General features: G+C 71.6%; 110 protein-coding genes and 1 pseudogene (1 of these 111 only partly in view). 65 read left to right on the top strand and 46 right to left on the bottom strand.

Annotated features, from left to right (window positions below):
* The 3 genes and pseudogenes from ACFXGI_RS12085 to ACFXGI_RS12075 all read right to left on the bottom strand — a co-directional run.
* Positions 1-286, bottom strand: a pseudogene (locus ACFXGI_RS12085) (hypothetical protein); the annotation flags it as partial.
* Positions 287-538: 252 nt separating this feature from the next.
* Positions 539-1234: a DUF402 domain-containing protein gene (locus tag ACFXGI_RS12080; RefSeq protein ID WP_384705296.1), complete on the bottom strand. Its 696-nt coding sequence runs from the start codon at positions 1232-1234 to the stop codon at positions 539-541.
* A 103-nt stretch (positions 1235-1337) separates the two neighbouring features.
* A complete protein-coding gene (locus ACFXGI_RS12075) occupies positions 1338-2753 on the bottom strand; it encodes a class II fumarate hydratase (protein ID WP_384705295.1) in 1416 nt (471 codons plus the stop codon).
* A 105-nt stretch (positions 2754-2858) separates the two neighbouring features.
* Here ACFXGI_RS12075 and ACFXGI_RS12070 point away from each other — a divergent pair, with 105 nt between their 5' ends.
* The gene (locus ACFXGI_RS12070; RefSeq protein ID WP_384705294.1) at positions 2859-4388 is read left to right on the top strand and encodes a ricin-type beta-trefoil lectin domain protein; all 1530 of its coding nucleotides are present in this window, start codon (positions 2859-2861) and stop codon (positions 4386-4388) included.
* 76 nt (positions 4389-4464) lie between these two features.
* On the opposite strand, the gene ACFXGI_RS12065 is transcribed toward ACFXGI_RS12070, so the two are convergent.
* Complete coding sequence (locus tag ACFXGI_RS12065) at positions 4465-5226, bottom strand: glycerophosphodiester phosphodiesterase (protein ID WP_384705293.1); 762 nt, start codon at positions 5224-5226, stop codon at positions 4465-4467.
* Between the two features lie 53 nt (positions 5227-5279).
* On the opposite strand from ACFXGI_RS12065, the gene ACFXGI_RS12060 reads away from it, so the two are divergent.
* Positions 5280-5630 carry a hypothetical protein gene (locus ACFXGI_RS12060; protein WP_384705292.1) on the top strand — a complete coding sequence of 117 codons (351 nt, stop codon included), beginning with the start codon at positions 5280-5282 and terminating at the stop codon, positions 5628-5630.
* Here the strand turns inward: ACFXGI_RS12060 and ACFXGI_RS12055 are convergent.
* The 6 genes from ACFXGI_RS12055 to ACFXGI_RS12030 form a co-directional block, all read right to left on the bottom strand.
* Positions 5607-5831: a hypothetical protein gene (locus ACFXGI_RS12055; protein WP_384705291.1), complete on the bottom strand. Its 225-nt coding sequence runs from the start codon at positions 5829-5831 to the stop codon at positions 5607-5609. The genes ACFXGI_RS12060 and ACFXGI_RS12055 overlap by 24 nt on opposite strands.
* Positions 5832-5870: 39 nt before the next feature.
* Entirely contained in the window at positions 5871-6017 is a 147-nt protein-coding gene (locus tag ACFXGI_RS12050; RefSeq protein ID WP_384705290.1) for a hypothetical protein, read from the bottom strand.
* A gap of 68 nt (positions 6018-6085) precedes the next feature.
* Positions 6086-6916: a helix-turn-helix domain-containing protein gene (locus tag ACFXGI_RS12045; RefSeq protein WP_384705308.1), complete on the bottom strand. Its 831-nt coding sequence runs from the start codon at positions 6914-6916 to the stop codon at positions 6086-6088.
* Entirely contained in the window at positions 6913-7440 is a 528-nt protein-coding gene (locus ACFXGI_RS12040; RefSeq protein WP_384705289.1) for a DUF6879 family protein, read from the bottom strand. The genes ACFXGI_RS12045 and ACFXGI_RS12040 overlap by 4 nt, the downstream gene beginning before the upstream one ends.
* The gene (locus ACFXGI_RS12035; protein ID WP_384705288.1) at positions 7424-7615 is read right to left on the bottom strand and encodes a hypothetical protein; all 192 of its coding nucleotides are present in this window, start codon (positions 7613-7615) and stop codon (positions 7424-7426) included. Before ACFXGI_RS12035 ends, ACFXGI_RS12040 begins: the two co-directional genes overlap by 17 nt.
* Positions 7616-7780: 165 nt before the next feature.
* On the bottom strand, positions 7781-9448 hold the full coding sequence (locus ACFXGI_RS12030; protein ID WP_384705287.1) for a fumarate hydratase: 1668 nt from the start codon (positions 9446-9448) through the stop codon (positions 7781-7783).
* 160 nt (positions 9449-9608) lie between these two features.
* Between ACFXGI_RS12030 and ACFXGI_RS12025 the strand changes: the two genes are divergently transcribed.
* The 3 genes from ACFXGI_RS12025 to ACFXGI_RS12015 all read left to right on the top strand — a co-directional run bounded on the left by ACFXGI_RS12025 (position 9609) and on the right by ACFXGI_RS12015 (position 11618).
* Positions 9609-10283: a DUF1707 domain-containing protein gene (locus ACFXGI_RS12025; protein ID WP_384705286.1), complete on the top strand. Its 675-nt coding sequence runs from the start codon at positions 9609-9611 to the stop codon at positions 10281-10283.
* A 147-nt stretch (positions 10284-10430) separates the two neighbouring features.
* Positions 10431-11051, top strand: coding sequence for a TIGR03086 family metal-binding protein (locus ACFXGI_RS12020; RefSeq protein WP_384705285.1), 621 nt, complete (start codon positions 10431-10433; stop codon positions 11049-11051).
* Between the two features lie 168 nt (positions 11052-11219).
* Positions 11220-11618: a WhiB family transcriptional regulator gene (locus ACFXGI_RS12015; RefSeq protein WP_078622249.1), complete on the top strand. Its 399-nt coding sequence runs from the start codon at positions 11220-11222 to the stop codon at positions 11616-11618.
* Positions 11619-11711: 93 nt separating this feature from the next.
* On the opposite strand, the gene glpX is transcribed toward ACFXGI_RS12015, so the two are convergent.
* The gene (glpX, locus tag ACFXGI_RS12010; RefSeq protein ID WP_030159594.1) at positions 11712-12743 is read right to left on the bottom strand and encodes a class II fructose-bisphosphatase; all 1032 of its coding nucleotides are present in this window, start codon (positions 12741-12743) and stop codon (positions 11712-11714) included.
* Between the two features lie 224 nt (positions 12744-12967).
* Between glpX and ACFXGI_RS12005 the strand changes: the two genes are divergently transcribed.
* Positions 12968-13504: a DUF4245 domain-containing protein gene (locus ACFXGI_RS12005; protein WP_384705307.1), complete on the top strand. Its 537-nt coding sequence runs from the start codon at positions 12968-12970 to the stop codon at positions 13502-13504.
* 73 nt (positions 13505-13577) lie between these two features.
* Here the strand turns inward: ACFXGI_RS12005 and ACFXGI_RS12000 are convergent, their stop codons facing one another.
* The 4 genes from ACFXGI_RS12000 to ACFXGI_RS11985 all read right to left on the bottom strand — a co-directional run bounded on the left by ACFXGI_RS12000 (position 13578) and on the right by ACFXGI_RS11985 (position 17407).
* Positions 13578-14168, bottom strand: coding sequence for a malonic semialdehyde reductase (locus ACFXGI_RS12000; protein ID WP_384705284.1), 591 nt, complete (start codon positions 14166-14168; stop codon positions 13578-13580).
* A 119-nt stretch (positions 14169-14287) separates the two neighbouring features.
* Positions 14288-14551, bottom strand: a complete 264-nt coding sequence (locus ACFXGI_RS11995; RefSeq protein WP_384705283.1) for an exodeoxyribonuclease VII small subunit — start codon at positions 14549-14551, stop codon at positions 14288-14290.
* Between the two features lie 70 nt (positions 14552-14621).
* Complete coding sequence (xseA, locus tag ACFXGI_RS11990; protein WP_030867433.1) at positions 14622-15842, bottom strand: exodeoxyribonuclease VII large subunit; 1221 nt, start codon at positions 15840-15842, stop codon at positions 14622-14624.
* Positions 15843-16030: 188 nt separating this feature from the next.
* Positions 16031-17407 carry an APC family permease gene (locus tag ACFXGI_RS11985; protein WP_384705282.1) on the bottom strand — a complete coding sequence of 459 codons (1377 nt, stop codon included), beginning with the start codon at positions 17405-17407 and terminating at the stop codon, positions 16031-16033.
* 85 nt (positions 17408-17492) lie between these two features.
* Here ACFXGI_RS11985 and ACFXGI_RS11980 point away from each other — a divergent pair, with 85 nt between their 5' ends.
* Complete coding sequence (locus ACFXGI_RS11980) at positions 17493-18497, top strand: 4-hydroxy-3-methylbut-2-enyl diphosphate reductase (RefSeq protein WP_384705281.1); 1005 nt, start codon at positions 17493-17495, stop codon at positions 18495-18497.
* A 26-nt stretch (positions 18498-18523) separates the two neighbouring features.
* A complete protein-coding gene (gene ppgK, locus ACFXGI_RS11975; RefSeq protein ID WP_384705280.1) occupies positions 18524-19279 on the top strand; it encodes a polyphosphate--glucose phosphotransferase in 756 nt (251 codons plus the stop codon).
* A gap of 31 nt (positions 19280-19310) precedes the next feature.
* Here ppgK and ACFXGI_RS11970 read toward each other — a convergent pair whose 3' ends face one another.
* Positions 19311-19844 (bottom strand): DUF6542 domain-containing protein, encoded by a 534-nt coding sequence (locus tag ACFXGI_RS11970; RefSeq protein WP_384705279.1) that lies wholly within the window; start codon positions 19842-19844, stop codon positions 19311-19313.
* Positions 19845-19979: 135 nt separating this feature from the next.
* Here ACFXGI_RS11970 and ychF point away from each other — a divergent pair, with 135 nt between their 5' ends.
* The gene (gene ychF, locus ACFXGI_RS11965; RefSeq protein ID WP_384705278.1) at positions 19980-21068 is read left to right on the top strand and encodes a redox-regulated ATPase YchF; all 1089 of its coding nucleotides are present in this window, start codon (positions 19980-19982) and stop codon (positions 21066-21068) included.
* Between the two features lie 133 nt (positions 21069-21201).
* Here ychF and ACFXGI_RS11960 read toward each other — a convergent pair whose 3' ends face one another.
* Both ACFXGI_RS11960 and ACFXGI_RS11955 read right to left on the bottom strand, forming a co-directional pair.
* Positions 21202-21465: a type II toxin-antitoxin system RelE/ParE family toxin gene (locus ACFXGI_RS11960; RefSeq protein WP_384705277.1), complete on the bottom strand. Its 264-nt coding sequence runs from the start codon at positions 21463-21465 to the stop codon at positions 21202-21204.
* A complete protein-coding gene (locus ACFXGI_RS11955) occupies positions 21458-21727 on the bottom strand; it encodes a type II toxin-antitoxin system Phd/YefM family antitoxin (RefSeq protein ID WP_384705276.1) in 270 nt (89 codons plus the stop codon). The genes ACFXGI_RS11960 and ACFXGI_RS11955 overlap by 8 nt, the downstream gene beginning before the upstream one ends.
* Before the next feature lie 375 nt (positions 21728-22102).
* Between ACFXGI_RS11955 and ACFXGI_RS11950 the strand changes: the two genes are divergently transcribed.
* Positions 22103-22384 carry a type II toxin-antitoxin system Phd/YefM family antitoxin gene (locus tag ACFXGI_RS11950; RefSeq protein ID WP_384705275.1) on the top strand — a complete coding sequence of 94 codons (282 nt, stop codon included), beginning with the start codon at positions 22103-22105 and terminating at the stop codon, positions 22382-22384.
* A complete protein-coding gene (locus ACFXGI_RS11945) occupies positions 22381-22635 on the top strand; it encodes a Txe/YoeB family addiction module toxin (RefSeq protein WP_384705274.1) in 255 nt (84 codons plus the stop codon). The genes ACFXGI_RS11950 and ACFXGI_RS11945 overlap by 4 nt, the downstream gene beginning before the upstream one ends.
* Before the next feature lie 242 nt (positions 22636-22877).
* Here the strand turns inward: ACFXGI_RS11945 and ACFXGI_RS11940 are convergent, their stop codons facing one another.
* On the bottom strand, positions 22878-23156 hold the full coding sequence (locus ACFXGI_RS11940; RefSeq protein WP_384705273.1) for a type II toxin-antitoxin system RelE/ParE family toxin: 279 nt from the start codon (positions 23154-23156) through the stop codon (positions 22878-22880).
* Positions 23157-23478: 322 nt separating this feature from the next.
* Here ACFXGI_RS11940 and ACFXGI_RS11935 point away from each other — a divergent pair, with 322 nt between their 5' ends.
* Both ACFXGI_RS11935 and ACFXGI_RS11930 read left to right on the top strand, forming a co-directional pair.
* Complete coding sequence (locus ACFXGI_RS11935) at positions 23479-26697, top strand: M36 family metallopeptidase (protein ID WP_384705272.1); 3219 nt, start codon at positions 23479-23481, stop codon at positions 26695-26697.
* On the top strand, positions 26690-27181 hold the full coding sequence (locus ACFXGI_RS11930; protein ID WP_384705271.1) for a hypothetical protein: 492 nt from the start codon (positions 26690-26692) through the stop codon (positions 27179-27181). The genes ACFXGI_RS11935 and ACFXGI_RS11930 overlap by 8 nt, the downstream gene beginning before the upstream one ends.
* Before the next feature lie 35 nt (positions 27182-27216).
* Here the strand turns inward: ACFXGI_RS11930 and ACFXGI_RS11925 are convergent, their stop codons facing one another.
* The 3 genes from ACFXGI_RS11925 to ACFXGI_RS11915 form a co-directional block, all read right to left on the bottom strand.
* Positions 27217-27846 carry a hypothetical protein gene (locus ACFXGI_RS11925; protein ID WP_384705270.1) on the bottom strand — a complete coding sequence of 210 codons (630 nt, stop codon included), beginning with the start codon at positions 27844-27846 and terminating at the stop codon, positions 27217-27219.
* 85 nt (positions 27847-27931) lie between these two features.
* The gene (locus ACFXGI_RS11920; RefSeq protein ID WP_384705269.1) at positions 27932-28627 is read right to left on the bottom strand and encodes an anti-sigma factor family protein; all 696 of its coding nucleotides are present in this window, start codon (positions 28625-28627) and stop codon (positions 27932-27934) included.
* Entirely contained in the window at positions 28624-29193 is a 570-nt protein-coding gene (locus tag ACFXGI_RS11915) for an RNA polymerase sigma factor (protein WP_384705268.1), read from the bottom strand. The genes ACFXGI_RS11920 and ACFXGI_RS11915 overlap by 4 nt, the downstream gene beginning before the upstream one ends.
* A 212-nt stretch (positions 29194-29405) precedes the next feature.
* On the opposite strand from ACFXGI_RS11915, the gene ACFXGI_RS11910 reads away from it, so the two are divergent.
* Positions 29406-31598 carry a DEAD/DEAH box helicase gene (locus ACFXGI_RS11910; RefSeq protein WP_384705267.1) on the top strand — a complete coding sequence of 731 codons (2193 nt, stop codon included), beginning with the start codon at positions 29406-29408 and terminating at the stop codon, positions 31596-31598.
* A gap of 18 nt (positions 31599-31616) precedes the next feature.
* Here ACFXGI_RS11910 and ACFXGI_RS11905 read toward each other — a convergent pair whose 3' ends face one another.
* A complete protein-coding gene (locus ACFXGI_RS11905) occupies positions 31617-32624 on the bottom strand; it encodes an SMP-30/gluconolactonase/LRE family protein (protein ID WP_384705266.1) in 1008 nt (335 codons plus the stop codon).
* Between the two features lie 79 nt (positions 32625-32703).
* Between ACFXGI_RS11905 and ACFXGI_RS11900 the strand changes: the two genes are divergently transcribed.
* The 4 genes from ACFXGI_RS11900 to ACFXGI_RS11885 all read left to right on the top strand — a co-directional run bounded on the left by ACFXGI_RS11900 (position 32704) and on the right by ACFXGI_RS11885 (position 36428).
* Positions 32704-33141, top strand: a complete 438-nt coding sequence (locus ACFXGI_RS11900) for a MarR family winged helix-turn-helix transcriptional regulator (RefSeq protein ID WP_384705265.1) — start codon at positions 32704-32706, stop codon at positions 33139-33141.
* 123 nt (positions 33142-33264) lie between these two features.
* Positions 33265-34365 (top strand): alpha/beta hydrolase, encoded by a 1101-nt coding sequence (locus tag ACFXGI_RS11895; RefSeq protein WP_384705264.1) that lies wholly within the window; start codon positions 33265-33267, stop codon positions 34363-34365.
* 162 nt (positions 34366-34527) lie between these two features.
* Positions 34528-35634, top strand: coding sequence for an alpha/beta hydrolase (locus ACFXGI_RS11890; protein ID WP_384705263.1), 1107 nt, complete (start codon positions 34528-34530; stop codon positions 35632-35634).
* Positions 35631-36428 (top strand): trypsin-like serine peptidase, encoded by a 798-nt coding sequence (locus tag ACFXGI_RS11885; protein ID WP_384705262.1) that lies wholly within the window; start codon positions 35631-35633, stop codon positions 36426-36428. Before ACFXGI_RS11890 ends, ACFXGI_RS11885 begins: the two co-directional genes overlap by 4 nt.
* Positions 36429-36481: 53 nt before the next feature.
* Here the strand turns inward: ACFXGI_RS11885 and ACFXGI_RS11880 are convergent, their stop codons facing one another.
* From ACFXGI_RS11880 to ACFXGI_RS11870, 3 genes are all read right to left on the bottom strand, one after another.
* Positions 36482-37420, bottom strand: a complete 939-nt coding sequence (locus ACFXGI_RS11880) for an EamA family transporter (RefSeq protein ID WP_384705261.1) — start codon at positions 37418-37420, stop codon at positions 36482-36484.
* Positions 37421-37504: 84 nt separating this feature from the next.
* On the bottom strand, positions 37505-38314 hold the full coding sequence (locus ACFXGI_RS11875; RefSeq protein ID WP_384705260.1) for an isocitrate lyase/phosphoenolpyruvate mutase family protein: 810 nt from the start codon (positions 38312-38314) through the stop codon (positions 37505-37507).
* A 78-nt stretch (positions 38315-38392) separates the two neighbouring features.
* Positions 38393-39502 carry a threonine synthase gene (locus ACFXGI_RS11870; RefSeq protein ID WP_384705259.1) on the bottom strand — a complete coding sequence of 370 codons (1110 nt, stop codon included), beginning with the start codon at positions 39500-39502 and terminating at the stop codon, positions 38393-38395.
* 207 nt (positions 39503-39709) lie between these two features.
* Here ACFXGI_RS11870 and ACFXGI_RS11865 point away from each other — a divergent pair, with 207 nt between their 5' ends.
* The 7 genes from ACFXGI_RS11865 (at position 39710) to ACFXGI_RS11835 (ending at position 47889) form a co-directional block, all read left to right on the top strand.
* Positions 39710-41293: a S8 family peptidase gene (locus ACFXGI_RS11865; protein ID WP_384705258.1), complete on the top strand. Its 1584-nt coding sequence runs from the start codon at positions 39710-39712 to the stop codon at positions 41291-41293.
* A 121-nt stretch (positions 41294-41414) separates the two neighbouring features.
* Positions 41415-42536, top strand: a complete 1122-nt coding sequence (locus ACFXGI_RS11860) for a DUF4190 domain-containing protein (RefSeq protein ID WP_384705257.1) — start codon at positions 41415-41417, stop codon at positions 42534-42536.
* A gap of 123 nt (positions 42537-42659) precedes the next feature.
* On the top strand, positions 42660-43412 hold the full coding sequence (locus tag ACFXGI_RS11855) for a GntR family transcriptional regulator (protein WP_384705256.1): 753 nt from the start codon (positions 42660-42662) through the stop codon (positions 43410-43412).
* A gap of 412 nt (positions 43413-43824) precedes the next feature.
* Entirely contained in the window at positions 43825-44010 is a 186-nt protein-coding gene (locus ACFXGI_RS11850) for an SPOR domain-containing protein (RefSeq protein WP_030872969.1), read from the top strand.
* Between the two features lie 30 nt (positions 44011-44040).
* Positions 44041-44526 carry a (deoxy)nucleoside triphosphate pyrophosphohydrolase gene (locus ACFXGI_RS11845; protein ID WP_384705255.1) on the top strand — a complete coding sequence of 162 codons (486 nt, stop codon included), beginning with the start codon at positions 44041-44043 and terminating at the stop codon, positions 44524-44526.
* Between the two features lie 163 nt (positions 44527-44689).
* Positions 44690-45118: an ATP-binding protein gene (locus ACFXGI_RS11840; protein WP_384705254.1), complete on the top strand. Its 429-nt coding sequence runs from the start codon at positions 44690-44692 to the stop codon at positions 45116-45118.
* Between the two features lie 158 nt (positions 45119-45276).
* On the top strand, positions 45277-47889 hold the full coding sequence (locus ACFXGI_RS11835) for a SpoIIE family protein phosphatase (RefSeq protein ID WP_384705306.1): 2613 nt from the start codon (positions 45277-45279) through the stop codon (positions 47887-47889).
* Positions 47890-47955: 66 nt separating this feature from the next.
* On the opposite strand, the gene ACFXGI_RS11830 is transcribed toward ACFXGI_RS11835, so the two are convergent.
* The 7 genes from ACFXGI_RS11830 to ACFXGI_RS11800 all read right to left on the bottom strand — a co-directional run bounded on the left by ACFXGI_RS11830 (position 47956) and on the right by ACFXGI_RS11800 (position 58231).
* Positions 47956-48684 carry a PspA/IM30 family protein gene (locus ACFXGI_RS11830; RefSeq protein WP_384705253.1) on the bottom strand — a complete coding sequence of 243 codons (729 nt, stop codon included), beginning with the start codon at positions 48682-48684 and terminating at the stop codon, positions 47956-47958.
* 33 nt (positions 48685-48717) lie between these two features.
* Complete coding sequence (locus ACFXGI_RS11825; protein ID WP_384705252.1) at positions 48718-50832, bottom strand: TPM domain-containing protein; 2115 nt, start codon at positions 50830-50832, stop codon at positions 48718-48720.
* A 66-nt stretch (positions 50833-50898) separates the two neighbouring features.
* Positions 50899-54300: a protein kinase gene (locus ACFXGI_RS11820; protein ID WP_384705251.1), complete on the bottom strand. Its 3402-nt coding sequence runs from the start codon at positions 54298-54300 to the stop codon at positions 50899-50901.
* 60 nt (positions 54301-54360) lie between these two features.
* Complete coding sequence (locus ACFXGI_RS11815) at positions 54361-55134, bottom strand: succinate dehydrogenase/fumarate reductase iron-sulfur subunit (protein ID WP_384705250.1); 774 nt, start codon at positions 55132-55134, stop codon at positions 54361-54363.
* Positions 55131-57050, bottom strand: a complete 1920-nt coding sequence (locus ACFXGI_RS11810) for a fumarate reductase/succinate dehydrogenase flavoprotein subunit (protein WP_384705249.1) — start codon at positions 57048-57050, stop codon at positions 55131-55133. Before ACFXGI_RS11810 ends, ACFXGI_RS11815 begins: the two co-directional genes overlap by 4 nt.
* A gap of 1 nt (position 57051) precedes the next feature.
* The gene (locus ACFXGI_RS11805) at positions 57052-57873 is read right to left on the bottom strand and encodes a hypothetical protein (protein WP_384705248.1); all 822 of its coding nucleotides are present in this window, start codon (positions 57871-57873) and stop codon (positions 57052-57054) included.
* A gap of 127 nt (positions 57874-58000) precedes the next feature.
* Entirely contained in the window at positions 58001-58231 is a 231-nt protein-coding gene (locus tag ACFXGI_RS11800; protein ID WP_384705247.1) for a hypothetical protein, read from the bottom strand.
* 348 nt (positions 58232-58579) lie between these two features.
* Here ACFXGI_RS11800 and ACFXGI_RS11795 point away from each other — a divergent pair, with 348 nt between their 5' ends.
* The 22 genes from ACFXGI_RS11795 (at position 58580) to ACFXGI_RS11690 (ending at position 85454) form a co-directional block, all read left to right on the top strand.
* Positions 58580-60880, top strand: coding sequence for an ABC transporter family substrate-binding protein (locus ACFXGI_RS11795; RefSeq protein ID WP_384705246.1), 2301 nt, complete (start codon positions 58580-58582; stop codon positions 60878-60880).
* A 317-nt stretch (positions 60881-61197) separates the two neighbouring features.
* Positions 61198-63102: a translational GTPase TypA gene (gene typA, locus ACFXGI_RS11790; protein ID WP_384705245.1), complete on the top strand. Its 1905-nt coding sequence runs from the start codon at positions 61198-61200 to the stop codon at positions 63100-63102.
* Positions 63103-63531: 429 nt separating this feature from the next.
* Positions 63532-65169: an ABC transporter substrate-binding protein gene (locus ACFXGI_RS11785; protein WP_384705244.1), complete on the top strand. Its 1638-nt coding sequence runs from the start codon at positions 63532-63534 to the stop codon at positions 65167-65169.
* Positions 65170-65343: 174 nt separating this feature from the next.
* A complete protein-coding gene (locus ACFXGI_RS11780) occupies positions 65344-66276 on the top strand; it encodes an ABC transporter permease (protein ID WP_384705305.1) in 933 nt (310 codons plus the stop codon).
* Entirely contained in the window at positions 66269-67216 is a 948-nt protein-coding gene (locus ACFXGI_RS11775; protein WP_384705243.1) for an ABC transporter permease, read from the top strand. Before ACFXGI_RS11780 ends, ACFXGI_RS11775 begins: the two co-directional genes overlap by 8 nt.
* Before the next feature lie 20 nt (positions 67217-67236).
* A complete protein-coding gene (locus ACFXGI_RS11770) occupies positions 67237-68283 on the top strand; it encodes an ABC transporter ATP-binding protein (RefSeq protein ID WP_384705304.1) in 1047 nt (348 codons plus the stop codon).
* Positions 68276-69328, top strand: a complete 1053-nt coding sequence (locus ACFXGI_RS11765; protein WP_384705242.1) for an ABC transporter ATP-binding protein — start codon at positions 68276-68278, stop codon at positions 69326-69328. Before ACFXGI_RS11770 ends, ACFXGI_RS11765 begins: the two co-directional genes overlap by 8 nt.
* Before the next feature lie 97 nt (positions 69329-69425).
* On the top strand, positions 69426-71045 hold the full coding sequence (locus tag ACFXGI_RS11760; protein WP_384705241.1) for an ABC transporter substrate-binding protein: 1620 nt from the start codon (positions 69426-69428) through the stop codon (positions 71043-71045).
* 64 nt (positions 71046-71109) lie between these two features.
* Entirely contained in the window at positions 71110-72075 is a 966-nt protein-coding gene (locus ACFXGI_RS11755; protein ID WP_384705240.1) for a GNAT family N-acetyltransferase, read from the top strand.
* A 107-nt stretch (positions 72076-72182) separates the two neighbouring features.
* Complete coding sequence (locus ACFXGI_RS11750) at positions 72183-73811, top strand: ABC transporter substrate-binding protein (protein WP_384705239.1); 1629 nt, start codon at positions 72183-72185, stop codon at positions 73809-73811.
* 30 nt (positions 73812-73841) lie between these two features.
* Positions 73842-74765: an ABC transporter permease gene (locus ACFXGI_RS11745; protein WP_229336650.1), complete on the top strand. Its 924-nt coding sequence runs from the start codon at positions 73842-73844 to the stop codon at positions 74763-74765.
* Positions 74758-75765 (top strand): ABC transporter permease, encoded by a 1008-nt coding sequence (locus ACFXGI_RS11740; RefSeq protein WP_384705238.1) that lies wholly within the window; start codon positions 74758-74760, stop codon positions 75763-75765. The genes ACFXGI_RS11745 and ACFXGI_RS11740 overlap by 8 nt, the downstream gene beginning before the upstream one ends.
* A gap of 11 nt (positions 75766-75776) precedes the next feature.
* Positions 75777-76751: an ABC transporter ATP-binding protein gene (locus tag ACFXGI_RS11735; protein ID WP_384705237.1), complete on the top strand. Its 975-nt coding sequence runs from the start codon at positions 75777-75779 to the stop codon at positions 76749-76751.
* Complete coding sequence (locus ACFXGI_RS11730; RefSeq protein WP_384705236.1) at positions 76744-77775, top strand: ABC transporter ATP-binding protein; 1032 nt, start codon at positions 76744-76746, stop codon at positions 77773-77775. The genes ACFXGI_RS11735 and ACFXGI_RS11730 overlap by 8 nt, the downstream gene beginning before the upstream one ends.
* A 311-nt stretch (positions 77776-78086) precedes the next feature.
* Positions 78087-78281: a hypothetical protein gene (locus tag ACFXGI_RS11725; RefSeq protein WP_030153401.1), complete on the top strand. Its 195-nt coding sequence runs from the start codon at positions 78087-78089 to the stop codon at positions 78279-78281.
* Between the two features lie 32 nt (positions 78282-78313).
* Positions 78314-79210 (top strand): N-acetyl-1-D-myo-inositol-2-amino-2-deoxy-alpha-D-glucopyranoside deacetylase, encoded by an 897-nt coding sequence (gene mshB / locus ACFXGI_RS11720; protein WP_384705235.1) that lies wholly within the window; start codon positions 78314-78316, stop codon positions 79208-79210.
* Positions 79207-79590, top strand: a complete 384-nt coding sequence (locus tag ACFXGI_RS11715) for a DUF6113 family protein (RefSeq protein ID WP_384705234.1) — start codon at positions 79207-79209, stop codon at positions 79588-79590. The genes mshB and ACFXGI_RS11715 overlap by 4 nt, the downstream gene beginning before the upstream one ends.
* A gap of 358 nt (positions 79591-79948) precedes the next feature.
* A complete protein-coding gene (locus tag ACFXGI_RS11710; protein WP_384705233.1) occupies positions 79949-81730 on the top strand; it encodes a hypothetical protein in 1782 nt (593 codons plus the stop codon).
* Positions 81731-81896: 166 nt separating this feature from the next.
* Complete coding sequence (locus ACFXGI_RS11705) at positions 81897-82853, top strand: ABC transporter ATP-binding protein (RefSeq protein ID WP_384705232.1); 957 nt, start codon at positions 81897-81899, stop codon at positions 82851-82853.
* Between the two features lie 2 nt (positions 82854-82855).
* Positions 82856-83611, top strand: coding sequence for an ABC transporter permease (locus ACFXGI_RS11700; RefSeq protein WP_384705231.1), 756 nt, complete (start codon positions 82856-82858; stop codon positions 83609-83611).
* Positions 83612-83673: 62 nt separating this feature from the next.
* Positions 83674-84840 (top strand): sensor histidine kinase, encoded by a 1167-nt coding sequence (locus ACFXGI_RS11695; RefSeq protein WP_384705230.1) that lies wholly within the window; start codon positions 83674-83676, stop codon positions 84838-84840.
* The gene (locus ACFXGI_RS11690) at positions 84837-85454 is read left to right on the top strand and encodes a response regulator transcription factor (RefSeq protein WP_030868363.1); all 618 of its coding nucleotides are present in this window, start codon (positions 84837-84839) and stop codon (positions 85452-85454) included. The genes ACFXGI_RS11695 and ACFXGI_RS11690 overlap by 4 nt, the downstream gene beginning before the upstream one ends.
* 40 nt (positions 85455-85494) lie before the next feature.
* Here ACFXGI_RS11690 and ACFXGI_RS11685 read toward each other — a convergent pair whose 3' ends face one another.
* Together ACFXGI_RS11685 and ACFXGI_RS11680 are read right to left on the bottom strand one after the other, a co-directional pair.
* A complete protein-coding gene (locus tag ACFXGI_RS11685) occupies positions 85495-86286 on the bottom strand; it encodes a transglutaminase-like domain-containing protein (protein ID WP_384705229.1) in 792 nt (263 codons plus the stop codon).
* Positions 86283-87299, bottom strand: a complete 1017-nt coding sequence (locus ACFXGI_RS11680; RefSeq protein ID WP_384705228.1) for a GNAT family N-acetyltransferase — start codon at positions 87297-87299, stop codon at positions 86283-86285. The genes ACFXGI_RS11685 and ACFXGI_RS11680 overlap by 4 nt, the downstream gene beginning before the upstream one ends.
* Positions 87300-87416: 117 nt before the next feature.
* Here ACFXGI_RS11680 and fdxA point away from each other — a divergent pair, with 117 nt between their 5' ends.
* Entirely contained in the window at positions 87417-87746 is a 330-nt protein-coding gene (gene fdxA / locus ACFXGI_RS11675) for a ferredoxin (protein ID WP_030868357.1), read from the top strand.
* A 143-nt stretch (positions 87747-87889) separates the two neighbouring features.
* Positions 87890-88987 (top strand): succinyldiaminopimelate transaminase, encoded by a 1098-nt coding sequence (gene dapC, locus ACFXGI_RS11670; protein WP_384705227.1) that lies wholly within the window; start codon positions 87890-87892, stop codon positions 88985-88987.
* A gap of 79 nt (positions 88988-89066) precedes the next feature.
* On the opposite strand, the gene ACFXGI_RS11665 is transcribed toward dapC, so the two are convergent.
* Positions 89067-89525: an ATP-binding protein gene (locus ACFXGI_RS11665; protein ID WP_384705226.1), complete on the bottom strand. Its 459-nt coding sequence runs from the start codon at positions 89523-89525 to the stop codon at positions 89067-89069.
* Positions 89526-89761: 236 nt separating this feature from the next.
* Positions 89762-90664 carry a hypothetical protein gene (locus tag ACFXGI_RS11660; protein ID WP_384705225.1) on the bottom strand — a complete coding sequence of 301 codons (903 nt, stop codon included), beginning with the start codon at positions 90662-90664 and terminating at the stop codon, positions 89762-89764.
* A 149-nt stretch (positions 90665-90813) separates the two neighbouring features.
* Between ACFXGI_RS11660 and dapE the strand changes: the two genes are divergently transcribed.
* Together dapE and ACFXGI_RS11650 are read left to right on the top strand one after the other, a co-directional pair.
* Positions 90814-91893, top strand: a complete 1080-nt coding sequence (dapE, locus tag ACFXGI_RS11655) for a succinyl-diaminopimelate desuccinylase (protein WP_030868350.1) — start codon at positions 90814-90816, stop codon at positions 91891-91893.
* Between the two features lie 64 nt (positions 91894-91957).
* Positions 91958-92716, top strand: coding sequence for a TIGR00730 family Rossman fold protein (locus ACFXGI_RS11650; RefSeq protein WP_384705224.1), 759 nt, complete (start codon positions 91958-91960; stop codon positions 92714-92716).
* A 235-nt stretch (positions 92717-92951) separates the two neighbouring features.
* Here the strand turns inward: ACFXGI_RS11650 and folP are convergent, their stop codons facing one another.
* Positions 92952-93812 carry a dihydropteroate synthase gene (folP, locus tag ACFXGI_RS11645; protein WP_384705223.1) on the bottom strand — a complete coding sequence of 287 codons (861 nt, stop codon included), beginning with the start codon at positions 93810-93812 and terminating at the stop codon, positions 92952-92954.
* 88 nt (positions 93813-93900) lie between these two features.
* On the opposite strand from folP, the gene ACFXGI_RS11640 reads away from it, so the two are divergent.
* Both ACFXGI_RS11640 and ACFXGI_RS11635 read left to right on the top strand, forming a co-directional pair.
* Positions 93901-94251 carry a DivIVA domain-containing protein gene (locus ACFXGI_RS11640; RefSeq protein ID WP_384705222.1) on the top strand — a complete coding sequence of 117 codons (351 nt, stop codon included), beginning with the start codon at positions 93901-93903 and terminating at the stop codon, positions 94249-94251.
* Positions 94248-94823, top strand: a complete 576-nt coding sequence (locus ACFXGI_RS11635; protein WP_384705221.1) for a DNA-3-methyladenine glycosylase I — start codon at positions 94248-94250, stop codon at positions 94821-94823. Before ACFXGI_RS11640 ends, ACFXGI_RS11635 begins: the two co-directional genes overlap by 4 nt.
* 54 nt (positions 94824-94877) lie before the next feature.
* Here ACFXGI_RS11635 and ACFXGI_RS11630 read toward each other — a convergent pair whose 3' ends face one another.
* Complete coding sequence (locus ACFXGI_RS11630; protein ID WP_384705220.1) at positions 94878-95681, bottom strand: enoyl-CoA hydratase/isomerase family protein; 804 nt, start codon at positions 95679-95681, stop codon at positions 94878-94880.
* 333 nt (positions 95682-96014) lie between these two features.
* Here ACFXGI_RS11630 and ACFXGI_RS11625 point away from each other — a divergent pair, with 333 nt between their 5' ends.
* Positions 96015-96182, top strand: coding sequence for a DUF3117 domain-containing protein (locus ACFXGI_RS11625; RefSeq protein ID WP_003966491.1), 168 nt, complete (start codon positions 96015-96017; stop codon positions 96180-96182).
* A 128-nt stretch (positions 96183-96310) separates the two neighbouring features.
* Positions 96311-96709, top strand: a complete 399-nt coding sequence (locus ACFXGI_RS11620) for a hypothetical protein (RefSeq protein ID WP_384705219.1) — start codon at positions 96311-96313, stop codon at positions 96707-96709.
* 273 nt (positions 96710-96982) lie between these two features.
* Here the strand turns inward: ACFXGI_RS11620 and ACFXGI_RS11615 are convergent, their stop codons facing one another.
* Positions 96983-97645 carry an O-methyltransferase gene (locus ACFXGI_RS11615; protein WP_030153432.1) on the bottom strand — a complete coding sequence of 221 codons (663 nt, stop codon included), beginning with the start codon at positions 97643-97645 and terminating at the stop codon, positions 96983-96985.
* Positions 97646-97861: 216 nt separating this feature from the next.
* Here ACFXGI_RS11615 and sigE point away from each other — a divergent pair, with 216 nt between their 5' ends.
* From sigE to ACFXGI_RS11590, 5 genes are all read left to right on the top strand, one after another.
* Positions 97862-98641 carry an RNA polymerase sigma factor SigE gene (gene sigE / locus ACFXGI_RS11610; protein WP_384705218.1) on the top strand — a complete coding sequence of 260 codons (780 nt, stop codon included), beginning with the start codon at positions 97862-97864 and terminating at the stop codon, positions 98639-98641.
* Entirely contained in the window at positions 98638-99261 is a 624-nt protein-coding gene (locus tag ACFXGI_RS11605; protein WP_384705217.1) for an anti-sigma factor family protein, read from the top strand. Before sigE ends, ACFXGI_RS11605 begins: the two co-directional genes overlap by 4 nt.
* 132 nt (positions 99262-99393) lie before the next feature.
* The gene (locus ACFXGI_RS11600; RefSeq protein ID WP_384705216.1) at positions 99394-100749 is read left to right on the top strand and encodes a S1C family serine protease; all 1356 of its coding nucleotides are present in this window, start codon (positions 99394-99396) and stop codon (positions 100747-100749) included.
* 106 nt (positions 100750-100855) lie between these two features.
* On the top strand, positions 100856-101302 hold the full coding sequence (locus ACFXGI_RS11595) for a sec-independent translocase (RefSeq protein WP_384705215.1): 447 nt from the start codon (positions 100856-100858) through the stop codon (positions 101300-101302).
* A 153-nt stretch (positions 101303-101455) separates the two neighbouring features.
* Positions 101456-102223 carry a hypothetical protein gene (locus ACFXGI_RS11590; RefSeq protein WP_384705214.1) on the top strand — a complete coding sequence of 256 codons (768 nt, stop codon included), beginning with the start codon at positions 101456-101458 and terminating at the stop codon, positions 102221-102223.
* Between the two features lie 55 nt (positions 102224-102278).
* On the opposite strand, the gene ACFXGI_RS11585 is transcribed toward ACFXGI_RS11590, so the two are convergent.
* The 3 genes from ACFXGI_RS11585 to ACFXGI_RS11575 all read right to left on the bottom strand — a co-directional run bounded on the left by ACFXGI_RS11585 (position 102279) and on the right by ACFXGI_RS11575 (position 105439).
* Entirely contained in the window at positions 102279-103394 is a 1116-nt protein-coding gene (locus ACFXGI_RS11585) for an Mrp/NBP35 family ATP-binding protein (protein ID WP_384705303.1), read from the bottom strand.
* Between the two features lie 88 nt (positions 103395-103482).
* Positions 103483-104034, bottom strand: coding sequence for a DUF1003 domain-containing protein (locus tag ACFXGI_RS11580; RefSeq protein ID WP_384705302.1), 552 nt, complete (start codon positions 104032-104034; stop codon positions 103483-103485).
* A gap of 133 nt (positions 104035-104167) precedes the next feature.
* Complete coding sequence (locus ACFXGI_RS11575; RefSeq protein ID WP_384705213.1) at positions 104168-105439, bottom strand: magnesium transporter MgtE N-terminal domain-containing protein; 1272 nt, start codon at positions 105437-105439, stop codon at positions 104168-104170.
* Between the two features lie 205 nt (positions 105440-105644).
* On the opposite strand from ACFXGI_RS11575, the gene ACFXGI_RS11570 reads away from it, so the two are divergent.
* A complete protein-coding gene (locus ACFXGI_RS11570) occupies positions 105645-106442 on the top strand; it encodes a hypothetical protein (protein WP_384705212.1) in 798 nt (265 codons plus the stop codon).
* 47 nt (positions 106443-106489) lie between these two features.
* Here the strand turns inward: ACFXGI_RS11570 and ACFXGI_RS11565 are convergent, their stop codons facing one another.
* Together ACFXGI_RS11565 and ACFXGI_RS11560 are read right to left on the bottom strand one after the other, a co-directional pair.
* Positions 106490-107002: a hypothetical protein gene (locus ACFXGI_RS11565; protein ID WP_384705211.1), complete on the bottom strand. Its 513-nt coding sequence runs from the start codon at positions 107000-107002 to the stop codon at positions 106490-106492.
* Between the two features lie 207 nt (positions 107003-107209).
* A complete protein-coding gene (locus ACFXGI_RS11560) occupies positions 107210-108325 on the bottom strand; it encodes a magnesium and cobalt transport protein CorA (RefSeq protein ID WP_384705210.1) in 1116 nt (371 codons plus the stop codon).
* Between the two features lie 402 nt (positions 108326-108727).
* Here ACFXGI_RS11560 and ACFXGI_RS11555 point away from each other — a divergent pair, with 402 nt between their 5' ends.
* From ACFXGI_RS11555 to ACFXGI_RS11540, 4 genes are all read left to right on the top strand, one after another.
* Complete coding sequence (locus ACFXGI_RS11555; RefSeq protein ID WP_384705209.1) at positions 108728-109312, top strand: suppressor of fused domain protein; 585 nt, start codon at positions 108728-108730, stop codon at positions 109310-109312.
* Between the two features lie 75 nt (positions 109313-109387).
* The gene (locus ACFXGI_RS11550; RefSeq protein WP_384705208.1) at positions 109388-110029 is read left to right on the top strand and encodes a DUF6758 family protein; all 642 of its coding nucleotides are present in this window, start codon (positions 109388-109390) and stop codon (positions 110027-110029) included.
* A 195-nt stretch (positions 110030-110224) separates the two neighbouring features.
* Positions 110225-111091 carry a PHP domain-containing protein gene (locus ACFXGI_RS11545; protein WP_384705207.1) on the top strand — a complete coding sequence of 289 codons (867 nt, stop codon included), beginning with the start codon at positions 110225-110227 and terminating at the stop codon, positions 111089-111091.
* Positions 111092-111172: 81 nt separating this feature from the next.
* On the top strand, positions 111173-111778 hold the full coding sequence (locus ACFXGI_RS11540) for a MarC family protein (RefSeq protein WP_384705206.1): 606 nt from the start codon (positions 111173-111175) through the stop codon (positions 111776-111778).
* An 84-nt stretch (positions 111779-111862) separates the two neighbouring features.
* On the opposite strand, the gene ACFXGI_RS11535 is transcribed toward ACFXGI_RS11540, so the two are convergent.
* On the bottom strand, positions 111863-111951 hold the 3' portion of the coding sequence (locus tag ACFXGI_RS11535; RefSeq protein ID WP_166663124.1) for a hypothetical protein. 64 nt of this gene lie beyond the right edge of the window; 89 of the gene's 153 nt are visible here — the last part of the coding sequence; its start codon lies off the right edge, out of view — the gene reads right to left on this strand; the stop codon is at positions 111863-111865.

Raw genomic sequence — 111951 nt, 5'->3', positions numbered from 1 at the left:
ATGCCGCGGTGCCCCGTGCGCGGCCGCGCGCCGGGCGGGGCGTGCCGTCCTGGGGAGCGGCGGGTACGCCCTCGCCGCGCGGGCGCGGGACGTCCGAGCGGACGGGGTCGTCGCCGGGCACGGCCGAGCCGCGTACGGCCTCGGCCGCGGGGACGGGGGCCTTGCCGTGGCCCAGCTCGTCCGAACAGCCGCCGGGGGTGGCGGGCATGCCGGGGCCGCCCGGGGCCGGTGTCGCGGCGGCCGCGGCAGGCGGCGGGCCCTCCTGCGAGGTGGGGTACTCCGTCACGCGTGGAATTCCGTCCGTTTGCGCTCGATGTGCGCTGCACTCAACTCGGTCAGTCGCGGTATACCCGCTCAGCGGCGGGGACACCATCGCCCCGCGGTTCCGCGTCCCGCTCGTTACCTCTCGCTCTGCTTTGACCTCCGGTCAAGTCCCGCGTCCGGCACGACATTTACGGCTTCAGGGCCCAGCGCGCCTCCCGCGCGCGACCTGCGGAGGGAGATCTTACGGTTGAACCCCGGGGGCGCATCAAGGGTCTCATGAGGTCATATGCGCCGGGGTGCGGTCCCAGTCCTCGGGCAGGGCCGGAACTCCCCAGGCGGGATCCGGCCGCCAGTCCTGCCAGCCGTCGGAGAACGGCGCCCCCCAGGCCTTGATCACGTCCACCGCCGCCCGCCCCGCGGCCTGCACCTGGCGGGCCTGTTCGGCGTCCATCAGGCCGGCCCGCTGGGCCTGCGCGAACTCGTCCTCGTCGCGCCACTTCCACGTACGGTCGGGGTAGACGGAGATGTCCAGGAAGTGGTCCACGGAATCGACCCCGCCGGACCACCGGGTGCGCGGCTCCTCGAGGTTCACGTACCAGCTCTTGAACCGCCAGCCGTGGTCCCAGAACAGCCACACCGACCACGGGTCCCCGGGCCGGGCCAGCTTCAGCACGCCGGCCCCGAACCAGCGCGACCGTACGGTGGTGCGCGGCGCGGTGTACCGGGTGGCGAGCGGCTCCTCGTGTACGGAGGTGCCGTCGGCCAGCACCGGCTTGACGCACTCGGTGCCGGGAGCCATCCACACGGCCAGCAGTTCGGCGGTGTCCTGCACCACCGTCACCGGGCGGCAGATGTGGACCGCACCCTTCAGGGCCGGGGCGTGGTCGCGGTAGCGCCAGAGGACCTGCTCACCCGGCCGCCAGCGGGTGCCCTGCGCGTCGCCGCCCCCGCGGCCTCCGGTACCTGTCATGCGCAGATCTTAGGGCGGGGGCCCCCGCGCCCGCTGCGGTGCAGGTCACGGAGGTGCGCGGGGACGGGAAACGACCGAATCCGGCCCATGTCCGGAAACGTTTTTAGGGCCGGGTCATCCGCAGGACGTCGAGGGCCTCGTCCAGTTGTTCCAGCGTCAGGTCGCCGCGGTCGACGTACCCGGACTCCAGCACGACCTCCCTGATCGTCTTCCGCTCGGCGAGGGCCTTCTTCGCGACCTTGGCCGCCTCCTCGTAGCCGATGTACCGGTTCAGCGGGGTCACCACGGAGGGGGAGGACTCGGCGAACTCCCTGGCCCGCGCCACGTTCGCGGTGATCCCGTCGACCGTGCGGTCGGCCAGCAGGCGGCTCGCGTTGCCGAGCAGCCGGATCGATTCCAGCAGGTTCTTGGCCATCACCGGGAGCATCACATTGAGCTCGAAATTGCCGGCCGCGCCCGCCACGGCGACGGTCGTGTCGTTCCCGGTCACCTGTGCGGCGACCATCAGTACGGCCTCCGGGATCACCGGATTGACCTTCCCGGGCATGATCGAGGAGCCAGGCTGGAGATCGGGCAGATTGATTTCGGCCAATCCCGTGCGCGGCCCCGAGGCCATCCAGCGCAGATCGTTGGAGATCTTGGTCAGGGAGACGGCGATCGTACGGAGCATCCCCGAGGTCTCCACCAGCGCGTCCCGCGCCCCCTGGGCCTCGAAGTGGTTGCGCGCCTCGGTCAGCGGCAGCCCGGTCGCGGCGGCCACCTCGGCGATCACGGCGGCGGAGAATCCGGGCGGGGTGTTGATCCCGGTGCCCACGGCGGTCCCGCCCAGCGGCAGTTCGGCGAGCCGGGGCAGGGCCGCGCGCAGCCGCTCGACGCCGTAGCGCACCTGGGCGGCGTACCCGCCGAACTCCTGGCCCAGGGTCACCGGGGTGGCGTCCATCAGGTGGGTGCGGCCCGCCTTGACCACCTCGGCGAACTCGGCGGCCTTGCGCTCCAGGGCGGCGGCGAGGTGCTCCAGGGCGGGGATCAGCTCACGGGTGACGGCGGCGGTCGCGGCGATGTGGATGGACGACGGGAACACGTCGTTGGAGCTCTGCGAGGCGTTGACGTGGTCGTTGGGGTGGACCTCGCGGCCGAGCCGCTCGCCGGCCAGGGTCGCGATGACCTCGTTGGCGTTCATGTTGGACGAGGTGCCGGACCCGGTCTGGAACACGTCGACCGGGAAGTGCTCGTCCCAGCGGCCCTCGGCCACCTCGGAGGCGGCGGACCGGATCGCGTCGGCGGTGTCCTCGTCCACGACCCCCAGCTTCGCGTTCACCGCGGCGGCCGCGGCCTTGACGAGGGCGAGCGCCTCGATGTGGGCGCGCTCCAGACGCTGGCCGGAGAGGGGGAAGTTCTCCACCGCGCGCTGGGTCTGGGCCCGCCATTTGGCATGCGCGGGGACCCGTACCTCGCCCATCGAGTCGTGCTCGACGCGGTACTCGCTCGCAGGCCCCTGGGACTGCTGATCTTTCGTCATCTTGATTGCCTCCTCAAAAAGTTGAGCAATTGTCTTGTTCGAAGTGTTCCCAAGTCCCCTACCGGCCAGTAAATACCGGGGGTAACACCGACAGGGGAGACGTTCATGACACGTGTGGGTACGAGACCCGGGCTCAGATCTACCTTTGCCGCCGCCGCGGCGATCGCGGCCGCCCTCGGGGGCGTCACCGCCATCACCCCCATGGCCCAGGCCGCGAGCAGCCCCGCTGCGGCCGCCACCCCGCTCTCGCCCGAACTGGAGGCCATCCGCGCGGCGGAGGCCGTCAAGATCTACGGCGACGCGGCGATCCGCCCGCTGAACGAGCGCAAGACAGGCCTGATCTCGCTCGGCGACAGCGAGATTTCGGGCGAGGGCGTGGGCAACTACGACCCGGCGACCAACACCCCGAACAACCAGTGCCACCGCTCGCCGGACTCCGCGATCCACCGCACCGGCATCCCGGCCGACCTGACCTTCAACGTCGCGTGCTCCGGCGGCTACACCGGCAACATCCGGATCGGTGGCAGCAAGCAGTACGCGGACGAGCTGGTGCAGAGCGACAGCCTGGCCGTCAAGGCGCGCAATACGAAGATCAAGATGGTGCTGCTCGTCGCCGGCGCCAACGACGACCTGCAGTTCGGCCCGGTCATGACCGACTGCGTGACCCGCTGGGTGCTCAGCCAGGGCACCTGCGAGCCCAAGTACGGGCCGGGCTGGCAGGCACGCGTGGACGGCCTGAAGCCCAAGGTCGAGGCGACGGTCGCCGATCTCAAGACGGTCATGCGCGACGCGGGTTACGCGGACTCCGACTACAAGCTCGTCGTGATGGGCTACCCGAGCCCCATCGGCCCCGACTTCTACGACAACCCGAACTTCCCGGGCAAGCTCCCCGGAGGCTGCGCCGGCTACGACTCCGACGCCGCCTGGGGCCGCAACTACGCGGTGCCCGCCTTCGAGAAGGGCATGCGCGCGGCGGCGCTGGCCTCGGGGGCCACGTACCTGGACAACTCGCGGCTCTTCCAGGGCCACGAGGTGTGCATGGAGGACACCTGGGCCCGCGGCCTCTACCTGGACCTCGGGGACCACTTCCCGTGGGACGAGAACACCGCCCGCCAGTCCTTCCACCCCAACTACCGGGGCCACGGCGCGTTCGCGTCCTGCCTGACCCAGCTCTACGACTCGGGCCTGCGCGAGGCCTCCTGCGCCGACCCGGCGAGCACCGGGACGCCCGTCCTGCAGGCCGGGTCCTGGGACTCCCTCTACGCGCCGCTGAAGAACGAGGCGACCGGCAACTGCCTCGACTCCAACGGCGGCTCCAGCGCCAACGAGACCAAGGTCATCGGCTGGGACTGCCACGGCGGCCGCAACCAGGGCTGGTGGTACGACTCCGCCAGGAAGTCCGTCCACATCGAGCTCACCCACGACCGCTGCCTGGACGCCCCGGGCGCCAACTACGGCGCGGGCACCGGCCTGATCATCTGGAACTGCCACGGCGGCGCGAACCAGCAGTGGGTCCGCGACGGCGCCACCCTGCGGCCCGCGGCCGCCCCGGGCATGTGCCTGACCGTGGCCGCCGCCCACGACCAACTGCGCCTGCAGACCTGCAACGGCGCGGCGACCCAGCGCTTCGCGTAACCCCCGTTCGCGCAACCCCCCACACCCGGCCGGCACGGCCGGCCGGGTGTTCTCGTCCGGGCTCACCGGCTGCCCGCTACCGGCTGCGCAGGTACTCCCGCACCTCACGCGGCCGGTTGGTGATCAAGGTGTCCACACCCAGCCGCAGGCACAGCTCGACGTCCTCCGGCTCGTCGACCGTCCAGACGCGCACGCGCAGCCCCTTGGCCTTGAGCCGCGCCACCAGCCCCGGGTCCTTGCGCAGCAGGTCGATGCCGGGACCGGCGTGCCCCGCGAAGGGAGGCCTCGGCGGCCGCACCGCCCGCTCGATCAGGTACACGGCGGGCAGCCCGGGGGCCAGCCGGTTCAGCCGGATCAGGGCGTTGCGGGAGAAGCTCATCACCTCGACCCGGCCGTCGGAGCCGTCGGCGAGCCCGTGCTCCTTGAGGACCCGTACGAGCTCGGCCTCCAGCCGGCCGCCTGCGCGGGTGGGGTGCTTCGTCTCGACGGCCAGCCCGACGGGCCGGTCGGCGGCCAGCGCCTCCTTGAGCAGGTCCTCGAAGAGCAGCACCTGCGCCCCGCGGTGCGCCGCGCCCTTCCAGCCGCCGAAGTCGAGGCCGGCCAGCTCCTCGTACGTCATGGCGGAGACGGTCCCGCGTCCGTCGGAGGTCCGCTCCACCCGCCGGTCGTGCACGCACACGAGCCGCCCGTCGGCACTCAGCCGTACGTCGCACTCCAGCGCATCGGCCCCGTCGTCGATGGCCTGCCGATAGGCGGCGAGGGTGTGCTCGGGGTGCTCGTGCGAGGCCCCGCGATGGGCGATGACCCGCACGTCGCGGGCGGTGGCGAGTGAACTCATGCCCCAGACGTTATCCGGATGCGCCAACCGCATCGGTGCAGCATGCTGCACCGATGCCCGAACACTTCATGACGTTCCACTGCACACCGTGCGCGTCCTGCCGGGACGAGTCCTGGCAGCGCATCGTCGACGGCCGCCTGCGCTGGGAGTGGCAGCACTACTGCCCGGTGTCCAAGACGCAGGCGTGCGACGGAGGCTGGGGACCGGCCGCGGAAGACGTCCGCGAGGAGGTCGTGGCCCGCGAGGGGACGGTACGCCTGGAGGTCGGCGGCCCGCACGGCATTCCCCTCAAGCCCCTCCGTGAGCTGATGGCCCTCTCGCTCCCGGAGCTCGTCCACGCCCGCACCCACGGCTTCGAGGCCACCCCGGTCGAGGCGGCACTACTGCGCGGCACGCTCGGGTGAGAGGGCTTCGGCGATCCGCTCCGCCGCTTCGGCGGGGAGCGTCCCGAGGTCCACGTACGCCCGACCCGCATGCGTGACGGAGGGCCGCACACGCCCCCACGCCGACTCCGGCAACCCGAGCCCCGCGAAGGCCGCCCGCAGGGACTCGGCGGCCACGGTGGCCCGCTCCCAGGCCTCCCTCCAGGCCTGCATCTCCATCACGCGCCCTTCCCCTGACCGCCGCATTCCACCGCATGCCGATTAGACCACGACCGCAGCCCCGGACCCCTGCTGGAGGGTCCGCCGACGGACGGGATCAAGCAACTGGACCTCCTGCCGACAGGCGGAGCACTCGTTCCCCGGCGGCGCGTAGGTCATGTACTCCCACTCGTCCGTCCTGTCAGCCACGGCGCACCTCTTTCACCACTGTCTCCGACAATCGCCAGCCAATGGTGTCCGGCCGAAAGGCGTGGCTTCTAGCCGGTTTCCTGTTCGCGCAAAAACCCGTCCCGGATGGTCTCGATCAGGGTTCGCATGGCGTCACCTTCAACGGAGATCCCACTGAATCCTTCGAACTTGGTTACGTACAGTGCAATGTCCCGGGGATCCGTCACCACGGTCTCCGCGTGAACCATCTCAACTGTCACCATTCGATCATCCTTGATGGAGAACGAATGGGCGGGGAAGTCCACCTGCGGGGCGGAGAGTGCAACGACCCGGATGTCCACGTTGGGAAGCCGTGACACGGAAACCAACCGGTCGAGCTGTCCCGCCATCACCAGAGGCGGGACGATCAGCCACCGGAGGACCGATTCCGTGATGATGAAGCGGAACGTCTTCCCATCCGCATACAGGATGCTTTGCCGTGCCAGCCGCGCGCTGATCGTGCGTTCCAGCTGCACTTCCGTCAGGTCTTTTCGCGCGAAAACCGCCCGCACGTATTCCGGAGTCTGGAGCAGCCCGGGGACGAGCGAGGGCTGAAAGAGGCGCAGCAGGGTTGTTCGGGATTCGATGGCCTGCACCTGCTGCTGCTTCCGGCTGTGCCCCAGACGTCTGACAAGCCGCCACGCAGTGACCTCTGTGGCCGCTTCTCTGGCGGCGGCCATGTACTCGGCCTTGACCTCGCCCGACACTCCGATTGCCGTCAGGATGCACTCGACGTCCGTGACGCTTGGAGCCGTGTTTCCGTTCTCAATCTTGGAGAGCTTGGAACGGGACATGGCAGCGCCACGGGCGACCACTTTCGCTTCCAGCCCGGAAGACTCCCGCAGATCCCGCAGCGCCGACCCGAGATGAGATCTCTTCACCCGCCGTACGTCGTCCACCACTCAGCGAACGGCACGGCCTGAGCCATTGCAGCGTCCCTGTATCCCAAGAACCTGGACAGTTCGTCTTCTCCCAGGAACTCGACGCCCAGGTATTTACCGTCTCCGTCGTAGTGCATGGCTCCGACGGTGTGCTCATCGAAGAGCCAGAAGTCCGGGGCTTCCGGGATCGGGTTCTCCTGGTTGGTCGTATCCAGGATGAAGAACTCTTCCCCCGCCGTCATGTTTCGACGGTACCCCCAGGAGAGCTCGTAGCGAAGGTAGTCCGTCAGCGGACGGGCGAGGACGTGGACGCGATAGATACGCCTTCCCGACCGGACCGCCTCGCCGACCGTCGTCATCCATCCCACGGTGTTGTAGTTCTCGGGCTGCGGCTCGCCGGCAAGGAACGCACGGTAGGCGTCAACGCCACCCGACTTGCTGTAATCGTCCAGTGTCTCCAGCCGGAAGGCTGCAACGTCGAAGTCCTTGAACCAATCGCCCAGCGACCTAGATGAGGTTGTCACGAACAGCCTTCCGGATGAGCTCGATCGGAACTTCCACCAGGGTTTCGTGACCGGGGATCTCCAGCCCGTGATCAGCCACCGTGGTTCCCTGGATGGCCAGCGTGCCGCGGTCCGTTACATAGACGGTCGGGCACTCGCCTTCGTCGCACTCGCCTACCAGTCGCGTCAGCTTCACAAGCCGCCCCTCGTCATGGGATGTCGTCTCCGATGCTCCCGGGCCCCAACCCGAGGAACAAGGGGTTCGGGTTTCCGTTACTGGAAACCGCCCAACGGGGTGGCGTGGCCGCGACGGCAAGAGCCCCTGGCGGGGCCAGGGGCTCTTTACCGGGGGCGGGTGCGGTTACGCGAGGCCCGGGCCGCGGAGGGGGATGTGGGTGAAGGTGGGGGCCGGGGCCGGGTTCTGGAAGAAGTCGTTGCCCTTGTCGTCCACGACGATGAACGCCGGGAAGTCCTCGACCTCGATCTTCCAGACCGCCTCCATGCCGAGCTCCTCGTACTCCAGGACCTCGACCTTCTTGATGCAGTCCTGCGCCAGGCGCGCCGCCGGGCCGCCGATCGAGCCGAGGTAGAAGCCGCCGTGCGCGGCGCACGCGTCCGTCACCTGCTGCGAGCGGTTGCCCTTGGCCAGCATGACCTTCGAGCCGCCCGCCGCCTGGAACTGCTCGACGTACGAGTCCATGCGGCCGGCCGTGGTCGGGCCGAAGGAGCCCGAGGCGTAGCCCTCGGGGGTCTTCGCCGGGCCGGCGTAGTAGACCGGGTGGTCCTTCAGGTACTGCGGCATCTCGGTGCCCGAGTCCAGCAGCTCCTTGATCTTGGCGTGCGCGATGTCGCGCGCCACCACCAGCGGGCCCGTCAGGGAGAGGCGGGTCTTCACCGGGTGCCGGGTGAGCGTGGCGAGGATGTCCTCCATCGGCTGGTTCAGGTCGATCTTCACCACGTCCGCCGACTCGTCCAGGTGCTCGTCCGTCGTCTCCGGGAGGAAGCGGGCCGGGTCGCGCTCCAGCTGCTCCAGGAAGACGCCCTCCGCGGTGATCTTCGCGGTCGCCTGGCGGTCCGCCGAGCACGAGACCGCGATGGCCACCGGCAGCGACGCGCCGTGGCGCGGCAGGCGGACGACGCGCACGTCGTGGCAGAAGTACTTGCCGCCGAACTGCGCGCCGATGCCGATCTTCTGCGTCAGTTCGAAGACCTGCTGCTCCAGGTCGAGGTCCCGGAAGCCGTGGCCCAGCGGGGAGCCCTCGGTGGGCAGCTCGTCCAGGTAGTGGGCCGAGGCGTACTTCGCCGTCTTGAGCGCGTGCTCGGCCGACGTGCCGCCGACCACGATCGCGAGGTGGTACGGCGGGCAGGCCGCGGTGCCCAGCGAACGGATCTTCTCCTCCAGGAACTTCATCATGGAGGCCTCGTTGAGGACCGCCTTCGTCTCCTGGTAGAGGAAGGACTTGTTGGCCGAGCCGCCGCCCTTGGCCATGAAGAGGAACTTGTACGCGCCGCCGTCCGTCGCGTACAGCTCGATCTGCGCGGGCAGGTTCGAGCCGGTGTTCTTCTCCTCCCACATGGTGAGCGGGGCCATCTGCGAGTAGCGCAGGTTGAGGCGCGTGTACGCGTCGAAGATGCCGTGCGACAGAGCCGCCTCGTCCCCGCCCTCCGTCAGCACGTTCTGGCCGCGCTTGCCCATCACGATCGCCGTGCCCGTGTCCTGGCACATCGGCAGGACGCCGGCCGCCGCGATGTTCGCGTTCTTCAGGAGGTCGAGCGCGACGAACTTGTCGTTCGACGAGGCCTCGGGGTCGTCGATGATCCGGCGCAGCTGCGCGAGGTGCGCGGGGCGCAGGAAGTGCTGGATGTCGTGGATGGCCTCTTCGGCGAGCGTGCGCAGCGCCTCGGGCTCGACCTTGAGGAACGTACGGCCGTCGGCCTCGAACGTCGAGACGCCCTCCGAGGTCACCAACCGGTAGGGGGTGGTGTCCTCGCCCAGGGGCAGCAGGTCGGTGTACGCAAACTCTGGCATGACGGCAGTCATTCCTCACTCGGCAGACGGCGCTGGCGACCATTTGGCAGCGCGGCTATCCAGCGTAGGACCTCCGCCCCGGGGTGCGTCTGTGAGGTAAGGCTCACTGTCAACTGCCGCCGACTATCGCGATCTATCGCGTATCGCTATGCTGGCCGGCGTGGACCTGGAAAAGAAGCCTGCCGCGCCCGCCGACCTGCGGGCCTCCGACGCCGACCGCGACCGGATCGCGCACATCCTGGCCGACGCCCTCGCCGAGGGCCGGCTGACCACCGACGAGCACTCCGAGCGGCTGGATTCGCTGTACGCGGTGAAGACGGTCGGGGAGCTGGAGGTGCTCGTACGGGACCTCCCGGCACCCGGCGGCCCCGCGGCGGCGCCCGCGTACGGACAGTACGCGGCCCCGGCCCCGGTCCCGGCCGCCGACGGCCGGGCGGCGGTCTCGGAGACCGTGGTCGCCGTGTGCAGCAGCTCCACCCGCAAGGGCCGCTGGCGCCCCGGCGCCCACACCCGCGTGGTGGCGGTCCTCGGCGACGTCACCATCGACCTCACCGAGGCCGTCTTCGAGCAGCAGGTCACCGAGATCGACGTGACGAGCGTGCTGGGGAACGTCGAGATCACGGTCCCGGAGAACGTGACCCTGCGCGGCTACGGCAGCGGGGTCCTCGGGAACTTCGAGGTGCACGGGGAGGGCCGCGCCGAGACCACCGACCCGAGCGCGCCGGTCGTGATCGTCCGCGGCTTCGCCCTGCTGGGCAACATCGAGGCCCGCCCCAAGCTCGGCGCCCGCCTCGTGGACCTGGCCCTCAAGCTGCGCAAGCGCCTCCAGGGGTAGCCCGGCCCCGGCCCCGGCCCCGGCCCGGCCCCGGCCCCGATCCAGGTCCCGGCCCCCTTCCCGACCCCGATCCGGCCCCGGCCGCATCCGTGTCAACTGGCCGGGATTTCAGCCGACTTGGCCGGAGTCCGCCCTAGGATCGGCCCCATGACCGCATCCAAGTGGGACTTGCTCGATGCCGCGCACGCGGCGCTGCGCTCCGTCGTCGACGGAGTGCCCGCCGACGGCTGGGACCGTCCGACGCCCTGCGAACGGTGGAATGTCAGCCAAGTGCTGCAGCACGCGGCCGGCGACCAGCTCGGCTACGCCGCCCGCCTCACCGGCGGCCCGGGCCCGGCCGAAGACCCCTTCGCGCCCTCCGGCATCCTGGCCGCCGCCCCCGCGCAGCTGCTGGCCCCGGCCCTCGACGCCGCGGCGGAGGCCTTCGCCGGGGTCGCGCCGGGTACGGCGGAGGTCGCCGTACCGCTGCCCCCGTTCACCGTCCCCGCCGAGACCGCGGTCGGCGCGGCCGCCCTCGACGCCGCCGTCCACGCCTGGGACATCGCCGTCGCCACCGGCCTGCCCTCCCCGCTGACCCCGGCCCTCGCCGCGGCCCTGCGCCCGACGGCGGAGACCCTCGCCGAGCCCCTGCGCGGGTTCGCGTACGGCCCGGCGCTGCTGCCGGCGCCCGACGCCGCCGCCGACCCGGTGGCCGCGCTGCTCGCGTACCTCGGCCGCCGGCCCGACTGGACGCCGCCGGACGCGCTGCGGGGCGCCCGTCAGGAGTGAGCCCGCGCGCGGGCGTGCGCGGGCGCGCGACGACGTACACCGGCGTCGCGTTTCGGTCGAAGTTCGACGGGGCGGCGCCCTTGCTCCACGCAGTGCATAGGGGCGCGCACAGCGGGTAGGGACAGGTGCATCGTCTCTCGCTTGCGTATACGTCGTCAGGAGTAGGCCGTGCCGCATCCGCCGCATCAGTCCCTGCAGGTAGCCGCCGTACCGAGCCTTCAAGCCCGTCCGGCCGCCGTACCGAAGCCGCGGGTGCCGGCGAGGGAAGATGACGGCCCATGGCACGCGGAGGCGGTGTGCCGCCGGGACGAGGCGGGGCTGTTCTTCGCCCCCTCCAAGGAGCCGACGGCGGCCCGGCTCTCCCGTGAGGAGGCCGCGAAGCGGGTCTGCGCGCGCTGTCCGGTGATGGTCGCCTGCCGCGAGCACGCCCTGCTCCAGCCCGAGCCGTACGGGGTGTGGGGCGGGCTCACCGCCGCCGAGCGGCGCGTGGTGCTGGCCCGCCGCAGGCGCCGCGCGGCGGAGCTGCGCCAAGCGCCGGGAGCCGGGCCGATAGCCGCCGCGGGCTGAGTCCCGCACGTACGCAGGCGAGAGGGGCGCAACCGCCGCACGCGGTTGCGCCCCTCTCGCCGTACCGGCTGCCCGCAGCCCTGTTCGCGGCTCCTACTGGGCGCGGTCGAAGTCGATCGCGCTGTACGCGCGCAGCTTCGACAGGCGGTGCGTCGAGTCGATCTGCCGGATCGTGCCCGACTTCGAGCGCATGACCAGCGAGGACGTGGTCGCGGTCTCCGAGCGGTAGTGGACGCCGCGCAGCAGCTCGCCGTCCGTGATGCCGGTGGCGACGAAGAAGACGTTGTCGCCGGAGACCAGGTCGTTCGTGTGCAGGACGCGGTCCAGGTCGTGGCCGGCGTCGATGGCCTTCTGGCGCTCGGCCTCGTCCTTGGGCCACAGCTTGCCCTGGATGGTGCCGCCGAGGCACTTGATGGCGCAGGCCGAGATGATGCCCTCGGGGGTGCCGCCGATGCCGAGCAGCAGGTCCACGCCGGTGCCCTCGCGCACCGCCATGACCGAGCCGGCGACGTCGCCGTCGGAGATGAACTTGATGCGGGCACCCGTCTCGCGGATCTCCTTGACGATGCCCTCGTGGCGCGGGCGGTCCAGGATGATCACGGTGACGTCTTCGACGGCCATGTTCTTGGCCTTGGCGACGCGGCGGATGTTGACGGAGACCGGGGCGTTGATGTCGACGAAGTCGGCGGCCTCGGGTCCGGTGACCAGCTTCTCCATGTAGAAGACCGCGGACGGGTCGAACATGGTGCCGCGGTCGGCGGCGGCCAGGACGGCGATGGCGTTCGGCATGCCCTTGGCGTTCAGGGTGGTGCCGTCGATCGGGTCGACCGCGATGTCGACCTCGGCGCCGGTGCCGTCGCCGACCCGCTCGCCGTTGAACAGCATCGGTGCTTCGTCCTTCTCGCCCTCGCCGATGACGACGACGCCGTTCATCGAGACGGTGGAGATCAGGGTCCGCATCGCGTTGACCGCGGCGCCGTCGGCGCCGAGCTTGTCGCCGCGCCCGACCCACCGGCCCGCGGCCATGGCAGCGGCCTCGGTCACCCGGACGAGCTCCAGGGCGAGGTTGCGGTCGGGGGCCTCCGGAGAGACTTCGAGCTGGGGCGGCAGGTTGTGCTCGGTCATCGGAGCGCACCTTTCTGTACGGCGACGGCCGGGAAGTGAGGGTGCTGGAACTCTATCGGTACGTCGACAAATTGAGCAGACCGGGTCACGTATGAGCGGTATATCGGTCACGCGGTTGGCGTGAGCGGACGTCTTGCGGACATCCCCGGAGACCCGGGGGCCCGCCGCGCCCACCCCGGCGGAGATCACTCCCGGTCATGGGGGACGATGGTGGCGTGGCAGGTATGAAGGGCAAGCAGACGGTCTGGGACATGGTCCGGTCGCTGGCGGTGATCGGCATCGTCGTCGCGGTGATCTACATCTTCGTCCCACATGACGAGAAGGCCGATCCGACACACGTGGTCGACTACCGGGTGGAGACGATCACCGCACGGCGCGCCGCGCCGTACCCGGTGGCTGTGCCGGTGGGGCTCCCCGCCGAGTGGCGCGCGACCTCGGTGACGTACGACCGCAGGGCCGCGAACGCCTGGCACCTGGGTTTCCTGGACCCGAAGGGGCAGTACGTCGCGATCGAGCAGTCCAGCGACGCCTCGGCCAAGCACCTGGCAGGCGTCACCCGGCAGGCGAAGGCCACCGGGCAGACGCAGCAGGTCGGCGACCTGGTCTGGGAGCGCTGGGAGGGCGAGAAGTACGACGCCCTCGTCCGGCAGGAGCAGGGGTACGCCACGGTCGTGACCGGCACCGCCTCCTTCGAGGACCTGGGCGCGATGGCGGCGGCGCTGGAGTTCAAGCAGGAGCCCAAGCAGGGCGCCCAGCAGTGATCTGAGTCGGTCGCATGCGAGAAGGCCGCTCCCCGGAACCCCGGGGAGCGGCCTTCTGCGTACCTGTCCGCACTCAGACGGTGGTGATGACCTCGTCGAAGCCCAGGCGCGGGGAGCGGTCGAACCAGGCGTCGTCGCCCGGCTTGCCGATGTTGACGACCATGATCGGGGTGTGGTCGGCGTCCAGGAACTCCTTCTGGATGCCGGCCAGGTCGGCGCCGGTCATCGGGCCCGCGGCCAGGCCGGCGGCGCGGACGCCCACGATGAAGTACGCGGCCTGCAGGGCGCCGTTCACCAGCGCGGACTGCTCACGCACCGGGCGCTCGGAGAAGAACATGTCCTTGGCCGGCGGGAAGTGCGGCAGCAGGCGCGGCAGCTCCTCGTGGAACTCGTTGTCCGCGGAGAGGATCGCGACGAGCGGCGCGGCGGCGGTCTTGGCCTGGTTGCCCTCGGCCATGTGCTTCACGAGGCGCTCGCGGGCCTCGGGGGAGCGGACCAGGGTGATGCGCAGCGGCGTGCCGTTGAAGGCGGTGGGGCCGAACTTCACCAGGTCGTAGATCGCCTGGACCTGCTCCTCGGTCACCGGCTCGTCGGAGAACGAGTTGGCGGTGCGGGCCTCGCGGAACAGCAGGTCCTGGGCGGCGGCGTCGAGAACGAGAGACATCGGAAAGCCTTCTTCCATACATGCGGGGGTGAAGCGATGCCTCGACTCTAAGCGGGAAGTTGTAGAACTTTCAACTAAATCCGCTCGAAGATGACTCACGTCACGTTTGAGCCGCCCGATCAGGCGTCCCGCTCGTCACCCCCGCCGCCCTCACGGGCACCGCCGGCCTCGCCGGCCCCCGCCTCGCGGGCCGCCAGCGCCGAGTCGAGCCGGGCGCGGGCGCCCTCCAGCCAGTGCCGGCAGACCCGCGCGAGCTCTTCGCCGCGCTCCCAGAGCGCGAGGGAGTCCTCGAGCGACGTCCCGCCGGCCTCCAGCTTGCGGACGACCTCGACGAGCTCGTCCCGGGCCTGCTCGTACCCCAACGAGGTATCGGTTTCAGTCATTCCCGTTCCACCTTATGTGTGCAGTACATCGAATATGTTCCGGGCTCCGGGGCCGAGGAGGCCGACCGGTTCACCCTGCGTCCGGCCCCGCGACCCGTACGGAGAACTCGCCTTCCGCCACCCGCGCCCGCAGCACCTCGTCCCCCGAGACCTGCTCCGGCGACCGCACCACGTGCCCGTCCGCCCGCTGCAGTACGGCGTACCCGCGCTCCAGCGTCGCCGCCGGGGACAGCGCCACCACCCGGGCCAGCGTGTGCGCCAGCTCCGAATCGGCCCGGTCCAGCAGGTGCCCCAGCGTCCGCCGGGTACGCCCCAGCAGGGCCTCCAGCTCGGCCTCGCGGGTCTCCACCATCCGCTGGGGATGGACGAAAACCGGCCGGGCCAGCGCGTGCGCGAGCCCCCGCTCCTCCCGGTCGAGCAGCCCGCGCACCGCCCGCAGCCCCCGGCCCTGCAGCTGGCGTACCCGCTCCAGCTCCTCGCCCACGTCCGGGACCACCTTCTTCGCCGCGTCCGTGGGCGTGGAGGCCCGCACGTCCGCGACGAGGTCCAGCAGCGGGGAGTCCGGCTCGTGCCCGATCGCCGAGACCACGGGCGTACGGGCCGCCGCGACCGTCCGCACGACCTCCTCGTCTGAGAACGGCAGCAGGTCCTCCACGCTGCCGCCGCCACGGGCCACGATGATCACGTCGACCTCGTCCAGGGCGTCGAGCTCCTTGACCGCCCGGATCACCTGGGGCACCGCGTTCACCCCCTGGACCGCCACGTTCCGCACCTCGAAGCGGACCGCGGGCCAGCGCCGCCGGGCGTTCTCCAGCACGTCGCGCTCGGCCGCCGAGGCCCGCCCGACCACCAGCCCGATCAGCTGCGGCAGGAAGGGCAGCGGCTTCTTGCGGTCCAGGGCGAACAGCCCCTCGGAGGCCAGCGAGCGCTTGAGCTTCTCCAGCCGGGCGAGCAACTCGCCGATGCCGACGGGCCGTATCTCGGTCGCCCGCAGCGACAGCTGCCCGCGCGGGGCGTACCACTCCGGCTTGGCCAGGACGACGACCCGCGCGCCCTCCGTCACCGCGTCCGCGACCTCGTCGAAGACCTGGCGGTAGCAGGTGACGCTGAGCGAGATGTCGTGCGAGGGGTCGCGCAGCGTCAGGAAGACCACCCCCGCCCCCGGCCGCCGCGAGAGCTGCGTGATCTGCCCTTCCACCCACACCTGGCCCAGCCGGTCGATCCAGCCCCCGATGAGCCGGGACACCTGACCGACCGGCAGCGGCGCGTCAGCCGACGTATTCAGACCCATGTACGCAGGCTATCCGCCCGCGCCGACAGCCACACTGACACCGTCTCAGGGGCCGTCGGCGGTGTCGGGATCCGGTCGGGCCCGCGGCGACGGGCGCCGCCCCGGCGCTCGGGCGCGCTCCCGGCCCGCGGCGACATCCGCCGACTCGGCCTGCGGACGCGCCCCGGCCCGCGGCGACGGGCGCCGCCTCAGCGCTCGGACCCGCCCCCGGCCCCGTCCCGCCGGGTCCCCTGAACGGCCAGGACCGCCAGCCCCGCCGCCAGCCAGACCGCACCCACCAGCTGCGCCGTCCAGGCCGCCCCGACGATCACCGCGATCGTCACCGCCGCCCCCAGCACCGGCATCACCAGGTGCTTCCACCAGTTCGGCGCGCCCGCCCCGCGCTGCACCACGAACCAGCCCACCACCGAAGCGTGCAGCAGCGTGAACGCCACCAGCGCGCCCACGTCCACCACGGAGACCAGCTGGTCGAGCCCGTCATCGCGGCGCGCCGCCCAGACCGCCGCGACCAGCGTGATCGTCGCCGCCACGAGCAGCGCCGCCCGCGGGGTCCCGTGCGAGGTGCGCGCCAGAGCCCCCGGCAGCCGCCGCTCGCGGGCCATCGCGAACACCAGCCGGCCCGCCGCCGCCTGCCCCGCCAGCGCCGCGAAGGCCGCCCCGATCGCCTTGCTGACCGCTACCAGATCGTGCAGCCAGTTCCCGACCGAGGACTCCACGGCGGTGTAGAAGGCCGGTCCCTGCTGAGCCGGATCGGCCGCCAGCTGCGCCGAGGACACCGGCATCAGCAGCGCCGCCAGGTAGCTCTGTACGAAGAACAGCACCCCGGCCAGCGCCAGGCAGAACAGCACCGCCCGCGCCACCCGCTCCGAGCCCCCCGTCACCTCCTCCGCGAACGAGGCGATCGCGTCGAAGCCGAGGTACGAGAGGACCGCCACCGACACCGCGCCCAGCACGGCCGCCAGGGAGAAGCCCGGTGACCCGTCCCCGGTCAGCGGCGACAGCCAGCCGCGCTGCGCCCCGTCCCGGACCAGCACCGTCACCGCGGCCACCACGAACACCAGCAGCACCGCGATCTCCATCGCCAGCACCGCGAAGCCCACGCGCGCGGCCGCCCGTACGCCCCACAGGTTCAGCCCGGTGGTCACCAGCACCGCCAGCGCCGTCCACACCCACCGCGAGACCTCCGGGACCAGCGCGTTCATCGCGATCCCGGAGAAGAGGTACGCGACCGCCGGGATCAGCAGGTAGTCGAGCATCGCCATCCAGCCGGCGATCAGCCCCGCGCCCTCGCCGAGCCCCTTGCGGGCGTACGTGAAGACGGAGCCGGCCTGCGGGGCCACCTGGACCATCTGTGCGTACGAGAAGGCCGTGAACGCCATCGCGACCGTCGCGCAGAGGTAGACGAGCGCGACGGCGCCGTGCGATTTCGCGTCGAGGGTGCCGAAGACCCCGACCGGGGCCATGGGGGCGATGAAGAGGAGCCCGTACACGACCAGGTCGCGGAATCCGAGGCTCCGCCGGAGGGCCGCCTTCGGCGCCGTACCGGGGTCCGTCACGGACGCCATCATTCCTCCGGGGGCGCTCGGTTCGTACGTTCGCCCCAGTCTGTGCCGAACGGGCGACGCCCGGCCTCCTGGAGACCCCCGTACGATGGACCGCATGACTGCTGCCGCCCCTGCTCCCGCTTCCCGACGCGTCCTGCTCGCCGCCCCGCGCGGCTACTGCGCGGGCGTGGACCGAGCCGTGATCGCCGTCGAGAAGGCCCTCGAGCAGTACGGTGCGCCGGTCTACGTCCGCCACGAGATCGTGCACAACAAGTACGTCGTGCAGACGCTGGAGAAGAAGGGCGCCATCTTCGTCGAGCGGACGGAGGAGGTGCCCGAGGGCTCCATCGTGATGTTCTCCGCGCACGGCGTGGCCCCGGTGGTGCACGAGGAGGCGGCGCGCGGCAAGCTCGCGACGATCGACGCGACCTGCCCGCTGGTCACCAAGGTGCACAAGGAGGCCATCCGGTACGCGAACGAGGACTTCGACATCCTCCTCATCGGCCACGAGGGCCACGAGGAGGTCATCGGCACCTCGGGCGAGGCCCCGGACCACATCACGATCGTCGACGGCCCGCACGACGTGGAGAAGGTCACCGTCCGCGACGAGTCCAAGGTCGTCTGGCTGTCGCAGACCACGCTCTCGGTCGACGAGACCATGGAGACGGTCGACGCGCTGAAGACCAAGTTCCCGCTGCTGGTCTCGCCGCCGAGCGACGACATCTGCTACGCCACCTCGAACCGCCAGGCGGCGGTGAAGGTGATGGGCGCCGACTCCGACCTGGTCATCGTCGTCGGCTCGAAGAACTCCTCGAACTCGATCCGCCTCGTCGAGGTCGCCAAGGACGCCGGCGCGCGCGCCGCGCACCTCGTGGACTTCGCGAGCGAGATCGACGAGGCCTGGCTGGAGGGCGTCACCACGGTGGGCCTGACCTCGGGCGCCTCGGTGCCGGAGGTGCTGGTCGAGGAGGTCCTGGAGTGGCTCGCCGCGCGCGGCTACGCGGACGTGGAGATCGTCAAGACCGCCGAGGAGTCGATCGTCTTCTCGCTGCCGAAGGAGCTGCGCCGCGACCTGCGCGCTGAAGCGGCCTCGCTGGTCGCCGAGAAGTAGCCCGCTTCGTTTCGTACCGTGATTCCATGCAGATCTTCGGCGTGGACATCGGTGGTTCCGGGATCAAGGGCGCTCCCGCGGACCTGGACCGTGGCGAGCTGGCGCAGGAGCGCCACAAGGTACTGACACCGCAGCCGGCCACCCCCGACGGGGTGGCCGGCTGTGTCGTCGAGGTGGTGCGCCACTTCGCATGGGACGGTCCCGTGGGAGTGACGTTCCCGGGGGTGGTCACCGGCGGGGTCACCCGTACGGCGGCCAACATGGACAAGGGCTGGATCGGCGTCGACACGGCCGCCCTGCTCTCGCAGCGGCTCGGGGGCCAGCCGGTCACGGTGCTCAACGACGCGGACGCGGCCGGGATCGCGGAGATGGCGTACGGCGCGGGCAAGGGCCGCGGCGGGACGGTGATCATGCTGACGCTCGGCACGGGCATCGGCAGCGCGCTTTTCACGGACGGCCGGCTCGTGTCGAACACGGAGCTCGGCCACCTGGAGCTGAAGGGCCACGACGCGGAGAAGCGGGCGTCGGTCAAGGCCAAGGAGGACGGGGACCTGACCTGGGAGCGCTGGGCCCACCGGGTGCAGCGGTACCTGGAGCACGTGGAGATGCTCTTCTCCCCGGACCTGTTCATCATCGGCGGCGGCGTCAGCCGCAAGCCGGAGAAGTTCCTTCCGCTGATCGAGGGCGTACGGGCCGAGATCGTCCCGGCGAAGCTCCAGAACAACGCGGGCATCGTGGGCGCGGCGATGGCGGCGCGCGGATCGGCGGGTCAGGCGGTCTGACGGGTCGGGAGGGTCGGGAGGGTCGGGCGGGTCAGGCGGTCCGGCGGGGGAGCCTGCGCCGGGAGATCAGCACGGCCTTCCGTACGACGACGATCAGCGCGGAGACGAGGGTCCCCCCGTACAGCCAGCCCGCGTGCAGGGCCAGGGCGGACACGATGCCCATGGCCTCCGCGCCGAAGCCGCCGGAGAGGGGCCAGACCCCGACGGCGAAGGCGATCGGCGCGGAGATCGGCGCGGTGATCAGGTCGGCCGGGCGCACCCAGAGGGCGGTGGCGGCCGCGACGAGCAGGAAGAGCAGCCCGTACGCGAGCAGCGAGCCGCCGAAGAGCAGCCAGGCGATCCCGGCGGCCAGGGTCATCGCGACGCAGGCGAACAGCCCGCCGCCGAGCCCGGTCAGCCGGGGGCGCGGCAGCCGCCGGGCGGGCGCGGGCCGCGGGCGGCCGCCCTGGGCGGGCACACCGCCGACGGGCGGGGCCGGGCTCCGCGGCTGCTGCCGCTCCGGCTGCTGCCGCTCCGGCTGCTGTCGCTGCGGGTGATCCGCCGAACGCGTCCTGTAGTGCTCCACCCCACCACGCTAGGCGGGCCGAGCGCGGTATCGGTGTGGGGACACGCGTACAACGACTGCCACTCATCGGAAAGTAAACTGTCCGGTGGCCCACTCCCGGGCCGCCGCCCCCTCCAGCTACGGGAAGTCGCCAACGTGTCGCTCACGATCGGAATCGTCGGCCTGCCGAATGTCGGCAAGTCGACCCTGTTCAACGCCCTGACCAAGAACGACGTGCTGGCGGCCAACTACCCGTTCGCCACCATCGAGCCGAACGTCGGCGTCGTCGGTGTCCCGGACTCGCGTCTGGCCGTCCTCGCCGGCATCTTCGGCTCGCAGCGCGTCCTGCCGGCGACGGTCGACTTCGTCGACATCGCGGGCATCGTGCGCGGCGCCTCGGAGGGCGAGGGCCTGGGCAACAAGTTCCTCGCGAACATCCGTGAGTCGGACGCGATCTGCCAGGTCATCCGCGCCTTCAAGGACGAGAACGTCGTGCACGTCGACGGCAAGGTCTCGCCGAAGGACGACATCGAGACGATCAACACCGAGCTGATCCTCGCCGACCTGCAGTCCATCGAGAAGGCGGTGCCGCGCCTGACGAAGGAGTCCCGCCTCCAGAAGGACAAGGTCGCGGTCCTGGCGGCGGTCGAGAAGGCCCAGAAGATCCTCGAGGCGGGCGACACGCTCTTCTCGCACGGGATCACGAAGGGCACGGAGCAGGGCGACCTCCTCCACGAGCTGCACCTGCTGACCACGAAGCCCTTCCTCTACGTCTTCAACGTGGACGAGGACGAGCTGACGGACGACGCCTTCAAGGCGGAGCAGTCGGCGCTGGTCGCCCCGGCGGAGGCGATCTTCCTGAACGCCAAGCTGGAGCAGGACCTCTCGGAGCTGGACGACGAGGAGGCCCTGGAGCTCCTCCAGTCGGTCGGCCAGGAGGAGCCGGGCCTCGCCACCCTCGGCCGCGTCGGCTTCGCCACCCTGGGCCTGCAGACCTACCTGACGGCCGGCCCGAAGGAAACCCGCGCCTGGACGATCAAGCAGGGCGCCACGGCCCCCGAGGCGGCCGGCGTGATCCACACCGACTTCCAGCGCGGCTTCATCAAGGCCGAGGTCATCTCCTTCGCGGACCTGGTCGAATGCGGCTCGGTCCCCGAAGCCCGCGCCAAGGGCAAGGCCCGCATGGAGGGCAAGGACTACGTCATGCAGGACGGCGACGTGGTCGAGTTCCGCTTCAACGTGTGATGCATCAGATAGCGCCACGTCGCTGATCTGGCAAACATGCAGTTCAGAAGGGGTCGACTCCTCCGGGAGTCGACCCCTTCGTCGTCACTGTGCTGGATGGGTGCTGGATATTCTGACGCCGGATCAGCCGACATCAAGTGTCGTAGACGGTGGAGCGGTGTCCGCCGTGCACGACCCACACCACGAGCTCTCCGTTGTCGATCGTGTAGACGACGCGGTAGTCGCCGACCCGTAGGCGACGGCGTTCGGGCTGTGACACGAGCGCGGTGGTGTTGAAACCGAGGGGATCGGTCTCCAGCTCGGTCAGCTTGGCCAGGATGCGCAGCGCCATGTCGCGAGGGATCTTCCGAAGCTCGGCCTGCGCCTCGGGGCGGAAGACGGTTCGGTACTCACTCACCGCGTGCCAGCGTCTCCCCCATGATGTCCTCGATCGGGATGCCGGGTGCCGGGTTGGCCATGCGCTCGTCGATGATCCGATTGATCTCGCGCTCTTCCCATTCCTGGTACTTGCGCAGCACCTCGATGGAGACGACGGCGGCGACTTCCTTGCCCCGGCGTGTGATCACTGTGGGTACGTCGTCGCGATCGGCGCGCTCCACGACCTCGGCGAGGTGAGCACGCACATCGCGGATGGACTCTATGGGCAGCGGCTGCGTCATGCGCTCAAGCGTACCGAGTGTCCCATGTGTACACAATGCGTCGCGGGCGACGGGCGCTCGTCGCACTCGTGCGTGCTGGATGTGCTGGATGAACTCGCACCGTGCTGGATCGGTGCTGGATAAGGGCTTCGGAAACCGCGTTTTCGCAGGTGGGAGCGTGTGTCGAACATTCCGCTTCAACGTCTGAGCGGATGAAATGACACCACGTCGCTAACGTGGCAAACATGCAGGTCGGAAGGGGTCGGCTCCTCCAGGGGTCGGCCCCTTGCTGTTTCCCGTGCCGGGAAATCTGGCTAGCCGTCAGTCATTTGACCCGTCCGACGGATGTCGAGAGTGGTACGTTATCAGGTACCACTTGAGGGAAGAGGTCAGGTCATGTCCATAACCGCGAGCGAAGCCCGCAAGGAACTCTTTCCGCTGATCAAGAAGGTCAACGAGAACCACGAGGCCATCGAGATCGTCTCGAAGCACGGCAACGCCGTGCTTGTCTCGGCCGAGGATTACGCGGCGCTGCGCGAGGGCTCGTACCTGTTGCGCTCTCCGGCGAACGCCCGTCGGCTGCTCAAGGCGTACGAGAACGCACTGGCCCACGTGAACGTGTCGGAGCGCGAGCTGATCGATCCCGACTCCGTGGACGCGGGTGCGGGTGCCGCGTGAGGCTTGTATTCGAGGATCAGGGCTGGGAGGACTACACGTCCTGGCTCAAGAGCGACCGCAAGATGCTCGCCCGGATCAACAAGCTCATCGAGGACGTCAGGCGTGACCCGTTCTCGGGGGTCGGCAAGCCCGAACCTTTGAAATACCACTTGCCCGGGGCGTGGTCGCGGCGAATCGACGACGAGCACCGCCTCGTCTACTTGGTGACTGACAAAGAGATCGTCATTCTCGCGGCTCGGTACCAGTACTGACCGCTCATGCGGTGCGGGCGGTGCTGGGATGTTGCTCCCATGCCGGGATGGGGTGCTGGGAGAGACCCCTCCGGAACGACGTTTCCGCGGGTCATGGCTCTGCGCCCGACGTTCCGCTTCAACGTCTGAGCGGATGAGGTGGCACCACGTCCTTGACCTGGCAAACATGCAGGTCAGATGAGTTCGGCTCCTCCGGGAGCCGACCCCATCGCCGTCACCGTGGCGGATGTTCTGACGCCGGATCAGCGGGGTCGGGTGTCGTGGACCGTGGACCGGTGTCCCGCGTGAACGACCCAGACCATCAGCTCTCCGTTGTCGAGCGTGTAGACGACGCGGTAGTCGCCGACGCGCAGGCGGCGTCGTTCGGGCTGGGATGCGAGTGCGGTGGTGTTGAAGCCGAGGGGGTCGGTCTCCAACCCGGTCAGTTTGGCCAGGATGCGCAGCGCCATGTCGTGAGGGATCTTCCGAAGCGTCTCCCTCATGACGTCCTCGATCGGGATGCCGGGTGCCGGGTTGGCCATGCGCTCGTGCTGGACAAGAGCTCCGGGAACCGCGTTTTCACAGGTCGGAGCCCTGTGCTGAACTTTCCGCTCCAACGTGTGGTCGTGTGGTTCACAAGGGGTACCCCAGCGACTCGGGCAGTCTCGTGGAGGCCTCGTGAGCCGCCCCGGAGCCGGGGTCCGGGAAGCGGGCACGGTCCGGCGGTGCGCGCAAATGGGGTTGGGCGGGATGGGTGGGCGGAGAGCCTCGTTGACGGGTGGATCTTGGTGAGTAGGGTCACGGAGCGCACGCGGTCTCGACAGCAGACCCGGGGGGAGCGTGGGCGCTTGGGAGGCTCAGGCCGTGACCAGATGGCGATTCCGCACGCGGTTGTGGACCGCGGTGACCACCACCGGCCTGTTGCTGGCCCTGGCCCCCGGACTGGCCGCCGCCGCGCCCCCGGGCGCCGCGGATCCCGCCGATCCCACCGTGCGGCGCGACCCTGCCACCGGGCACGCCCGGATGATCTTCAACTCCGGGGGGTACCTGACCCCGCCGTCCAAGCAGGCCCCCGAGCACGTCGCCCTCGCCTACGTACGCGACCACCGCGGGGAGTTCGGGCTCACCGCCCGGCAGGCCGAGGCGCTCGTCGTCGTCTCCTCGTACCCCACCAAGCACAACGGGGCGCGGCAGGTGACGATCGGCCAGAGCATCGACGGGATGCGCGTCCACGGCGCGCTCCTCACCGCCACCGTCGACAAGCGCGGCCGCCTCGTCATCCTCGGCGGCGCCGTCGTGACCGCCGAGCCGGCCGGCAACGTCGAGCTGACGGCCAAGCAGGCCCTCGACCAGGCGGCCGAGGCCCAGGGTGCGCAGCCCCAGCACACGCAGGCCGGCACCGACAACCGCGACAAGGGCCGGCAGAAGTTCAAGAACGTCTACGCCAAGCGGCTCACGAAGCCCAACGACGTGACCGCCGAACTGGTCTGGTTCCCCACCGACTCCGGCCGCGAGCTGCGCCCCGCCTGGCTCACCGACATCGAGGTCTCGGGTACGTCCTGGTACGAGACGGTGGTCGACGCCGCCGACGGCCGCGTCCTGAGCCGCCAGAGCCGCTACCACCACGCCGGCCCCGAAGGCACCGTCTTCACCGCCCAGCACCCCGACATCAGCGGCGCCACCCGCACCGTCACGCCGCTCACCGGCCGCGACGGCTCCTGGGTCGCGGACCGGCTGACGCAGGGCAACAACGCCAACGCGTACCGGGACGAGGACGGCGACAACCTGGTGCCGGACACCGGGAACGACGCGCTGCGCCCGCAGTCCCCGGCCAGCGGCGACCCGAACCACCAGCACTTCAACTACACGTTCAACGACACCTGGCGCACCAACGCCAACGCCACGCAGGCCAACCTCGACGCCGACGTCAACCCGGTCATCACGCAGCTCTTCTACTACACCAACGTGATGCACGACTACCTCTACGACCTCGGGTTCGACGAGGCGTCGCGCAACTTCCAGGTCGACAACTTCGGCCGCGGCGGCTCGGGCAACGACCCCGTCCTGGCCGAGGCGCAGGACGGCTGGGACCTCGGCTGCCTCGACAACGCCACCCCGCCGAACAGGATCCGCTGCACGAACAACGCCAACTTCGGCACCCCCGGGGACGGCTCCAGCCCGCGCATGCAGATGTACATGTGGCAGCCGCCGGGCCGGCCGTACCGCGACGGCTCGCTCGACGGCGACGTCATCGCGCACGAGTACGGACACGGCGTGTCCAGCCGCCTCGTCGGCGGCGGCAACCTCGGCGACGGCTCCCAGACCGGCGCCCTCGGGGAGGGCTGGAGCGACACGGTCTCCTTCCTCAAGTGGGGCGACGCGACGGTCGGCGAGTACGTCACCGGCAACACCGCCACCGGCATCCGCTCGCAGGCCTACGACACGTCCACCGAGAAGTGGGGCACCTTCAACCCCGCCCGCGGCGTGCACCGCAACGGCGAGATCTGGGCCGCGACGATGTACGACATCCGCGAGGCGAAGGGCGTCGCGTTCACCCAGCAGCTCGTCATCGACGGCATGAAGAGCACCGTCGCCACGCCGAGCTACCTCGACGCGCGCGACGGCATCCTCGCCGCGGACATGACCAGCAACGCGGGCGCGAACCAGTGCCTCCTGTGGCGGGTCTTCGCCGGCCGGGGCATGGGCGCGAACGCCGCGTCCAGCGCCGACCAGAACACCGTGACCGCCGACGAGACCGTCCCGGCCGCCTGCCTGCCGACCGCGAAGGCGGGCGGTCCGTACACGACGAACGAGGGCACGGACGTCACGCTCAGCGCGGCCGGCTCCACCAAGGGGACCGCGCCGTCGGCCGGGAACCTGACCTCGTACGCCTGGGACCTGGACAACGACGGGCAGTACGACGACGCCACCGGGGTCACCGCCGCCTTCGGCGCGGTGGGCCAGGACGGCGTCTCCACCATCGGGCTGAAGGTGACCGACGCCGCCGGCAACACCGACACCGACTCGACGACGGTCACCGTCGCGAACGCCGCACCGGTCGTGACGCTCCAGCCGGTCACCCCGGCCGGCGAGAACAGTCCGGTCACCCTCACGGGCAAGATCAGCGACCCGGGCTGGCTCGACCCGCTGACCGCCACCGTCGACTGGAAGGACGGAGCGGGCGCGCAGGAGCTCACCGGCACACTGGAGAACGACCGCCCCGACGCGACGCTGAGCTTCACGGCGCAGCACACGTACGGGGACGACGGGACCTTCGCCATCGAGGTCTGCGGCAGGGACGACGACACCGTCACCTGCCGGACGGTCGACGCGAAGATCGCCAACATCGACCCGACCGCGGCGATCTCCGGCGACGGGCAGACCACCTACAACGGGCAGAAGGCCTTCATCGCCCACGCCGGCACGCCGGTCGCCGTGACCGGTACGTCGGCCGACCCGGGCAGCGACGACCTGACCCTGAACTGGCTCTGGGGCGACGGAACCTCGGACGCCCTGGTCTCGCTGGTGAACCCGCCGGCCACCGACCCGGACCCGAGCCCCTCGATCCAGCCGCGCGACGTGACGGGGACGAAGTCGCACGCGTACCCGGCCGCGTGCCTGTCCACGCTGACGTTCACCGGCACGGACGACGACGGCGGCTCCGCCTCCGACACGGCCTCCGTCATCACCACCGGCAACACGAAGTGGGCGCACAACCAGGCCTACTGGATGAAGGAGTTCGGCGGGCCTTCGCCGAAGCACTTCACGGCGGCGCAGCGGGCCTGCCTGCTGAGCGTGGCCTCGTTCATGAGCGCCGTGTACGGACCGCTGACCGACGCCCAGGCGTACGCGATCCTCAGCTCGGGATCGCCGCAGCTGCTCGCGGCGTGGCTCAACTTCGCGAACGGGTCGTACGACCTGTCCACGCCGGTCGACACCGACGGCGACTGGAAGACGGACTCGACCTTCGGGGCGGCGGTGGCCAACGCCGAGGCGGTCTACAACAACCCGGCGTCGACGCGGGACCAGCTGCTGAAGCAGGTCGACGTACTGCTGCGCTTCAACGTGCGTGACGGTGGCTGACCGCCGCCTGGTATGCCTCGCCGCCCTCGCCCTCGTCACGGGGTGCGGGGGCGGCCGGGCGCGTCCGCCGGAGAAGGGGACGCACGAGTCGGGCGGCAGGAGCGGTTCGGGCGGTACGGCCGGTACGGCCGGTACGGGTGATCCGGAGGCCGGTACGAGCGCCCCGGGCGTCACCGGCGGTACGAGCGCCACGGCGGCCGGCGCGCCGACCCCGGCGCAGGGCCGCGTACTCACCGGGGCCGACGACGGCTTCGCGGGGCGGCTCGCGGTCGGGCAGACGGCCCGCCTGCGCCTGCCCCTCCCGGAAGGCGGGCCGCAGCCCACCGCCCGGGGCGATGCGGTACAGCTGATCCGCGTCAGCAACGTGACGGGCTCGGGCCACCGCGAATGGGAGCTCCGCGCGGTCCGCCCGGGCACCACCCGCATCACCGTCCCCCGCCCCCCGTCCGCCTCCCCGGCCACCTTGACCCTCACCGTCACGTAGGCGGGAGGGCGGGGGAGCCGGTGGGCCGGCCGATCTCAGGGGCACGCCTGCTCGAACTTGACCACGGTGAACGCAACGGGCTGCCCGGCCAGCCGGGCACCCGCCTTGGGATCCTGCGAGCACACCTTCCAGTTCGACGCCTGGAGCACCATCCGGCTCTGGGCCGCGTCCTTGACGGTGATGCTCGCGTTCGACGGCAGTGCGGCACGGGCGACCTTCATCGACTTGCCGGCGAAGTCCGGCATGGTCCCGCCCGCTTCCGGCTGCGGCCCCGGGTCCGCAGCCGGACAGGTCTCTTCGAGCTTCACGGCGCCGAGGTCGAGCGTCGTGGCGGCAGGGACGGTCGCGCCGGCGACAGGGCTCTGCGAGCAGACCTTCCAGTGCCGGTCCACGGCCTGGAGCCGGCCACGGCCGAGCGCGTCGTGCGACTTCAGCAGGGCGAACCCCGCCGCCTGGGACTCGTCCTGCGCGCTCTGGAGCCCCTTCCCCACGAGCTGAGGAACGGTGGCGGTCTTCGCCGCGGAGCCGGGGGCCTTGGAGGAGGCGGATAAGCCCGACGAGGCGGGCGGAGCCGGCGTGCCGCCGGAGGCCGCCGGGTTCTGGCAGGCCGTGAGGGCGAGAAGTCCGGCGGTGGTGAGGAGGACGGCGGTGTGGTGTGTGCGCATCCGGCCATGCTCGTCGCGACGGGGACCTGCCGGGTGGGAAATGACGGGTCTGTGACACGCGGAGGGGGAGCCGGCCGGACACCCTCTAGGCGAAGTGGGCCGAGGCGAGGAGGGAGCCTTCCGGGGTGAGGAGACGGGCGCCGGCGAGGGTGGTGGCGTTCACGTCGGTCGTCGCGACCCAGTAGCCGTAGCCGTCCTGGAGGGAGAACGTGCCGAGGCGGGTCATCGTGCCGTCCTTGTGGTCGAGTACGCAGCTGATCTCGGGCATCGGCTTCTCCAGGTCCACCGACATGTACACCCAGCCCCGCGCGCCCGGGTGGGCGAACACCCGGCCCACCTCCCGGCCGCCGGTGACCAGCGCGGCCTGGAGCAGCTGGGCGTTCGCGCGGGCCGTCGGGGACGCGGGCGGCGCCGAGGCCTGGATGGCCGTGCCCGCCGCCCAGCCGCCGAAGCCGCACGCCACGGCCAGGGCGGCCGCCGCGGCCGCGACCCGGGGCCGCAGGAGCCGCCGCCGGGCCGCAGGAGCCGGAGCCGGGGCGGGCTCCGGAGCCGGCGGCTGGAGGAGGGCCGTGACCCGGCTCTCGAAGCCGACCGGGGGCTCCGTCCCCGGGAGCAGCCCCAGCAGGTCGTCGCCGACCAGCGCCAGCTGCTCGATGTGCTCCCGGCAGCCGGGGCACTGGTCCAGGTGGGCGACCGCACGGGCGCGCTCCCGGGCCGGAAGGATGCCCAGCGCCAGCTCGGCGTCGAGTTCCCTCAGCTGCTCGCAGGTCATCTCGCTCATCGCCGGCTCTCCTCGGCCCCCAGGGTCCTGCGGAGCTTGTGCATCGCAGTCCGGATCCGCGTCTTGGCCGTCCCCAGCGGCACCTGTTCCATGTCGGCGATCTGCTGCGCGGTCAACCCGTAGATGCCCGCCATCACCAGGGCGCGGGCCTGCTCCCGGGGCAGGGTGGCCACGGCCGCCCGTACGCCGGCCGAGGTCTCGGCGGCGACGGCGTGCTGCTCGGGCGTCTCCGTCACGAGGTCGAGGAGGGCGTCCAGGTCCTCCGGGGCGACCGGATTGGCCCGGCGCGCCCGGACCGCGTCGATCGCCAGATGGTGCGCGATCGCCGTGAGCCAGGTCCGTACGGACCCCCGGCGCGAGTCGTAGACCTGTGCGTGCCGCCACGCCCGCTCGAACGTCTGCTGTGCGATGTCCTCGGCGAGCTGGGCATCGCCCACCACGGCGATGGCCACGCCGAATACCGTGCGCTGGAAGCGGCGCACGAACGCGACGGCGATCTCGGGATCACCCGTCGCAAGGCCCGACAGCAACGCTTCGTCCGGCGCACGCCCGAGCGGGAGGCCCATTCTCTGCACGTCAGTGGATACGTTCGGCCTCCCCGAATGGATTGATTCGGGTTCGTGCGGAAACACCCCTTCATTCTGCTCCTCTCCCCGCTCCCGTTCCCGTCCGCGCCCTCCCGCCCGCCGCCCGCGGGGCACGGCCGACCCCGCCGCCGGGGGTAGGTTGCCTGCAGTCGTTACCCGGCGCGGTCGGGAGCAGTCGGGGGGTGAGGGGCATGCGGCGCAGGGCGGCGGCCGAGGCGATCGGCGCGGGCGAGCGGCTGCACGCCGCGGCCGGTGCGCTGCTGGCCGACCACCGGCGGGCCGTCGACGCCGTACGGGAGGCCTGGGCTCCGATCCACGCCGACCTGGCCCGCTCCGAGCTGCTGCGGATCCCCGCCGACCGGCTCGCCCACGTCACCGAGGGGCGGCTGCGGCCGGCCGCCGTGGCCGCCGTCGAGGCGGCCGGGTTCGACACGGTGCAGCGGGTCCTGGACGCGGGCCGCCACCGGCTGCGCCAGATCCCCGGGGTCGGGCAGCAGACCGCAGACCAGGCGCTCGGCGCCGCTCGGCAGCTCGCCGAGGCCGTCGGGGAGACCGTCGCCGTACACCTCGACGTGGACCGTCCCGAGCCCCGGACCACCGCCCTGGTCGCCGCCCTGTACCCGCTCGTCGAGGCCGGCCCGGACGCCCGCCGGGCCGTCGAGGCCGCCACCGCCCTGGACGCCGGGCTCGGACCGCTGTTCGCCGACGCCGCACCCGCCGCCGGACGGCTGCGGGGCTGGTTCGCGGGGCGGGAGCGGCGCGAACGGGCCCTCGCCGCCCTCACCGAGATCGGCCGGCGGACCGGGCGGGCCACCGCCGAAGGCGTCCCCGCCCTGCTCGGGCAGGCCTCGGTCGACCTGCTGCGCACGGCCGCCGACGAGGCGGCGGCCTGGGTCGACTTCGAGCTGCGCTCCGCCGAGTACTACGGCCTGCTCGCGGAGGTCACCGAGCGGCCCGGCGGCGGCGCCGACCCGGCCGCCGCCCAGGGGTTCCTGCCCGAGGAGCTGGCCGAACGCGTCCGCGCCCAGGCCCTCGACGGCACCCACCGCCGCGTCTCGCTGCGCGGGTACCAGTCCTTCGGCGCCCGCTTCGCCCTCGCCCAGCGGCGGGTGATCCTCGGCGACGAGATGGGACTGGGCAAGACGATCCAGGCACTCGCCGCCCTCGCGCACCTCGCGGCGCAGGGGCACCGCCACTTCCTCGTGGTCTGCCCGGCAGGCGTCCTGATCAACTGGACGCGCGAGATCGAGGCGCGCAGCACCCTGCGGGCGGTCGCCCTGCACGGCCCCGGCCGCCACGACGCGTTCGCGGACTGGCGGGGGGAGGGCGGGGTGGCCGTGACCACCTTCCAGGCGCTGACCGGATTCCCCGAGCCGGCCGCCGAGGAGCTGGGGATGCTCGTCGTGGACGAGGCCCACCAGGTCAAGAACCCGCAGGCGCAGCGCTCGCTCGCGGTGGCCGCCTGGGCCGGGCGCTGTGGTCACGTCCTCTTCCTCACCGGCACCCCGATGGAGAACCGGGTCGCGGAGTTCCGCAGTCTCGTACGGATCCTGCGGCCCGAGGTGGCCTCCGGGATCGGTGAGCTCGACACGGTGGCCGGATCCAAGGCGTTCCGCACGGCCGTGGCGCCCGCGTACCTGCGGCGCAACCAGCGCGACGTACTCGCCGAGCTGCCCGGGATCCAGTGGACCGACGAATGGGAGGAGCTGAGCGCGGCCGACCGGGAGGCCTACCGGGTGGCGGTGCGGGCCGGCAATTTCATGGCGATGCGCAGGGCCGCGTACGCGAGGCCGGAGAAGTCGGCGAAGCTGGCGCGGCTGCGCGAGCTGGTGGCGGACGCCGCCGCCAACGGGCTGAAGGTCGTGGTGTTCTCCGCCTTCCGCGAGGTGCTCGGGGCGGTCGAGGAGGCGCTCGGCCGGCAGCCTTCGGCGGGTGGTGGCGGCAGCGGCCTGCTCTTCGGGCCGATCTCCGGGAGCGTGCCGCCGGCCCGCCGCCAGCGGCTCGTCGACGGGTTCGGCGCGGCGGCCGGGCACGCCGTGCTGCTCGCGCAGATCGAGGCGGGCGGCATCGGGATCAACCTCCAGGCCGCGTCGGTGGTGATCCTGTGCGAGCCGCAGGTCAAACCGACCACGGAGGCGCAGGCCGTGGCCCGCGCGCACCGGATGGGCCAGGTGCGCGCGGTACGGGTGCACCGGCTGCTCGCCACCGACGGGGTGGACCAGCGGATGCTGGAGGTGCTGGACCGCAAGGCCCGGCTCTTCGACGCGTACGCCCGGCGCAGCGTGGTGGCGGAGTCGGCGCCGGAGGCGGTCGACGTCTCGGACACCTCGCTGGCCCGGCGCATCGTAGAGGAGGAACAGGCCCGCTTGGGCGCGGCCGGCTGACGCCGTGCGGGCGGTGCGTCAGAGCCCGCGGACCGAGGCGATCGTGAAGGTCGTCGGCGTGCCCGGGCCCATCGGGCCGCCCTTGTCGAACTGGGAGCGGACCACGAGCGTGCGGCCCGGGGTGTGGCTCAGCGTGGTCGGGATCTGCAGCGACGGGTCCGTGATCGTACGGGTCAGCCGGGCCCGGGTGCCGTCGGGGCTGACGTGCCACCGGGTCAGGGTGTTCGTGGTGTTGTGGGCCACCCGCAGGGTGCCGTCGGGCGCCAGGTCGAGGCCGTCGGCGTGGGTGAGGTCCCCGCCCTGGAGGGCGACGCGGGAGATCGCGCCGGTGCGCAGGTCGATGCGGTGGAGGTCGCCCGCGGTCATGTCCACGGCCAGCAGGAAGCGGCCCGCCGGGTCCGAGACGATGCCGTTGAGGGCGAAGCTGCCGGCCGGTGACGGGGTGAGGTGCCCGCTGAGGTCGTACGCCGGGAGCAGCGCGCCCGAGCCGGCCGCGAGCCGGTCCGGGGTGACCCGGTAGATCACCGAGCGCACGCTGTCCGTCAGGTAGGCGGTGCCGTCCGGGGTGATGGTCAGGTCGTTGACGAACAGCCCGCCGGTCCCGGCGACCTCGAAGTGGGCCAGGCGGCGCCCGGACGCGGTGTCGTAGACGGCGACCCCGGCCGTGGAGTCGGTCACCCACAGGCGGCCGCGGGCGTCGACGCGCAGTCCGTTCGCCGTGTGGCGGCCGTCGGTGCCGGCGGGCAGGAACACCTCGGCGGTGCGCTGCCCGGGGCGGGCCCGGTAGACGGTGCCGTCGGCGTACGAGCCCACGTACACCGTGTGGTCGCGCGGGTCGGTGGCGATGCCCTCGGGATAGACCTTCTCGCCGGGCAGGGTGAACGCGGTGGAGATCCGGCCGGCGGCGCGCGAGGCGGGTTGTGCGGCGGACGGGGCCGCCTGCGAGGCGTGCGCCGCCGGGATCGCGCCCAGCGTGAGCGCCGTGGTCAGGGTCAGGAGCGTCGCGGGCAGGAGCTTCTTCAGCACGGTAGGTGTCCTCTTCCGTATGGGTGAGCACGAAGATATGTTAGAGCTCTAATGCACGCAAGGGCCTTAGGATGCGGCCATGACCTCCATGCCTCCCGAGGAGCGCATCGGCTCGCACGTCAAGCGCGCCGAACAGGCGCTCCTCGCGGCCAAGAACGCCGCGCTCAAGCCCGCCGCGGTAACGGTTCCGCAGTACGCCGCCCTGCTCTGGCTCTCCGAGAAGCCCGGGATCTCGGCCGCCGCGCTCGCCCGCCTGTGCGGGGTGACCCCGCCGACGATGAACACGGTGCTGAAGAACCTCCAGGAGCGCGGCCTCATCGAGCGGACCCCGCACGAGTGGCACCGCAACGTGCTCGAGACCCGGCTGACGGAAGAGGGCCGGATCGCGATGGAGCTCGCCGACGCCGGCGCCGTACGGGTGGAGCGGGCGCTCGCCGCCGCGTTCTCGGCGCAGGAGCGGGAGCAGCTGATCGGCCTGCTCGGGCGGTGCGCCGAGGTGCTCGACGCCCAGAGGTGACGCCCGGAGGTGACGCCCGGAGGCGACGCCCGGAGGTGAGGTCCGATCCGCGCATCGGACCCGACGCAGTACCCAGCCGTTCTGTCCCGACCGGGACAGCGATGACCGTTCGGAGCCACGTTCGTGCACCAGTCCCCGCCCGCCGGCCGCTCCCGCCGCGCGATATGGATATCCGCCGCCGTGGCCTTCGCGCTCCTGTTCGGCGGCGCCGGCTTCGCCGCCTGGAAGCTCGACTGGTTCTCCGGCAACGGTGGGTCCGTGAGCTTCGGCAAGGCCCCGGCCCCCGCGTCCGCCCCGGCCGCCCCCGACGCGGGCAAGCCCTCCCCGGGCGCGCCGTCGCCCTCCGCCTCGCCCAGCGGTGATCCGGACGTACTGCTGCCGACCGGTCCGAGGTCCGGCTTCAAGCAGACCGCCGAGCTGGACGACGGCACGGTCATCGCGAAGGCCCGCCTCGCGGGCGCGAAGTCGGGGTTCGAGGGCGACGTCTGGGTCTGGACGCCGAAGGAGTACGGCGAGGCGAAGTACGAGAAGAGCGCCTTCCCGGTGCTCATCGCGCTTCCCGGCGGCAACGGCTTCCCGAGCAACTACTGGTCCGACCGCAGCCTCGGCCTCCAGAAGGCCATCAGCGAGGGCGTGCAGGCCGGCACCAGCCTGCCGTTCATCGTGGTCATGCCGGTGCTCAACCCGGACAGCAAGTACTACTGCGACGGCGCCGACATCCCCGGCCAGCCCAAGATGGGCACCTGGATCGCCGAGGACGTACCGGCCTTCGCCAAGGCCAACTTCCGTACGTACAAGTCCCGCGACGGCTGGGCCTTCATGGGCTCCTCCTCCGGCGCCTTCGTCGGCATGAAGACCGTCCTGCAGTACCCGGACCGGTTCAAGGCCGTGATCGCCAGCGGCGGTGAGATCGTTCCCGACTCCCCGCTCTGGAAGGGCCACCAGGCGGAGATGGACGCGAACAACCCCGAGCGGCTCGCGCAGAAGCTGATCGACGCCAACGGCCCCGAGGTCTTCATCAACTTCCAGATCGGCACCAAGGAGTCGGGGAGGGAGCGGATGACCAAATTCCAGCAGTCGTACGGCAAGGGTCCCGTCAAGATGACCATCCGCGACATCCAGAACGGCGAGCACAACGGCTGGCACTACGTCCGGGGCATGAAGGAAGGCTCCCTGGAGTGGATCAGCAAGGTCCTCAAGGCGCCGCAGCCCGCCACCGGCTGACCAGCCCGTACGCACGGAGCCGCGGACCGGCGTGGCCCGCACCACGTCCCACCGGTCCCAGGCAACCCATCCGATCGTTGACACCTCTGTAAGGGGTGAAGGGGGACCGATCGGTCCGACCCGCGCTCTTCGGGAGCGCCGGAGAAGGAACGGGACAAATCCGTGCAGCATGACCAGCTTCAGGGTGACGGCGACCTCATGGCCGAGGAAGGCCCGCAGACCACGGGCCGCCGCCGTCCAAAGCGCCCGCGCAGGCTTCTGATCAGCGGCGTTCTGGCGTTCACACTCGCCGCCGGGGGCGGCGCCGCAGCATACAAGTACGGGCTCTTCTCGGACATAGGGGATCCGGTCTCCTTCGGGAAGGTCCAGGAGTCGGCCGCAGCGGCCGAGCAGATCCGGCCGGGGGTGAGCATGCCGACCGGGCCGAAGGCCTCGTTCGTCCGGACGTACCGGATGCCCGACGGCACGCAGATCGGCCGTACGACCCTGACCGGCGCGAAGTCAGGGTTCACCGGCGACGTGTGGGTGTGGGTCCCCAAGGAGTACGACGACCCGAAGTACGCCAAGAGCGCCTTCCCGGTGCTGATCTCCCTGCCCGGCGGCCGCGGCTACCCCACGAACTACTGGGGCACGGGCCCCGGCCTCGGCCTCGAGAAGGCCGTGAGCGACGGGGCGAAGGCGGGCACCAGCCTGCCCTTCATCCTGATCATGCCGGTGCACAACGCGGACACCAAGCACCACTTCGACGCCTCCGACATCCCCGGCGAGCCCAAGATGGGCACCTGGATGGCCGAGGACATCCCGGATTTCACGAGGGCCAATTTCCGCACCTTCACCTCCCGTGACGGCTGGGCCTTCATGGGCTCCTCCGCGGGCGGATTCGGCGCGTTCAAGCACGTCCTGAAGTACCCCGACCGTTTCAAGGCGGCCATCGCGAGCGGGGTCGACATCGTCCCCGATTCCCCGCTGTGGAAGGGGAACACGCAGGCCATGGACGAGAACAACCCGGAGAAGCTCGCCGAGAAGCTGATCAAGGAAGGCGGTCCGGACGTCTACATCAACTTCCAGATCGGCACGAAGGAGACCGGGCGCGAGAAGGCCGAGAAGTTCATGAAGGACTACGGGAAGGGCCCCGTGCACACCACGCTCCAGGTGATCCAGGATGGTGAGCACAATGGGAAGTCGTACGTCCGCGGTATGAGGGAGGGTGCTCTGGAGTGGATCAGCAAGGTCATGCTGGCACCGACACCCGACCCCGCCGTGCGATGAAAGCATTCGTCCGGGGCGCCTTCGCCGCGGCCGCCGCCACCGTGGCGGCGGCCCTGGCCGTCGGCTTCGTCAAGGCGACGGACGAGGACCTGAACGCCGTGCACGCCTTCCCCGGCGTCGGCGTGCTCATGGCGAACGGCGAGCACTGGTGCACGGCGAGCGTCGTCGACAGCCCGAAGGGCACCGTCGTCGCCACCGCCGCGCACTGCGTGGCCCCCGCGGGCGAGGGCGGCGAGCCCGGAGCGCTCGCGCACGACGGCATGGCCATCGGCGAGCTCTCCTTCGCCCCCGCCTTCACCGGAGAGGGCGGGGGACGCCGGCCGCTGGGCGTGTGGAAGGTCCGCGCGGTCCACGTGGACGAGCGCTGGACCAAATGGGGCGAGGACACCGCCGATTTCGCCTTCCTCAGCATCGCGCCGGACGAGGACGGCCGTACGGTGCAGCAGGCGGTCGGCGGCGCCGACGAGGCCCCGAAGCCCGACTGGACCTCCGGGTACGAACGCGAGGTCACGGTCGTGGGCTACCCCGAGTCGGACCGCAACCCGCAGAACAAGCCGATCTCCTGCACCACCCAGACCGGCCACGACCAGGAGGACCCCGCGATGCTCTACATCGGCTGCGCGGGCTTCTGGTCGGGCACCAGCGGCAGCCCCTGGATCGCCGACCGCGGCGGTCCGGGGAACCCGGGACGGCTGATCGGGGTGCTCAGCGGCGGGGACACGGACGTGGACTCCACGGCCGCCCTCTTCGACGAGAAGGCGAAGGCGCTGTACGAGCAGGCCGCGCGGGACTGAGGCCCCGGGGCGGCTCCGGCCACTGCCCGCGTCCGCTCACCGCCCGATCCCGTTCACTGCCTGCGTTCCGTGCTGACGATCACGCACACCGCCACCACGACGATCGCGCCGCCGACCAGGATCGGCACGGTCAGGGCCTCGTCGAGGATCAGCGCCCCCAGCGCGACGGCGACGACCGGATTGACGTACGCGTACGTGGCCACCAGCGACAGCGGCGCCGCCTGCAGCAGCCACACGTACGCCGTGAAGGCGATCAGCGAGCCGAAGACGACCAGGTAGCCCAGCGCCAGCCAGGAGGCGGTGGAGAACGCGCCCCAGTCCAGTGAGCGGTGCTCGCCGCGCAGCAGGCCGACGACGATCCCGCCCGCCCCGCCCGCGAGCATCTGGTACCCGCTGCCCGTGAACGGGTTGTCCGGCAGCGAGAGCTTCGACGCGGAGAACGAGCCCAGCGACCACAGCACGGACGCCACGATCACCAGCACCACCCCGGAGAGCCGCACGTCGCCGCTGATGCCCGGGACGGTCAGTACCGCGAGCCCGCCGAAGCCCAGCAGCACGCCGCCGAGGGTCCGCGGCGGCGGCCGGTCGCCGGTGGCGCTGCGCAGCACCACCAGCCACATCGGCACGGCGGCGATCAGCAGCGCGGCGAGGCCCGAGGGCACCGAGGTCTCGGCGAGGACGACGAGTCCGTTGCCGCCGAGCACCAGCAGCAGGCCCACCAGCACCGCGGAGCCGACCTGCCTGCGGCCGGCCCGGAGCGCGCCCGGCCCGTACCGCCAGGCGACGAGGCCGAGCAGCAGCAGGCCGGCCGTGATGAAGCGGGCTCCGGCGGAGAGGAACGGCGGCATGGTCCGTACGACCACGCGGATGGCGAGATAGGTGGAACCCCAGACGACGTAGACGAGGGCGAGCGCCGTCCAGACGGCCCCGCCCACCCCGCGGGGCGCGGATTGCGGCGGCTGCCCGCTCTCAGCGGTCTCCGAGGTGCGCATGACGGGATCCTAGGTTCGTTGGGGCCTACACGCTTCCCGGGGCCTCCCGCGTGATGCCGGGGGCTCCCGCGTGATGACGGCGCCTCAGCCCTTGAGCAGGGCGTTCAGCTCGCCGTACGGGAGACCCCCGTCGAGCGCGGTGTACGTACCGCCCGCCAGCAGTTCCGCGGCGGCGCGGCGGACCACGTCGTACGCGGCCGACGCGACACCGGAGCCGAGGCTGACGCGGGCGACGCCGAGGGCGCCGAGCTCGGCGACGGCCGGGGCGCCGGGGCCGACGAGAAGGTTGAGCGGGGCGTCGATGCCCTTGACCAGCTCGGTGACGGTGGCCACGTCGTTCACGCCGGGGACGAAGATGCCGGAGGCGCCCGCGCGCAGGCACGCGGCGGCGCGGGCGAGCGTCTCGTCGAGGCGCTCGTCCTCCTCGCCGAGGCCGAAGAGGAACGTGTCGATGCGGGCGTTGATGAACAGCGGCACCCCGGCGGTGTCGGCGGCGGCCCGGGCGGCGGCCACCCGCTCGGCGTGGTCGGCGGGGGCCCGGGTGCCGTCCTCGATGTTGATGCCGACCGCGCCGGCCTCGATGACTCCGGTGACGGTCTCGCCGACCCCGGCGGGGTCGGCGCCGAAGCCGCCCTCGATGTCGGCGGTGACCGGGACGGAGACGGCCGCGGCCACCCGGGCGATGAGGTCGAGGGCCCGGTCCCGGCTCAGGGCGTCCCCGTCGGGCGTGCCGAGGGACCAGGCGACCCCGGCGCTGGTGGTGGCGACGGCGGGCGCGCCGGCGGCCTCGACGAGCCGGGCGCTGAGGACGTCCCAGGCGTTGGCCAGTGCCAGCGGCGCGGCGGGGGTGTGCAGTGCGGCGAAACGGCGGGCGAGATCAACGGTGGTGGTCATCGGCCCAGTTCATCAGAGCGCGCACGGCTCGGGCTGGCGATTTTCCGACGTGTACCCGGATCGCCGCGGCGGCACGGCCTACACGGGAGCGGACTTCAGGCCCGCTCCGCACAGGGGGAGGACCGCCGTGCGGCCCTGGAGGGGGTCGGTGGGGGCCAGCGGGCCGACCGCGGCCCAGCAGGCCGCCGCCGTCGGCTCCACGAAGAGCCCGCGCCGCGCCAGGTCCTCCCGGGCCGCGCGCAGGGCCGTGTCCGGGACGGTCAGGAAGGTGCCGCCGGACGTGCGGACCGCCGCCAGGATCTGGCGGGCCCGCGGCGGGGCCGCGATCGCGATCCCCTCGGCCAGGGTGGGCCGCTGGTCCACCGGAGCGGCGTCCTGCGCGCCCGCCGCGAAGGCCGCGGCCAGCGGGGACACCGCCTCCGCCTGGACCGCGATCAGCGCCGGCGGCTTCACCCCGCGCCGGGCCAGCTCCTCCACCGCCAGCGCGGCCCCCAGCAGCAGGGTGCCGTTGCCGACGGGGACGACGAGGGTTTCGGGGAGCCGGCCGCCGAGCTCCTCCCACACCTCGTACACGTACGTCTTCGTCCCGTGCAGGAAGTACGGGTTGAAGACGTGGCTCGCGTAGAAGACCCCGGGGAGGTCGGCGGTCTCCCGGGCCGCCGCCGCCGCGGCCTCCCGGCCCCCCGGCACGAGGCGGACCGCCGCCCCGTGCGCCCGCATCTGCTCCGTCTTCTTCTCCGAGGTGCCCTCGGGCACGAAAACTTCACAGCGCAGCCCGGCCCGCGCGCAGTACGCCGCGACGGCCGTCCCCGCGTTCCCGCTGCTGTCCGCGACCACCCGCTCCGGAGCCAGCCGCCGGGCCACTTCCGCGAGCATCACGGCGCCCCGGTCCTTGAACGACAGGGTCGGCATCAGGAAGTCCAGCTTGGCGTGAATGCGCTCCGCGAGCGGGACCAGCGGAGTGTTCCCCTCCGACAGCGTCACGGAGAACGCCCCCGGCAGGGGCAGCACGGAGCCGAACCGCCAGAGCGAGTTGGGCCCGGCGGCCGGTTCGAGCGGACTGGCCGGATCCGGGGTGAAGTCGAGATCCCACGGTCCGGCGCACAGCGGGCAGCACCACGGGGCCGTCCGGGCGTCGGCGCGCGTGGCGTCTTCGGGGCAGACGTAACCGGGCAGTGCGTGCGTCATGTGCGGAGCGCCTTTGCTCGTTCATGGCCGTTGTATGGCACGGATGTTAAGCGTTCGTTGTCCTCTTGTGGGATTGCGAGAGGGTGCGTCAACCTTTCGGCAGCGGCGGCCGGCAGGACATGGGTGTCATTGTCATGGGCATGCCCATCATTGACGCCCGCTGCCCGGATGCCGTTCTTCATGTCACCGACGAGGAGGACCCCCCACATGTCCGCGATGCGTCACACCCGCCGGCAGATCGCCGGCCTCAGCGCGATCGCCGTCGCCGCCCTCGCGCTGGGAGCGGCCGCCGCGTTACCCGCTTCCGCCGCCGACGGAGGCCCCCAGGGCGTCATCGAGAACGCCGGAGCCCCCGGCTCGGTCGCCGAGAGCTACATCGTGACCCTGAAGGACTCGGCCGCCCGGTCCACCGCCGACAGCGGCAAGGCCGTCGCCCGCCGCTACGGCGCCACGATCGGCCGTACGTACAGCGCCGCCCTCAACGGCTACTCCGTCAAGGTCTCCGAGGCGCAGGCCAAGAAGCTCGCCGCCGACCCGGCGGTCAAGTCCGTCGTGCAGAACCGGACGTTCACCGTCGACGACGCCCAGGGCACCCAGCCCGGCCCGCCGTCCTGGGGCCTGGACCGCATCGACCAGCACCCGCTCCCGCTCGACAACAGCTACACCTACCCGGACAAGGCCGGCGAGGGCGTCACCGCGTACATCATCGACACCGGCGTCCGCATCAGCCACACCGAGTTCGGCGGGCGCGCCTCCTACGGCTTCGACGCCATCGACAACGACAACACCGCCCAGGACGGCCACGGCCACGGCACGCACGTCGCCGGCACCGTCGCGGGCAACTCGTACGGCGTGGCCAAGAAGGCCAAGATCGTCGGCGTCCGAGTCCTCGACAACAACGGCTCCGGTACGACGGAACAGGTCGTCGCCGGCATCGACTGGGTGACCCAGCACGCCGTCAAGCCGGCCGTGGCGAACATGTCGCTCGGCGGCGGCGCCGACTCCGCGCTCGACACCGCCGTCCGCAACTCCATAGCCTCCGGCATCACGTACGGCGTCGCCGCGGGCAACGAGTCCACGGACGCGAGCGGCAAGTCCCCGGCGCGCGTCGCCGAGGCCATCACGGTCGGCGCCACCACCAGCACCGACGCCAAGGCCGGCTACTCCAACTACGGCTCCATCCTGGACATCTTCGCCCCCGGCTCCTCCATCACCTCCTCGTGGGGCACCGGCGACACCGCCACCAACACCATCTCGGGCACCTCGATGGCCACGCCGCACGTCGTGGGGGCGGCCGCGCTGTACCTCTCCCAGAACCCGGCGAGCACCCCGGCGCAGGTCTCCGCGGCCCTGGTGGCCGCGGCCACGCCGAACGTGGTGACCGGTCCGGGCTCCGGCTCCCCGAACCGCCTGCTGTACGTGGGCGGCACCACCACCCCGCCGAACCCGGGCAAGCGCTTCGAGAACACGGCGGACTACGCGGTCAACGACAACGCGACCGTCGAGTCGCCGGTCACCGTCAGCGGGGTCGCGGGCAACGCCCCGGCGGCGCTGAGCGTCTCGGTCGACATCAAGCACACGTACATCGGTGACCTGAAGGTCGACCTGGTCGCCCCCGACGGCTCGGTCTACAACCTGCACAACCGCAGCGGCGGCAGCGCGGACAACATCGTCAAGACGTACACCGTCAACGCCTCCTCGGAGGTCGCCAACGGGGTGTGGAAGCTCCGCGTGAACGACAACGCCAACGTCGACACCGGGAAGGTCGACTCCTGGGCGCTGCAGTTCTGAGGTACGTGTGAGGCTCGTGTGACGCACGGAAATCGCGGGGGCGACCGTTACGGCGGTCGCCCCCGCTGCGTACTATTTCGCGCATTCGTTCGTGCACCTCCCGTGATGGAGCCCTCGCCCCGTGAGCACCCCGCCGCCGCCCTACTGGCTCCCTCCGCCCGCGCAGCAGGCGTACGCGGAGCCGGCGCTGAACGGCTTCGCACTCGCGTCGCTGCTGGTCGGGCTGTTGTGCCTGCCGCCGCTCGGCGTCGTCTTCGCCGTCGTGGCGCTCGTCCAGATCGCCCGGAAGGGGGAGCGGGGCAAGGCGCTCGCGATCACGGGGCTGGTGGTGTCGCTCGCGATGACCGCGGCCCTGGTCCTCGCCGCGGACCGGGCGGGTGAGCGGCTCTTCGACCGGCTGGACACGGTCGAGCAGTACGAGGACGTCGAGGGCGAGTTGACCGCCATGGACGAGATGCGCAGGGGCGACTGCTTCAACGTCCCCGGCGGGGACCTGCTCGCCGAGCGCCCGTTCATCTACAAGACCGCGTGCACCGGGCCGCACGAGGGGGAGGTCACCTCCTCGACCCGGCTCGCGGGCGGCGCCTTCCCCGGCGCGCCCGAGCTGAGGCGGACCGCCGTGGACGCGTGCTGGAAGGCGCAGGACGCGTACGCGATGGACACGTGGGCGCTGCCCCCGTACGCGGAGATGTTCTACTTCGGGCCCACGCACGAGTCCTGGGGCGGCGGCGACCGCCGGCTGCTCTGCGTCATCGGCACGGCGGAGCAGGAGCACCGCGGCAGCCTGCGCAAGGACGCCACGATGCTGACGCCGGAGCAGGTGGCCCTCCTGCGCGTGATGAACGAGGCCGACCTGGCGCTGGGCGGCCAGCCGGAGGAGGAGCTCGACGAGGCGCTGCCGCGCTACCGGGAGTGGGCCGCCGCGGTGGACCGGGCGCTGGGCGTGGAGGCGGGGCTGCTGGACGGGGTGCGGGAGCGGCCGGAGCTGGCCGGGCCGGCCGGGGCGCAGCTCAAGGGGGTCGAGGCGGCGCGCGCGGGGTGGCAGCGGGCGGCGCGTGCGACGAAGCCGGCGGAGTTCCGGACGGCGTGGGACGAGGCCTCGGCCGCGCAGTCCGTGGAGACGGAGAAGGTGCTGCGGGGGGCGTACGGGCTGTCGATGACGGTGCCGGAATGGCTGGCGGGGGAGTCCGACGGCTCGGACGGCGACCCGGAGGACTCGGCCGTCGAGGATAGCGCGCCGTAACGCGCGGTAACTGGTTTCAGTGACCTGGCTTCATCACTTCGGGTGAAACTCTGGCCCTTGCTTGCGATGGACAACCGTCGGTTGCCAGGCTGTAGCTGTCTGTCAAGCTGATGGGAGTGGCCAGTGACTTTCGGTGAGCAGCCGGCCTATCTGCGCGTCGCCGGGGATCTGCGACGGAAGATCGTCGATGGGTCCCTGCCCCCGCACGCCCGGCTCCCCTCGCAGGCCCGGATCCGCGAGGAGTACGGGGTCTCCGACACCGTGGCGCTGGAGGCGCGCAAGGTCCTCATGGCGGAGGGGCTGGTCGAGGGCCGTTCCGGGTCGGGTACGTACGTACGGGAGCAGCCCGTGCCCAGGCGGGTCGCCCGCTCCGGATACCGCACGGGCGGGGCGTCGACGCCGTTCCGGCAGGAGCAGGCCGAGGCGGGTGCGCGCGGCACGTGGGAGTCCGGCAGTGAACAGGCGGCCGCGCCGGCGGAGATCGCCAAACGGCTCGGCATCGAGCCGGGCGAGCGGGTGATGCGGACGAGGTACGTGTTCCGCGACGCGGGCGAGGCGATGATGCTGTCGACCTCCTGGGAGCCGCTCGCGGTCACCGGCCGGACCCCGGTGATGCTGCCGGAGGAGGGGCCGCTCGGCGGTTCGGGGGTCGTGGACCGGATGGCGGCCATCGACGTGGTCGTGGACAACGTGGTGGAGGAGGTCGGGGCGCGGCCGGGCCTGGCGGAGGAGAACATGCTGCTGGGCGGGGTCCCGGGCCATGTGGTCCTGGTGATCGGCCGTACGTATTTCGCGTCCGGGCTGGCGGTCGAGACCGCCGACGTGGTCGTCCCGGCGGACCGCTACCGCCTCTCGTACCACCTGCCGGTCCGCTAGCCGGCCACCGTCGCGAGCGGCGCTCCCCGGGTGAGGTGCCCCGGGGAGCGCCGCCGTGTGACGGGGCGTCATGGACCCGGCGGGTTTCGGCGCGATGGTGATCGCCCCCGACGCGCCGGTCCTCGTCTTCTTCGCGGCGCGCGCCCTCTGCGCCGAAGTCCGCCCGCGCCCCCGCACCCTCCTCGCGGCCGGACTCGCCCGCGTTCCGTGCCCGTTGACCGTGCGGTTCGCCCCGCGGTGCGCCCGGTTCGAACCGGCGCGCACGGCGCTCTCGTACGCATGGCCGGATGCGTACGCCTGTGAGGTACCTCTTCGTAAAAAACCGTATCCGCTCCGTAAAGGTCGGGCGTAGGCTCCGGCATATGCGCAATGCGGTTTCCCGGGCAGTTACATCGGCGGAGGGTGAAACGCGATGAACGACAGCGGTGCCCTGCTCCCATGGCTGGTCATACGTCAGGACGACAACGGCAACCGCTACCGGGTGGGTCGCTACCCCACCCGGTCCGAGGCCCAGAAGGTCGTCGACAGCCTCGAAGACAGGGGCCACAAGCAGCTGTACTGGGTCGAGCGGGTCGGTCAGACCGCCACGACGAATTGAGCGTCCGCACGGTGGCATAGGCTCCGCCCCATGACGGTACGAGTGGTCGTGGGCGGAGCCCTTTGTCATGAGGGCCGCCTGCTGGCCGCCCGCCGCAGCGCACCCCCCGAGCTGGCCGGACGCTGGGAGCTGCCCGGCGGCAAGGCCGAGCCCGGCGAGTCCGTGCCCGAGGCGCTCGTACGCGAACTGCGCGAGGAGCTCGGCGTGGAGGCCGAGCCGCTGGAGCGGATCCCGGGCGAGTGGCCGCTGAGGCCCGGGCTCGTCCTGCACGTGTGGACCGCGCGGCTGCTGTCCGGGGAACCCGCGCCGCTGGAGGACCACGACGAGCTGCGCTGGCTCGGGCCGGACGAGCTGGACTCCGTGGACTGGCTCGACCAGGACCGGCCGGCCGTCGCCGAAGCCGGCCGCCGGCTGCGCGACGGTCGCGGTCGGGCGGAGGGGCCTGCCGGGCGGGACGGGCGCGACGGGCGCGACGAGCGCCGTGAACGGCACACAAGGTCGCACGGGGGCGCGTGACGCGCGTGCGCTGGGCCGTCTGCGCCACAGTGCGCCGGTGCGTGAAGGGTCGGGTGGTACGACGCCTCGAATATCGGGTATGTCGCTATTAGTCCCTATCGTGTACTGCCCCTCGTGGCTCTGTCCCTGCGGAATCGGACTGGGGCCGTTGCCGGCCCGGGAAGTGATCGGCGTGATCGACACAGACGGTGAATGCGCCGAGTGGGCCTTCCCCGCAGAGCCCGGCGCCGTCCGCACCGCCCGTCACGCCGTGCGCGGCACGCTGAGCTCCTGGGGCCTCGACTCCGTCGGCGATGTCACCGTCCTGCTGGTCAGCGAGTTGGTCACCAATTCACTGCGGTACGCCTCCGGCCCCATCGGGGTCCGGCTGGTGCGGCAGAATCCAGCCAGCGGGAGTCCCGCGGGAGCTGCCGCGCTGTTGGTGGAGGTTTCCGATCCGCTTCCGGATCCGCCCCGCGAACGGGTGGCGACACCGGACGACGAGGGCGGCAGGGGGCTTCATCTGGTCGCCGTCTCGGCGCAGCGCTGGGGAACCCGCCACGGGAAATCGGGTAAGACCGTGTGGTTCGAGTTGGCACTTCCTGGTGAGTAACAAGGTGACGGATGGCCGACGATCACAGGGCATGGCTCGAAATAGTCGGGACCTTTTTGTGATCGTGAACGCCGTGCCGTGCGGGGCCGTGGTGCTGAATACTTCGGTCATGGCCGGTCCGGTTGCGGTGAGCTGGAGGGGACGGTCGCGTGAGCGAGATACCTGCGCAGGCACATCAGGCCCGTGTGCCCGGGGAGACATGGCACGACTCCTTGTGGCACAGCAGCCCGCCTGGCTCGATATATGACTACATAAAGGTCGCGTCCTTTTCCATCGGACCCGACGGGCTCGTCGACCAGTGGAGCCTGCGCGCCGAGGAGCTGTTCGGGCTGACCGCCGGGCAGGCCGTGGGCCGGGACCCGGTGGACGCCTTCATGCCGCCGGAGCTGCGCGCCGACGGTCACCGCAGGATGGCCGAGATCCTCGACGGCAAGGAATGGACCGGCCTCGTCCCCTTCCGCATTCCCGGCGGGGACGGCGCGCACGGCGTGGCCGAGATCTACGTGATGCCCACCCAGACCGAGACCGCCGAGCGGGCCGCGCTGTGCGTCGTCGTCGACGTACGCGCGCTGCGCCGCATCGAATCCGACCTTGCCGCTTCGCAGGCCATATTCGGCCAATCTCCTTTCGGCTTCCTGCTCTTCGGCACGGACCTCACCGTGCAGCGGGCCAACCGCCGTTTCGCGACCGTTTTCGGCGGCGCCGTCGAGGAACACCGCGGCCGGACCGTCCACGACTACCTCCCGGCCCAGGAGGCCGATCGGATGACCGAGGCCCTGCGCAGGGTCCTGGAGACCGGAGAGTCCGTCACCGATCTCCGGATCACCGGCGCCGCCCCCGGCAGCCGGGACCACCGCCACTGGTCCATCAACCTCTACCGCGTCCACGGCGGCACCGGCCGCCCCATCGGCGTCGCCGGCCTGGGCACCGACGTCACCCGCCGCCACCTCGCCGCGCGCGAGGCCGCCGGGGTCCGGCGCAACCTCGCCCTGCTCAACGAGGCCGGACACCGCATCGGGAACTCCCTCGATCTGGAGACCACCGCCCGCGAACTGCTGGACGTGACCGTTCCGGGCTTCTGCGACCTCGCCGCCGTCGACCTCTACCAGGGGCTGCTGCTCGGCGACGACGACAGGCCCGCGCGGCCGCACGGGCCCGGCGTGCCCCCGCTGCCGCACGGGCGGGGTCCCGAACGGGCGCCCTCCCCGCCGCTGCGGCGGGTCGCCTTCGCCTCGGCCGTCTCGGACGGTCCGCTGTCCGACCCGGGCGCGGCCGTCTCCGTGGGGGAGGTGCACCGCTATCCGGCGGCCTCGCCGGGGGCGCTGGCCCTGCGGACCGCACGGCCCCGGCTGATCGAGGGCGGCGGACCGGACGACCTCGTCCAGTCGACGCTCGTCGTGCCGATGGTCGCGCACGACACGGTGGTCGGGCTCGCCCAGTTCTCCCGTACGAAGGGCAGCGAGCCCTTCGGGGAACGGGACCGGGCGGTGGCCGTCGAACTCGCCGCCCGCGCCGCCGTCTGCATCGACAACGCGCGCCTCTACCGGCGCGAGCACGAGCGGGCGCTGATCCTCCAGCGCAGCCTGCTGCCGCCCGGGGACCCCGAGGCGGCCGGCCTGGACATCGCCTGCCGGTACCTGCCCGGGAACGCGGCCACCGAGGTCGGCGGGGACTGGTTCGACGTCATCGAGCTGCCGGGGCACCGCACGGCGCTCGTCGTCGGCGACGTGATGGGCCGGGGGCTGCGGGCCGCCGTCGCGATGGGCGAACTGCGCACCGCCGTACGGACCCTGGCGCTGCTGGACCTGGAGCCGGCGGAGGTGCTGACCGCGCTGGACGAGATCGCCCGCGGGCTCGGCGCACCCGGCGGCGCCCAGCAGGCCTCCCGGGCGGCCCTGCACTCGCGGGACGCCGACCGCTCGGAGGTGTACCTCGCGACCTGCGTGTACGCCGTGTACGACCCGGTGACCCGGCGCTGCACCATCGCCAACGCCGGCCACATGCCGCCGGTTCTGGTGGAGCCGGCGGAACCGGGCGCCCCGCCGCGGCCCGCGCTGCTGCTGGAGGTGCCGCCCGGGATGCCGCTCGGGGTGGGCGGCGAGCCGTTCGAGGAGGTGGAGGTCGACCTCCCCGAGGGCGCCCTGCTGGCCCTCTACACGGACGGGCTGGTCGAATCCCGCGACCACCCGCTGGAGGAGGGGCTGCGCGGACTGCGGGACGCGCTCGCCGACCCGGTGCGGCCGCTGGAGGACGTCTGCGACCACGTGCTGAACACGCTGAACACCCGGCACGGCGAGGACGACATCGCGCTGCTGATGGCACGGGTGCAGGGGCTGCCGATCGATGCCGTCGGGGACTGGCAGCTGCCGCGTGAGGCCCGCTCGGTGGGCCGGGCGCGGGAGCTGGCACGGGCGAAGCTGCCGGCGTGGGGGCTGGAGGGGCTGCTCGACACCACCGAACTGCTGGTCAGCGAGCTGGTGACGAACGCACTCCGGTACGGCGAGGGCGAGATCCGGCTGCGCCTGCTGCTCGACCGCACCCTCGTCTGCGAGGTCTGGGACGGCAATCTTGTGCAGCCGCGCCGCCGCCGCGCCCGGGACACCGACGAAGGCGGGCGCGGCCTCCAGCTGGTCGGCATGCTGTCGGCGGGCTGGGGCACGCGGCGGACCCACCGGGGGAAGACGGTGTGGTTCGAACTCCCGCTGCCGGGCAGCGGGTCGGAGTCGGTGACGGAGCTGTCGGCGGAGCAGCTGCTGAGCATGTACGGCTGAGCGCCGCCGGGCGGGGTCCGGGGCGGGGTCAGGGGCGGTCGCCCCTGACCCCGCCCGGCGGTTTCGTCACGCGGCCTCGCGGGATTTGAGCGCCGCCAGCCGGGCCTCGATCTCCGAGGACGTGCCCAGGTCGTCCAGGGCCTCGAACTGGGCGTCCAGGGAGGAGGCCGCCAGCTCCTGCTTGCCGAGCGCCCGGGCCTCCTCCCGGCGGACCTTGTCCTCGAAGCGGGCGATGTCGCTCGTCGGGTCCATGACGTCGATGTTCTCCACCGCGTCCATCATCGTGTTCTGCGCCTGCGCGGTCTTGGCCCGGGCCACCAGCTCGTCACGCTTCGCCGTCAGCTCCGTCAGCTTGTTCCTCATCGAGTCCAGCCCGGACTTGAGCTTGTCCACGACCTCCGTCTGGGCGGCGATCGTGGGCTCCGCCGTCTTCGCCTCGTTCTCCGACCGCAGCTGGCGGCCCAGCGCGACCTTCGCCAGGTTGTCGAATTTGTCGGCGTTCTCGACGTCCCCTGCCGTTCCCGCCGCCCGCAGCTCGTCCGCCTTCCGGCTCGCCGCCAGCGCCTTGCCGCCCCACTCCGCGGCCGCTTCCACGTCCTCCTTGTGGTCCGCCTCCAGCATCCGCAGGCTGCCGATCGTCGTGGCGACCGCCTCCTGCGCCTCCGCGATGTTGTTCGTGTAGTCGCGGATCAACTGGTCCAGCATCTTCTGCGGATCCTCCGCCTGGTCCAGCAGTGCGTTGATGTTGGCCCTCGCGAGCTGGGTGACGCGGCCGAGGATGGTCTGCTTGCTCATCGGTGCCCTTTCCACGGGGTGGGGAAGAGTGGGTCAGAAACGGCCGCCGCCGCCCATGCGGCCGCGGGTGCCCCCGCCGCCGAACGAGCCCGGGCCGGGTCCCCCGCCGCCGAAGCCGCCACCCCCGAAGCCCCCGCCCCCGCCCCGGCCGCCGCCCAGGATCTCGCCGAGGATGATCCCGCCGAGGACCGCGCCGCCCATGCCCCCGCGCTGCTGCCGCTGCCCGCCGTACGGGTTCTCGTACGCCCGTACGTCCTGCTCCGCCAGCTCCTGCGCCTGCCGCGCCAGCCCGTCCGCCTGCTGCGCCTCCGCCAGCGCGCCCGCCGGGTCCGAGCCCCCCAGTGCCTGCGACCGCTCCAGCCGCCGCCGCGCCTCCGCCAGCCGGGTCCGGGCCTGGCTGCCGATCGCGCCCCGGCTCGTGGTGACGTAGTCCGTCGCCGCCCCGATCGCGCTGCGCGCCGAGAGCGTCGCCTGGTCCAGCAGGGCGGCCGCCCGCTGCCGGCCCGTCTCCCGCTCCCGCGCCCCGGCCAGCGCCTGGTCGAGGACGGCGTCGGCCTCCTCCACCCGGCGCAGGGCGTCGATCGGGTCGTACCGGCCCGCCGTCTGCTCCCGCCGTACGTCGGCCAGGACCGCCTCCGCCCGGCCGATCCGGCCGCGCAGGTCCGCCGTCGAGGCCCCTTCCGCGGTGCCGGTCAGCAGGCCGCGCGCATCGGCGAGGTCGGTGTCCGTCTCCGTGAGCGCCCCGGGCAGCTTCCCGGCCGCCTCCGCCAGCTCCTGCGCCCGCCGCTCCACCGCGTCGACCAGCGTGGCCGCCTGGTCCACCGCGCCCTCGGCGGCCCGTACGTGCACGGCCGCCTTCCCGTTGTCGCCGCCGTCGATCGCCGCCCGTGCCTCGCGGAGGCCGGCCGTCGCGAACAGCAGCCGGTCCTTGGCCTGTTCGGCGTTGGAGGCCACCGGCGCCGCTGCCGAGTCCGCGTAGCGCCCCGTCAGCGCGGTCAGCGTCGCCTCGGCCGTCGTCGTACGGCCCGTCAGCGCGCGGAAGTGCGCCTCCACCGTGGCGAGTGCCTGCGGGGCGTTCTTCTCCAGGTCCCGCAGCCGGTCGAAGTCGGCCGACTCGGCGTCGAGGCGCCGGTTCGCCTCGGTGCAGCGGGCCACGATCTCGTCCAGCATCCGCCGCCGCGTCGGATCGTCCTCCGGGTACGCGTCGTCGAGCTGCTGGCGCAGCCGGAACGCGGCCGTCAGCTCGCTCTGGGCGAAGGCCACGGCCGCGGTGAAGGTGCCCACCGCCTCGTCGCCGAACTGGGCGGAGGCGAAGCCGAGCTCCTCGTTGCTGGTGCGGATCGCGTCGTCGGTCTCCACCAGCAGGGACTTGGCCCTGGTGTCCAGTTCGGGCAGCGGGAGCGCGGTCGTGGTCGCGGGCTGCCCGCCCCAGCCCGTGGTGCCGGAGCCGCCGCCTCCACCGCCGCCCTTGCGCTTGCGGCGGGTGTACGCGTACGCCCCGAGGGCCCCCGCCGCGCCGACGACCACCACCGGGAGCACGTAGTCCCCGGCCCCGCCGCCCTCGTCCGAGCCGCCGCCGGGGTTGGCGACGCCGGGGGTGACGGCCGGCACAGGTACGGGCTTCCCGTCGAGCACGGCCCCGTACCCGTCGGCGGCGCCGATCGCGGCCCCCGCCCAGTCGTTCTGCCTCAGCGCGGGCTCGATGGCGGTACGGGCGACGTCCGCGAGCTGCGCCTGCGTGAAACCGGAGTCGACATCGGCCGAATAGGCGTACTGGCGGGCCCCGGTCGCCACCGCCAGCAGCACGTCGTCCTGGCCGAGGCCGTTCTTCTGGGCGGTGGCGTCCGCCCAGCCCTGCGCGGAACGCCCGGAGAAATCGTGCACGTACGTCACGAAGAGCTGGATCCGGTGGGCGGCGTACAGCCGCTCCAGCGCGGCGGTGACGGCGGCCGTCCGGTCGCCGAGGGCGCCCACGCGGTCGGTGATCTGCCCCTGCTGTGACAGCGTGACGGGATCCTCGGCCCGGGCAGCCGGCGCCCCGGTCACCCCCCAGCCGCCGAGCCCCAGCAGTGCGGCGGCCAGGACGAGCCCGGCCCGTACGGATATCCCGGCGGTGGTGCGTCGCTTTGACCTGCTCCTGGGCGGCATCACATTTGGTAGGGTATGGGCGCTTCGGACCCCTCGCACCCGGAGCACCGCCACGGCCGGCGGCCGCTACGGCAGGTCGTACCCCGCCGGCGCCGGCGCCGGGGCGGAGAGGACGAGCCGGTCGCCGATCAGCAGGGTGTCCCCGCCGCCGAGCCCCGGATGCTCCCACTGGCGGAGCGGCTTGCCCGTCGCCGGATCCAGCACCGCCACGAACGGCCCCAGCTCCCGGCCCAGCAGCCCGCGCCGGCCGCCCCGGGCGGCCTTCACGTACAGCCCGCCCGGCCGCAGGCCCAGCAGTTCGAGCGAGCCCCCCGCCCCCTCGTTCCGGGCCACGGTCCGCTGCCAGCGCACCGCCCCGGTCCGCGCGTCGAGGGCGAGCACCAGATCCCCCTGGAAGTGCCGGTGCGCCGCCACGTACACCGTGCCGCGCTCCACCAGCAGCTGCTCCATGGGGAGCCCGAGGGCGAACTGCCACAGCAGGTGTCCGGTGTCGCGGTCCAGGGCGTGCAGGTGCTTGCCGTGCACCAGGTGCACCGGTTGCGCGCCGGGCGTCGGCCCGACGGGCTCCGAGCCCCGCATGTGTCCCCACAGCTGCCGTCCGCTCGACAGGTCCAGTGCCTTGAACCACGCGTCGTCCGCCAGAAGCAGGCAGCCGCCCACCGCCTTCAGGGACGAGCCCCCAAGCAGCGGTTGCTCCCACGCCACCTCGCCCGTCGTCGCCCGCAGTGCGGTCAGGCCGTTCCGTGCCCGGTGCACCAGCACCGGCCCGGCGCCGCACAGCACACCCGAGCCCGGCTCCGGCAGCTCCCGCCACCAGCGCACCCGCCCGTCGCGCGGCTCCCGCGCCACCAGCCGTACGCCCGCCTCCCCTTCCCGCCGTACGGCGACGTACACCGTCGCGGCGTCCGCCACGCAGGACACCCGCACCCGCCCGGTCCCCGGCAGCGGCGGCGCGACCGCACCCTCGTCGGCGTACGCCGTCCAGCGCGGCGCGCCCACGTCGGCCCGTACGCAGCCCACTTCGGCCCCCGACCGCCGCACCAGGCCGTCCCCGGCAGCGTGCAGGGCGTCCGGGCGGCCGGCCTGCTGCCACCGGCGCCCGTCCGCGTCCGGCGGCCGCGGGGAACGGGCCTGCTCGGTCAGCACGGTCAGCTCGGTCAGCGCGGGAGGCGGCGGGCTCCCCGTACCGGCCGCCACCTCCGGCCGCCAGGGCGTACCCGCCGCGGCCACGCAGTCCCGGGCGATCCGGGCCAGCGCACGGGCCCGGTCCGCCGGTTCGGGCAGGGCGCGGGCCCGCCCCGCGCGCTCCCGGGCCCGCGCCGGCTCCAGCGCGGGCCGGGCGGCCACGGCCACCCGGTCCCTGGCCGCCGCGAGCGCGGCCAGGGCGTGGTCGGCCTTCTCGTCGCCGGCCGTCCCGGGACGGCCGTGCAACAGGGCGCCGGCCCGCGCGCGCAGCCGCTCCGCCTGTACGTGGCCGCCGGTGCCCTCGTGGTGGGCCGCCTCCTCGCGCAGCCAGGCGGCCCGCTCCTCCAGCACCTCGGGGAGCGCGGCCTCGGCCTGCTCCAGCGCCCGCGCCCCGCCCGCCCGGTCCCCGGCCGCGGCCCGGTCCTCGGCCACTTGGCACAGCGCCAGCAGCCGGGCCCCGGCGGAGCCGATCCGCTCGCTCAGGCGCAGGGCCGTCTCCAGGTCCCGCGGGGCGACGGCCAGCACCGTGTCGTACGTGGCCGCCGCGCGCTGTCCCGGGTCCTGGATCCGGGACAGCCTGCTCTCGGCCTCCTCGGGCCGCGCCGCCACGAGAGCCGCCTCGATCCGGGCGCGGAGTCCGCCGGGTGCCGGGCGTCCGCTGAGGTGGTACCCGGCGATCTGGGAGGCCTGCTCGGGGGCCACCTTGATCAGTTCCTCCGCCAGCGCGCGCAGCGGAGCTTCCCGCCGCGAGCCGAAGACCGTGAACAGCGCCTGCTGCGCGTCGGTGAGCAGCCGCCGGGTCCGCGCCGGGGCGTGCGGGGCGGTGGCCCGGGCCAGCGCCGTCAGCAGCCGGGCCACGCGGGCCCCGTCGCCCCGGCCGTCGGCCCACGCCGCGGTCTCGGCTTCGGCGAGCAGCGAGGCCGCGAGCTCCGCGTCGAAGCGGGCCGCGGCGTCGGCGGAGACGGCCGGCACCTCGACGCGGGCGTCGTCGGCGCCGGGCGGCAGCTCCCGCAGCGCGTCCTGCGCCTCGCCGAGCAGGCCCCGTACGAACTGCCGCACCCCGGAAGCCGGGCCCACGCCCGCCGCGGAGGCGTCCACCCCCTCGGCCGCCGGCCCGGCGCCGGAGTCGGGAACAGGCCCCGGAGCCCGACCGGCCCCCGCACCGGGCACGGGCATCTGTTCCGGACCGGCCTCGGGCCCCGATCCGGGCTCCTGCTCGGCCCCGGCCTCCGGCCGCGCTCCCGGCGCCCGGCCGGCCACGTCTCTCGGGCCTGGTCCCGGTGTTGCGCCGGATCGGCCTTCCGGGCCCGATCCCGACCCCCGCTCGGCCCCGTCCTCGGCCCCATCCTCGGCCCCGGCCGTACCCGGCTCCCGGCCGGGTGTCGGCCCCGGTTCGGGCGGGGCGTGCCCCCGGTCCGGGTGGGCCCCGCCACCGGACCCGCCGACGCCGTGCATCCCCCGGAGGGCCTTGCCCACCGCCTCCGCCGACTCCGGCCGGTCCGCCGGGTCCTTCGCCAGCAGGGCCAGCACCAGCCGGTCCAGCTCCACCGGAACCGGCGTCCCCGCCTCGCGCAGCGGGATCGGCGCCTCGGCGACGTGCCGGTGCATCAGCACGTACGGCGACTCGGCCTGCCCGAACGGCGGCGCCCCGCTCACCAGCGCGTACAGCACGCACCCCAGCGCGTACAGATCGCACCGCGCGCCCACCCGCTCGCCCCGCCACTGCTCGGGCGCCATGTACGCGGGGGTGCCGATGATCCGCCCCGTCACCGTCCAGCCCGCCGTCGCGTCAGCGGAGTGCGCGATCCCGAAGTCGCATATCGTGATCCGCGGACCCGGCAGCAGGAACAGGTTGCCCGGCTTCAAGTCCCGGTGGACCACCGCCTGTCCGTGTGCGACGGCCAGCGCCTCCGCCGTCTGCGCGGCCAGGTCCACCGCGAGGTCCACGGCGAGCCCGCCGTCCCGCGCCAGTACCGTGGCCAGGTCCTCGCCGGACAGGAGCTCCATCACGATGAACAGCCGGCCGTCCTGCTGTCCCACGTCGTGCACCACGGTGATCCCGGGGTGCTGGAGCCGCGCCCCGATCGTCGCCTCGCGTCTGAACCGCGCGACCACCTCGTCGTTCGTGGCCGCCTCCAGCAGCACCTTGACCGCCACGGACCGGTCCAGCATCAGGTCGTGCCCGCGCCACACCTCGCCCATGCCGCCCTGCCCGAGCCGCTGCTCCAGCCGGTACCGGCCGGCCAGTTCATCCCCCACCCGCACCGCAGAGCCCCCTGACATCACGTCATGCGACGTTTTCCCAGGGGGCATTGTGTCCTGCCAAGTGAACGGCCGGGGGTGCTACAGATCGGCACGCCTGCGGATCTTGTTGCCCAGCCACACCAGCGGGTCGTACTTGCGGTCCACCGCCCGCTCCTTCAGCGGGATCAGCGCGTTGTCGGTGATCTTGATTCCCTCAGGGCAGACCTCCGTACAGCACTTGGTGATGTTGCAGTAGCCGAGCCCGTGCTCCTCCTGGGCCGTGCGCTTGCGGTCCAGGCCCACCTCGTCCGCCGCGTCCAGAGGGTGCATGTCCAGCTCCGCGACCCGCATCAGGAAGCGGGGACCGGCGAAGGCGGGCTTGTTCTCCTCGTGGTCGCGTACCACGTGGCAGGTGTCCTGGCACAGGAAGCACTCGATGCACTTCCTGAACTCCTGCGAGCGGTCCACGTCCACCTGCTGCATCCGGTACGCGCCAGGAGCCACCCCCTGCGGCGGCACGAAGGCCGGGACCTCGCGCGCCTTCTCGTAGTTGAACGACACGTCCGTCACCAGGTCGCGGACCACCGGGAAGGCGCGCAGCGGCGTGACCGTGATCGTCTCGGACCGTTCGAAGGTGGACATGCGGGTCATGCACATCAGCCGCGGCCGGCCGTTGACCTCGGCACTGCACGAGCCGCACTTGCCCGCCTTGCAGTTCCAGCGCACCGCGAGGTCCGAGGCCTGCGTGGCCTGGAGCCGGTGGACGATGTCCAGGACCACCTCGCCGTCGTGCACCTCGACGGTGAAGTCCCTGAGCGATCCGCCCTCCGCGTCACCCCGCCAGATCCTGAAGCTCGCGTCGTACGTACTCATTCGTACAGCTCCCCTTCGGCGAGGTACTTGACCAGCTCTTCCTTCTCGAAGAGCGCGAGCAGGTCGGGGCGGACGGGTTCGGTACGGGTGCGGACGAGGACGATCCGGTCGGCGGCGGGGTCCTCGGGCGCCGGCTCCACCGGACGGCACAGCAGGTTCACCGGGCGCCAGGCGCGCTCCATCGACGGGAAGTCCTCCCGGGTGTGCCCGCCGCGGCTCTCGGTGCGCTCCAGGGCCGCGCGGGCCACGCACTCGCTGACCAGCAGCATGTTCCGCAGGTCCAGGGCGAGGTGCCAGCCCGGGTTGAACTGCCGGTGCCCCTCGACCCCGGCCCGGGCCGCCCGTACGCGCAGACCCGCCAGCTTCTCCAGGGCCTCGGCCATCTCGCCCTCGCGGCGGATGATCCCGACCAGGTCGTTCATGGTCGTCTGGAGCTCCTGGTGGAGCGTGTACGGGTTCTCCGCGCCCTCGGCGGCGTGGAACGGGGCCAGCGCCTCCGTCGCCGCCGCGTCGATCTCCGCCTGGGAGACCGCGGGCAGCGCTCCGGCGAGGCCGCCGGCGTATTCGGCGGCGTGCAGCCCGGCCCGCCGGCCGAACACCAGCAGGTCGGACAGGGAGTTCCCGCCCAGCCGGTTCGAGCCGTGCATACCGCCCGCGACCTCACCCGCCGCGAACAGGCCGGGGACCCCGACGGTCGCGGCGGTGTCGGAGTCCACCGCGATCCCGCCCATCACGTAGTGGCAGGTCGGGCCGACCTCCATCGGTTCGGCGGTGATGTCCACGTCCGCCAGCTCCTTGAACTGGTGGTACATGGAGGGCAGCCGCCGTTTGATCCGCTCGGCCGGCATCCGGGTGGACACGTCGAGGAACACCCCGCCGTGCGGGGAGCCGCGGCCGGCCTTGACCTCGGAGTTGATGGCCCGGGCCACCTCGTCGCGGGGCAGCAGCTCGGGCGGGCGCCGGTTGTGGTCGGGGTCCTCGTACCAGCGGTCGCCCTCCTCCTCGGACTCCGCGTACTTCTCCTTGAAGACGTCCGGGACGTAGTCGAACATGAACCGCTTGCCCTCGCTGTTGCGCAGCACCCCGCCGTCGCCGCGCACCGACTCGGTGACGAGGATGCCCTTGACCGAGGGGGGCCAGACCATGCCGGTCGGGTGGAACTGCACGAACTCCATGTTCAGCAGGGGCGCCCCGGCGAGCAGGGCCAGCGCGTGCCCGTCGCCGGTGTACTCCCAGGAATTGGAGGTGGTCTTGAAGGACTTGCCGATCCCGCCCGTGGCCAGGACCACCGCCGGGGCCTCCAGGACGAAGAACCGGCCGGACTCGCGCTCGTAGCAGAAGGCCCCCGAGACCCTCTCCCCGCCGTTCGGGCCGCGATCCTTCAGCACCCTGGTGACCGTGCACTCCTGGAAGACCTTGAGCCGGGCCTCGTAGTCCCCGAACTCCTTGAAGTCCTCCTGCTGGAGCTGGACGATCTTCTGCTGGAGGGTGCGGATCAGTTCCAGTCCGGTCCGGTCGCCCACGTGTGCGAGGCGCGGGTACTCGTGCCCGCCGAAGTTGCGCTGGGAGATCCTCCCGTCCGGCGTCCGGTCGAAGAGTGCGCCCCAGGTCTCGAGCTCCCAGACCCGGTCCGGGGCCTCCTTCGCGTGGAGTTCCGCCATCCGCCACTGGTTCAGGAACTTGCCCCCGCGCATGGTGTCGCGGAAGTGCACCTGCCAGTTGTCGCCCTCGTTGACGTTGCCCATGGAGGCGGCGATCCCGCCCTCGGCCATCACCGTATGGGCCTTGCCGAACAGGGACTTGCAGATCACGGCCGTACGCCTGCCCCGCTCGCGGGCCTCGATCGCGGCCCGCAGTCCGGCGCCGCCCGCGCCGACCACGACCACGTCCCACTGCTGCCGGTCGACTTGAGCCATCTCAGAAGAACCTCGGATCGGTGAAGGTGCCGCTGGCCAGCAGGTACACGTAGAAATCGCACAGGGCCACGCTGATCAGGGAGGCCCACGCGAGCTGCATGTGGCGGGTGTTGAGCCGGCTGACCCAGCCCCACAGCCGGTAGCGCACCGGGTGCTTGGAGAAGTGGCGCAGGCGGCCGCCCATGATGTGCCGGCAGGAGTGGCAGGAGAGCGTGTAGGCCCAGATCAGCGCGATGTTGACGAGGAACAGCAGCGTGCCGAGGCCCATGTGGCCCCACTCGTACCGGTCGCTTCGGAAGGTCAGCACCGTGTCGTACGTGAGGATGCCGGCCACCGGCAGCGCCGCGTAGAAGAAGTACCGGTGGATGTTCTGGAGGATCAGCGGGAAGCGGGTCTCGCCGGTGTATTTCGCGTGCGGCTCGGCGACGGCGCAGGCGGGCGGCGAGGCCCAGAAGCCCCGGTAGTACGCCTTGCGGTAGTAGTAGCAGGTCAGCCGGAAGCCGAGCGGGAAGACCAGGATCAGCAGCGCGGGGGACAGGCCCCACCAGCTGCCGAACAGGTCGAGGTTGGGTCCGCCGCGCATCTCCTGGCAGTTCTCCGCGAGACACGGGGAGTAGAACGGGGAGACGTACGGGGCCGCGTAGTAGTCGGCGTTGGCGAAGGCCCGCCACGTCGAGTAGACGATGAAGGCGAGCAGCCCGGCCGCGGTGACGGCGGGGGCCAGCCACCACCGGTCGGTGCGCAGGTGCCGGGCGGGGATCGCGGCCCGGGAGGCGCCGTGGACGCCGGTCAGCTGCCGGGGTGGTTCCGTGCCTGTGGCCAAAGGGGACTCCGGGTGGAGTGATGAGGGGTGACCCACGAGGCCCAGCCGCGGACGGCTGGGCCGGGTGGGGTGCTGGGGTGGCGCGGGGGTGCGGGTGCTGCGCGGGTGCGCGGGTGCGCCCGACGGGTCAGGGCGCCCGTCGGTCGCGGGAGCCGAGACCCTCGTCGTCGGCGTCCTTCCACAGCGAGCTGTCGTACGGGGTGTCCGGGACCGGGACCATCCCCTCCTGCCGTGGGGCCCGCGGGGTGGCCGGAGCCTGCCGGGCCGCGTCCTGGACGTCCCGCTCCAGCCGTTCCACCGAGCGGACCAGCTCGTTCAGATTGCGCCGTACGGCGGTCAAATCATCTTGCAGGGACATGACTTGCCCTCACTTCCGCTGGTTGCGGTGGCAACGCTCATGTGCGCCTGCGAGTGTCGCGCCTCCCGTCCCCGGTTGTGAAGGGACGTGCAGCGATTGCGGGCGTGCAGGCGCAATCCGTGCGCCCTCCCTGCTCCCAGTTTGGTCCCTCTTGCGAGCGAACGCCCGTCCGCGGCGCAAGCCGGATTGGTCCGCACGGGTGGGGTTCGCGGCGTGGCGAGGGTCGGCTGCGAGAGGTGTGGCGAGCTGTGGATTTCAGTGTGTTGCGGCACCCAGTGTGATCAGCTCCATATACCGCCAAACGTGATCAAGCTGCCCCTTTCGCGCCCCGTCCCGGAGGTACCACCCATGTCCCAGAGAAGGCGCAGGTCTTTGGCGCTCCTGACCTCGGGAGTCCTCGCACTGCCGCTGCTCGCGGGCTGCGGCTCTGGTGACGACGAGGGCGGCCCGGTGGCCGCCGGACAGGACATCGCGGCGACGGCCCGCGACAAGGTCGCCGACGGCGGAGTGCTGCGCTGGGCCGTGGACTCCCTCCCGGACACCCTGAACACCTTCCAGGCCGACGCGGACGCCACCACCAACCGGATCGCCGGGGCCGTGCTGCCGCAGCTGTTCGTCCTGGACGAGAAGGGCCGCCCGGTCGCCAACCCGGACTACCTGGAGAAGGCCGAGGTCGTCGAGCGGGAGCCCAAGCAGGTCGTCCTGTACAAGCTGAACCAGCAGGCGGTGTGGAGCGACGGCCGCGAGATCGGAGCCGCCGACTTCGTGGCGCAGTGGCGGGCCCTGAACGGCAAGGACTCGGCGTACTGGACGGCCCGCAACGCCGGGTACGACCGGATCGAGAAGATCGAGCGCGGCAAGACCGACCTGGAGGTCAAGGTCACCTTCGCCAAGCCGTACACCGACTGGCGCTCCCTCTTCTCGCCGCTCTACCCCAAGCAGGTCACCGGCACCCCGGACGCCTTCAACGAGGGCGCCCGCGGCACCATCAAGGTCACCGCCGGGCCGTTCAACCTCGGGGCCATGGACAAGAAGGCCGGCACCGCCGCGCTGACCCGCAACGCCCGCTGGTGGGGCCGGCAGGCCAAGCTGGACTCGCTGGTGCTGACCGCCGTGCCGCGGGCCCAGCGCCCGGCGGCGCTGGCCGCCGGCAAGGTGGACCTGGCGGAGGTCGACCGTGCGGGCGCCGACCGGATCGCGCTGGCCCACCGGGACGCGGCGCACGGCCCGGACACGGGCGGGGCCCCGGCGCACGGCCCCGACGCGGCGATGACCCCGGCGCAGGCCACGCTCTCGTGGGCGCTCGCGTACGGTTCCGACGACGGCAAGGCGGCCACGGAGCGCGAGACCCGGGCGCAGAACGCCGAGGCGGCCAAGAAGTACGCGGACGAGCAGTCGGCCCTGCGGACCTTCACGGTCCGCAAGTCCCTGGAGCCGGCCTACACGCAGCTCGCCATGAACGGGGCCTCCGGCCCGCTGGCGGACGAGCGGGTCCGGCGGGCGGTGGCCCGGGCCCTGGACCGCAAGGAATTGGCCGAGATCGTACTGAAGCCCCTGGGCCTGCCGGCGAAGCCGGTCGGCAGCCACGTGGCGCTGGCCGGGCAGCGGGCGTACGCCGACAACAGCGGCGCGCTCGGCGGCAAGGACCTCCAGGCGGCCCAGGCCCTGCTCGCGGACGCGGGCTGGCGCCGGGGCGGCAAGATCACCGAGCCGGCCGGCGCGAAGGCCGGCCCGGAGTCGGAGGAGGGCCAGGACGACTCGAAGACCCCGTCGGGCCCGGGCACCGGCAACGACGGCCTGTACATCGTGGGCGAGACCGACGGGAGCAACGGGGACAGCCTGGACCGGGGGCTCCCGGTGGTGAAGTCCGCGATCAAGACGGGTGCGGAAACGTCTCCCCAGGGCAAGCGGGGCGAGCGGATCGACCCGTCCGGCCAGGAGGACGAGGCCGCCGAACGGGACACCCAGGACGACGCCAAGCGCGGCCCCGCCCGCGACGGCGAGGCGCCCGGTCCCGGCAAGGCCGCCAGCGCCTCCCCGGCGCCGGCCCCGGCCAAGCAGACCCGTAGCTCCGGGAACATGCTCGCGAAGGACGGCAAGGCCCTCAACCTGCGCTTCGTCCTCCCGGCCGGCCCCGGCTCGGAGGCCCTGCGCACGGTCGGCGAGCGGATCGCCCAGATGCTCAAGAAGGTCGGCGTGAACACCGAGGTGACCAAGGTCGCCGACGAGAGCTTCTTCAAGGACCACGTGGCCTCGGGCCAGTACGACCTGGCGCTCTACTCCTGGCCCGCGACGGCCTACCCGGCCACCGACGCCCGCCCGATCTTCGCCAAGCCGGAGCCGGCCGCCGACGGCTCGCTCCTCGTCGAACAGAACTACACCCGCGTCGGCACCGACCACATCGACCAGCTCTTCGATCAGGCCCTCGGCGAGCTCGACGAGGAGGCCTCGCGCGAGCTGATGCGCAAGGCGGACGCCCGCATCTGGGCCGCGGCCGGGTCCATCCCGCTCTACCAGCGCCCCGAGCTGGTGGCCGTCAAGCCGAACCTGGCCAACGCCGGCGCCTTCGGCCTCGGCACCCCCCGCTTCCAGGACATCGGCTGGAAGAAGGCGGCGGCCGCGAAGGAAGAGCCGACGAAGAAGAAGTGACAAAACGGGGCCGGACAGGTTGAGCTTCGGCTCCCAAGCTCAGATGTGACTCAAGTCGCTTGCCCGCCGGAACTCCGGCGGGCAAGGTCGTTCCATACCCGTTGACCCGCGGCAATACCCGCACCATCCTCGGCCGGGCACCCCCCACCCCGTACCCGGCCGCGCTCAGCCTTCCGGCCTCTTGACAGACCCCCCGGCGGGCGGTTCCCGCCACGCGACGTACGATGGGGTAAGGCCGTGGCAGGTTTTCCGCCCGGTCGAGGCGCGCGTGCCGGACCGTACGCGCCGCCATCCACGATCCCGGGAGAAGCGCCGAAGTGCCCACGCGCCACGACATCCGTAACGTCGCCATCGTCGCCCACGTCGACCATGGCAAGACGACCATCGTCGATGCCATGCTCAAGCAGGCCGGTGCCTTCGCCGCCCACCAGCACCTCGACGACCGCATGATGGACTCGAACGACCTGGAGCGTGAGAAGGGCATCACGATCCTCGCCAAGAACACGGCGGTGAAGTATCACCCCAAGGACGGCGGGGCCCCGATCACGATCAACATCATCGACACCCCCGGCCACGCCGACTTCGGTGGCGAGGTCGAGCGCGGTCTGTCGATGGTGGACGCCGTCGTTCTGCTGGTGGACGCCTCCGAGGGTCCGCTGCCCCAGACCCGCTTCGTCCTGCGCAAGGCCCTGCAGGCGAACATGCCGGTCATCCTCTGCATCAACAAGACGGACCGCCCGGACTCCCGGATCGACGAGGTCGTCAACGACACGTACGACCTCTTCCTGGACCTGGACGCCACCGAGGACCAGATCGAGTTCCCGATCGTCTACGCCTGCGGCCGTGACGGCGTGGCCTCGCTGACCAAGCCGGAGGACGGCACCGTCCCCCCGGACAGCGACAGCCTGGAGCCGTTCTTCTCCACCATCCTGGAGCACGTCCCCGCCCCGGTGTACGACGACGAGGCGCCCCTCCAGGCCCACGTCACCAACCTGGACGCCGACAACTTCCTCGGCCGCATCGCGCTGCTCCGCGTCGAGCAGGGCGAGCTGCGCAAGGGCCAGACCGTCACCTGGATCAAGCGTGACGGCACCCAGTCGAACGTCCGCATCACCGAGCTGATGATGACCGAGGCGCTCACCCGCAAGCCGGCCGAGGTGGCGGGCCCGGGTGACATCTGCGCGGTCGCCGGTATCCCCGACATCATGATCGGCGAGACCCTGGCCGACCCGGAGAACCCGATCGCGCTTCCGCTGATCTCGGTCGACGAGCCGGCGATCTCCATGACCATCGGTACGAACACCTCCCCGATGGTCGGCCGCGGCGGCAGCGGCAAGGGCGCGGAGGCCAAGGCCGCGGTCAAGGACCGCAAGGTCACCGCCCGCCAGGTCAAGGACCGCCTCGACCGCGAGCTGGTCGGCAACGTCTCGCTGCGCGTGCTCGACACCGAGCGCCCGGACGCCTGGGAGGTCCAGGGCCGCGGTGAGCTCGCGCTCGCCATCCTGGTCGAGCAGATGCGCCGCGAGGGCTTCGAGCTGACCATCGGCAAGCCGCAGGTCGTCACGCAGGAGATCGACGGCAAGGTGCACGAGCCGGTCGAGCGCATGACGGTCGACGTCCCCGAGGAGCACATGGGCGCGGTCACGCAGCTCATGGGCGTCCGCAAGGGCCGCATGGACAACATGTCGAACCACGGCTCCGGCTGGGTCCGCATGGAGTTCGTCGTCCCGTCGCGCGGCCTCATCGGCTTCCGCACGGAGTTCCTGACGAACACCCGCGGTACCGGTATCGCCCACTCGATCCACGAGGGCCACGAGCCGTGGTTCGGCACGCTGACCACCCGTAACAACGGTTCGCTGGTCGCGGACCGCTCCGGTTCGGTCACGCCGTTCGCGATGATCAACCTGCAGGAGCGCGGCGTCCTGTTCACCGACCCCGGCACCGAGGTGTACGAGGGCATGATCGTCGGCGAGAACTCGCGCTCCGACGACATGGACGTGAACATCACCAAGGAGAAGAAGCTCACCAACATGCGTGCGGCTTCGGCGGACAACACCGAGAACGTGGTGCCGCCCCGCAAGCTCTCCCTGGAGCAGTCCCTGGAGTTCTGCCGCGACGACGAGTGCGTCGAGGTGACCCCGGAGGCCGTCCGCATCCGCAAGGTCGTCCTGGACCAGAAGGAGCGCTCGCGCACCGCGTCGCGCGCCAAGTCCGCGAAGTAGCGGCAAGTCGGCCCGGCCGGGCCGACGTTCCGTCCGCAACCCCTTCACCACGGTTTCGTGGGGGAGGGGTTGTTGGCGTTTGTCAACCGGATTGTTGCGTTCCAGTGTCCACGGTGTCCGTATACCGACCGTGACACTCCGGAAGATGAACTAACAGTCCGTTTCGCACGTGTCTGTCTCCTATCCGTTTGTCCGGATTTCGGGTTTTCGCCATGAGGTGATGTTGTGAAAACGAGACCAGTTAAGTGTGGTTTACGGTCAGGCCGTCCCTGAGGATGGCTCCATTGAGCTCGGGTCAATGGGTCACACGCTGTGGGGAGCGTCGACTCACGAGCACACTCGGGGCACTGTTCAACTCGCCGTCAGGGGTGTCGGCGAAACGTGCATGTGTCCCGCACATCAAACAGTGGACTCATGAGGAGGAAACCCATGCGCGGTGCCAAGAGCGCCAAGTGGGTAGCGGGCGCGATTGTCGTCGCCCTGGCTGCGACCGCCTGCGGTGGCAACGACAAGGGCGACGCCGCCGGCAAGGGTGAGGTTGACCCGAACGGCATCTACTCCGTCGAGGTGGGCGAGCCCGAGAAGCTCCTCCAGCCGGCCGACACGATGGAGTCGAACGGCTCGATCGTCATGTCCGGGCTGTTCTCGCAGCTCGTCGACTACGACGCCGACGGCAAGCTGACCATGGTCAACGCCGAGTCGGTCGAGTCCAAGGACAGCAAGCTCTGGACCGTCAAGCTCAAGCCGGGCTGGACCTTCCACGACGGCACCAAGGTGACCGCCGATTCGTACGTCAAGGCCTGGAACTGGGCCGCGAACATCAACAACAAGCAGGGCAACGCGTCCTGGTTCGCGGACATCAAGGGCTACGAGGCGCTCCACCCCGAGGCCGAGGGCGCCAAGCCCACCGCCGAGGCCCTGGAGGGTCTGAAGGTCGTCGACGAGAACACCTTCACCATCGAGCTCGGCAACGCCGTTCCGTACTTCGCGTACAAGCTCGGCTACGAGGTCTTCTCCCCGCTGCCCGAGTCCTTCTACAAGGACCCGAAGGCCGCCGGTGAGAAGCCGGTCGGCAACGGCCCGTACAAGTTCAAGTCGTGGGAGCACAAGAAGCAGATCGAGCTCACGCGCTTCGACGCCTACAAGGGCGAGAACCAGGCGAAGAACGGTGGTGTGATTCTCAAGAACTACTCCACCCTCGAGACCGCCTACGAGGACCTGAAGTCGGGCAACGTCGACGTCCTGCGTCAGATCGGCCCGAAGGACCTCCCGGTCTACCGCAACGACCTCGGCAACCGCGCCGTGGACCAGGCGTACTCCGCGATCCAGACCCTGGCCATCGCCTTCTACGCCGACCAGTGGAAGACCCCGAAGCCGGTCGACCCGAAGGTCATCCAGGGCCTGTCGATGGCGATCGACCGTGACACCATCACCAAGACGGTGCTCCAGGGCACCCGCGAGCCGGCCACGGGCTGGGTCGCCAAGGGCGTCCTCGGCTACACGCCGAACGCCACCGGTGACGTCACCAAGTTCAACCCGGCCAAGGCCAAGGAGCTCATCACCGCCGGTGGTGGCGTTCCGAACAACGAGATCTCCATCCAGTTCAACTCGGACGGCGGTCACAAGGAATGGGTCGACGCTGTCTGCAACAGCATCACCCAGGCCACCGGCGTCAAGTGCACCGGCGACGCCAAGCCGGACTTCCAGGCCGACCTCCAGGCCCGTAAGACCAAGCAGGTCAAGTCGATCTACCGCTCCGGCTGGGTCCTCGACTACCCGGTGAACGCCAACTTCATCAGCGACCTGTTCCGCACGGGCGCGGGCGGCAACCAGGGTGGCTTCTCGAACCCCGACCTGGACGCCAAGATCGCCGCTGCCGACACGGCGGCGTCGCTCGACGAGTCGGTGAAGGCGTACCAGGCCGTTGAGAAGGACCTGGTCAACTACATGCCGTCGATCCCGCTCTGGTACTACAAGGTCAACGCGGGCTTCTCGGAGAAGGTCCAGAACGTGAAGTACGCCCAGGACGGCGACCCGATCCTCGAAGGCGTCGAGGTCAAGAAGTAAGTCCCACAGCGTAATTCCGCTCGACGGATGTGGGCCGGCGGGGAGCCGGCCCGCATCCGGGCCTAAATGCAGAGCCCGGGGGGCCCTTTCGCGACGCAGTGACGATCCCGTCACGTGCGTGCGTGGCGAAAGGGCCCGTCCGGCTGCCTCTGCCGCATCTTCTACGGAGGCATGATGGGGCGCTATGTCGCACGACGACTGCTCCAGATGATCCCGGTCTTCCTCGGGACGACCCTGCTCATCTTTTTGATGGTGTACAGCCTGCCCGGTGACCCCGTGGCCAGTCTCTTCGGCGACAAGGGCGCCGACCCCGCCACGCTCGCCGCACTCCGGCACGAGCACGGCCTCGACTTGCCCCTGTACCAGCAGTACTGGAACTACCTCTCGGGCATCCTCTTCCACTTCGACTTCGGCACGCAGATCCGAAGCGGTCGTGAGATCACCGACGTTCTGGGCGACGCCTTCCCGGTCACGCTCCAGCTGGCTGTCTTCGCCTTCGTCATCGAGATCGTGCTCGGTCTCGCCCTCGGCATCGTCGCCGGTCTCAAGGCGGGCAAGCTCGCGGACAACCTCGTCCTGATCATCACCCTGCTGATCATCTCGATGCCGGTCTTCGTCTTCGGCTTCATCGTCAAGACGGTGTTCGCCTTCCAGCTCGGCTGGATGCAACCGAACGTGAGCAACCACCCGACGTGGAGCGAACTCGCCGCCCCGGCCGTCGTGCTCGGCTCGCTGTCGCTCGCATACGTGGCGCGCCTCACCCGGACGTCGATGGCGGAGAACCTGCGGGCCGACTACATCCGCACGGCCGTCGCCAAGGGCCTGCCCAAGCGCCGCGTCATCGGCGTGCACCTGATGCGCAACTCGATGATCCCCGTCGTCACCTTCCTGGGCACCGACATCGGCGCCCTCATGGGCGGCGCCGTCGTCACCGAGTCCATCTTCAACGTCAAGGGCGTCGGCAACCTCATCTTCGACGCGATCATCCGCCGCGAGGGTATGACCGTCGTCAGCGTCGTCACCGTTCTCGTCCTGGTGTACCTCGCCGCCAGCCTGCTCGTCGACCTCCTCTACGCGGTCCTGGACCCGAGGATCCGTTATGCCTGACATGATCAAGACCGACACCGCGACGGCCGAACAGGCCCTGGTGACCAGCGTTCCCGTGGACGGCGCGAAGCCCGAGAAGGCGCGCAGCCTCTGGGGAGACGCCTGGGCGGACCTGCGCCGCAACCCCTACTTCATCATCTCTTCGGTGTTGATCTTCTTCCTGCTGCTGATCTCGGTCTTCCCGGGCCTGTTCACCAGCGCCGACCCCACCAAGGGCGACCTGGTCCACCACTTCCTGACCAAGCCGGAGCTGGGCCAGATAGGTTCGCCCGAGTGGTTCGGGTACGACGGCCAAGGGCGCAGCGTTTACGCGCGTCTGATCTACGGCACCCGCGCCTCGATCATCGTCTCCGTCTCCGTGACCCTGCTGGTCACGGTCATCGGTGGCATCACGGGCATGATCGCGGGCTACTTCGGCGGTCTGACCGACGCGATCATCTCCCGGATCACCGACATGTTCTTCGGTATCCCCTTCCTGCTCGGCGCCATGGTCGTGCTGCAGTCCTTCACCAAGCGCACTGTGATGACAGTCGTCTTCGCCCTCGCCTTCCTCGGCTGGACCCAGATCACCCGCGTCATGCGCGGCTCGGTCATCACCGTGAAGCAGGCGGACTACGTGCACGCGGCCAAGGCTCTCGGCGCGGGCACCAGCCGGATCCTCATCCGGCACATCCTTCCCAACGCCATGGCCCCGGTCATCGTCGTCTCGACGATCGCCCTCGGCGGCTACGTGGCGGCCGAGGCGACGCTGTCCTACCTCGGTCTGGGCCTCGCGTCCCCGGCCATTTCCTGGGGTGTGGACATCTCCGGCGGAGCCCAGCAGATTCGAGTGGCGCAGCACATCCTGCTGTACCCCTCGATCATGCTGAGCATCACCGTCCTCGCCTTCATCATGCTCGGCGAAGCGGTCCGCAACGCCCTCGACCCCAAGATGCGCTGAGGAGGGCGTACGTGATCACCATGGACAACACCAGCACCGTTCCCTCCCCGCGTGACGGGAACCCGCAGAGCCCGCTCCTCGAAGTGCGCGACCTGCACGTCGAGTTCCACACCCGCGACGGCGTGGCCAAGGCCGTCAACGGCGTCAACTACAGCGTGAGCGCCGGCGAGACCCTCGCCGTCCTCGGCGAGTCCGGCTCGGGCAAGTCCGTGACGGCGCAGGCCATCATGGGCATCCTCGACATGCCCCCCGGCAAGATCCCGCAGGGCGAGATCCTCTTCCGCGGCCAGGACATGCTCAAGATGAGCTTCGAGGAGCGGCGCAAGCTGCGCGGCCGGAAGATCGCCATGATCTTCCAGGACGCCCTCTCCTCCCTGAACCCGGTGCTCACCGTCGGCTACCAGCTGGGCGAGATGTTCCGCGTCCACCAGGGCCTGTCGAAGAAGGAAGCCCGCCTCAAGGCCATCGAGCTGATGGACAAGGTCAAGATCCCGGCGGCGAAGGAGCGTGTGGACGACTACCCGCACCACTTCTCCGGCGGTATGCGCCAGCGCATCATGATCGCCATGGCGATCGCGCTGGAGCCGGACCTGATCATCGCCGACGAGCCGACCACGGCCCTCGACGTGACCGTCCAGGCCCAGGTCATGGACCTGCTCGCGGAGCTCCAGCGCGAGCTCAACATGGGCCTGATCCTGATCACCCACGACCTCGGCGTCGTCGCCGACGTCGCGGACAAGATCGCCGTCATGTACGCGGGCCGGATCGTCGAGACGGCGCCGGTGCACGAGATCTACAAGCGCCCGGCGCACCCGTACACCCGCGGTCTGCTGGACTCGATCCCGCGCCTGGACCAGAAGGGCCAGGACCTCTTCGCGATCAAGGGCCTGCCGCCCAACCTCCTGCGGCTGCCGACCGGCTGCTCGTTCAACCCGCGCTGCACCGTTGCGCAGGACATCTGCCGTACCGACGTGCCCCTGCTCCAGGTGGTCAGCGAGCAGGACGGCTCCGAGCTGCCCGGCCGCGCCAGCGCCTGCCACTTCTGGAAGGAGCAGCTCCATGGCTGAGCTCACCAAGACCGCCCCCCAGGGCGAGCCGATCCTCCAGGTCCGCAACCTGGTCAAGCACTTCCCGCTGACCCAGGGCATCCTGTTCAAGAAGCAGGTCGGCGCCGTCAAGGCCGTCGACGGCATCAGCTTCGACCTGTACCAGGGCGAGACGCTGGGCATCGTCGGTGAGTCCGGCTGTGGCAAGTCCACCGTCGCCAAGCTGCTGATGAACCTGGAGCGGGCCACCGCGGGCGAGGTCTTCTACAAGGGCCAGGACATCACCAAGCTGTCCGGGCGCGCGCTGAAGGCCGTCCGCCGCAACATCCAGATGGTGTTCCAGGACCCGTACACCTCGCTGAACCCGCGCATGACGGTCGGCGACATCATCGGTGAGACCTACGAGATCCACCCCGAGGTGGCTCCCAAGGGCGACCGGCGCCGCAAGGTCCAGGAGCTCCTGGACGTCGTGGGCCTCAACCCGGAGTACATCAACCGGTACCCGCACCAGTTCTCCGGCGGTCAGCGCCAGCGCATCGGCATCGCCCGCGGCCTCGCGCTCAACCCGGAGATCATCATCTGCGACGAGCCGGTCTCCGCGCTCGACGTGTCGGTGCAGGCGCAGGTCATCAACCTGATGGAGAAGCTGCAGGAGGAGTTCAACCTCTCCTACATCTTCATCGCGCACGACCTCTCGATCGTCCGGCACATCTCGGACCGCGTGGGCGTCATGTACCTGGGCAAGCTGGCCGAGATCGGCTCCGACGCCCAGATCTACGACCACCCGACGCACCCGTACACCCAGGCGCTGCTGTCGGCCGTCCCCGTCCCGGACCCGGAGGCCCGCGCCCACCGCGAGCGGATCATCCTCACCGGTGACGTCCCCTCCCCGGCCAACCCGCCGTCGGGCTGCCGCTTCCGCACCCGCTGCTGGAAGGCCGAGGAGCGCTGCTCCACGGAGGAGCCGCTGCTGGCGATCCCGACGCGCTTCCAGGGCGTGAACACCCTGGCCGCGCACGAGTCGGCGTGCCACTTCGCGGAGGAGAAGGCCGTCCTGGCCGTCTGATCCCGCCGGAACGGCAGGAGGGGGCCCAGCCGATCCCGGCTGGGCCCCGTCCGCTTTTCCCGCCCCATCGAAAGCGACTCCCGAGGAGACACCACCCATGCGCACAGCGAGCGCCCAGTGGATCGTCGGTGCCGTCGTCGTGGCGATGGCCGCCACGGCCTGCAGCGCCGGCGAGGATGCGGAGGCCGGCCGCACCGGCGGGCACATCACCGTGGTCCTCGGAGAGCCGCAGCACGGGCTGGTGGGGCAGGAGACCGCCGAGACCGAGGGCGCGGAAGTCCTCCACGCCCTGTTCACCGGCCTGGTCACGTACGACACGAAGACCAACGAGCCCAAGCTGGCGATCGCCGAGTCCGTCGACACCACGGACTCGAAGACCTGGACGATCAGGATCAAGGACGGGTACACCTTCCACAACGGCGAGAAGGTCGACGCGCAGTCCTTCGTCCGGGCCTGGAACTGGGGTGCCGACCAGGAGAACACCGCCGAGGCGATGGGCTTCTTCTCGAAGATCGAGGGCTCGGAGGAGCTGGCCCCGGGCAAGGGCAGGACGCCCACCGCCAAGGGGCTCAAGGGCCTGCGGGTCATCGACGACAGGACCTTCACCGTCACCCTGAAGGCGCCGTTCTCCCAGTTCAGGACCGTGCTGGGATACGACGCCTTCTACCCGCTGCCCAAGGCGTTCGAGGCCGACCCGAAGGGCTTCGGCGAAGCCCCGATCGGAAACGGCCCGTTCCGCATGGACGGCAGGTGGGAGCACCACAAGCAGATCAAGGTCAGGAAGTACGACAAGTACCCGGCCGAGGGGCGCGCCAAGCTCGACGGCGTGACCTTCAAGATCTACGACGACCTGGACGCCGCTTACAGCGACCTGCACAAGAACGTCCTGCAGATCACCGACAAGCTGCCGGTCTCCGCGCTCGCCACCGTCTCCGAGGAGTTCGGCGACCGCTACATCTACAAGCCGGAAGCGTCCGTCGGCTACCTCGGCCTGCCGCTGGAGGCCAACCCCGAGGCCTTCGGCAAGCCCGAGATCCGCAAGGCGATCTCGATGGCCATCGACCGTGAGGCCATCTCCAAGAAGATCTTCCAGGGCACCCGCAAGCCGGCCGACGACTTCATCAGCCCGATCGTCCCCGGCTACCGCAGGGGCGCCCTGGGCGAGGCCGGCACGTACAACCCGAGCAAGGCCAAGGCGCTGTTCCAGCAGGCCGGCGGCATACCGGGCAACAAGCTGGAGCTCGGCTACAACGAGGACGGCGGCCACAAGGAGTGGATCGAGGCCGTCGCCGCGCAGCTGAAGGCGAACCTCGGCGTCGAGGCCACCGCGAAGCCCTACCAGAGCTCCGCCGCGCTGATCGACGACGTGAAGTCGCAGAAGTTCAAGGGGGCCTTCCGCATGGGCTGGGCCATGGACTACCCGGCGGCGGAGAACTACCTGCGCCCGGTCTTCTCGAAGGAGGCCATCGCCAACGGCTCCAACTTCGGGCGCTACGGGAACGACGAGTTCGAGGCCGTCCTCGCCGCCGCCGACCGGGCGACCGACCCGGCCGAGAGCCTGAAGCTCTACCAGCAGGCCGACGACATCGTCATCAGGGACCTCCCGTACATCCCGGTCTTCACCTACATGTCGGCCGTGGCCTACTCCAAGACCGTGAAGAACGTCGGGGTCGACGCGCAGGGCCGCATCGACCTGGCGCACGTCGAGCTCAACTGACACCCGCCGGGGCCGCGCGGAAAGGGAGTTGCGGCGGCGCCCGCGGCGGGCGGACAGTGGTCGGGTGACCGCGACACCGTATGCCCGCCGCAGCCGGAGCACGCTGACCGTACGGCCCGCCGGGCCCGGGGACGCGTCCGACATCTGTGCCCTGCTCAACGCCGTCGACCTCATCGAGATCGGCAGACCGGAGAGCGACCTCGCCGCGGTCGAGGCCGACCTCCACCACCCCGACATCGACCTGGCCAAGGACTCCTGGCTGGCGTTCGAGGGGGGTCGGCTCGTGGCCTACGGCCAGGTGTGGGCCGACTCCGGGCCCGGCAGGGTCGACTCCGAGCACTACGTGCTGCCCGGCCATCGCGCCGCCGCCGTCCGGCTGCTGGAGCTGATGGAGATCCGGGCCCGCGAGCTCACCGCCGGGGCGGTGGACGCCGTCATGCGGCTCCAGCTCAACGTGAAGCCGGTCCTCGACGCCGACGTGCTGCCCGGCCGCGGCTACCGGCCCGTACGCCACTACCAGGTGATGACCCGGTCCCTGTCCCCGGCCGCCGACCTGCCGCCCGCCCCTCCCGGCGGGCTCCTCGTGCGCGACTGCGCCGCCGACGAGGCCGACCGCCGCCGGGTCCACGCCCTGGTGGAGGAGACCTTCTCCGCCCACTTCGGCCATGTGCACCGCCCGTACGAGGCGTGGCTGGACCACCTCGACGCCCGCACCCTCGACTGGTCGCTGGTCTGGATCGCGAGCCTGCCCGGCGTCGGCGACGCGGGCGTCCTGCTCACCCGCGACGACCGCACCAGCATGGCCTGGCTCAGCCACCTCGGCGTCCGCGCCGACCTGCGGGGCCGCGGCATCGGCGGCTTCCTGCTGCGCCACGCCTTCGCGGCCTACTCGGCCCGGGGCCGGGACACCCTGGGCCTGGGCGTGGACGCCCACAACGAGACCGGCGCGCTCGCGCTGTACGAGGCGCACGGCATGCGCCTGCACTACGCGGTGGACACCTGGGAGCTGAGTTTGCACTCGCGCGGGTGACAGCCGCAGGACGCGAGGGTGCAATCGGTCCAACGGTGAGTGTTCCGGCCCCCACATAGGGTGACATTGGGCCCTAAGTGAGTCTTGGGAGCCATAGGAGGCACTCCATGCGCGGAGCCACCCACGCCAAGTGGGCCGCATGTGCGGTGGCCGTCGCCCTCGCGGCGACGGCCTGCGGCGGTAGCGACAGCGGCGGAGGCGGCGGTGGCGCGGGAATCGTCAGCTCTTCCTGGGGTGACCCGCAGAACCCGCTGGAGCCGGCCAACACCAACGAGGTGCAGGGCGGCAAGGTCCTCGACATGATCTTCCGGGGCCTCAAGCGGTACGACCCGAAGACCGGCGAGGCCAAGAACATGCTCGCCGAGAAGATCGAGACGACCGACAGCCAGAACTTCACCATCACGGTGAAGGACGGCTGGAAGTTCAGCAACGACGAGCCGGTCACCGCGCAGTCGTTCGTGGACGCCTGGAACTACGGCGCGGACGTGCGCAACAAGCAGAACAACGCACCGTTCTTCTCCGACATCGTCGGCTACGCGGACCTCCACCCCGCCTCCGGGGAGCCCAAGACCAAGACGATGTCCGGACTGGTGGTCAAGGACCCCAAGACCTTCACCGTGGCCCTGAAGAACAAGTTCTCCACCTGGCCCGAGACCCTCGGCTACCAGGCCTTCTCCCCCCTGCCCAAGGCCTTCTTCACCGACCACGCCGGCTGGCTGAACAAGCCCATCGGCAACGGCCCGTACGCGGTGGACTCGTACACCAAGGGCACCGGCATGAAGCTGCGCACCTGGGACGGCTACCCGGGCGCGGACAAGGCGCAGAACAGCGGCGTCGACCTCAAGGTCTACACCGACAACAACACCGCCTACACGGACCTGATCTCCGGCAACCTGGACCTCGTCGACGACGTCCCCGCGCAGCAGCTGAAGAACGTCAAGAACGACCTCGGCGACCGGTACATCAACCAGCCGGCCCTCATCATCCAGACCCTCACCTTCCCGCTGTACGACCCGCAGTGGGGCAAGGAGGGCATGGAGAACGTCCGCCGCGGCATCTCCATGGCCATCAACCGCGACGAGATCACCAAGCAGATCTTCCGCGAGACCCGCACCCCGGCCAAGGACTGGACCTCCCCGGCCCTCGGCGAGAAGGGCGGCTTCAGCGCCACGCTCTGCGGCGACGCCTGCAAGTACGACCCGGCCGCGGCCAAGAAGCTCATCCAGGACGCCGGCGGACTCCCCGGCGGAAAGGTCACCCTGACGTCCAACGTGGACACCGGCTCGCACCGCGAGTGGATGGACGCCGTCTGCAACAGCATCAACAACGCGATCGGCGAGGGCCCGGTCTGCACGGTCAACCCGATCGGCACCTTCGCGGACTTCCGCAACCAGCAGAGCGCCTTCAAGCTGACCGGCCCCTTCCGCTCCGGCTGGCAGGCCGACTACCCGCTGATCCAGAACTTCCTCCAGCCGCTCTACTACACGGGCGCCTCCTCCAACTACGGGAAGTTCAGCAACGCGGATTTCGACAAGCTCGTCGACGAGGCCAACCAGGAGAGTGACGCGGCCAAGGCCATCGCGAAGTTCCAGGACGCCGAGAAGATCCTCGTCGCGCAGATGCCCTCCATCCCGCTCTGGTACCAGAACGGCAGTGCGGGCTACGCGGAGCGGCTCTCGGACGTGGCGCTCAACCAGTTCAGCGTCCCCGTCTACAACGAGATCAAGGTCAGCTGACCCTCCGTCGGATCGATCCTGGAGCAGTCCATGGGACGTTATGTGATCCGGCGGCTGCTCCAGATGATCCCGGTGTTCATCGGCAGCACGTTCCTGATCTTCTTCATGGTGTACGCGCTCGGCGACCCGGTCGCCGCCCTCTTCGGCGACAAGGCGCCCGACCCCGCCACCGCCGCGCGCATCCGCAAGGACCTCTACCTCGACCGCCCGCTGTGGGAGCAGTACCTCCACTACATGGGCCAGATCTTCCAGGGTGACTTCGGCACGGCCTTCAACGGCCAGCCCGTCACCGAGCTGATGGCCTCGGCCTTCCCCGTCACCCTGCGCCTGACCATCGTCGCGATCTTCTTCGAGGTCGTCATCGGCATCACCCTCGGTGTGATCAGCGGCCTGCGCCGCGGCAAGTCCGTGGACACCAGCGTGCTGGTGCTCACCCTCGTCGTCATCTCCGTGCCGACGTTCGTGACGGGCTACCTGCTCCAGTACCTCTTCGGCGTCAAATGGGGCTGGGTCCGGCCCACCGTCTCCCCGGACGCCCCCTTCAACGAGCTGATCCTGCCCGGCATCGTGCTCGCGCTGGTCTCCCTCGCCTACGTCACCCGGCTCTCGCGCACCTCCATCGCCGAGAACGTCAAGGCCGACTACGTGCGCACCGCCGTCGCCAAGGGCCTGCCGCGCCGCCGGGTCGTCACCCGCCACCTGCTGCGCAACTCTCTGATCCCCGTCGTCACCTTCATCGGCACCGACATCGGCGCCCTGATGGGCGGCGCCATCGTCACCGAGCGGATCTTCAACATCCACGGCGTCGGATACCAGCTCTACCAGGGCATCCTGCGCAACAACTCCCCGACGGTGGTCGGCTTCGTGACCATCCTCGTCATCGTCTTCCTGCTGGCGAACCTGCTCGTCGACCTGCTCTACGCGGTCCTGGACCCGAGGATCCGTTATGCCTGAGCGCAGCGAGCCCCTCTACGACCCATTGGAACCCGGAAAGGGAGAGGCCATCGCCCCCACCGGCCAGGGCGGGCCCATGGATCTGGCGCTCGACGAGGCCGAGAGCCTCGAGAAGGCGCTGGGCGACCAGCCGCCCGGGCCCGGCCCCCAGGAGAAGGCCCGCTCCCTGTGGTCCGACGCCTGGCACCAGCTCCGCCGCAACCCCGTCTTCATCATCTCCTCCCTGATGATCCTGTTCCTGGTGATCATCGCGATCTGGCCGCAGCTCATCGCCAGCGGCGATCCGCTCCAGTGCGACCTGTCCAAGTCCCAGCAGGGCTCCTCGCCCGGCCACCCCTTCGGCTACGACACCCAGGGCTGCGACGTCTACACCCGTACCGTCTACGGAGCCCGCGCCTCCATCACCGTCGGCGTCTGCGCCACCCTCGGCGCCGCCCTGCTCGGCTCGGTGCTCGGCGGGCTCGCCGGGTTCTTCGGCGGCTGGGGCGACTCGCTGCTCTCCCGGGTCGCGGACATCTTCTTCGGCATCCCCGTCGTCCTCGGCGGCCTGGTCTTCCTCTCGGTGGTCACCAGCACCACCGTCTGGCCGGTCGTCGGCTTCATCGTGCTCCTCGGCTGGCCGCAGATCGCCCGCATCGGCCGCGGCTCCGTCATCACCGCCAAACAGAACGACTACGTCCAGGCCGCCCGGGCGCTCGGCGCGGGCAACGGACGGATGCTGCTGCGGCACGTCGCGCCCAACGCCGTCGCGCCCGTCATCGTCGTCGCCACCATCGCGCTCGGCACGTACATCGCCCTGGAGGCCACCCTGTCCTTCCTCGGCGTCGGCCTGCGCCCGCCCACCGTCTCCTGGGGCATCGACATCTCCAACGCGGCCCCGCAGATCCGCAACGCCCCGCACATGCTGCTCTGGCCGGCGGGCGCGCTGAGCCTGACGGTGCTCGCGTTCATCATGCTCGGCGACGCGGTGCGCGACGCCCTCGACCCCAAACTGCGCTGAGGAGTGGGCACATGCTGCTCGAAGTCCGCGACCTCCATGTGGAGTTCCGTACGCGGGACGGAGTCGCCAAGGCCGTCAACGGCGTCAACTACTCGGTGGACGAGGGCGAGACGCTCGCCGTGCTCGGCGAGTCCGGCTCGGGCAAGTCCGTGACCGCCCAGGCCGTGATGGGCATCCTCGACATCCCGCCCGGCCGGATCGCGGGCGGCGAGATCCTCTTCAAGGGCAAGGACCTGCTGAAGATGAAGGAGGAGGAACGGCGCAGGATCCGCGGCGCCGACATGGCGATGATCTTCCAGGACGCCCTGTCCTCCCTGAACCCGGTGCTCAGCGTGGGCGCCCAGCTCGGCGAGATGTACGAGGTCCACCGCGGCATGTCGCGCAAGGACGCCAAGACCAAGGCCGTCGAGCTGATGGACCGGGTGAAGATCCCGGCGGCTCGGGAGCGGGTGGGGGACTACCCGCACCAGTTCTCGGGCGGCATGCGCCAGCGCATCATGATCGCGATGGCGCTGGCCCTGGAGCCCTCCCTGATCATCGCGGACGAGCCGACGACGGCCCTCGACGTGACCGTCCAGGCCCAGGTCATGGACCTGCTCGCCGAGCTCCAGCGCGAGCTCAACATGGGGCTCATCCTCATCACCCACGACCTCGGCGTGGTCGCCGACGTCGCGGACAAGATCGCGGTCATGTACGCGGGACGGATCGTCGAGGCGGCCCCCGTCCACGAGATCTACGCCGCGCCCGCGCACCCGTACACCCGCGGCCTGCTCGACTCCATCCCGCGCCTGGACCAGAAGGGCCAGGAGCTGTACGCGATCAAGGGCCTGCCGCCGAACCTGCTGGCCATCCCGTCCGGCTGCGCCTTCAACCCGCGCTGCCCGATGGCCCAGGCGGTCTGCCGCACCGACGTACCGCCGCTCGCGCAGGCGGGCCAGGGCCGCGCGAGCGCGTGCTTCTTCTGGAAGGAGTGCCTCGGTGGCTGAGACCATCCTGGAGGTCAAGGACCTCGTCAAGCACTACCCGCTGACCCGGGGAATCCTCTTCAGGAAGCAGGTCGGCGCGGTCAAGGCCGTCGACGGCGTCTCCTTCGGCCTCGCCCGCGGCGAAACGCTCGGCATCGTCGGCGAGTCCGGCTGCGGCAAGTCCACCGTCGCCAAGATGCTGGTCAACCTGGAACGCCCGACGGCCGGTGCGATCTCGTACAAGGGCGAGGACATCACCAAGCTGTCCGGCCGGGCCCTCAAGGCCGTCCGCCGCAACATCCAGATGGTGTTCCAGGACCCCTACACCTCGCTGAACCCGCGCATGACGGTCGGCGACATCATCGGGGAGCCGTACGACATCCACCCCGAGGTGGCCCCGAAGGGCGACCGGCGCCGCAGGGTCCAGGAACTCCTCGACGTGGTCGGGCTCAACCCCGAGTACATCAACCGGTACCCGCACCAGTTCTCCGGCGGCCAGCGCCAGCGCATCGGCATCGCCCGCGGCCTGGCCCTGCGGCCGGAGGTCATCGTGGCGGACGAGCCGGTCTCCGCGCTCGACGTCTCCGTCCAGGCCCAGGTGATCAATCTCCTGGAGCGGCTCCAAAACGAATTCGACCTGTCGTACGTGTTCATCGCGCACGACCTCTCGATCGTGCGGCACATCTCCGACCGGGTCGGCGTGATGTACCTGGGCCGGGTGGTGGAGATCGGCACCGACACCCAGATCTACGACCACCCCACCCACCCGTACACCCAGGCCCTGCTGTCGGCCGTGCCCGTCCCGGACCCGCAGGCGCGGGCCCACCGCGAGCGGATCATCCTGACCGGCGACGTGCCCTCCCCGGCCAATCCGCCGTCCGGCTGTCCGTTCCGCACCCGCTGCTGGAAGGCGCAGCAGCGCTGCACGGACGAGGTCCCGCTGCTGGCCGTTCCGGAGGCCTTTCCGTCCGGCCCGGCGGCCCACCCCTCGGCCTGTCATTTCGCAGGCGAAATCCGGCCACCCCGCGCGGATTCGCTCCGTTAGGGTCACCTTCCCGCCAACCCGGTTTACGTACAGGCAACTTGACCGTTTCTGTCCCGAGATCTGGGGCGTGCAGCCTGGGTTCCGTGCGGCCGTGCGGGTGCCGACAGCCGGCCGGGGAGGCGTACAGACTCCCCGGCCGGCCTCCCCCGTGACCCTGCGCATGCGCGGCGTGCGCCCCTCGTGCTGCCGGAATTCGATCGATGCGCTGGTACGGATAGTTATGATCCGTAGCGCACGGTGGGTATGTACTCCGCCGAGCAGTGAGTACGAATACGCGTACCGATGTCCGCTCGACGTGGAGGTGAAACGCCGTGGCACTCTCGATCTCGGCCGTGGTGCTGCTGGCGATCGTCGTCTTCCTGCTGGTCCGCCGGTCGGGCCTGAAGGCGGGCCACGCCGCTGTCTGTGTGCTCCTGGGGTTCTACTTGGCGAGCTCGACCATCGCGCCGACCCTCAGCCAGCTGACCACGAACGTGGCCAGCATGATCAGCGGCCTCAAGCTGTAGGGCGCCCGCCGCTTGATCGTAGGCTTGGCCCCATGAACGGTCTTCCCGCCCGTCGGCTGCTCCTGGTGCACGCGCACCCGGACGACGAGTCGATCAACAACGGCGTCACCATGGCCAAGTACGCGGCCGAGGGTGCCCACGTCACGCTCGTGACCTGCACCCTCGGCGAAGAGGGCGAGGTCATCCCGCCGGACCTCGCCCACCTGGCGCCCGACCGCGACGACACCCTGGGTCCCCACCGCATCGGCGAGCTCGCCGCCGCCATGGCGGAACTCGGTGTCACCGACCACCGGTTCCTCGGCGGCCCCGGCCGCTTCCGGGACTCCGGGATGATGGGCGCCGAGCAGAACCGCCGGCCCGGGTCCTTCTGGTCGGCGGACGTGGACGAGGCCGCCGCCCACCTCGTCGGGGTCATCCGCGAGGTCCGCCCGCAGGTGCTCGTCACGTACGACCCGGACGGCGGCTACGGGCACCCCGACCACATCCAGGCCCACCGGGTCGCCATGCGCGGCGCGGAGCTGGCCGCGGAGCCCACGTACCGCCGGGACCTCGGCGACCCGTGGCGGATCGGCAAGATCTACTGGAACCGCGTGCCGCGCTCGGTGGTCGAGGAGGGCTTCGCCCGGCTGAAGGCGGCGGGGACCGAGACGCCCTTCCCGGGTCTGGCCTCGCCGCAGGACGTGCCCGGGGTCGTCGACGACGACCGGATCACCGCCGAGATCGGGGCCGACGGGGCGTTCGTGGCGGCCAAGGCCGCCGCGATGCGCGCCCACGCCACGCAGATCGCCGTGGACGGGCCCTTCTTCGCGCTCTCCAACGACCTCGCGCAGCCGCTGTTCGCCCACGAGTACTACGAGCTGGTCGCGGGCCGCTGCGGCGCTCCGCAGGGGACGCGCGAGCACGACCTGTTCGCGGGGGTGGAGGCGTGACCGGCACCCTGACCCCCGGGCGGATCGCCACCCTGCTGGGCCTGTTGGCCGTCGGCGTGCTGACCGGCGCGGCCGGCTGGCTCGTCGTGGACCTGTGGTTCCCCGGCGGGCTGCTGCTGGGACTGCTGGCGCTCTTCGGGCTGTTCCTCGGCGGCCGGATCGCGGTCGGGTCCGGGCTCGGAGTGGGCGCCGGGGCGCTCGGCTGGTTCCTCGCGTACGTCGTGCTCGGCGTGCCGCGCCCCGAGGGGGACTTCCTGCTCGGTTCGTCCGGAATCGGCATGTACGCCTACCTTTTGGGCGGGACGATCCTGGCTGTGATGTGTGCCACGCTGCGAGGCCCGTTCGAGGGGCCGGTTTCGGCCGCGCAGTCCGGCAAGTGACGTGCCGTTGAACTCGGTCGGGGTGTGCGTTCACGGGGGTTGGGCGGGGGTCCGCGGGCTGCTCGGAGGGGGCGTGAGCGGGTTGAAGGGGAACCCCTGATTCCCCTCGGACAGTTGCGTGCGGGCCCCGGCCAGTATGGTGGTCGGGCCGCCGAGCTGCCCGCGCACGGCACGCGGGCGGCGGAGCCAACCGGGAGAACCTGCCTTGAGTCGTGAAACCGACAGTTCGTCCTCCGGGCCCCAGGGGCGCGGTGGAGCCGCTTACCCCTCGGGTACACCGCCGTATGGAACCGGCCGGAACCCGTCCTTGCCTGTGCCGCCTGGGCCTGGCGCGGCGACTGCCTCGGAGGAGAACCCTGTGACCTCGAACCCGTCTACGCCCGACACCGACGGGCCGAAGACCGAGACCACCCTGACGACCCGGATCCGGATCAACATCCCGGGTTCGCGGCCGATCCCGCCGGTGGTCGTACGCAAGCCGATGGCGGCCGCCACCGAGTCGGAGGCCGAGGCCGCGCCCGCGCCCGCCGCCGTCGCCGGGCCGGACGTGGCGGAGCCCGCGCCCGCCGCCGAGCCCGAGGAGCCGACCAGCAACTGGTTCGCCCCGCGCAAGTCGTCCGCCCCCGCGCCCGCCGCCGCCCCGGCCCCGGCGCTGCCGACCCGCACCCCGGCCGCGGGCCCGGCGCCCGTGCTGCCCACCCGTGCTCCGGCCGGTCCCGGCCAGGTCCCGCCCCCCGGCCAGGGCGCCGGCTTCGCCCCGGGCGCCCCGGCGGGCCCCGGCTACGGCCCGGGCCCCGGCCCCCAGGCGCCGCTCGCCCCCCGGATGCCCGGCGGCCCCGGCGTCGGCACGCCCCTGGCCCACCCCGGCTACGGCGACACCGACGGCGGACCGGCCACCGAGGCCTTCCCCGCGTACGGCGGCCCGGCCGCCGGCGCCCCCGCGGGCCCCACCGGCGGCCCCGCGCTCGGCTCGGTCCCCGGCGGCCCGGTCCCGGGCGGCCCGGTTCCGGGCGGCGCCCCCGGGGGCGCCGAGGCCCCCCGCTGGCCCGGCCCCGAGCTGGACGACCCGTTCCCGCCGGTCCCCGGCCCGGGCGGTCCCGGCCCGGTCCTCCCGACACCGGTCCCGACGCCGGCCCCCGCCCCGGCGGCGACCGCCCCCGCGCGCCCGAAGCCGGCCTCCATGAAGCCGACCAAGGTCAAGAAGGGCCGCTCCAAGCTGGTCCTCGCCGTCAGCGGCATCATCGCCCTGTGCGGCGTGGCCTACGGCGCCGGGCTGCTCCTCAACCACTCCGACGTCCCCAAGGGCACCACCGTCATGGGCGTCGACATCGGGGGCACCCGCGACGAGGCTGTCGGCAAGCTCCAGACGGCCTTCGCCAACCGCGCCGCCACCCCGCTCACGCTCACCGTCGGCGGCAAGCAGGTCGAGCTCAAGCCCGAGAAGGCCGGCCTGAGCCTGGACTCCCAGACCACCGTCCGCAACGCGGCCGGCAGCGACTACAACCCGGTCACGGTCATCGGCTCCCTCCTCGGCAACGAGCGCATCGCGGAGGCCGTGCTGCCCGTCGACGAGGAGAAGCTCCAGGTCGCGCTCCAGGAGCTGGCCGGCACCGCCGGCACCGCCACCGAGGGCACCATCACCTTCGACACCGGCAAGGCCGTCGCCGTCCCCGGCAAGCCCGGCAGCTCCCTGGACCCGGGTGCCTCCGCGGAACTGGTCAAGAAGGCCTTCCGCGAGCTGGTCGCCACCGGCAAGACCGCCCCGGTCGAACTCCCGGTCGCCACCAAGAACCCGGTCGTCGACCAGGCCGAACTGGACCGGGCGATGAAGGAGTTCGCCGAGCCCGCCATGTCCGGCGTGGCCACCGTCAAGGCGGGCGGCAAGTCCCTCCCCTTCGGCGCCAAGTCCCTCCCCAAGATCCTCAGCATGCAGGTCGTGGACGGGCACCTGACCGAGAAGTACGACCTGGAAGCGCTCAAGGCGACGTACGGCAACTCCTTCGACGGCGTCCTCATCACGCGCGGTACGGGAGAGAAGACCGCGGTCACCCCGCAGGACGTCGTCGGCGCCCTGCGCCAGGCGCTGCGCGGGAAGACCGCGGCCGAGCGGACCGTCACGATCAACACCAACGGCAGCTGACGACCGGTTCGCGGGAGCCCCCGTCCGTTCCTCGGGCGGGGGCTCCTCCGTGTCCGCCGCCGGGCCGGTGGCAGGGCCCGTCATGCCGGCCGCATGACATCTGTCATCCGTCAGTCACGACTGCGGGCACTGCCGCGCGCACCCCCGTACGGGGGAATCTTCGGTCATGACGACGACGACCCCGGCGCACACCACCGCCGCGAAGGACACCGGCCCCGGCGCCGGCCCCGTGGTGGCCTTCCGGAACGTGACCAAGAGCTACGGCGCGGTCCGGGCGGTCGACGGGCTCTCCCTGGAACTCCACCCCGGCGAGACCGTCGCACTGCTCGGTCCCAACGGCGCCGGCAAGTCCTCCACCCTCGACCTGCTGCTGGGCCTGCGCCCCACCGACTCCGGCACCGTCGAGCTCTTCGGCACCACCCCCCGCGAGGCCATCGCGGCCGGCCGGGTCGGCGCGATGCTCCAGAGCGGCGGCCTGATGGAGGACGTGACCGTACGGGAGGTCGTCGCCCTCGGCTGCGCCCTGCACCCCCGCCGATACCCGGTCGAGGAGGTGCTCGGCCGCGCGGGGATCACCGAGATCGCCGACCGCATGGTGAACAAGCTCTCCGGCGGCCAGGAGCAGCGCGTCCGCTTCGCCCTCGCCACCGCGGGGCGCAGCGACCTGATCGTCCTGGACGAGCCGACCACCGGCATGGACGTCACCTCCCGCCAGGCCTTCTGGGCCACCATGCGGGACCAGGCCGCCCAGGGCCGCACCGTCCTGTTCGCCACCCACTACCTGGAAGAGGCCGACGCGATCGCCGACCGCGTCCTCGTCCTCAACAAGGGCCGGCTGCTCGCCGACGGCACCGCCGCCGAGATCAAGGCGAAGGCCGGCGCCCGCCGGATCGCCTTCGACCTGGCCCCGGACGCCCCGGTGGACGGGACGGCGCTGCGCGCCCTCCCGCACCTGACGTCCTACGAGCGCCACGGCGACACGGTCAGGCTCCAGTCGCGCGACGCCGACGCCACCGTCCACGCCGTGTACGCGCTGGGGCTCTACCCCCGGAACCTGGAAGTCGCCGGGCTCGGCCTGGAGCAGGCCTTCATCGCCCTCACCGAGGCCGAGGAGGCCAAGTAAAGATGCCGACCACCGGAACGATCCAGCTCATCAAGCTCGAGATCAGCCGAGCCCTGCGCAACAAGAAGTACCTGTTCTTCACCGTCCTCTACCCGGCCGCGCTGTTCCTGATGCTCGGCGGCACCCTGAACGGCACCACGAAGGTCATGGGCACGGAACTGACCATGCCGGCCTTCTACATGGTCGCCATGGCCTCCTTCGGCGCCCTGACCGCCGTCCTGATGGGCAACAGCGAGCGCATCGCCAAGGAGCGCGAGAAGGGCTGGGTCCGCCAGCTGCGGCTGACCGCCCTGCCCGGCCGCGGCTACGTCCTCGGCAAGACCGCCAGCGCGGGCGTCCTGTCGCTGCCCGCCATCCTGGTCGTGTTCGCGGTCGCCGCGATCGTCAAGGGCGTACGGTTCGACGCCTGGCAGTGGCTCGCCCTGACCGGTTCCATCTGGGCCGGCAGCCTGGTCTTCGCCGCCCTCGGCGTGGCGATCGGCTACCTGGCGAGCGGGGACACCGTCCGCCCGATCACGATGCTGTTCTACTTCGGCCTGTCGATCCTCGGCGGCCTGTGGATGCCGACCGCGAACTTCCCGCAGTGGCTCCAGAACATCTGCGAGTGGCTGCCGACCCGGGCGTACGCGGGCCTCGGCCAGGCCATCGAGCTCGGGGGTGCGCCGCACCTGAAGGACGTGGCGATCCTTGCCGGCTACTTCGTACTGTTCACGGGTGCCGCCGCATGGCTGTACCGCAAGGACTCGCTGAAGGCATGACGGGTGTGACGAGCGTGATGAGTGCGACGGGAGCGACCGGTGGAACCGGCGCGACGGAGCCGATGACCGAGACCGGTCTGATGGGAACGAAGGGCGGCCCGAGGGTCGGCCTCCGCCCCGAGAACCGTCGGCAGAAGATCGTGAAGTCGCTGTGGATCAGCGTCTGGCTGTTCTACCTCAGCGCGCCCGTCACCGACCTGGTCAGCGGCGGACACAGCCTCGGGGCCCGGCTGCTCGGCGGCCTGGGCCTCGTGGCCTTCGTCGCCTGGTACCTGGTCCTGGTCTTCCGCACCGCGCGGCAGACCGAGACACGGCGCGTGCTGCTCTCGGTGGCCGTCCTCTCCGCGCAGGCCACGATCCTGTCGCTGAGCCTGGGACGCGAATGGCTCGTCCTCTTCGTGTACGTGGCGATCGCCTCCGGCGCCGCGCTGCCGGGGGAGATCTCCCGGTTCACGGTGCCCGGCGCCACCGCGCTCCTCGCGCTGACCGCCTTCGCGGTGCCGGGCGGCGACGCGTACCTGGCCGGGCTGCTGATCCCGGCCCTGATGGGCGGGTTCGCGATGGTCGGCATCCGCGCGATGATCCGCACGACGATGGAGCTGCGCGAGGCGCGGGCCACGGTGGCGCAGCTCGCGGCGAACGAGGAACGGCTGCGGATGGCCCGGGACCTGCACGACCTCCTCGGCCACTCGCTGTCCCTGATCACGCTCAAGAGCGAGCTGGCGGGGCGGATGCTGCCGGAACACCCCGAGCAGGCGGCCCAGCAGGTGGCGGACATCGAGCAGGTCAGCCGGCAGGCGCTGGTCGACGTACGGGAAGCCGTGAGCGGCTACCGGCGGCCGACCCTGCCGGGCGAACTGGCGGGTGCCCGCACCGCGCTGACGGCGGCGGGCGTGGTGGCGGACCTCCCGGCGGAACCGGTGGAGGACCTCCCCGAAGAGGTGGAGTCGGCGCTGGCCTGGTCGCTGCGCGAGGCGGTGACCAACGTGGTCCGGCACAGCGGGGCGCAGCGCTGCACCGTCCGGCTGGAGAGGTCGCAGACCCTGGCCGGACCGGTGGTGGAGCTGTCGGTCGCCGACGACGGCGGGGGCGGCCCCGCGGAGGCGGGCAACGGCCTGACGGGCCTGACGGAACGCCTGGAGGCGGTCGGCGGCACGCTGGCGGCCGGTTCGACGGGCAAGAAGGGCTTCCGCCTGCTGGCCCGCATCCCCCTAGGATCGGGATCATGAGCACACGCCCCATCCGGATCCTCCTGGCGGAGGACCAGTCCATGGTCCGGGAAGCCCTCGCGGCCCTCCTCGGGCTGGAGCCGGACATCGAGGTGCTGGCCCAGGTCGCCCGCGGCGACGAGGTGGTGCCGGCGGCCCGGGCCCACGACGTGAACGTCGCGCTGCTCGACATCGAGATGCCGGGCATGACGGGCATCGAGGCGGCGGCGGCCCTGCGGACCGCGGTCCCGGACCTCAAGATCGTGGTCCTGACCACCTTCGGCCGCCCCGGCTACCTGCGCGGCGCGATGGAGGCGGGAGCCTCGGCGTTCCTCGTCAAGGACGCCCCGGCCGCGCAACTGGCCGAGGCGGTACGCAAGGTCCTGGCGGGCGAGCGCGTCATCGACCCCACCCTGGCGGCGGCGGCCCTGGCGGAGGGCGCCAACCCGCTGACGGACCGCGAACGCGAGGTCCTGCGCGCGGCCGAGGACGGAGCCACGAACGCCGAGCTGGCGGCCCGGCTCCACCTCTCCCAGGGCACGATCCGCAACTACCTCTCGACGGCCATCCAGAAGCTGGCCTCCCGCAACCGCGCGGAAGCCATACGCGTGGCCCGCGAAAAGGGCTGGCTGTGACCGAACCGGCCGCGCGCGGCGGCACCCGCCCCCGGCCGGGTCAGTTCAGCAGCGCCCTGGCGGACAGGGCCTCGCTCCGGATCCGCGCCGCGGCGGGCGGGTCGATCGCATCGACGACCTCCGCGTAGGACTCCATCTCGGTGGCGCCGAAAGCGAACTCCCCCCGCTCCACCAGCAGCTTCGCCCGCTCGTACCGCAACGACGCCGGATGCGAGGGCAGCAGCAGCGACAGCTCCAGCGCCCACAACGCCACCGCCGAGTGCTCCGGCCGGGCCGAGGCCCACGCCCTGATGTTGTTCAGGATCCGCAGCACGATGTCCAGCGTCCGGGCCGGCGTCCGCGGCTCCGCGGCCTGCTCCGCCGGCCCGGCCCCCAGCGAGGCGCCCCCGGCGAAGGGGTCCACCACCAGCCCCTCGTCCGGATCCCCGAACCCCACCACGAAGTGCCCCGGAAGCCCCAGCCCGTACACCGGCGCGCCCGCGCGCCGCGCGACCTCCAGCCAGACGACGGACAGGAGGATCGGCAGGCCCCGGCGCCTTCGCAGCACCTCGTGCAGCAGCGAGGACGACAGCCGGTCGTAGTCCGCGGGCGTGCCGTGGAAGCCCATCCGGCCCCCCAGCAGCTCGGTCACCGCAGAGGCCCACGCCTTCCCGCCGCGCAGCCCGTACGGCAGCATCCCCGCCAGCCGGTCCAGCTCGATCTGCGCCCAGTCCATGGCCCGTTCGTCCAGCTCCGGATCCGCCTCCGCGGCCAGCAGCAGGCACAGCAGCGCCAGGTCCGGCCGCTCCGAGCGGGCCTCCTCCGCGAACCGCGCCCGGGACTCCGCGCTCATCGAGAGGCCCCCGCGGCCGAGGCCGCTTCGGCCCGGAACCGGAAGTGGTGGTACGCGTGGTGCCCCGCGAAACCCAGCCCGTCGTACAGCGCCAGCGCTCCCGCGTTGTCCGCCTCCACCTGGAGCCAGGCCGCCGACGCGCCTTCCTCCAGCGCCTGCCGGGCCAGTACGGCCATCACGGCCGTGCCCAGGCCCCCGCGCCGGTGCTCCGGATCCACCTCGACCGCCGCGAAGCCGGCCCACCTGCCGTCCACCACGAGCCGCCCGATCGCCCGCCCGGGCAGCGTCGCGAACCACACCGACGGCCCCGCGACCAGCACCCGCCGGGCCACCTCCGGGTCCTTGACCCGCCCGTACATCCCGAGCCACTCCTCGTCCGGGGCGCGGGTCAGCCGTACCGCGGAGGCGGTGGCACCCGTGTCCACGTCCGCGACCGGCGCCAGCGCCGCGATCCGGACCTCCGCCGACACCTCGTTCACCCAGCCCCGGCGCTCCAGCTCCGCGCCCAGCAGCTCCTGTGTGCCGGCCGCGCCGGTCGCCGTCTGCACGTACGCCGGAAGTTCACGTTCCGCGTACCAGGACGTCACTCGCGCGAGTGCTTCGTCCAGCGGCACCCCCGGGTCGCCGAGCGGCAGCACGGAGTTGGCCCGCCGGGTGAAGCCGTCGGCCGCCCGCAGCGTCCACTCGCCGAGCGGCTCGCTCTCCAGGGGCTGCCAGGCCCGCGCGCCGATCCGCGCCAGCTCCTCGAAAGAGGCCGCCGGACCCCGCCGCCGGGCCGGCGCCGGGGGGACGATCTTGCCCGCCACCAGCGACGATTCCGAGATGTGGACGGTCACACCGCTCTTTCGTGTGATCGTCAGCACACCTTGGTCCCAGGATGTGAGAACCCCTACCGTGTCAGTGAACGAGGGCGCCTCGTCCGCCCCGCTCTGCACCCGTCGTACAGAGACTCGTTTACCCACGTCAGCCGGGGTAATACGGATCTCCAGCAGCCCACCGGCAGTGATTTCCACAGCTCTGTCCGCCCCTCCTGTTCGGATCGTGCCCGGGAACGGAGATACTAGGCGTGGGCATCGACGACGCCGCGCTCCCGCGCGATATGGAAAGCCCTACCGAGGAGGAACGAGAGCGTGACCTACGTCATCGCGGAGCCTTGTGTCGACGTCAAGGACAAGGCATGCATCGAAGAGTGCCCCGTCGACTGCATCTACGAGGGCCAGCGGTCCTTGTACATCCACCCCGACGAGTGCGTCGACTGTGGTGCGTGTGAGCCGGTCTGCCCGGTCGAGGCCATCTTCTACGAGGACGACACTCCGGAAGAGTGGAAGGACTACTACAAGGCGAACGTCGAGTTCTTCGACGAGCTCGGTTCGCCCGGTGGTGCCTCCAAGCTGGGCCTGATCGAGCGCGACCACCCCTTCATCGCGGCGCTTCCGGCGGACATCAACCCGAGTCACTGACAACGGTCGGCACCGCCAGAACCGCCCCTCGGTCCCGTACGGCCCCGTGCCGCGCGGGACCGAGCCGTTTGCCCGTACGGTCGGCGGGCCCCGCACGCCCCGCCCGCCCGTACATCCAGCACCAGTAGAGAGCAGAGAACACCGTGGCCGCAGTATCCGCACGTCTTCCCGCCTTCCCCTGGGACAAGCTGGAGCCGTACAAGAAGACGGCGGCGGCCCACCCGGACGGCATCGTCGACCTGTCCGTCGGCACGCCCGTGGACCCGGTCCCGCAGCTGGTCCGGGACGCGCTCGTCGCGGCCGCCGACTCCCCGGGCTACCCCACGGTGTGGGGAACCGTCGCGCTGCGCGACGCGATCACCGGCTGGCTGCGGGGCCGCCTCGGCGCGAGCGCCGCCGGACACCGCAACGTCCTGCCGGTCGTCGGCTCCAAGGAGCTGGTGGCCTGGCTGCCGACCCAGCTGGGCCTGGGCGCCGGGGACAAGGTCGCGTACCCGCGGCTCGCGTACCCCACGTACGAGGTCGGCGCGCGGCTGTGCGGCGCGGAGGCGGTCGTCTACGACGACCCGACCGATCTCGACCCGGCCGGCGTGAAGCTGCTGTGGCTCAACTCCCCGTCCAACCCCACCGGGAAGGTCGTCCCGAAGGAAGACCTGATCCGGATCGTGGCCTGGGCGCGCGAGCACGGGATCCTGCTCTTCAGCGACGAGTGCTACCTGGAGCTGGGCTGGGAGGCCGAGCCCGTCTCCGTCCTGCACGACGACGTCTGCGGGGGATCGTACGAGGGCATCGTCGCCGTCCACTCCCTCTCGAAGCGCTCCAACCTGGCGGGCTACCGGGCCGCGTTCATCGCCGGTGACGCCGAGGTGCTCGGCGAGCTGCTGGAGATCCGCAAGCACGGCGGCATGATGACCCCGGCGCCGGTGCAGGCGGCCACGGTCGCCGCGCTCGGCGACGACGCGCACGTCGCGGAGCAGCGCGGGCGCTACGCGGCGCGGCGCGAGGCGCTGCGGGCGGCGCTGGAGGCGCACGGCTTCCGGGTCGAGCACAGCGAGGCCAGCCTGTACCTGTGGGTGACCCGGGACGAGCCCTGCTGGGACACGGTCGCCCACCTCGCGGACCTGGGCGTCCTGGTCGCGCCGGGCGATTTCTACGGTGAGGCGGGCGCGCGGTTCGTTCGCGTCGCCTTCACGGCCACGGACGAGCGCGTCGAAGCGGCGGTCAAGCGCCTCGCCGTCTGATCCGCCGCGGACCCGGTGAACGGCCCGAGGGGCCGGGAGTTCGTGCTCCCGGCCCCTCGGTGTTCCTGCGTACGGCGAGTCAGCCGCCCAGCGGGAGGCCTCCCAGCGGCAGCCCCTGGGTGGGGAGCGCACCGGTCAGGCTGCCGGTCGGGACGGCGTCGGTCGGCAGACCACCGGTCGGCAGCGAGCTGGTGGGCAGCGAGCTGGTCGGCAGGGCGCCCGTGGGCAGCGCGTCGGTCGGCAGGCCCTTGGCCGCGGGCAGCCCGCCGAGCAGGCCGGTCGCGGCGTCGGTGACCTGGGCGGGGGCGCCGGGTACGGCCTGGGCGGCGGTGTCCGTCGCGCCGGCGGCAGCGGCCTCACCGGTGCCGACCACGTCGCCCGCGGGAGCGGCGGCGTCCGTGCTGGTGAGCGCGCCCAGCTGCGGCACGGACTCCAGGCCCGCGGCGCTGGCCGCGCCGGCCGCACCGACCACGGGAGCTGCCCCGGCTGCGAGCAGCAGCGCGGTACGGGCGATCCGGCGGGTCAGGGGGAGGGACATGATGCTCCTAAGCGGTAGCGGCTGAGTACGCCGTGTACAACCGCTCAGGGGGCGGGTGGAGTTGCGGAGGCTCCGGGTAAAGGATCGGTAACGCATCGTTTAATCGGCCTGCGCGGCAAGCTCGTCGGACGCGCGCCGACCAGGGGTTCCGCCCTCCCGGAGGCGGATCGGGCCGCTGCGCGGTCACCCCCGCGCGGGGGACGCCTCGTACAGGCGACCCCATGGCCGGGGGTGGCTCACTGGGCCACGAAGATCCGTACCGAGCCGGCCTCCGCGCGGTGGGGATCGACCGCCCCGGCCTTGCCCTGCGGGCCGGCGGGGCCCAGCTGCTGCCACTCGCCCCTCGCCTGGCCGGCCACCCAGCTCGCCGGGCCGTACGAGACCCGGACGACTCCCATCCCGCGCGAGTTGGCCACCGCCCAGCCCGCCATCACCTTGCTGCCGCGCGCCGCGGAGGCCCCGCCGTCCTTCTTCTCCACGAAGGTCACCTCGGCCTCCTTGACCTTCCCGGCCGCGTCCTGCGTACGGCGCGTCTCCGCCGGAGCGGTGTGCATCTTGGTCTTGGCGAAGATCCGGGTGAGCTCGGTACGCACCTTCTCCGGGTCGCCCGGCGCGGTCGGCGCGGGTCCGCCACAGGTCAGCTCGCCGTCCCCGGCGAACGCCGCCGCGATCACGACCGCTTCCGACTCGTGCTTCGCGTACGCCTCGGGGTAGCCGCTGCGCTGCACCTCCTGCGCGGCCTCCGTCAGCGGGAGATCGGCGTACCCCTTGACCTGGACGAGGTGGTCGTAGAACTTCCCGGCCGAGTACACGGGGTCCATGATCTGCTCCTCGGTGCCCCAGCCCATCGAGGTCCGCTGCTGGAACAGGCCCAGCGAATCCCGGTCGCCGTGCGGGAGATTGCGCAGCCCCGACTCCTGCATCGAGGTCGCCAGCGCGATGGTCAGGGCCCGGTCCGGCAGGCCCTTGGCCACGCCGACCGCGGCTATCGTCGCGGCGTTGCCCGCCTGTTCCGGGGTCATGTCGAAGCCGGTCGAAACCGTCGGCACGCTGGCCGTGCAGTGCGGCGCGCCGCCACCGCCGTTCGTCGTGTTGTACTGCACGGCGAAATAGCCGATCAGCGCGAGCAGCACCAACACACCGGCGGACGTGAGCAGCGGCCGGCGTCGGCGACGAGGACGGGGGGGATCGTTCCGGGTCACGGCGCCCACCGTACTTGAGCCACGCGACGCGTCCACCGGCCGGACGTGAGAGCTTCGCCGCAGTCCTGGGCGTTAGGGTCAGAGCCATGTCCGAATCCGAGCTGGACCTCACCCTGGACGCCGCCGAGCTGACCGCCCGGCTCGTCGACATCCCGTCCGTGAGCGGCGACGAAAAGGTCCTCGCCGACCTGGTGGAGCACGCGCTGCGCGCCCTGCCGCACCTCACGGTCGACCGGTACGGCAACAACGTCGTGGCCCGTACGAACCTCGGCAGGGCCGAGCGCGTCGTCCTCGCCGGCCACCTCGACACCGTGCCGATCGCCGACAACGTCCCGTCCCGCCTGGACGAGAACGACGTCCTGTGGGGTTGCGGAACGACCGACATGAAATCCGGCGTCGCCGTGCAGCTGCGCATCGCCGCGACCGTGCCCGAGCCCAACCGCGACCTCACCTTCGTCTTCTACGACCAGGAGGAGGTCGCCGCGGACCTCAACGGCCTGGGCAAGGTCGCCGAGGCCCACCCCGACTGGCTGACCGGCGACTTCGCGGTCCTGCTGGAGCCGTCGAACGCCGAGGTCGAGGGCGGCTGCCAGGGCACCCTGCGCGTCCTGCTCCGCACGACCGGCGAGCGCGCCCACTCCGCGCGCAGCTGGATGGGCTCCAACGCCATCCACGCGGCGGCCCCGATTCTCGCCAAACTCGCGGCGTACGAGCCCCGCAAGCCGGTGATCGACGGCCTGGAGTACCACGAGGGCCTGAACGCGGTCCGCATCGAGGGCGGCGTCGCCAACAACGTCATCCCCGACGCGTGCACGGTGACGGTCAACTTCCGCTTCGCCCCGGACCGCAGCATGGACGAGGCGATCGCGCACGTCCGGGAGGTCTTCGCGGACTGCGGCGTCGACGAGTTCGTCATCGACGACTTCTCGGGCGGCGCCCTCCCGGGCCTCTCCCACCCCGCCGCGGCGGCGTTCATGGAGGCGGTCGGCGGCCGCGCCATGCCGAAGTTCGGCTGGACGGACGTCTCCCGCTTCAGCGCCCTCGGCGTCCCGGCGGTCAACTACGGCCCGGGCGACGCCCTGCTGGCCCACAAGGTCGACGAGCGCGTCGAAACGAAGGCCATCCTCCACTGCGAAGAACGACTCCGCGCCTGGCTGACCTCCTGAATTCCGCTTCTCGTCACCTTTGTGCGCCTAGTCTGATCCAACGATCAGCAGGAGGGAGCACATCATGGGCAACTCCGAAGGGTCCGCTCGTCGTCGGCCCGAAGAGCAGCAGCTCGGGCCGGTGCTGCGCAGGCGGAGCCAGGTGCAGGCCGGCAGTACGACGGACCAGCGGCTGCTGGATTCCGCCGGGCCTTCCGAGTGGGTGCACACCGATCCCTGGCGGGTCCTGCGCATCCAGTCGGAGTTCATCGAGGGCTTCGGCACGCTGGCGGAGCTGCCGCCGGCGATCAGCGTGTTCGGCTCGGCCCGTACGCCCGCCGGCTCGCCCGAGTACGAGGCCGGCGTGCAGATCGGCAGCGCGCTCGTCGAGGCGGGCTTCGCGGTGATCACGGGCGGCGGCCCGGGCGCGATGGAGGCGGCCAACAAGGGCGCCCGGGAGGCCAACGGGATCTCCGTGGGCCTGGGCATCGAGCTGCCCTTCGAGCAGGGGCTCAACCAGCACGTGGACCTCGGGCTGAACTTCCGGTACTTCTTCGTCCGCAAGACGATGTTCGTGAAGTACAGCCAGGGCTTCGTGGTCCTGCCGGGCGGACTCGGCACGCTGGACGAGCTGTTCGAGGCCCTGACCCTGGTCCAGACCCAGAAGATCACCCGGTTCCCGATCGTGCTGTTCGGGTCGGAGTACTGGTCGGGCCTGGTCGACTGGCTGAAGAACACGGTGATCGCGCAGGGCAAGGCCTCGGAACGCGACCTCCACCTCTTCCACGTCACGGACGACGTGGACGAGGCGATCGCGCTGGTGACCAAGGAAGTCGGCAAGTAGCCGCAGCCGCCGCCGTCACGCGAGCCCCCGGCGGGCCACCGCCGGTGGCCGGTGGCCGTCGGGCCGTTCGGCTCAGGCCAGTCCGCGGCGGGCCACCGCGGGCGGCCGGTGGCCCTGGATCGTGCGGACCATGTCCAGGAGTACCTTCTCCACGCCGCTCTCGCGCGGTTCGGCGCCAGGGCGCCTTGCCGGCTTCGAGCTGCTGCGCCGGCCTCCGGCCGTCGGGCCGTTCGGCTCAGGCCAGTCCGCGGCGGGCCACCGCGGGCGGCCGGTGGCCCTGGATCGTGCGGACCATGTCCAGGATCTGCTTCGTCTCCGCGACCTCGTGGACCCGGTAGACCTGGGCGCCGAGCCAGGCCGAGACGGCCGTCGTGGCCAGGGTGCCCAGCAGGCGCTCCTTGACGGGCTTGTCCAGGGTCTCGCCGACGAAGTCCTTGTTGGACAGGGAGACCAGCACCGGCCAGCCGGTGTCCGTCATCTCGCCCAGCCGGCGCGTGGCCTCCAGCGAGTGGCGGGTGTTCTTCCCGAAGTCGTGGCCCGGGTCGATCATGATCGCGTCCCGGCGGACGCCGAGTGCGGCGGCGCGTTCGGCCAGCCCCACCGTGACCCGCAGGATGTCCTCCATCACGTCCTCGTACGTGATCCGGTGCGGCCGCGTACGCGGCTCGACCCCGCCCGCGTGGGTGCAGACCAGGCCGACGCCGTGCCGGGCCGCAACCTCGGCCAGCTTCGGGTCCACCCCGCCCCAGGCGTCGTTCAGGACGTCGGCCCCGGCTTCGCAGACGGCTTCGCCGACCTCGTGCCGCCAGGTGTCGACGCTGATCACCACGTCCGGGTGGCGGCGCCGTACCTCGGCCACGAAGCCGACCGTGCGGCGGGCCTCCTCGGCCGCGTCCACGTGCTCGCCCGGGCCCGCCTTGACTCCGCCGATGTCGATGATCGCGGCGCCCTCGGCCACCGCCTGCTCGACCCGGTCCAGCGCGGGCTCGTCGCGGAACGTCGCGCCCTGGTCGTAGAAGGAGTCCGGAGTCCGGTTCACGATGGCCATGATCACCGGCTCGTGGGTGTCGAACTCGCGCCTGCCCAGTCGCAGCATCCCGTTCTTTCCTCCTCCGGCGGCCCTCGCGCCTCGCTGCGACCTTAACCTGGTGCCCGGTGGCCCGATGTCTCTCAGGGAGTTGCTCGTGTTCTGGTTCTTGCTGATCGCGCTGGTCGTGGTCGTCGCGGCGGTCACCCTGGCCGTGGTGGGCGGTGGTTCCGAGGCCGTACTGCCGGAGGCGGAGCCGGACCGGGTGGCCGACGCGCTGCCGGAGAGCCGCCCAGTCGTACGGGCCGACGTCGACGCCCTGCGCCTGCCCGTCGCGCCGCGCGGGTACCGGATGGCCGAGGTGGACGACGTACTGGAGCGGCTCGCGGCGGAGCTCGCCGAGCGGGACGCGCGGATCGCGGAGCTGACGGCCGCTGCCGCACAGGGCCGCGCGCAGGCGCCGGCCGCCGTCGACCTGCACAAGGACGCCCCGGAGGAGGGCCGGTGACGGCGGTCGCGGGTCCGGACGGCGGGCTGCGCTGCCCCTGGGCGCTGGCCACCGAGGACTACATCGCGTACCACGACACGGAGTGGGGCCGCGCGGTGCACGGGGACGACGCCCTGTACGAGCGGCTGTGCCTGGAGGCCTTCCAGTCGGGGCTGTCCTGGCTGACGATCCTGCGCCGGCGGGAGGGTTTCCGTACGGCCTTCTCGGGGTTCGTGATCGCCGAGGTCGCGGAATTCGGGCCGGCCGACGCGGAGCGGCTGCTCTCCGACGAGGGGATCATCCGCAACCGGGCCAAGATCGAGGCCACGCTCGCCAACGCGAAGGTCCTGGCGCAGTGGGAGCCGGGCGAACTGGACGCGCTGATCTGGTCGCACGCGCCCGAGCCGGGCCGCCCGGCACCGGCGACGATCTCCGAGGTGCCGGCGGTGACGCCCGAGTCCACGGCCCTGTCCAAGGCGTTGAAGAAGGCCGGGATCCGGTTCGTCGGGCCCACCACCGCCTATGCGCTGATGCAGGCCTGCGGGCTGGTCAACGACCACCTGGCCGCCTGCGCCGCCCGCGACCCCGCCTGAGGCGGGGGAGGGCGGGGGCAGGCGGCTGCGGAGGTGGCTGCGGAGGTGGCGGACTCAGCGGCCCAGGTACTTCGGCGGCTGCTTCGCGAGGAAGGCCTGGACGGCGATCGAGTGGTCCTCGGAGGCACCCGCGCGGGCCTGCAGGGTGTCCTCGTGGTCCAGCGCCTCGGACAGCGAGCGCGAGGCCCCGTAGGCCAGGGACTCCTTCAGGGCCGCGTAGGCCACCGTCGGGCCGGCCGCCAGGGTGCGGGCCACCGCCTCGGCCTCCGCGTGCAGGGAGTCCGAGGGGACCAGGCGGTTCACGATGCCGAGCTCGTACGCCTCCTGCGCCTTCACCGAGCGGGGGAAGAGCAGCAGATCGGAGGCGCGGGAGGCGCCGATCAGGCGGGGGAGGGTCCAGGAGACGCCCGAGTCGGCGGTCAGCGCCACCCCCGCGAAGGAGGTGTTGAAGGAGGCCGTGTCGGCGACGACCCGGAAATCCGCCGCCAGCGCGAAGCCGAAGCCCGCCCCGGCCGCCACGCCGTTGACGCCCGCCACCACCGGCTTGGGCATCTCGGTCAGGGCGCGCACGATCGGGTTGTAGTGCTCCGCGACCGTGTTCATCGTCAGGGAGGAGCCGGTCTCGCGGTCCGCCGCCAGGTTCCCGATGTGCTCCTTGAGGTCCTGTCCGACGCAGAACGCCCGGTCGCCGGCCGCCGTCAGCAGCACCGCGCGGACGGCCGGATCGGCGGCCGCCGCCTGGACCGCGTCGCGCAGCGCGACCTTGGCCTCGGTGTTCATCGCGTTCATGGCGTCGGGACGGTTGATCGTGATCTTCGCGAGTCCGTCGGTCACTTCGTAGAGCACGCTGTCGGCCATGGCAGGGGGTCCCCCTTCGTCGCGGGTTTGGCTACCGGCCGGTACCGGCCGGTGCAAGGGCCAGCATGGCGGACCGGACCGCTGCGGGGCATGTGATGTGCGTCAAAGAAAGCCGAGGGCGGACCCCGGGTGCGACGGCGAAGTATCGCAGGCACGTCCCCGAAATGAGTGGTTTTGGTCGAGCGCGTTGCGCAAGCGTTCCCTGCCGATGTTGGTCATCGGGTCCTGACATGCGGGATAATGGCCAGGAAGCAATGTGTTCGATGCCGGGTTCCAGGCGCCTGAATGGGGCCGTCGGCTGACGATGAGCTGGTTTCAGGAAGGGGAACGAGCATGGCGGCCATGAAGCCGCGGACGGGCGACGGCCCGCTCGAGGTCACCAAGGAGGGGCGGGGCATCGTCATGCGCGTACCGCTCGAGGGCGGCGGTCGGCTTGTCGTCGAGCTGACCCCGGACGAGGCGGACGCCCTGGGTGACGCCCTGAAGAAGGTCGTCGGCTAACCCGTCGGCAGCACCGCAGTACCCGTATTCTCTGCGCCGCCCCGGCCGCTTCCCGCGGTCGGGGCGGCGTTGTGTCATGTCCGGGGAGCTCGTCCCGGACCGATCCCCTGCGCCTCGCGGAGCCAGCCGTGACCTTCTCCCCGCCCGCGCCGCCGGCCTTCGCCGACTGCACTCCCCGCCAGAGGGCCGCCCGCGTCGTCTCCGACGGGCTGGCGCCGGCGAACATGGTCGTCGCCCTGCTGCTGCTCGTCGGATGGCACGCCGGTGCGTCGTGGACCGGCCTGGGCTGGGGCCTGTTCGCCGCCCTCTTCTGCGGTGCGGGCCCGATCGGGATCATCGCCTTCGGCGTCCGGCGGGGGGCGCTGACCGACCAGCACATCCGCGCAGGCAGCGGATCGTCCCGATGGCCCTGGGCCTGGTCTGCGTGGTCACCGGGGTCACCCTGCTGCGCGTCCTCGGAGCCCCCGGCGAGGTGTTCGCGCTCGTCGTCGCGATGCTCGTGGGCCTGGTGTCGGCCCTGCTGGTGACGGTCGGCTGGCAGATATCGATCCACATGTCGGTGGCCGGCGGCACCGTGACGATCCTGCTGCTCGTCTTCGGACCGCGGGCCCTCCCGGCGGCCCTGATCGCCGCCGCCGTCGCCTGGTCCCGGCTGGTCCTTCGGGCGCACACCCCGGCACAACTCCTCGCCGGCACAACTCCTCGCCGGCACGGCGCTGGGCGGTACGTCCGCCCTCACCTTCCTGCTGCTGGGCTGAGCCCGGGCCCCCGAGCCGGGTCCCGCCGAGACGTACGGGCGATCAGCGCCGGACCGCGCACAGCAGGCCGTCGCCCACCGGGAGCAGGGCGGCCTCCAGCGCCGGGCTCTCGCGGACGCTGCGCAGCAGCTCCCGTACGCGCAGCACCTCGGTCTGCTGGGCCGCCCCGTCGACGGTGCGGCCGTCCGAGAAGACCCCCTCGAAGCAGACCAGCCCGCCGGGGCGCAGCAGGCGCAACGATTCGGCGAGGTAGTCGAGGGACTCGGAGGGGTCGCCGTCGCAGAAGACGAGGTCGTACCCGCCGTCGGCGAGGCGGGGGAGTACGTCGAGTGCGCGGCCGGGGATGAACCGGGCGCGGTTGCCCGCGAAGCCGGCGGCGCGGAAGGCCTGGCGGGCGAAGGCCTGCCGGTCGGCCTCGGGGTCGACGGTGGTCAGCACCCCGTCGGGGCGCATGCCGTGGAGGAGGTGGATGCCGGAGACGCCGGTGCCGGTGCCGATCTCGGCCACCGCCTTGGCGTCCGCGGTGGCGGCGAGCAGGCGCAGCGCGGCCCCGGTGCCCGGGGAGACGGAGCGAAGGCCCGCTTCCCTGGCCCGGTCGCGGGCCCACCGCAGAGCGTCGTCCTCGGCGACAAACGCGTCGGCGAACGCCCAGCTCGTCTGCCGGTTGCCGGTAATGACCCTCTCCTGTCCCCATAGTTGGCGCAACGGTGACTGTATCCGTTGACGTCGGGAACCCGCAGATGGGACCGGGCGTTGGAGAAAACAGCGGCGGACTGAACCAGCGAGGCGAAAAGGGGCGTATGGGCGGGCTGCGGCCGGGATAGATGGGGCGGCAGCGGGCAGATCGACGGCCCCGCCGGCCTGAGGCACGTGCAAAGTTACTGCAAAAACACTTATCCGGAGCTGACGGGAGGGGTGGCTATGGTAGGGACTCCAGTGGACACCACCAGAGCCGATAGGGGAGGTGCGGCTGCGCCTGTGGATCGTGGAGGCGTATTCAGACGCCTCTTCTGGTCGGCGGGTGAGCCGAAATCCGTGACCGACATTGCTGACCGCTTCCACACCGCTGCCACCGCAACCACCGCGACCTTTGCCGCCGATGCGGGCACCCAGGCGTGGACCCCTCCTTCATGGGAGGAGATCGTCAGCACGCACAGTGCGCGCGTCTACCGCCTCGCCTACCGTCTGACGGGCAACCAGCACGACGCCGAGGACCTGACGCAGGAGGTCTTCGTCCGCGTCTTCCGCTCGCTGTCCACGTACACGCCGGGCACGTTCGAGGGCTGGCTGCACCGGATCACCACCAATCTGTTCCTCGACATGGTCCGCCGCAAGCAGCGGATCCGCTTCGACGCGCTCGCCGACGACGCCGCCGAGCGGCTGCCGAGCCGCGAGCCGTCCCCGCAGCAGGTCCTGCACGACACCCACTTCGACGCGGACGTGCAGCAGGCGCTGGACACCCTCGCGCCCGAGTTCCGCGCCGCCGTGGTGCTGTGCGACATCGAGGGCCTGTCGTACGAGGAGATCGCCGCGACGCTGGGCGTGAAGCTCGGCACCGTGCGCAGCCGTATCCACCGCGGCCGCTCGCACCTGCGCAAGGCGCTCAAGCACCGGTCCCCCGAGGCCCGGGCCGAGCAGCGGGCGCTGGCGGGAGTGGCGGTGGGCGCGCCGGGCGCCGGGGGAGAGGGCGGAACCGAGTGAGCGGAGTCAGTCCCTCTCCTGCCGAACAGCACCTGGGTGACCGGCTGGCCGCCCTGGTCGACGGGGAACTGAGCCATGACGCGCGCGAGCGGGTCCTGGCGCATCTGGCCACGTGTACCAGGTGCAAGGCCGAGGCCGATGCGCAGCGCCGCCTGAAGAGCATGTTCGTCGAGAGCGCGCCGCCGCCGCTGTCGGCCGGGCTGCTGGCCCGGTTGCAGGGGCTGCCGGGCGGCGGTCCCGACGGTCCGTCCGGTCCGTCCTCCGGTCCGCTGGGTCCGCCCGGCGCGGATCTCTTCGGGTACGTGGCTCCGGCCGCGCCGCAGCAGGGCTTCCGCATCCACGAGGTGGGGCGGCCGCGCCGCCGCTTCGCGTTCGTGGCGGCCGGGGCGGTCTCGCTGGCCGCGATCGCGCTGGGCGGTTCGCTCCCGATCGACTCTCTGGACCCGGCCGTACGGGGCGAGCCCCCGGCATCCCGTCCGGGCCCGGCCGTATCGGTGGCGGACGCGGTGGTCCGCGACCGCTCTCCCGGCCCCGGCTTCGTGGCGGGCCCCAGACCCACGGCTCCCCTCCCCCCGGTGCATCCGTCGCTCTCTCCCCGCCCGGTCTCGCTGACCCGCTGAGGTCTTGGGGGACCGGGGGCGGAGCCCCCGGTCCCCGGAGGACCTGGTTGAATCGGCGGCAGATGCGCCGCCCGGCGGTGCCACAGGTACCCTCCCCCTGGCTCCGCCGCGGGGACCCCCAGGGGAGCGCGCATGGCCGACCAGCAGCAGTCCGACACGGCCCCGAAGTGGTGGAGCCGCCCTGCGGCCACGCAAGCGGCACCCGAGGCGGCTCCGGAGACGGATTCCGGCCCGGCGGCCGAGTCCGTACCCGGGCCGGATGCCGATCCTGCGGCCGAGCATGCGCCGCTGACCCCCGAAGCCGCGCCGGCGCCGCGGTACGACCCCTGGGGCGAACAGCCGCTGCAGGTGGCCGACCAGGGCAAGGCGACCGGCGGCGGCCCCGTGGTACGGATGCGGCACGCCCTCGCGCTGGGCCTCGGCATCGCCCTCCTCGCCGGCGGCATCGGCGGGTGGCTCGGCGTGCTCGCCGAGCGGCAGAGCAGCACGCGCCTCGAACTGCCCCAGGCCGCCGTCGAGAACAAGGGCCGCGCTCCCGAGAGCGTGGCCGGGATCGCCGCCACCGCGCTGCCCGGAGTCGTCACCCTCCATGTACGCGGCAGCACCGGCAGCGGCACCGGAACGGGGTTCGTCCTCGACGGTCAGGGCCACATCCTCACCAACAACCACGTCGTCTCCGACGCAAAGGACATAACGGTCACCTTCAGCACCGGCGAGAGCGTCACCGCCGCGCTGGTCGGCCGCGACAGCGGCTACGACCTGGCCGTGGTCAAGGTCGACGGCGTACGGGGCCTGCACCCGCTCTCCCTCGGGAACTCCGAGAACGTGAAGGTCGGCGACCCCGTCGTGGCCATCGGCGCGCCCTTCGACCTCTCCAACACCGTCACCGCCGGCATCATCAGCGCCACCGGCCGCCCCATCACCGCCGGCGGGGACAAGGGCGACGGCAGTGACATCAGCTACGTCGACGCCCTCCAGACCGACGCCCCCATCAACCCCGGCAACTCCGGCGGCCCGCTCCTCGACGCCAAGGCCCGCGTGATCGGCATCAACAGCGCCATCAGGGGAGCCGACGCCGGCGGTGACGGCGACGAGCGCGCCAAGCAGAGCGGCAGCATCGGGCTCGGCTTCGCCATCCCGGTCAACCAGGGCAAGCGCGTCGCCGAGGAGCTGATCCGCACCGGCCACGCCACCCACCCCGTCATCGGGGTCACCCTCGACATGGAGTACACCGGCGACGGGGCCCGCGTGGGAACCAAGGGCGAGGGCGGCAAGCCCGCCGTCACCCCCGACGGCCCCGGGGCCCGAGCCGGCATCAAGGGCGGCGACGTGATCACCAAGGTGGACGGCGTACGCGTGCACGGCGGCGACGAGCTCGTCATCAAGATCCGCGCCCACCGCCCCGGCGACCCGCTCACCCTGACCGTGCTGCGCGACGGCCGGGAGCGCACCCTGGAGCTGGTACTGGGTTCGGCGAACGGATCATGACCAGATGGAGAATCCCGGGCTGATGCGGCACCGATGTATGGGCCCGCGGACAACGCCGGGTACCGTGTGTCGTGGCCCGAAGTGAAAAGAGCCGAGGAGCGGCAAGGTGTTCAACGACATAGGCGCACTCGAGCTGGTCACGATCGTGGTGCTCGCCATCCTCATCTTCGGCCCGGACAAGCTGCCCAAGGTGATCCAGGACGTCACCGGGGTCATCCGGAAGATCCGCGCGTTCTCCGACAGTGCGAAGCAGGACATCCGGTCCGAACTCGGCCCCGAGTTCAAGGACTTCGAGTTCGAGGACCTGAACCCGAAGACGTTCCTGCGCAAGCAGCTGGGCGAGAACGAGGACCTGAAGGAGATCCGGAGCACCTTCGATCTCCGCAAGGAGCTGAACGACGTCACCGACGCCGTGAACGGCCGCGAGGCGGACGCCGCCCCGGCCGCCTCCGGCAGCTCCGCCGCGCCCGCCGCCACCGGCCCGGACCTGCTGAAGAAGTCCGCCGCCCCGGCCGCCGAGCAGCGCACACCGTACGACGCCGACGCCACCTGAGACACCCCCTCGTTCGAGCCTTCCCGGGCGATTCGGGGTCCTGTGGCTATCCTCCATGAGTCCGGACCCAGGACGCCCCAGGGTGGGGGTCCCCCCCCGACGACACGTGGGGGAGGGCGCGTTCCGGACCCCACGGAACGAGAGGCCGCATCGATGGAGACGACGAGTAGTAGCCGGGTAGGGGTGCAGCCCGCCGAGGCGCCCGCTCCCGCTGCCGCACCAGGTGCGGCGGCCGCGCAGCCGCAGCCCGCGCCGGCCGAGACCGCCGCCGCACCCCCGCAGCCGGCCCCCGCGCAGCCCGAGGAGGCCGCCGCGCCCGTCCCGGCGGCCCGCCGGACGGCGCAGGGGTACCTGCGGGCCGATTTCCCCTGGTACGGGCTGGACGGGGCCTTCACCGGCCCGCGCTGGCTCATGCAGGTGGGCACCGGGGCCGACGGCACCGTCGAGCACGGTTCCACCGGCCACGGCGACGAGCCGTCCGCGCGCGGGGAGCTCGCCACCGGCGAGAAGGAGCGCTTCGCGGTGGTCGTCACCGTCGCGAGCAACCCGCTGCGCCGCAGCAGCGACGGCACCGGCGTCCTGGAGGCCACCTCGGTCTCCACCGCGGCCTGGCTGGCCGGCTCGGGGCTGCTGGCGTACAGCTGGCCGGGGCAGATGGACCACACCCTGCGCGACGACTGGCTCGACCAGCAGACCGAGGCGGCGTGGGAGCTCGCCGACGACCTCGCGGGGCCGGACTGGTCGACGCTGTCGCTCCCGGTCGACGGGGAGCCGACGACGTTCCACTACCGCGAGTCGGAGTTCGGCTGGGTCCTGGCCGGTTCGACGCCCGGCGGCGTCCACGTGGGCGCGTACGGCCGGGGGATGAGCGCGTACGGGCTCGGCTTCTCGGTGATCGCGGATCTGGCCGCGTACGAGTAACCCGGGCACGGGAAAGGGCACCGCCGGCCGGCTGTGCCCTCCTCGTTCAGGACGCTCAGAACTTGTTGCGCGGGGTGATGCCCAGCGACATGCCGGCCAGGCCGCGGGCGCGGCCGCCGAGCTTGCCCGCGATGGAGCGCAGCGCCGCGCCGGCCGGGGAGTCCGGGTCCGACAGGACGACCGGCCTGCCCTCGTCGCCGCCCTCGCGCAGACGTACGTCGATCGGGATCGAGCCGAGCACCGGCACCGACGCGCCGACCGTCTTCGTGAGGCCGTCGGCGACCTTCTGGCCACCGCCCGAGCCGAACACGTCGACCATCTCGTCGCAGTGCGGGCACGGCAGCCCGGACATGTTCTCGACGACGCCGACGATCTTCTGGTGCGTCTGCACCGCGATCGAGCCGGCCCGCTCCGCGACCTCGGCCGCGGCCTGCTGGGGCGTGGTCACGACCAGGATCTCCGCGTTCGGCACCAGCTGGGCCACCGAGATCGCGATGTCGCCCGTACCCGGCGGCAGGTCCAGCAGGAGCACGTCCAGGTCGCCCCAGAACACGTCCGCCAGGAACTGCTGCAGCGCGCGGTGAAGCATCGGACCGCGCCACACCACCGGCGCGTTGCCGGGGGTGAACATGCCGATGGAGATGACCTTCACGCCGTGGGCCGACGGAGGCATGATCATGTTCTCGACCTGGGTCGGGCGGCCCTCCACGCCCAGCATGCGCGGCACGCTGTGGCCGTAGATGTCCGCGTCGACGACGCCGACCTTCAGGCCGTCCGCGGCCATCGCCGCGGCCAGGTTCACCGTCACCGAGGACTTGCCGACGCCGCCCTTGCCGGACGCCACCGCGTAGACGCGCGTCAGCGAGCCCGGCTTGGCGAACGGGACCTCGCGCTCGGCGGTGCCGCCGCGCAGCGTGGCCGCCAGGTCCTTGCGCTGCTCGTCGCTCATCACGTCCAGCGTGACCGCGACCGAGGTGACGCCCGCGACCCGCTCGACGGCCTCGGTGACGTTCTTGGTGATCGTCTCGCGCATGGGGCAGCCCGACACCGTCAGGTAGACCGTGACCGCGACCTCGCCGCCGTCGCCGATCTCCACCGATTTGACCATGCCGAGCTCGGTGATCGGCCGGTGGATCTCGGGGTCGTTCACCGTCGCCAGCGCGTCGAGGATCGCATCCTGCTCAGGCACGGCGGCGGAGCTTGTGTCGGTAGCCATGTCCCCGATGGTACGGCTCGGTAGCCTGCCGCAGGAAAGGCCGCTAGCGGTCGCCTTCGTCACTCTCCAGCGGGAATAGCCGCCGCTCGTCCATCTCCTTGATCAAGTCCTGGAACTCCGACCGGATCCAGTCGCGCGTCGCGACCTCGCCCAGGCCCATCCGCAGCGCCGCGATCTCCCGGGTCAGGTACTCGGTGTCGGCGATGGAGCGCTCGTTCTGCTTGCGGTCCTGCTCCAGGTTGACCCGGTCGCGGTCGTCCTGCCGGTTCTGCGCGAGCAGGATCAGCGGGGCCGCGTACGAGGCCTGCAGCGACAGCATCAGCGTCAGGAAGATGAACGGGTACTCGTCGAACCGCAGGTGCGTGGGCGCGAAGATGTTCCACAGCACCCAGACGATGATGACCAGCGTCATGTAGACGATGAACCGGCCCGTGCCGAGGAAGCGCGCCACCCGCTCCGACAGCCGCCCGAAGGCCTCCGGGTCGTAGACCGGAAGCACCCGCCGCCGGTCCGGCCGGGGCTGGTCCAGGCGCACCCGCGGCGAGCGGCTCAGCGCGGTCGACCCGGTCGAGGAAGCGGCCGCCTTGGACCGCAGCCGCTCGGCGGACTCTTCCTCCCGGCCCGTGAGCCCCTGCTCGCGCGCGTACTCCCGGGCGTGCTCGCGCGCCAGCTCGCGCCGTACGCGGATCTGCTCACGGCGCCGTTCGCGCGACGGCTCGCCCTTTCGCTCACTGCCCACCGGAGACCTCCTCGGAGTGGAAGTCCGTCTCCCGCCAGTCGTCCGGCAGCAGGTGGTCCAGTACGTCGTCCACGGTCACCGCGCCCAGCAGCGAGCCGCTCTCGTCCACCACCGGCACCGCCACCATGTTGTACGCGGCGAGATGGGTCGTCACCTGGGGCAGCGAGGCGTCCGGACGCAGCGGCGGCAGGTCCGTGTCCACGATCGAGCTCACCAGGGTGAACGGGGGGTCCCGCAGCAGCCGCTGGAAGTGCACCGTGCCCAGGTACTTGCCCGTGGGCGTCTCGTCCGGCGGCCGGCACACGTACACCTGCGCGGCCAGCGCCGGCGACAGGTCCGCCTGCCGTACGCGGGCCAGCGCGTCGGCGACCGTCGCGTCGGGCCTCAGCACGATCGGCTCCGTCGTCATCAGACCGCCCGCGGTGTTCTCCTCGTACGACAGCAGGCGGCGCACATCGGCCGCGTCGTCCGGCCGCATCAGCGTCAGCAGCCGCTCCTTGTCGTCCTCCGGGAGCTCCGAGAGCAGGTCGGCCGCGTCGTCCGGGTCCATCGCCTCCAGGACGTCGGCGGCGCGCTCCTCCTTCAGCTTGCCGAGGATCTCCACCTGCTCGTCCTCGGGCAGCTCCTCCATGACGTCCGCGAGCCGGTCGTCGTCGAGGGCGCTGGCCACCTCGGCGCGCCGCTTCGGGGTCAGGTGGTGCAGGACGTTCGCCACGTCGGCCGGGCGCATCTGCTCGAAGGTGGCCACCAGGTTCTCGGCGCCCTGGCCCTCCTCCTCCAGCGAGAAGCCGGTCACCGCCGACCACTCCACGGTCAGGGTCTCGCCGCGCCGGCGCAGCGCGCCGCTCTTGCCCTTGCGCACGAAGATCCGGTCGATCTCCCAGTCGCGGCGGGCCGGCAGCTGCTGGATGGCCACGTCGAGGACGGTGACCTCCTCGCCGGTGGCACCCAGCGTCACCCGGCGGTCCAGCAGTTCGCCGAGGACCAGGCGCTCGGTGGGCCGCTGCTCGAAGCGCCGCATGTTGACGACCCCGGTGGTGATGACCTGTCCGGACTCCACGCCCGTCACCCGGGTCATCGGGAGGAAGATCCGGCGCCGGCTGACCACCTCGACCACCAGGCCCAGCAGTCGCGGCGGACGTCCGCCGACGCGCAGCATCGCGACGAGGTCGCGGACGCGGCCGACCTGGTCGCCGTTGGGGTCGAAGACGGGCACACCCGACAGATGCGAGACGAAGATCCGCGGGGCGCCACCAGCCATGCGAGCGCCTCCTAGAGCGTCGGTCCTCAGTCCTGCCGCCCCTCAGGCTAGCCCGTGCCCCGAGAGACCGTCCTGGTGGGGCGGCCGCCCGTGGGTACGGGCGGACCACCCTCCCGGAGCGGAGGCTACGGGCGGGTACGCTGCCTGCTGCTCCACGACGCACGACGACACGCACGACGACACGCACGACGAGAGGTACCTGCCCGTGACCGCCCACCTCCCCGCCGTTCGCCTGCGCCGGGCGGCCATCGCCGGTGTCCTGTTCGCGGGCCTGGCCATCGCCGCCACGGGCTGCGGCGCGGACCCGGACGAGGGCACCAACGGGGTCGGCAAGCTCTCCGCCGACCAGATCGAGGACAAGGCGAGGGCAGCGGCCGGCGCCGCCGACTCGGTGCACCTGTCCGGCACGCTCGTCAGCGGCGGCAAGTCCTTCTCGCTCGACATGCGGCTCAAGAAGGACGGCGGCTCCGGCGAGGTGAAGTCGCAGGAGGACACCTTCCAGGTGCTGCGGGTGGGGGAGCAGCTCTACCTCAAGGCGAGCGCGGCCTTCTGGGGGAAGTCCGACTCGGCCGGCAAGCTCGGCGACAAGTACGTGAAGGTGCCCGAGGGCGACCCCACGTACAAGCAGTTCCGCGGGTTCACCGACATGCACGTGCTGCTCGACGGGCTGCTGGGACTCGACGGCAAGCTCGCCAAGGACGCCGACTACACCAAGGTCGGGCAGACCCGCGCGGTCCAGGTCACGGCCGGCAAGGGCAAGGGCGGCAAGCTGTCGGTCTCCCTGGAGGGCACCCCGTACCCGCTGCGCCTGGAGCGGGCCGGCGGCGCCGGGCACGTCGACCTCGCGGAGTGGGGCAAGGCCTTCCCGCTGGAGGCGCCCGCGCAGGACCAGACCGTCGACTACGGCACCCAGATGCCGACGACGAAGGATGCGGGCGGGGGCTCCGGCCCGTCACCGAGCCCGAGCAAGGGCACCGGGCAGGGCTCGGACCCGACGAAGTAGCGGTACGGGCAGACCCGCGGGCGCGGCGACCCCCGGGGAGTGTCCGCCTAGCGGGCCGCCTTCTTCCGCTTGAGCAGCAGCTTCGGCAGCCCGGCCGGGACGGGCCCGCGGGTGACCGCCGGCGAGCCCAGCGGGGTCGCGGCCAGCGATCCGCCGGGCAGCTCCGTGCTTGCCGCCACCGGCTCCAGCCGCAGCAGCCGGCACTCGCGCGCCCACCGCTCGGTCATCTGCTCCGAGTCGGGCGCGTTCAGCCGCTTCCCCTTCAGCTCGGCCACCGCCGCCTGCCACTGCTCGCTGCCGGGCGCCAGCTCCCGTACGGCCGCCGTCCAGGCGACCAGCCGGCCGCCCTTGTCCTTGCTGCGCACGGTCACCTCGGCGGCCCCGCCGTCCGCGAGCCCCGGGAACGGCTGCTCCCCGGGCCCGTCGCCCAGCACGTGGGCGGCGCCGTCGACCCAGGCGTGCCACAGGGCCCGGTCGGCCCCGGAGCCGCGGACCCAGATCAGGCCGGACTTCTTGGTGGCCTCCTCGACGAGGGCCAGGTCGAGTGCGCTGAGAGTCATGCGCAACAGAGTAGGGGGTACCCCCCGGGCGGCTAGGTCGTGTCGTCAAAGTCCCGTCTGGCCGGCGGGGCCTGGCACGCACGCTCGCCGCGTTGTCGTCGGTCACCGACACTCCGCGTCGATTCCCTCCTCCGCCTTGCGATCGCACGCACCAGGCCCCGCCGGCCCCGCCCTCTCGGGCGGCCGACGCCACTTTGACGACACTCCCTAGAGCCAGCCGTGGCGGCGCAGCGCGCGGTGGATGGTGAAGCAGGATCCGGCGATCGCGGCCATCACCATCGGGTAGCCGTAGCGCCAGTGGAGCTCGGGCATGTGCTCGAAGTTCATCCCGTAGACCCCGCAGATCATCGTCGGGACGGCGATGATCGCCGCCCACGAGGTGATCTTGCGCATGTCCTCGTTCTGGGCGACCGTCGCCTGCGCGAGGTTGGCCTGGAGGATCGAGTTCAGCAGCTCGTCGAAGCCGATGACCTGCTCGTGCACGCGTGCCAGGTGGTCGGCGACGTCGCGGAAGTACTTCTGGATGTCCGGGTCCACCAGCCGCATCGGACGCTCGCTCAGCAGTTCCATCGGCCGCAGCAGCGGGGAGACCGCCCGCTTGAACTCCAGCACCTCGCGCTTGAGCTGGTAGATGCGGCCCGCGTCGCCGCCGCGCGCACTGCCCTTGGCGGGCGCGGCGAACACCGCGTTCTCCACCTCGTCGATGTCGTCCTGGACGGCCGCCGCGACCGCGATGTACCCGTCGACGACGTGGTCGGCGATGGAGTGCAGCACGGCCGAGGGACCCTTGGCGAGCAGTTCGGGGTCGTCCTGGAGGCGGTGGCGCAGGGACCGCAGGGATCCCTGGCCGCCGTGCCGGACCGTGATGACGAAGTCGGGGCCGGTGAAGCACATCACCTCGCCGGTCTCCACCACCTCGCTGGTGGCGGTCAGTTCGGCGTGCTCCACGTAGTGGATCGTCTTGAAGACGGTGAAGAGGGTGTCGTCGTAGCGCTCCAGCTTCGGCCGCTGGTGCGCGTGCACCGCGTCCTCCACGGCGAGCGGGTGCAGACCGAACGTGGCGGCGATGCCCGCGAACTCGGCCTCGGTCGGCTCGTGCAGGCCGATCCAGGCGAACCCGCCGCTCTCCCGGACCCGGGCCATCGCCTCACGGGGGGTCAGACAGGCCGATCCCAGAGCGCGTCGGCCGTCGCGGTACACGGCGCAGTCGACGACCGCGCTGCTCGCGGACGGGTCGCGGGTGGTGTCGTAGCCGGGCTGGGACGGGGTGGACCTGCGCAGGGCCGGCCGTACGGCGGCACGCAGGTAGGGCAGCATCGACATGGCAGGCTCCTTCGCACGCACGGCTGCGGACCGTACGGGTGGGAGGTTCCTTCCGGAGGGCAAGGCCGCGGCAGGCGGGCAGGCCCGGGGCGGAGGGAAGGAACAGCAGGACGGGAGGACAGAGTTCCGCCGTCGCTCTTCTACTGATCAGATGATCAAACGGGCGGAAACGTGTCCGTGATGCCCGTACAAGGAGTGGAAGAGCGGTTGGTACTGCACGATCGACTTCGATCCATTGCAGCCCCACCTCCTCCGGCCGGTCCCCCGTGGAGGACGTCCTGTCGTCGGCTGCCCCGAAACAGCTCTTCAAGAGTGTGGCCCCGACCAGCGGCCAACATTATCAGCCGACGGATGGTCAAGACCCGCCCTTTACCCGCCTCATACGAGTTCTATGCTCGCGTCATGGCACAAATTCTGGCTCTCGTCGAAGCCCGGCTGCGCAGCACGCTCGGCGAACCCGACGCCCGCGCCGCCGTCACCTTCCTCGGCACCGACCGCATCGAAGTGCTCCGCTTCGCCGACGGGGACCTCGTGCGGTACGCGACCCTCGGCATGTCCGAGCATCCGATGGCCGACCCGACCGTCGTGGTCGCCGACCCGCTGCGCGGACCGCGCGCCGAGCTCGTGCTGACCGTACGGGCGGGACTCGCGCCCACCGACGAGCTGCTGCGGCCGCTCGCGGTGCTGGGCGCCGCGCCGCAGGTGGAGGGACTGGTCGTGACCCCCGGCGCCTCGCTCGACGTGGGCGCGCCGCTGTGGGGCGGGGCGCCGTTCACCTCCGTGCTCGTCGCCGAGCCCGGCGGGCTGGTGGAGGACCTCGAACTCGACGAGCCCATGGACCCGGTGCACTTCCTCCCGCTGCTGCCGATGACGGCGAACGAGGCGGCGTGGAAGCGGGTGCACGGCGCGGCGGCCCTCCAGGAACGCTGGCTGTCGCACGGCACGGATCTGCGGGATCCTCATCGCAACGCAGTGCCGCTGGACTGAGACACGCGGACCGGGGCATCCGGACGGGTGATCGTGTCTTGACGGGGCGCCGGGCGGGGAGGAGCGTGGCTTCTTATGAGGGGCGAACCAACATGCCCGAAGTGCGGTGGCCGGGTCAGGGCACCCGGGCTCTTCTCCGACTCGTGGCAGTGCGCGGTGCATGGCACGGTGCACCCCCTGCAGCCCGTCATCCCGCCGAGCGTCGAAGGCCTGGGCGTGGTGGTGAACCGGGCGAAGGTGCCGGTGTGGATGCCGTGGCCGCTGCCGGTGGGGTGGCTGTTCACCGGGGTGGCGGCGGCCGGTGACGACCGCAGCGGGGGCCGGGCGACGGCGGTGGCCTGCTCGGGTCCCGGACCGCTCGGCGGGATCGGCGAGCTGCTGCTGGTCGCGGAGGAGTTGGGAGTCGGCCTGGGCTCGCGGTACGCGGGGATCGACGGACCCGACCCCGGCCCGTACATCGACGTCTCGGCGCCGCCGCACGTCAAGGTCGTCGCGGCGGGCCGCCCGACACCGCTGTGGCATGTGAAGGGAGCCCCGGACGACCGGGCCGTGTTCGCCGGCGAGGCGCGCGGGCTGTGGCTGTGGGCCGTCGTCTGGCCGGAGCAGTCGGGCCTGCTGATGTACGACGAACTGGTGCTGACGGACCTGCGGGACGCGGGCGCCGAGGTCGAACTGCTGCCGTGCGGTGCGCTGAGCCCGCGCGTCCTCGGCCCGTAGGAGCCGATCCGCAGGAGTCGGCGCCCGGGAAGTCGGTCCGCGGGGCCCGTTCGGGGCCGAACGGGCCCTGCGCGGGCCCCGCGCGGACTCTCGCGGACGCCGCAGGGGCCGGGCGCCTGCGGCGTGGCGCCCGGACGGCGGGCGGGCGTTATCCTGGGGTGTCCCCCGTACCCGCGAGACCCTGGAGCACCGGCCGTGCGCATCGATCTGCACGCCCACTCCACGGCCTCCGACGGGACCGACAGCCCCGCCGAGCTGGTCCGCAATGCGGCCGCCGCCGGGCTGGACGTGGTCGCGCTGACCGACCACGACACCGTCCGGGGATACGCCGAAGCCCTCGCCGCGCTGCCGCAGGGGCTCACCCTCGTCACCGGCATGGAGCTGTCCTGCCGGCTCGACGGCATCGGGATGCACCTGCTCGCGTACCTCTTCGACCCCGAGGAGCCCGAGCTCGCCCGCGAGCGGGAGCTCGTCCGCGACGACCGCACCCCGCGCGCCCACGCCATGATCGGCAAGCTGCAGGAGCTCGGCGTCGACGTCACCTGGGAGCAGGTGTCCCGGATCGCCGGCAACGGCTCCGTCGGGCGGCCGCACATCGCCACCGCGCTCGTCGAGCTCGGTGTCGTCCCCACCGTGTCCGACGCGTTCACGCCGGACTGGATCGCCGACGGCGGCCGCGCGCACGCCGAGAAGCACGAGCTCGACCCCTTCGACGCCATCCGCCTGGTCAAGGCGGCCGGCGGGGTCACCGTCTTCGCCCACCCCGCCGCCGTCAAGCGCGGCCGGTGCGTCCCCGAGTCCGCGATAGCCGAGCTCGCGTCCGCAGGCCTGGACGGGATCGAGGCGGACCACATGGACCACGACACCGAAACGCGCGGGCGGCTGCGCGCCCTGGCCGGCGAGCTCGGAATCCTCGTGACCGGGTCCAGCGACTACCACGGCAGCCGCAAGACGTGCCGCCTCGGGGAGTACACGACCGACCCCGAGATCTACGGCGAGATCACGCGCCGCGCGACGGGGGCCTTCCCCGTCCCGGGCGCCGGCGGAGCGACCGGCGCGTAACGCGCCGACCGGCGCGCACGCGCGCCGATGCGCCCCTTCTCCCTTTCTTCGAAACACCCCTCTCTCCTGCAAGGCATCACTGTGTTTGATTTCGCCGTCTTCGGATCCCTATTTCTCACGCTTTTTGTGATTATGGACCCCCCGGGGATCACGCCGATCTTCCTCGCCCTGACCTCGGGCCGCCCCGCCAAGGTGCAGCGCCGCATGGCCTGGCAGGCCGTCTGCGTGGCCTTCGGCGTCATCGCCGTCTTCGGCATCTGCGGCCAGCAGATCCTGGACTACCTGCACGTCTCCGTCCCCGCTCTGATGATCGCGGGCGGTCTGCTGCTCCTGCTCATCGCGCTCGACCTGCTCACCGGCAAGAACGACGAGCCCAAGCAGACCAAGGACGTGAACGTCGCCCTCGTGCCGCTCGGCATGCCGCTGCTGGCCGGTCCCGGTGCGATCGTGTCCGTCATCCTCGCCGTGCAGAAGGCGGACGGGGCCGCCGCGCAGGTCTCGGTCTGGCTGGCGATCGTCGCCATGCACCTCGTGCTGTGGACCGCCATGCGCTACTCGCTGGTGATCATCCGGGTCATCAAGGACGGCGGCGTCGTCCTCGTGACGCGCCTCGCCGGCATGATGCTCTCCGCGATCGCAGTCCAGCAGATCATCAACGGCGTGCTCCAGGTCATCCACGCGGCCTGACCGCCGCCCGGCCCGTTCCCGCGTATGCGAACGCCCCCGCACCGATGAGGTGCGGGGGCGTTCGACGTTGTTTTCTCGGCGGTGTCAGGAGGACGCACTCTCGGCCGGTCGGATCAGAATGCGCTGGCCTACGGCGGCCGCCTGCTGCACGATCCGGTTGACGGAGGCCGCGT

The organism is Streptomyces sp. NPDC059355 (genome assembly GCF_042752335.1).
Taxonomy (GTDB): domain Bacteria; phylum Actinomycetota; class Actinomycetes; order Streptomycetales; family Streptomycetaceae; genus Streptomyces.
Note: the sequence above shows the minus strand (reverse complement) of the source record. Positions and strands in the feature narration are given on the sequence as shown.

Coding starts and splice junctions, on each gene's coding strand:
- ACFXGI_RS12080 (WP_384705296.1), bottom strand. CDS start 1,234: ATGACAGGTACCGGAGGCCGCGGGGGCGGCGACGCGCAGGGCACCCGC.
- ACFXGI_RS12075 (WP_384705295.1), bottom strand. CDS start 2,753: ATGACGAAAGATCAGCAGTCCCAGGGGCCTGCGAGCGAGTACCGCGTC.
- ACFXGI_RS12070 (WP_384705294.1), top strand. CDS start 2,859: ATGACACGTGTGGGTACGAGACCCGGGCTCAGATCTACCTTTGCCGCC.
- ACFXGI_RS12065 (WP_384705293.1), bottom strand. CDS start 5,226: ATGAGTTCACTCGCCACCGCCCGCGACGTGCGGGTCATCGCCCATCGC.
- ACFXGI_RS12060 (WP_384705292.1), top strand. CDS start 5,280: ATGCCCGAACACTTCATGACGTTCCACTGCACACCGTGCGCGTCCTGC.
- ACFXGI_RS12030 (WP_384705287.1), bottom strand. CDS start 9,448: ATGCCAGAGTTTGCGTACACCGACCTGCTGCCCCTGGGCGAGGACACC.
- ACFXGI_RS12020 (WP_384705285.1), top strand. CDS start 10,431: ATGACCGCATCCAAGTGGGACTTGCTCGATGCCGCGCACGCGGCGCTG.
- glpX (WP_030159594.1), bottom strand. CDS start 12,743: ATGACCGAGCACAACCTGCCGCCCCAGCTCGAAGTCTCTCCGGAGGCC.
- ACFXGI_RS12005 (WP_384705307.1), top strand. CDS start 12,968: ATGAAGGGCAAGCAGACGGTCTGGGACATGGTCCGGTCGCTGGCGGTG.
- ACFXGI_RS12000 (WP_384705284.1), bottom strand. CDS start 14,168: ATGTCTCTCGTTCTCGACGCCGCCGCCCAGGACCTGCTGTTCCGCGAG.
- ACFXGI_RS11995 (WP_384705283.1), bottom strand. CDS start 14,551: ATGACTGAAACCGATACCTCGTTGGGGTACGAGCAGGCCCGGGACGAG.
- xseA (WP_030867433.1), bottom strand. CDS start 15,842: ATGGGTCTGAATACGTCGGCTGACGCGCCGCTGCCGGTCGGTCAGGTG.
- ACFXGI_RS11985 (WP_384705282.1), bottom strand. CDS start 17,407: ATGGCGTCCGTGACGGACCCCGGTACGGCGCCGAAGGCGGCCCTCCGG.
- ACFXGI_RS11980 (WP_384705281.1), top strand. CDS start 17,493: ATGGACCGCATGACTGCTGCCGCCCCTGCTCCCGCTTCCCGACGCGTC.
- ppgK (WP_384705280.1), top strand. CDS start 18,524: ATGCAGATCTTCGGCGTGGACATCGGTGGTTCCGGGATCAAGGGCGCT.
- ACFXGI_RS11955 (WP_384705276.1), bottom strand. CDS start 21,727: ATGACGCAGCCGCTGCCCATAGAGTCCATCCGCGATGTGCGTGCTCAC.
- ACFXGI_RS11950 (WP_384705275.1), top strand. CDS start 22,103: ATGTCCATAACCGCGAGCGAAGCCCGCAAGGAACTCTTTCCGCTGATC.
- ACFXGI_RS11940 (WP_384705273.1), bottom strand. CDS start 23,156: ATGGCCAACCCGGCACCCGGCATCCCGATCGAGGACGTCATGAGGGAG.
- ACFXGI_RS11925 (WP_384705270.1), bottom strand. CDS start 27,846: ATGCGCACACACCACACCGCCGTCCTCCTCACCACCGCCGGACTTCTC.
- ACFXGI_RS11920 (WP_384705269.1), bottom strand. CDS start 28,627: ATGAGCGAGATGACCTGCGAGCAGCTGAGGGAACTCGACGCCGAGCTG.
- ACFXGI_RS11915 (WP_384705268.1), bottom strand. CDS start 29,193: ATGGGCCTCCCGCTCGGGCGTGCGCCGGACGAAGCGTTGCTGTCGGGC.
- ACFXGI_RS11910 (WP_384705267.1), top strand. CDS start 29,406: ATGCGGCGCAGGGCGGCGGCCGAGGCGATCGGCGCGGGCGAGCGGCTG.
- ACFXGI_RS11900 (WP_384705265.1), top strand. CDS start 32,704: ATGACCTCCATGCCTCCCGAGGAGCGCATCGGCTCGCACGTCAAGCGC.
- ACFXGI_RS11885 (WP_384705262.1), top strand. CDS start 35,631: ATGAAAGCATTCGTCCGGGGCGCCTTCGCCGCGGCCGCCGCCACCGTG.
- ACFXGI_RS11880 (WP_384705261.1), bottom strand. CDS start 37,420: ATGCGCACCTCGGAGACCGCTGAGAGCGGGCAGCCGCCGCAATCCGCG.
- ACFXGI_RS11875 (WP_384705260.1), bottom strand. CDS start 38,314: ATGACCACCACCGTTGATCTCGCCCGCCGTTTCGCCGCACTGCACACC.
- ACFXGI_RS11870 (WP_384705259.1), bottom strand. CDS start 39,502: ATGACGCACGCACTGCCCGGTTACGTCTGCCCCGAAGACGCCACGCGC.
- ACFXGI_RS11865 (WP_384705258.1), top strand. CDS start 39,710: ATGTCCGCGATGCGTCACACCCGCCGGCAGATCGCCGGCCTCAGCGCG.
- ACFXGI_RS11850 (WP_030872969.1), top strand. CDS start 43,825: ATGAACGACAGCGGTGCCCTGCTCCCATGGCTGGTCATACGTCAGGAC.
- ACFXGI_RS11845 (WP_384705255.1), top strand. CDS start 44,041: ATGACGGTACGAGTGGTCGTGGGCGGAGCCCTTTGTCATGAGGGCCGC.
- ACFXGI_RS11830 (WP_384705253.1), bottom strand. CDS start 48,684: ATGAGCAAGCAGACCATCCTCGGCCGCGTCACCCAGCTCGCGAGGGCC.
- ACFXGI_RS11825 (WP_384705252.1), bottom strand. CDS start 50,832: ATGCCGCCCAGGAGCAGGTCAAAGCGACGCACCACCGCCGGGATATCC.
- ACFXGI_RS11820 (WP_384705251.1), bottom strand. CDS start 54,300: ATGTCAGGGGGCTCTGCGGTGCGGGTGGGGGATGAACTGGCCGGCCGG.
- ACFXGI_RS11815 (WP_384705250.1), bottom strand. CDS start 55,134: ATGAGTACGTACGACGCGAGCTTCAGGATCTGGCGGGGTGACGCGGAG.
- ACFXGI_RS11810 (WP_384705249.1), bottom strand. CDS start 57,050: ATGGCTCAAGTCGACCGGCAGCAGTGGGACGTGGTCGTGGTCGGCGCG.
- ACFXGI_RS11800 (WP_384705247.1), bottom strand. CDS start 58,231: ATGTCCCTGCAAGATGATTTGACCGCCGTACGGCGCAATCTGAACGAG.
- ACFXGI_RS11795 (WP_384705246.1), top strand. CDS start 58,580: ATGTCCCAGAGAAGGCGCAGGTCTTTGGCGCTCCTGACCTCGGGAGTC.
- ACFXGI_RS11785 (WP_384705244.1), top strand. CDS start 63,532: ATGCGCGGTGCCAAGAGCGCCAAGTGGGTAGCGGGCGCGATTGTCGTC.
- ACFXGI_RS11780 (WP_384705305.1), top strand. CDS start 65,344: ATGGGGCGCTATGTCGCACGACGACTGCTCCAGATGATCCCGGTCTTC.
- ACFXGI_RS11775 (WP_384705243.1), top strand. CDS start 66,269: ATGCCTGACATGATCAAGACCGACACCGCGACGGCCGAACAGGCCCTG.
- ACFXGI_RS11770 (WP_384705304.1), top strand. CDS start 67,237: ATGGACAACACCAGCACCGTTCCCTCCCCGCGTGACGGGAACCCGCAG.
- ACFXGI_RS11765 (WP_384705242.1), top strand. CDS start 68,276: ATGGCTGAGCTCACCAAGACCGCCCCCCAGGGCGAGCCGATCCTCCAG.
- ACFXGI_RS11760 (WP_384705241.1), top strand. CDS start 69,426: ATGCGCACAGCGAGCGCCCAGTGGATCGTCGGTGCCGTCGTCGTGGCG.
- ACFXGI_RS11750 (WP_384705239.1), top strand. CDS start 72,183: ATGCGCGGAGCCACCCACGCCAAGTGGGCCGCATGTGCGGTGGCCGTC.
- ACFXGI_RS11745 (WP_229336650.1), top strand. CDS start 73,842: ATGGGACGTTATGTGATCCGGCGGCTGCTCCAGATGATCCCGGTGTTC.
- ACFXGI_RS11740 (WP_384705238.1), top strand. CDS start 74,758: ATGCCTGAGCGCAGCGAGCCCCTCTACGACCCATTGGAACCCGGAAAG.
- ACFXGI_RS11735 (WP_384705237.1), top strand. CDS start 75,777: ATGCTGCTCGAAGTCCGCGACCTCCATGTGGAGTTCCGTACGCGGGAC.
- mshB (WP_384705235.1), top strand. CDS start 78,314: ATGAACGGTCTTCCCGCCCGTCGGCTGCTCCTGGTGCACGCGCACCCG.
- ACFXGI_RS11705 (WP_384705232.1), top strand. CDS start 81,897: ATGACGACGACGACCCCGGCGCACACCACCGCCGCGAAGGACACCGGC.
- ACFXGI_RS11700 (WP_384705231.1), top strand. CDS start 82,856: ATGCCGACCACCGGAACGATCCAGCTCATCAAGCTCGAGATCAGCCGA.
- ACFXGI_RS11695 (WP_384705230.1), top strand. CDS start 83,674: ATGACCGAGACCGGTCTGATGGGAACGAAGGGCGGCCCGAGGGTCGGC.
- ACFXGI_RS11690 (WP_030868363.1), top strand. CDS start 84,837: ATGAGCACACGCCCCATCCGGATCCTCCTGGCGGAGGACCAGTCCATG.
- ACFXGI_RS11685 (WP_384705229.1), bottom strand. CDS start 86,286: ATGAGCGCGGAGTCCCGGGCGCGGTTCGCGGAGGAGGCCCGCTCGGAG.
- ACFXGI_RS11665 (WP_384705226.1), bottom strand. CDS start 89,525: ATGTCCCTCCCCCTGACCCGCCGGATCGCCCGTACCGCGCTGCTGCTC.
- dapE (WP_030868350.1), top strand. CDS start 90,814: ATGTCCGAATCCGAGCTGGACCTCACCCTGGACGCCGCCGAGCTGACC.
- ACFXGI_RS11650 (WP_384705224.1), top strand. CDS start 91,958: ATGGGCAACTCCGAAGGGTCCGCTCGTCGTCGGCCCGAAGAGCAGCAG.
- folP (WP_384705223.1), bottom strand. CDS start 93,812: ATGCTGCGACTGGGCAGGCGCGAGTTCGACACCCACGAGCCGGTGATC.
- ACFXGI_RS11630 (WP_384705220.1), bottom strand. CDS start 95,681: ATGGCCGACAGCGTGCTCTACGAAGTGACCGACGGACTCGCGAAGATC.
- ACFXGI_RS11625 (WP_003966491.1), top strand. CDS start 96,015: ATGGCGGCCATGAAGCCGCGGACGGGCGACGGCCCGCTCGAGGTCACC.
- sigE (WP_384705218.1), top strand. CDS start 97,862: ATGGTAGGGACTCCAGTGGACACCACCAGAGCCGATAGGGGAGGTGCG.
- ACFXGI_RS11600 (WP_384705216.1), top strand. CDS start 99,394: ATGGCCGACCAGCAGCAGTCCGACACGGCCCCGAAGTGGTGGAGCCGC.
- ACFXGI_RS11590 (WP_384705214.1), top strand. CDS start 101,456: ATGGAGACGACGAGTAGTAGCCGGGTAGGGGTGCAGCCCGCCGAGGCG.
- ACFXGI_RS11575 (WP_384705213.1), bottom strand. CDS start 105,439: ATGGCTGGTGGCGCCCCGCGGATCTTCGTCTCGCATCTGTCGGGTGTG.
- ACFXGI_RS11565 (WP_384705211.1), bottom strand. CDS start 107,002: ATGACTCTCAGCGCACTCGACCTGGCCCTCGTCGAGGAGGCCACCAAG.
- ACFXGI_RS11560 (WP_384705210.1), bottom strand. CDS start 108,325: ATGTCGATGCTGCCCTACCTGCGTGCCGCCGTACGGCCGGCCCTGCGC.
- ACFXGI_RS11555 (WP_384705209.1), top strand. CDS start 108,728: ATGGCACAAATTCTGGCTCTCGTCGAAGCCCGGCTGCGCAGCACGCTC.
- ACFXGI_RS11550 (WP_384705208.1), top strand. CDS start 109,388: ATGAGGGGCGAACCAACATGCCCGAAGTGCGGTGGCCGGGTCAGGGCA.